The 99,987-nt window shown below is 66.0% G+C and carries 85 protein-coding genes, 2 tRNA genes and 1 pseudogene; 56 read left to right on the top strand and 32 right to left on the bottom strand.

Annotated features, from left to right (window positions below; translation table 11 throughout):
• Positions 1 to 503, bottom strand: a 503-nt coding sequence (locus ACTJKF_RS23260; RefSeq protein ID WP_440626493.1) for an MFS transporter, incomplete at its 3' end; no start/stop codon positions are given.
• Positions 504 to 1,040: 537 nt separating this feature from the next.
• Here ACTJKF_RS23260 and ACTJKF_RS23255 point away from each other — a divergent pair.
• Entirely contained in the window at positions 1,041 to 1,373 is a 333-nt protein-coding gene (locus ACTJKF_RS23255; protein WP_440626491.1) for a YnfA family protein, read from the top strand.
• Positions 1,374 to 1,410: 37 nt separating this feature from the next.
• On the opposite strand, the gene dnaQ is transcribed toward ACTJKF_RS23255, so the two are convergent.
• Genes dnaQ through ACTJKF_RS23240 form a run of 3 tightly spaced genes read right to left on the bottom strand, consistent with a single transcriptional unit; the run spans position 1,411 to position 3,436 of the window.
• The gene (dnaQ, locus tag ACTJKF_RS23250) at positions 1,411 to 2,145 is read right to left on the bottom strand and encodes a DNA polymerase III subunit epsilon (protein WP_440626489.1); all 735 of its coding nucleotides are present in this window, start codon (positions 2,143 to 2,145) and stop codon (positions 1,411 to 1,413) included.
• Positions 2,146 to 2,183: 38 nt separating this feature from the next.
• Positions 2,184 to 2,627: a ribonuclease HI gene (rnhA, locus tag ACTJKF_RS23245; RefSeq protein WP_175687904.1), complete on the bottom strand. Its 444-nt coding sequence runs from the start codon at positions 2,625 to 2,627 to the stop codon at positions 2,184 to 2,186.
• Positions 2,624 to 3,436 (bottom strand): class I SAM-dependent methyltransferase, encoded by an 813-nt coding sequence (locus ACTJKF_RS23240; protein WP_440626487.1) that lies wholly within the window; start codon positions 3,434 to 3,436, stop codon positions 2,624 to 2,626. The genes rnhA and ACTJKF_RS23240 overlap by 4 nt, the downstream gene beginning before the upstream one ends.
• An 18-nt stretch (positions 3,437 to 3,454) precedes the next feature.
• Here ACTJKF_RS23240 and gloB point away from each other — a divergent pair, with 18 nt between their 5' ends.
• The 8 genes from gloB to ACTJKF_RS23200 all read left to right on the top strand — a co-directional run bounded on the left by gloB (position 3,455) and on the right by ACTJKF_RS23200 (position 14,009).
• Complete coding sequence (gene gloB / locus ACTJKF_RS23235) at positions 3,455 to 4,261, top strand: hydroxyacylglutathione hydrolase (RefSeq protein ID WP_440626485.1); 807 nt, start codon at positions 3,455 to 3,457, stop codon at positions 4,259 to 4,261.
• 151 nt (positions 4,262 to 4,412) lie between these two features.
• Complete coding sequence (locus ACTJKF_RS23230) at positions 4,413 to 5,996, top strand: transglycosylase SLT domain-containing protein (protein WP_440626483.1); 1,584 nt, start codon at positions 4,413 to 4,415, stop codon at positions 5,994 to 5,996.
• A 160-nt stretch (positions 5,997 to 6,156) separates the two neighbouring features.
• Positions 6,157 to 7,389, top strand: coding sequence for an MFS transporter (locus tag ACTJKF_RS23225; protein ID WP_440626482.1), 1,233 nt, complete (start codon positions 6,157 to 6,159; stop codon positions 7,387 to 7,389).
• 370 nt (positions 7,390 to 7,759) lie between these two features.
• Positions 7,760 to 8,905 carry a glutamine-hydrolyzing carbamoyl-phosphate synthase small subunit gene (carA, locus tag ACTJKF_RS23220; protein WP_440626480.1) on the top strand — a complete coding sequence of 382 codons (1,146 nt, stop codon included), beginning with the start codon at positions 7,760 to 7,762 and terminating at the stop codon, positions 8,903 to 8,905.
• Between the two features lie 37 nt (positions 8,906 to 8,942).
• Positions 8,943 to 9,614, top strand: coding sequence for a leucine efflux protein LeuE (gene leuE, locus ACTJKF_RS23215; protein ID WP_440626479.1), 672 nt, complete (start codon positions 8,943 to 8,945; stop codon positions 9,612 to 9,614).
• A gap of 59 nt (positions 9,615 to 9,673) precedes the next feature.
• Positions 9,674 to 12,940 (top strand): carbamoyl-phosphate synthase large subunit, encoded by a 3,267-nt coding sequence (gene carB / locus ACTJKF_RS23210; protein ID WP_440626477.1) that lies wholly within the window; start codon positions 9,674 to 9,676, stop codon positions 12,938 to 12,940.
• 119 nt (positions 12,941 to 13,059) lie between these two features.
• Positions 13,060 to 13,536 carry a transcription elongation factor GreA gene (gene greA / locus ACTJKF_RS23205; RefSeq protein WP_152855218.1) on the top strand — a complete coding sequence of 159 codons (477 nt, stop codon included), beginning with the start codon at positions 13,060 to 13,062 and terminating at the stop codon, positions 13,534 to 13,536.
• 14 nt (positions 13,537 to 13,550) lie between these two features.
• The gene (locus tag ACTJKF_RS23200; protein WP_440626475.1) at positions 13,551 to 14,009 is read left to right on the top strand and encodes a DUF4149 domain-containing protein; all 459 of its coding nucleotides are present in this window, start codon (positions 13,551 to 13,553) and stop codon (positions 14,007 to 14,009) included.
• A gap of 76 nt (positions 14,010 to 14,085) precedes the next feature.
• On the opposite strand, the gene ACTJKF_RS23195 is transcribed toward ACTJKF_RS23200, so the two are convergent.
• Positions 14,086 to 14,613, bottom strand: coding sequence for a YhbY family RNA-binding protein (locus ACTJKF_RS23195; protein WP_440626473.1), 528 nt, complete (start codon positions 14,611 to 14,613; stop codon positions 14,086 to 14,088).
• Between the two features lie 194 nt (positions 14,614 to 14,807).
• Here ACTJKF_RS23195 and ACTJKF_RS23190 point away from each other — a divergent pair, with 194 nt between their 5' ends.
• From ACTJKF_RS23190 to phoR, 11 genes are all read left to right on the top strand, one after another.
• Positions 14,808 to 15,470, top strand: coding sequence for an RlmE family RNA methyltransferase (locus tag ACTJKF_RS23190; RefSeq protein WP_440626471.1), 663 nt, complete (start codon positions 14,808 to 14,810; stop codon positions 15,468 to 15,470).
• A gap of 166 nt (positions 15,471 to 15,636) precedes the next feature.
• Complete coding sequence (gene ftsH, locus ACTJKF_RS23185) at positions 15,637 to 17,532, top strand: ATP-dependent zinc metalloprotease FtsH (RefSeq protein ID WP_440626470.1); 1,896 nt, start codon at positions 15,637 to 15,639, stop codon at positions 17,530 to 17,532.
• A gap of 76 nt (positions 17,533 to 17,608) precedes the next feature.
• Positions 17,609 to 18,502, top strand: a complete 894-nt coding sequence (folP, locus tag ACTJKF_RS23180) for a dihydropteroate synthase (protein ID WP_440626468.1) — start codon at positions 17,609 to 17,611, stop codon at positions 18,500 to 18,502.
• A gap of 36 nt (positions 18,503 to 18,538) precedes the next feature.
• Positions 18,539 to 19,894 carry a phosphoglucosamine mutase gene (gene glmM / locus ACTJKF_RS23175; protein WP_440626467.1) on the top strand — a complete coding sequence of 452 codons (1,356 nt, stop codon included), beginning with the start codon at positions 18,539 to 18,541 and terminating at the stop codon, positions 19,892 to 19,894.
• Positions 19,895 to 20,347: 453 nt separating this feature from the next.
• Positions 20,348 to 21,382 (top strand): phosphate ABC transporter substrate-binding protein PstS, encoded by a 1,035-nt coding sequence (gene pstS / locus ACTJKF_RS23170; protein WP_440626466.1) that lies wholly within the window; start codon positions 20,348 to 20,350, stop codon positions 21,380 to 21,382.
• A 94-nt stretch (positions 21,383 to 21,476) separates the two neighbouring features.
• Positions 21,477 to 22,463: a phosphate ABC transporter permease PstC gene (gene pstC, locus ACTJKF_RS23165; protein WP_440626464.1), complete on the top strand. Its 987-nt coding sequence runs from the start codon at positions 21,477 to 21,479 to the stop codon at positions 22,461 to 22,463.
• Positions 22,460 to 23,353, top strand: coding sequence for a phosphate ABC transporter permease PstA (gene pstA / locus ACTJKF_RS23160; protein ID WP_440626462.1), 894 nt, complete (start codon positions 22,460 to 22,462; stop codon positions 23,351 to 23,353). Before pstC ends, pstA begins: the two co-directional genes overlap by 4 nt.
• Before the next feature lie 15 nt (positions 23,354 to 23,368).
• Positions 23,369 to 24,217: a phosphate ABC transporter ATP-binding protein PstB gene (gene pstB, locus ACTJKF_RS23155; RefSeq protein WP_440626460.1), complete on the top strand. Its 849-nt coding sequence runs from the start codon at positions 23,369 to 23,371 to the stop codon at positions 24,215 to 24,217.
• A gap of 18 nt (positions 24,218 to 24,235) precedes the next feature.
• Positions 24,236 to 24,940: a phosphate signaling complex protein PhoU gene (gene phoU / locus ACTJKF_RS23150; RefSeq protein WP_440626458.1), complete on the top strand. Its 705-nt coding sequence runs from the start codon at positions 24,236 to 24,238 to the stop codon at positions 24,938 to 24,940.
• 31 nt (positions 24,941 to 24,971) lie between these two features.
• The gene (gene phoB / locus ACTJKF_RS23145) at positions 24,972 to 25,673 is read left to right on the top strand and encodes a phosphate regulon transcriptional regulator PhoB (protein WP_440626456.1); all 702 of its coding nucleotides are present in this window, start codon (positions 24,972 to 24,974) and stop codon (positions 25,671 to 25,673) included.
• Positions 25,674 to 25,734: 61 nt separating this feature from the next.
• A complete protein-coding gene (gene phoR / locus ACTJKF_RS23140; RefSeq protein WP_440626454.1) occupies positions 25,735 to 27,054 on the top strand; it encodes a phosphate regulon sensor histidine kinase PhoR in 1,320 nt (439 codons plus the stop codon).
• 136 nt (positions 27,055 to 27,190) lie between these two features.
• Here phoR and ppk1 read toward each other — a convergent pair whose 3' ends face one another.
• The gene (ppk1, locus tag ACTJKF_RS23135; protein WP_440626452.1) at positions 27,191 to 29,254 is read right to left on the bottom strand and encodes a polyphosphate kinase 1; all 2,064 of its coding nucleotides are present in this window, start codon (positions 29,252 to 29,254) and stop codon (positions 27,191 to 27,193) included.
• A gap of 279 nt (positions 29,255 to 29,533) precedes the next feature.
• Between ppk1 and ppx the strand changes: the two genes are divergently transcribed.
• Entirely contained in the window at positions 29,534 to 31,048 is a 1,515-nt protein-coding gene (ppx, locus tag ACTJKF_RS23130; RefSeq protein WP_440626450.1) for an exopolyphosphatase, read from the top strand.
• A gap of 64 nt (positions 31,049 to 31,112) precedes the next feature.
• Here the strand turns inward: ppx and ACTJKF_RS23125 are convergent, their stop codons facing one another.
• On the bottom strand, positions 31,113 to 31,553 hold the full coding sequence (locus ACTJKF_RS23125; protein WP_440626448.1) for a hypothetical protein: 441 nt from the start codon (positions 31,551 to 31,553) through the stop codon (positions 31,113 to 31,115).
• Between the two features lie 156 nt (positions 31,554 to 31,709).
• A tRNA-Pro gene (locus ACTJKF_RS23120) sits at positions 31,710 to 31,786 on the bottom strand.
• A gap of 162 nt (positions 31,787 to 31,948) precedes the next feature.
• On the opposite strand from ACTJKF_RS23120, the gene sixA reads away from it, so the two are divergent.
• Positions 31,949 to 32,410: a phosphohistidine phosphatase SixA gene (gene sixA, locus ACTJKF_RS23115; protein WP_440626446.1), complete on the top strand. Its 462-nt coding sequence runs from the start codon at positions 31,949 to 31,951 to the stop codon at positions 32,408 to 32,410.
• A gap of 159 nt (positions 32,411 to 32,569) precedes the next feature.
• Positions 32,570 to 33,376, top strand: a complete 807-nt coding sequence (locus tag ACTJKF_RS23110) for a GNAT family N-acetyltransferase (RefSeq protein WP_440626445.1) — start codon at positions 32,570 to 32,572, stop codon at positions 33,374 to 33,376.
• Positions 33,377 to 33,586: 210 nt separating this feature from the next.
• Here the strand turns inward: ACTJKF_RS23110 and ACTJKF_RS23105 are convergent, their stop codons facing one another.
• Positions 33,587 to 33,757, bottom strand: a complete 171-nt coding sequence (locus ACTJKF_RS23105; RefSeq protein WP_440626443.1) for a hypothetical protein — start codon at positions 33,755 to 33,757, stop codon at positions 33,587 to 33,589.
• Between the two features lie 135 nt (positions 33,758 to 33,892).
• Here ACTJKF_RS23105 and ACTJKF_RS23100 point away from each other — a divergent pair, with 135 nt between their 5' ends.
• Complete coding sequence (locus ACTJKF_RS23100; RefSeq protein ID WP_440626442.1) at positions 33,893 to 34,084, top strand: hypothetical protein; 192 nt, start codon at positions 33,893 to 33,895, stop codon at positions 34,082 to 34,084.
• A gap of 32 nt (positions 34,085 to 34,116) precedes the next feature.
• Here the strand turns inward: ACTJKF_RS23100 and ACTJKF_RS23095 are convergent, their stop codons facing one another.
• The 5 genes from ACTJKF_RS23095 to ACTJKF_RS23075 all read right to left on the bottom strand — a co-directional run bounded on the left by ACTJKF_RS23095 (position 34,117) and on the right by ACTJKF_RS23075 (position 39,636).
• On the bottom strand, positions 34,117 to 35,487 hold the full coding sequence (locus ACTJKF_RS23095; protein ID WP_440626440.1) for an MATE family efflux transporter: 1,371 nt from the start codon (positions 35,485 to 35,487) through the stop codon (positions 34,117 to 34,119).
• A 10-nt stretch (positions 35,488 to 35,497) separates the two neighbouring features.
• The gene (locus ACTJKF_RS23090) at positions 35,498 to 35,824 is read right to left on the bottom strand and encodes a DUF2288 domain-containing protein (protein ID WP_440626438.1); all 327 of its coding nucleotides are present in this window, start codon (positions 35,822 to 35,824) and stop codon (positions 35,498 to 35,500) included.
• Between the two features lie 86 nt (positions 35,825 to 35,910).
• Positions 35,911 to 37,530 carry an acyl-CoA synthetase gene (locus tag ACTJKF_RS23085; protein ID WP_440626436.1) on the bottom strand — a complete coding sequence of 540 codons (1,620 nt, stop codon included), beginning with the start codon at positions 37,528 to 37,530 and terminating at the stop codon, positions 35,911 to 35,913.
• A gap of 368 nt (positions 37,531 to 37,898) precedes the next feature.
• Complete coding sequence (locus ACTJKF_RS23080) at positions 37,899 to 38,591, bottom strand: peptidoglycan DD-metalloendopeptidase family protein (protein WP_440626434.1); 693 nt, start codon at positions 38,589 to 38,591, stop codon at positions 37,899 to 37,901.
• Between the two features lie 133 nt (positions 38,592 to 38,724).
• On the bottom strand, positions 38,725 to 39,636 hold the full coding sequence (locus ACTJKF_RS23075) for an aldose epimerase family protein (RefSeq protein ID WP_440626433.1): 912 nt from the start codon (positions 39,634 to 39,636) through the stop codon (positions 38,725 to 38,727).
• 484 nt (positions 39,637 to 40,120) lie between these two features.
• Between ACTJKF_RS23075 and ACTJKF_RS23070 the strand changes: the two genes are divergently transcribed.
• The 3 genes from ACTJKF_RS23070 to ACTJKF_RS23060 all read left to right on the top strand — a co-directional run bounded on the left by ACTJKF_RS23070 (position 40,121) and on the right by ACTJKF_RS23060 (position 41,854).
• On the top strand, positions 40,121 to 40,951 hold the full coding sequence (locus ACTJKF_RS23070; RefSeq protein WP_440626431.1) for an undecaprenyl-diphosphate phosphatase: 831 nt from the start codon (positions 40,121 to 40,123) through the stop codon (positions 40,949 to 40,951).
• 183 nt (positions 40,952 to 41,134) lie between these two features.
• Positions 41,135 to 41,211 (top strand) — tRNA-Arg (locus ACTJKF_RS23065).
• 295 nt (positions 41,212 to 41,506) lie between these two features.
• A complete protein-coding gene (locus ACTJKF_RS23060) occupies positions 41,507 to 41,854 on the top strand; it encodes a hypothetical protein (protein ID WP_440626429.1) in 348 nt (115 codons plus the stop codon).
• Here the strand turns inward: ACTJKF_RS23060 and ACTJKF_RS23055 are convergent.
• From ACTJKF_RS23055 to ACTJKF_RS23035, 5 genes are all read right to left on the bottom strand, one after another.
• The gene (locus ACTJKF_RS23055) at positions 41,793 to 42,206 is read right to left on the bottom strand and encodes an NAD(P)-binding domain-containing protein (protein WP_440626427.1); all 414 of its coding nucleotides are present in this window, start codon (positions 42,204 to 42,206) and stop codon (positions 41,793 to 41,795) included. The genes ACTJKF_RS23060 and ACTJKF_RS23055 overlap by 62 nt on opposite strands.
• 41 nt (positions 42,207 to 42,247) lie before the next feature.
• Positions 42,248 to 43,054, bottom strand: coding sequence for an oxidoreductase (locus ACTJKF_RS23050; protein WP_440626425.1), 807 nt, complete (start codon positions 43,052 to 43,054; stop codon positions 42,248 to 42,250).
• A 39-nt stretch (positions 43,055 to 43,093) separates the two neighbouring features.
• Positions 43,094 to 46,231 carry an efflux RND transporter permease subunit gene (locus ACTJKF_RS23045; RefSeq protein ID WP_440626423.1) on the bottom strand — a complete coding sequence of 1,046 codons (3,138 nt, stop codon included), beginning with the start codon at positions 46,229 to 46,231 and terminating at the stop codon, positions 43,094 to 43,096.
• A complete protein-coding gene (locus ACTJKF_RS23040) occupies positions 46,228 to 47,346 on the bottom strand; it encodes an efflux RND transporter periplasmic adaptor subunit (protein WP_440626422.1) in 1,119 nt (372 codons plus the stop codon). Before ACTJKF_RS23040 ends, ACTJKF_RS23045 begins: the two co-directional genes overlap by 4 nt.
• Positions 47,347 to 47,428: 82 nt before the next feature.
• Positions 47,429 to 48,046 carry a TetR/AcrR family transcriptional regulator gene (locus ACTJKF_RS23035; protein ID WP_440626420.1) on the bottom strand — a complete coding sequence of 206 codons (618 nt, stop codon included), beginning with the start codon at positions 48,044 to 48,046 and terminating at the stop codon, positions 47,429 to 47,431.
• A 77-nt stretch (positions 48,047 to 48,123) separates the two neighbouring features.
• Here ACTJKF_RS23035 and ACTJKF_RS23030 point away from each other — a divergent pair, with 77 nt between their 5' ends.
• Positions 48,124 to 49,584 carry an efflux transporter outer membrane subunit gene (locus ACTJKF_RS23030; RefSeq protein ID WP_440626419.1) on the top strand — a complete coding sequence of 487 codons (1,461 nt, stop codon included), beginning with the start codon at positions 48,124 to 48,126 and terminating at the stop codon, positions 49,582 to 49,584.
• A 279-nt stretch (positions 49,585 to 49,863) separates the two neighbouring features.
• On the opposite strand, the gene ACTJKF_RS23025 is transcribed toward ACTJKF_RS23030, so the two are convergent.
• On the bottom strand, positions 49,864 to 50,265 hold the full coding sequence (locus tag ACTJKF_RS23025) for a hypothetical protein (protein WP_440626417.1): 402 nt from the start codon (positions 50,263 to 50,265) through the stop codon (positions 49,864 to 49,866).
• A gap of 126 nt (positions 50,266 to 50,391) precedes the next feature.
• Here ACTJKF_RS23025 and ACTJKF_RS23020 point away from each other — a divergent pair, with 126 nt between their 5' ends.
• The 10 genes from ACTJKF_RS23020 to ACTJKF_RS22975 all read left to right on the top strand — a co-directional run bounded on the left by ACTJKF_RS23020 (position 50,392) and on the right by ACTJKF_RS22975 (position 61,219).
• Positions 50,392 to 51,195, top strand: a complete 804-nt coding sequence (locus tag ACTJKF_RS23020) for a transporter substrate-binding domain-containing protein (RefSeq protein WP_440626415.1) — start codon at positions 50,392 to 50,394, stop codon at positions 51,193 to 51,195.
• A gap of 4 nt (positions 51,196 to 51,199) precedes the next feature.
• Entirely contained in the window at positions 51,200 to 51,934 is a 735-nt protein-coding gene (locus ACTJKF_RS23015; protein ID WP_440626414.1) for an ABC transporter permease, read from the top strand.
• Complete coding sequence (locus ACTJKF_RS23010) at positions 51,931 to 52,698, top strand: ABC transporter permease (protein ID WP_440626412.1); 768 nt, start codon at positions 51,931 to 51,933, stop codon at positions 52,696 to 52,698. The genes ACTJKF_RS23015 and ACTJKF_RS23010 overlap by 4 nt, the downstream gene beginning before the upstream one ends.
• 27 nt (positions 52,699 to 52,725) lie before the next feature.
• Complete coding sequence (locus tag ACTJKF_RS23005) at positions 52,726 to 54,108, top strand: NtaA/DmoA family FMN-dependent monooxygenase (RefSeq protein WP_440626410.1); 1,383 nt, start codon at positions 52,726 to 52,728, stop codon at positions 54,106 to 54,108.
• Between the two features lie 307 nt (positions 54,109 to 54,415).
• On the top strand, positions 54,416 to 55,342 hold the full coding sequence (locus ACTJKF_RS23000) for a TauD/TfdA dioxygenase family protein (RefSeq protein WP_440626409.1): 927 nt from the start codon (positions 54,416 to 54,418) through the stop codon (positions 55,340 to 55,342).
• A 44-nt stretch (positions 55,343 to 55,386) separates the two neighbouring features.
• Positions 55,387 to 56,442: an ABC transporter substrate-binding protein gene (locus tag ACTJKF_RS22995; RefSeq protein ID WP_440626407.1), complete on the top strand. Its 1,056-nt coding sequence runs from the start codon at positions 55,387 to 55,389 to the stop codon at positions 56,440 to 56,442.
• 67 nt (positions 56,443 to 56,509) lie between these two features.
• Positions 56,510 to 57,526, top strand: a complete 1,017-nt coding sequence (locus ACTJKF_RS22990; protein ID WP_440626405.1) for an ABC transporter ATP-binding protein — start codon at positions 56,510 to 56,512, stop codon at positions 57,524 to 57,526.
• Positions 57,523 to 58,410 carry an ABC transporter permease gene (locus ACTJKF_RS22985; protein ID WP_440626403.1) on the top strand — a complete coding sequence of 296 codons (888 nt, stop codon included), beginning with the start codon at positions 57,523 to 57,525 and terminating at the stop codon, positions 58,408 to 58,410. The genes ACTJKF_RS22990 and ACTJKF_RS22985 overlap by 4 nt, the downstream gene beginning before the upstream one ends.
• Before the next feature lie 113 nt (positions 58,411 to 58,523).
• Positions 58,524 to 59,891 carry an MmgE/PrpD family protein gene (locus tag ACTJKF_RS22980; protein ID WP_440626402.1) on the top strand — a complete coding sequence of 456 codons (1,368 nt, stop codon included), beginning with the start codon at positions 58,524 to 58,526 and terminating at the stop codon, positions 59,889 to 59,891.
• Positions 59,888 to 61,219 carry an LLM class flavin-dependent oxidoreductase gene (locus tag ACTJKF_RS22975; RefSeq protein ID WP_440626400.1) on the top strand — a complete coding sequence of 444 codons (1,332 nt, stop codon included), beginning with the start codon at positions 59,888 to 59,890 and terminating at the stop codon, positions 61,217 to 61,219. Before ACTJKF_RS22980 ends, ACTJKF_RS22975 begins: the two co-directional genes overlap by 4 nt.
• Position 61,220: 1 nt before the next feature.
• Here ACTJKF_RS22975 and ACTJKF_RS22970 read toward each other — a convergent pair whose 3' ends face one another.
• From ACTJKF_RS22970 to ACTJKF_RS22955, 4 genes are read right to left on the bottom strand one after another with little or no spacing between them, the layout of a single operon-like run.
• Positions 61,221 to 62,060: an amino acid ABC transporter ATP-binding protein gene (locus ACTJKF_RS22970; protein WP_440626398.1), complete on the bottom strand. Its 840-nt coding sequence runs from the start codon at positions 62,058 to 62,060 to the stop codon at positions 61,221 to 61,223.
• Positions 62,047 to 62,832, bottom strand: a complete 786-nt coding sequence (locus ACTJKF_RS22965; protein ID WP_440626396.1) for an amino acid ABC transporter permease — start codon at positions 62,830 to 62,832, stop codon at positions 62,047 to 62,049. Before ACTJKF_RS22965 ends, ACTJKF_RS22970 begins: the two co-directional genes overlap by 14 nt.
• On the bottom strand, positions 62,822 to 63,556 hold the full coding sequence (locus ACTJKF_RS22960) for an amino acid ABC transporter permease (RefSeq protein WP_440626394.1): 735 nt from the start codon (positions 63,554 to 63,556) through the stop codon (positions 62,822 to 62,824). The genes ACTJKF_RS22965 and ACTJKF_RS22960 overlap by 11 nt, the downstream gene beginning before the upstream one ends.
• Positions 63,553 to 64,395 (bottom strand): transporter substrate-binding domain-containing protein, encoded by an 843-nt coding sequence (locus tag ACTJKF_RS22955; protein ID WP_440626392.1) that lies wholly within the window; start codon positions 64,393 to 64,395, stop codon positions 63,553 to 63,555. The genes ACTJKF_RS22960 and ACTJKF_RS22955 overlap by 4 nt, the downstream gene beginning before the upstream one ends.
• Before the next feature lie 525 nt (positions 64,396 to 64,920).
• Between ACTJKF_RS22955 and ACTJKF_RS22950 the strand changes: the two genes are divergently transcribed.
• The 4 genes from ACTJKF_RS22950 (at position 64,921) to ACTJKF_RS22935 (ending at position 68,915) form a co-directional block, all read left to right on the top strand.
• Positions 64,921 to 65,076, top strand: a complete 156-nt coding sequence (locus ACTJKF_RS22950; protein WP_440626390.1) for a hypothetical protein — start codon at positions 64,921 to 64,923, stop codon at positions 65,074 to 65,076.
• Positions 65,077 to 65,188: 112 nt separating this feature from the next.
• Complete coding sequence (locus ACTJKF_RS22945) at positions 65,189 to 66,814, top strand: methyl-accepting chemotaxis protein (protein ID WP_440626388.1); 1,626 nt, start codon at positions 65,189 to 65,191, stop codon at positions 66,812 to 66,814.
• A gap of 607 nt (positions 66,815 to 67,421) precedes the next feature.
• A complete protein-coding gene (locus ACTJKF_RS22940) occupies positions 67,422 to 68,402 on the top strand; it encodes an NADPH:quinone oxidoreductase family protein (protein ID WP_440626387.1) in 981 nt (326 codons plus the stop codon).
• A gap of 75 nt (positions 68,403 to 68,477) precedes the next feature.
• A complete protein-coding gene (locus tag ACTJKF_RS22935) occupies positions 68,478 to 68,915 on the top strand; it encodes a nuclear transport factor 2 family protein (RefSeq protein ID WP_440626385.1) in 438 nt (145 codons plus the stop codon).
• 104 nt (positions 68,916 to 69,019) lie between these two features.
• Here ACTJKF_RS22935 and ACTJKF_RS22930 read toward each other — a convergent pair whose 3' ends face one another.
• The 3 genes from ACTJKF_RS22930 to ACTJKF_RS22920 all read right to left on the bottom strand — a co-directional run bounded on the left by ACTJKF_RS22930 (position 69,020) and on the right by ACTJKF_RS22920 (position 71,671).
• A complete protein-coding gene (locus tag ACTJKF_RS22930) occupies positions 69,020 to 69,220 on the bottom strand; it encodes a hypothetical protein (protein WP_440626383.1) in 201 nt (66 codons plus the stop codon).
• A gap of 354 nt (positions 69,221 to 69,574) precedes the next feature.
• On the bottom strand, positions 69,575 to 70,945 hold the full coding sequence (locus ACTJKF_RS22925; RefSeq protein ID WP_440626381.1) for an ATP-binding protein: 1,371 nt from the start codon (positions 70,943 to 70,945) through the stop codon (positions 69,575 to 69,577).
• Positions 70,946 to 71,671 carry a response regulator gene (locus ACTJKF_RS22920; RefSeq protein WP_440626379.1) on the bottom strand — a complete coding sequence of 242 codons (726 nt, stop codon included), beginning with the start codon at positions 71,669 to 71,671 and terminating at the stop codon, positions 70,946 to 70,948.
• Positions 71,672 to 71,918: 247 nt separating this feature from the next.
• Here ACTJKF_RS22920 and ACTJKF_RS22915 point away from each other — a divergent pair, with 247 nt between their 5' ends.
• On the top strand, positions 71,919 to 72,665 hold the full coding sequence (locus tag ACTJKF_RS22915; protein WP_440626377.1) for a MipA/OmpV family protein: 747 nt from the start codon (positions 71,919 to 71,921) through the stop codon (positions 72,663 to 72,665).
• Positions 72,666 to 72,795: 130 nt separating this feature from the next.
• Positions 72,796 to 73,131 (top strand): hypothetical protein, encoded by a 336-nt coding sequence (locus ACTJKF_RS22910; RefSeq protein WP_440626375.1) that lies wholly within the window; start codon positions 72,796 to 72,798, stop codon positions 73,129 to 73,131.
• 52 nt (positions 73,132 to 73,183) lie between these two features.
• Here ACTJKF_RS22910 and ACTJKF_RS22905 read toward each other — a convergent pair whose 3' ends face one another.
• The gene (locus tag ACTJKF_RS22905; RefSeq protein WP_440626373.1) at positions 73,184 to 74,446 is read right to left on the bottom strand and encodes a transglycosylase SLT domain-containing protein; all 1,263 of its coding nucleotides are present in this window, start codon (positions 74,444 to 74,446) and stop codon (positions 73,184 to 73,186) included.
• A 459-nt stretch (positions 74,447 to 74,905) separates the two neighbouring features.
• Entirely contained in the window at positions 74,906 to 76,066 is a 1,161-nt protein-coding gene (locus ACTJKF_RS22900) for a porin (RefSeq protein ID WP_440626371.1), read from the bottom strand.
• 480 nt (positions 76,067 to 76,546) lie between these two features.
• Here ACTJKF_RS22900 and ACTJKF_RS22895 point away from each other — a divergent pair, with 480 nt between their 5' ends.
• The 5 genes from ACTJKF_RS22895 (at position 76,547) to ACTJKF_RS22875 (ending at position 82,303) form a co-directional block, all read left to right on the top strand.
• Entirely contained in the window at positions 76,547 to 77,056 is a 510-nt protein-coding gene (locus ACTJKF_RS22895; RefSeq protein WP_440626370.1) for a sigma-70 family RNA polymerase sigma factor, read from the top strand.
• A 3-nt stretch (positions 77,057 to 77,059) separates the two neighbouring features.
• Positions 77,060 to 78,046, top strand: a complete 987-nt coding sequence (locus tag ACTJKF_RS22890; protein ID WP_440626368.1) for a FecR domain-containing protein — start codon at positions 77,060 to 77,062, stop codon at positions 78,044 to 78,046.
• Positions 78,047 to 78,100: 54 nt separating this feature from the next.
• Positions 78,101 to 80,722, top strand: a complete 2,622-nt coding sequence (locus ACTJKF_RS22885; RefSeq protein ID WP_440626366.1) for a TonB-dependent siderophore receptor — start codon at positions 78,101 to 78,103, stop codon at positions 80,720 to 80,722.
• A 91-nt stretch (positions 80,723 to 80,813) separates the two neighbouring features.
• Positions 80,814 to 81,593, top strand: a complete 780-nt coding sequence (locus ACTJKF_RS22880; RefSeq protein WP_440626364.1) for a hypothetical protein — start codon at positions 80,814 to 80,816, stop codon at positions 81,591 to 81,593.
• A 116-nt stretch (positions 81,594 to 81,709) separates the two neighbouring features.
• A complete protein-coding gene (locus ACTJKF_RS22875; RefSeq protein ID WP_440626362.1) occupies positions 81,710 to 82,303 on the top strand; it encodes a flavin reductase family protein in 594 nt (197 codons plus the stop codon).
• Positions 82,304 to 82,332: 29 nt separating this feature from the next.
• Here the strand turns inward: ACTJKF_RS22875 and ACTJKF_RS22870 are convergent, their stop codons facing one another.
• Positions 82,333 to 83,229 carry a LysR family transcriptional regulator gene (locus ACTJKF_RS22870; RefSeq protein ID WP_440626360.1) on the bottom strand — a complete coding sequence of 299 codons (897 nt, stop codon included), beginning with the start codon at positions 83,227 to 83,229 and terminating at the stop codon, positions 82,333 to 82,335.
• A 97-nt stretch (positions 83,230 to 83,326) separates the two neighbouring features.
• On the opposite strand from ACTJKF_RS22870, the gene ACTJKF_RS22865 reads away from it, so the two are divergent.
• From ACTJKF_RS22865 to ACTJKF_RS22855, 3 genes are read left to right on the top strand one after another with little or no spacing between them, the layout of a single operon-like run.
• Positions 83,327 to 84,625 (top strand): CitMHS family transporter, encoded by a 1,299-nt coding sequence (locus tag ACTJKF_RS22865; RefSeq protein ID WP_440626358.1) that lies wholly within the window; start codon positions 83,327 to 83,329, stop codon positions 84,623 to 84,625.
• Between the two features lie 36 nt (positions 84,626 to 84,661).
• Complete coding sequence (locus ACTJKF_RS22860; RefSeq protein WP_440626356.1) at positions 84,662 to 86,023, top strand: acyclic terpene utilization AtuA family protein; 1,362 nt, start codon at positions 84,662 to 84,664, stop codon at positions 86,021 to 86,023.
• Complete coding sequence (locus ACTJKF_RS22855; RefSeq protein ID WP_440626354.1) at positions 86,023 to 86,340, top strand: AtuA-related protein; 318 nt, start codon at positions 86,023 to 86,025, stop codon at positions 86,338 to 86,340. Before ACTJKF_RS22860 ends, ACTJKF_RS22855 begins: the two co-directional genes overlap by 1 nt.
• Before the next feature lie 117 nt (positions 86,341 to 86,457).
• Here ACTJKF_RS22855 and ACTJKF_RS22850 read toward each other — a convergent pair whose 3' ends face one another.
• Complete coding sequence (locus ACTJKF_RS22850) at positions 86,458 to 86,922, bottom strand: hypothetical protein (protein ID WP_440626352.1); 465 nt, start codon at positions 86,920 to 86,922, stop codon at positions 86,458 to 86,460.
• Positions 86,898 to 87,569, bottom strand: a complete 672-nt coding sequence (locus ACTJKF_RS22845; protein ID WP_440626350.1) for a DUF6402 family protein — start codon at positions 87,567 to 87,569, stop codon at positions 86,898 to 86,900. The genes ACTJKF_RS22850 and ACTJKF_RS22845 overlap by 25 nt, the downstream gene beginning before the upstream one ends.
• Before the next feature lie 277 nt (positions 87,570 to 87,846).
• Here ACTJKF_RS22845 and ACTJKF_RS22840 point away from each other — a divergent pair, with 277 nt between their 5' ends.
• The 4 genes and pseudogenes from ACTJKF_RS22840 to ACTJKF_RS22825 all read left to right on the top strand — a co-directional run bounded on the left by ACTJKF_RS22840 (position 87,847) and on the right by ACTJKF_RS22825 (position 99,983).
• The gene (locus ACTJKF_RS22840) at positions 87,847 to 98,115 is read left to right on the top strand and encodes a hemagglutinin repeat-containing protein (protein WP_440626348.1); all 10,269 of its coding nucleotides are present in this window, start codon (positions 87,847 to 87,849) and stop codon (positions 98,113 to 98,115) included.
• Entirely contained in the window at positions 98,115 to 98,435 is a 321-nt protein-coding gene (locus ACTJKF_RS22835) for a hypothetical protein (protein WP_440626346.1), read from the top strand. Before ACTJKF_RS22840 ends, ACTJKF_RS22835 begins: the two co-directional genes overlap by 1 nt.
• Positions 98,436 to 98,502: 67 nt before the next feature.
• A pseudogene (locus ACTJKF_RS22830) lies at positions 98,503 to 98,913 on the top strand (ShlB/FhaC/HecB family hemolysin secretion/activation protein); the annotation flags it as partial.
• A 50-nt stretch (positions 98,914 to 98,963) separates the two neighbouring features.
• The gene (locus tag ACTJKF_RS22825; RefSeq protein ID WP_440624553.1) at positions 98,964 to 99,983 is read left to right on the top strand and encodes an IS30 family transposase; all 1,020 of its coding nucleotides are present in this window, start codon (positions 98,964 to 98,966) and stop codon (positions 99,981 to 99,983) included.
• The last annotated feature ends 4 nt before the right edge of the window (positions 99,984 to 99,987 follow it).

The raw sequence follows: 99,987 nt of genomic DNA, 5'->3' as shown, positions 1-99,987 counted from the left end.
TCGGCGATGAAGGTGGCGGCGCCGCCGTATTCGCCGCCGGTCGAGAAGCCCTGCACGAGGCGGGCGACGAGCAGCAGCACGGGCGCCAGGATGCCGATCGACGCGTAGCTGGGGATCAGGCCGATCGCGAAGGTGCCGACGGCCATCATGATCATCGTGGCGGCGAGCACGCGCTGGCGGCCGATGCGGTCGCCGAGCGGGCCGAACACCATGCCGCCGAGCGGGCGCACGAGGAACGCGGCCGCGAACGTGCCGAAGGTCGCGAGCAGCTGCGCGGACGGGCTGCTGGACGGGAAGAACACCTTGCCGAGCGTGACGGCGATATAGCTGTAGACGCCGAAGTCGAACCATTCCATCGCATTGCCGATGGCCATCGCGCTGACGGCACGCTTGAGCAGGCCCTGGTCGACGACGGTAATGTCGTCCGCGGCAAGCGGGGCCTCGCCGGACGACGTGGAGGAAGAAGCAGCGGTCGGGCTGACGTGTGTTGCGGTCAAGGTCATGCACTCCTTTGACTGCGCCGGAACGGGCGGGCCGTCCGACACGGTTTGCCGGCGAGCGCGATGTCGCGTGCTGCGCGTCGGGGCAAGCCTTTAAGCGCTTACTGCACATGGGGCGGTAAGGAGCCAAGGGACTGCTTCGACGCGGGCCCGATGGGCCGTCGCGACGGTGCGCTCATGAAGAATGGGCCGCGTGATGCGAGCGGCAGATGCCGGTGCGGACGGGGTCCGACGTTCCGGCAAGCGCCCCGGAGAGGCAACGAAACGAGAAAAGCGGGCCTGTCGGGCGGGCTTTCCTGTGGATGCAATTTCGGCCGAAGCACCGGCCCGCAACACGCGGACGGACTTCTTTCGAAATCGAATAGACAGAGATTGAATGTTGAAACAGGCGACATGATAGCACGATGACAGACGATCGTGCAAATTGCCCGGAATCCCCCGTCTGGCGGCGGTTCCGGCGGGGCCGGCTCCGGTATGATCGGCGGCGCGCGGCGGGGTCGCGCCGCCTCCGCGCCGGGGGCCGAATCTGCGAGGAACCGGATGACCGAACTGATCAGGATTGCGGCGCTGTTTGCCGTCACCGCGCTGGCCGAAATCGTCGGCTGCTATCTGCCGTGGCTCGTGCTGAAGGGCGGGCGGCCCGCGTGGCTGCTGGTGCCGGCCGCGCTGTCGCTCGCGCTGTTCGCGTGGCTGCTGACGCTGCATCCGAGTGCGGCGGGGCGCACGTACGCCGCGTACGGCGGCGTGTATATTGCGGTCGCGCTGATCTGGCTGCGGGTGGTCGACGGCGTCGCGCTGACCCGCTGGGACGCGGCGGGCGCGGTGCTCGCGCTCGGCGGGATGGCCGTGATCGCGCTGCAGCCGCGCGCGTGAGCGCGGCTGCGGGCCCGGCTTGCGCCGCGATGCCGCGTCAGGCGGCTGCGGCGGTGTCCGCGCCGGCGGACGTGCGCCACACGCAGGAGCCCTTGACCGACTTGTCGAGCTCGTCGAGCTGGGTCTGGTGCGCGGCGAGTTCGTCGTCGCTTGCCGCGACGACCGGCAGGTCGAGCGTCGCGAGCGACACGCGCTGGCCGTTCGCCGCGCCGCCGTCGGCGCCGGCGTCGTCGAGCATGTCGATCACCAGGCTATCCTGGCCGCGCGTCATCGCGAGATAGACCTCGGCGAGCAGCTCCGAGTCGAGCAGTGCGCCGTGCAGCGTGCGGTGCGCGTTGCTGATGCCGAACCGGTCGCACAGCGCGTCGAGCGAATTGCGCTTGCCGGGGAACATCTGCTTGGCCTGCACGAGCGTGTCGATCACGCCGCCGCAATGCTCGATGAATGGCGGCAGGTCGAGCCGCGCGAATTCCGCGTCGAGGAACCCGAGGTCGAACGGCGCGTTGTGGATGATCAGCTCGGCGTCCTTCACGAAGTCGCGGATCTGGTCGGCGACTTCCGCGAACTTCGGCTTGTCGCTCAGGAACTCGGTCGTGAGGCCGTGCACCGCCAGTGCGCCCGGATCGCTGTCGCGCTCGGGGTTCACGTAGAGGTGCAGGTTGTTGCCGGTGAGCCGCCGGTTCAGCAGCTCGACGCAGCCGATTTCGATCAGGCGGTCGCCCGTGCGGGGATTCAGGCCGGTGGTTTCGGTATCGAGAATGATCTGGCGCATGTCGGATAAATCGGGAAAGACAGTGGGGCGGCCTGCGTTCAGGCCGCGAGCGATTCGACGCCGCGATTCGCGAGCGCGTCGGCGCGTTCGTTTTCGGGATGGCCGGCGTGACCCTTCACCCAGCGCCACTCGATTTCGTGCTGCGCGACGAGCGCATCGAGCCGCTTCCACAGGTCGGCGTTCTTCACCGGGGTTTTCGCCGCGGTGACCCAGCCTTTCTTCTTCCAGCCGTGGATCCACTCGCTGATGCCTTTCTGCACGTATTGCGAGTCGGTATGGACGATCACGCGGCACGGCCGCTTCAGCACCTCGAGCGCGGCGATCACGCCCATCAGCTCCATGCGGTTGTTGGTCGTGTTCGGCTCGCCGCCGAACAGCTCCTTTTCGCGGTCGCCGTAGCGCAGCAGTGCGCCCCAGCCGCCGGGGCCGGGATTGCCCTTGCAGGCGCCGTCGGTATAGATGTCGATGGTATCGGTGGTCATGAGTGTTCTTGATGGGTGGTCGGGGTGGCCGCGGGCGTCAGGCCCGGCGCGAGCACGGGCTTCTTCATCTTGATCTGGCCGACGAGGCGCATGCCGCGCACGCGCTTGACGGCCGTGACCATGTAGACGGCGCCGAAGATCGGCCACCAGCGGTCGCCGGCGGCTTCCATGAAGCCGTAGCGGGCAAGCCATTTGTCGGTGACGAGCGGCGGCCGGTAGCAGCCGAAGCGGCCGCGCTCGAGATCGAAGCCGAGCAGCTTGATCCAGTCCTTCAACCGGATGAACGCGATCTGGTCGCGCGCGGCCGGGACGAACGGACGGTTCGCCATGCGCCCGAACGATTGCCGCATTCCCCACAGGCTCAGCGAATTGAAGCCGGTGATCACGAGCTGGCCTTCCGGCATCAGCACGCGTTCGGCCTCGCGCAGCAGGCGGTGAGGGTCGGACGTGAATTCGAGCGTGTGCGGCATCACGATCAGGTCGACGCTCTGCGACTCGAACGGCAGGTCGAGCAGGTCGCACCAGGTCGTGCTGCGCTCGGCCGGCGCCGGTTCGGGCGCGTGCGCCGCGCGCGCCCACGGGTACTGATAGGGCGCACTCGCACCGCTCGCCGGATCGAGCACGAGGCCGCGATACGGCATGCGGTTCTCGCGCAGCGCATCGAGCTGCGGCAGGCCGAGCTGCAGCGCGTGAAACCCGAACACGTCGGACACGATCCGGTCGAGCTGCGCCTGCTCCCAGCCCAGCACGTAGCGGCCGGGCGGCGAGTCGGTCCAGGCGGGCCAGTCTATAATTTGTCGATCGGACATAACGATGATTGCGCGCCCATGAACGAGCTGGAATACGTGCCGGTACCGGCATTCGAAGACAACTACATCTGGCTCGTCTCGGACGGCCGCGATGCAATCGCCGTCGATCCGGGTGAAGCCGCGCCGGTACGCCGTGTTCTTGCCGAACGCGGTTGGCGGTTGACCGCTATTTTACTCACGCACCATCACGCCGACCACGTCGGCGGTGTTGCCGCGCTGCGCGATGGCCAACCGGACAATGTGCCGCTGACCGTTTACGGCCCGGCGGCCGAGGCGATCGGCGTGGTCACGCACCCGCTCGCGGGTGGCGACCGGCTGACGCTCGCCGCACCGGCGCTCGCGTTCGACGTGCTCGACGTGCCGGGTCATACGCGCGGTCACATCGCGTATTTTCAAGCGGCCGGGCAGGGCGCCGCCGCCCCGCACGTGTTCTGCGGCGACACGCTGTTCTCGTGCGGCTGCGGCCGCCTGTTCGAAGGCACGCCCGCGCAGATGCTTGAATCGCTCGACGCGCTCGCGGCGCTGCCCGGCGACACCCGCGTGCATTGCGCACACGAATACACGCTGTCGAACATCCGCTTCGCGCTCGCGTGCGAGCCGGACAATGCGGCGCTCGCCGCGTGGCGCGACGACGCACAGGCGCTGCGCGCGCGCGGCGTGCCGACGCTGCCCACGACGATCGCGCACGAGCGTGCCGTCAACCCGTTCATGCGGTCGGACAGCGCGGCTATCCATGCGACGCTCGAGGCCGAGTTGCACGAAACGGTGCCGGATCGTCTGGCGGCATTCACGCTGATGCGCGAGTGGAAGAACCGCTTCCGATGACGCATTCCGGAGGACTCCAAACCTCAGGTGGTGTCTGTAAAAATTGCTCCAAACGTAGGATTTCGCTGAGTTTTCGGTGTTTTTATTGACGTGAAGCACGCACTTCCGTAGTATCGCCAGCAATTTCCAGCCGTCGGAAGCCGAGATTTTCATGCGACTTATATTGAGTGCGATGGTGGTCCTGCTGCTCGCCGCTTGCGCGAGCCAGACACCTGTCGCCAACAACGCCGCCGATTCGCAGGCGACGTCCAACTACCTCCGTAAATCAGCCACCGCCAAAGAAACTGTCGACGTCGACAAGCAATCCGTCGGTGACCTGACCACTGCAGACGCCGATCTCTGGGGTCGCATCCGCCGCGGTTTCCAGATGCCCGACCTGCAGAGCGACCTCGTCGACATGCAGACGACCTGGTACACCCAGCGCCCCGAATACGTGCAGCGCATGACCGAGCGCTCGCAGAAGTACCTGTATCACATCGTCGAGGAACTCGAGGCGCGCCACATGCCGACCGAGCTCGCGCTGCTGCCGTTCATCGAATCCGCGTACAACCCGCAGGCACTGTCGGTCGCGAAGGCGGCCGGGATGTGGCAGTTCATGCCGGGCACGGGCCGCACGTACAACCTGAAGCGCAACATGTGGCAGGACGAGCGCCGCGACGTGCTTGCATCGACGAGCGCCGCGCTCGACTACCTGTCGCGCCTGCATGACATGTTCGGCGACTGGTATCTGGCGCTGGCCGCGTACAACTGGGGCGAGGGCAACGTGCAGCGCGCGATCGCGCGCAACCAGGCGGCCGGCCTGCCGACCGACTACCAGAGCCTGCGGATGCCGAACGAGACCCGCAACTACGTGCCGAAGCTGCAGGCGGTGAAGAACATCATCGCGAATCCGCAGCAGTTCGGCCTCACGCTGCCGGACATCCCGAACCACCCGTATTTCGTGACGGTCACGACGTCGCGCGACATCGACGTGGCGGTGGCCGCGAAGCTCGCGAACCTGTCGCTCGACGAGTTCCGTTCGTTGAACCCGTCGTTCTCGAAGCCGGTGATCCTCGGCGCGACCGAGCCGCAGATCCTGCTGCCGTTCGACAACGCGGCGGCGTTCGAGAAGAACCTGAAGGCGTATAGCGGCCAGCTGTCGTCGTGGACGACCTACACCGTCAGCGAGCGCGCGCGCCCGGCCGCGATCGCCGAGAAGATCGGCGTCGACGCCGATACGCTGATGTCGGTCAACAAGATTCCGGCGGGCATGCGCCTGAAGCCGGGTTCGACGATCGTCGTGCCGCGCGGCGATGACGACGACGAGGACATCAGCGCGGACGTCGCGGAAAACGGCGTGCTCGCGATGGAGCCGGACGTGCCCGACACGCGCAAGATGCTGATCCGCGTGCGCCGCAAGCAGTCGATGGCGGCACTCGCCGGTCGTTACGGCGTGTCGGTCGGCCAGTTGAAGGCATGGAACCGCACGCGCCGCGAGATGGTGATGCCGGGTCAGGCAATCGTGCTGCACGTGCCGGTCGGCCGCGCGGTGCCGGCCGAGCCGGGTCCGGAGCGGATCGCGACGTCGGTGGGCGGCGCGCACATCGAGCGCGCCAGCCTGTCGGTCGGCGGCAAGTCGCATGGGAAGCATGGCGCCGCGAAGCCGGCGGCCCGCGCGGCGAAGGCCGCGCCCGCGAAGGCGGCGCCGGCCAAGGCTGCACCGAAGGCCGCTGCCCACAAGGGCAAGAAGAAGTAACGCGATCGCGATCGCAGCGAGTCGGTCCGGCCGGGCCGCGCGATTGCGTCATCATCCGATGAAACGCGAAGCCACGCCGTCACCGAGGTGACGGCGTTTTTATTTGTGCGCGGCAGCGGGGCCGCTGCGTGGCGGAGCCCGGGATAACGAGGAGGCAGCGATGTCGGCGGTGCAGGTGAGGGTGCTCGCGCTGTTTGCGATCGGGTATTTCGTGTCGTATGTGTTCCGCGGCGTCAATCTCGGCTTCGCGCCGTTCGTCACGCACGAACTCGGGCTGTCGGCCGCCGATCTCGGCCTGCTTACCAGTCTCTACTTCCTCGGCTTCGCCGGCGCGCAGATTCCGGCCGGCGTGCTGCTCGACCATTTCGGCCCGCGCCGCGTGACGGCGGGGATGCTGCTGTTCGCGGCGGCCGGTGCCGCGGTATTCGGCGTCGCGCACGATCTCGGCACGATGATGGTCGGCCGGCTCCTGATCGGCGTCGGCGTGTCGGTATGCCTCGGCGCGGCGTTCAAGGCGCTCGCGCAGCATTTTCCGGTTGGCCGGCTGCCGCTCGTCAACGGCCTCGTGATGGCGGTCGGCGGCCTCGGCGGCGTCGCGGTCGGCTCGCCGCTGACCTGGCTGCTCGGCCTGACGAGCTGGCGCGTGATCTGCGGCGGCCTCGCGGTGCTGACGATCATCGTCGCGGCCGCGATCGGCTTCGGCGCGCCCGAGGCCGAACGGCCGCGCCACCAGGGCGGGCTCGTCAGCCAGTTCAAGGGCACGTGGCACATCCTGGGCAGCCGCGCGTTCTGGAAGGTCTCGTCGTTCTCGATCGTCACGCAGGGCGTGTTCTATGCGATGCAGTCGCTGTGGGTCGGGCCGTACTTGCGCGATGTCGCGGGGTTCGATGCGCAGCACGCGGCTCGGCTCGTGTCGGTGCTCGGCTTCGCGATGATGGCCGGCTGCGTCGGCTTCGGTGCGGCGGCGCGGGTGCTCGAGCGGTGCGGCGTGTCCGTCCAGGCGTTTTGCGGTGTCGGCATGGCGCTGTTCGTCGCCACGCAAGCCGCGATCGTCGCGCGCGTGCCGCTGCCGCCGGCCGTGCTGTGGGCGGCCTACGGGATGTTCGGCGGTGTCGGGATCCTCACCTATGCGGTGCTGGCCGGCCACTTTCCGGCGCATCTGATCGGCCGCGCGAACACGACGCTCACGCTCGTGATCTTCGTGCTGATCTTTGCGTTCCAGATCGGCATCGGCGCGGTGCTGTCGCACTGGCCGGCCGTCGATGGCCATTATCCGGCCGCCGCGCACGTGAGCGCGTGGAGCGTGCTGCTCGCGCTCCAGCTCGCGAGCGCGGTCTGGTACGTGTGGCCCGCGCGCGGCGCTGGCACGCATCCCGATCCGGCGGTACGCTGACAGTTGGGGCGGCCGCGGAAACGGGTCCGCAGCAGCGCATGCCGCGGGCGATTGCCGCGGCGTCGCGCGCGCCGCATGCGCGATCGAGCCGCCATATCGCCATATCGATTGAAGATAAGGGCATTTTCGAGCTATAATTTGAAAGTTTGTGCTGATCAACCTCGCACCCTAGCGCCTACCTCACTCATCCCGTTCATCCGCCGCACGCCGCCTGTCGGGCGATGCCGCGAAGCCTCGTGCGCCACGCGCCGGGTTCGCGCGCCGACAACGCAGGTCGCGTCCAGCTAGCGACTCCGCGCGCCTACGCAGCGCGGCGCTTGCGCGGCAGGGTAAACAGGTCGGCAGCAGGGTGTTCCCCAAGGAGCCTCCCGTGTTGCCGTCTTTTTCTCCCGCCTTGCTTGCACTCGCCGACGGCACGGTCTTTCGTGGTTATTCGATCGGGGCCGCAGGCCACACGATCGGTGAAGTCGTGTTCAACACCGCGATTACCGGCTATCAGGAAATCCTGACTGATCCGAGCTACGCGCGTCAGATCGTCACGCTCACCTACCCGCATATCGGCAACTACGGCGTCAACGCCGAAGACGTCGAAGCCACGAAAGTCCATGCCGCCGGCCTGATCATCCGTGATCTGCCGACGCTCGCATCGAATTTCCGCATGGACCGCACGCTCGGCGATTACCTGCGCGACGAAGGCGTCGTCGCGATCGCCGGCATCGACACCCGCAAGCTGACCCGCATCCTGCGCGACAAGGGTGCGCAGAGCGGCTGCATCCTGGCCGGCTCGGACGACGAGGCGAAGGCGATCGAGCTCGCGCGCTCGTTCGCGGGCCTCGCGGGCATGGATCTCGCGAAGGTCGTGTCGACCACGAAGCCGTTCGAGTGGAAGCAGACCGAATGGCGCCTCGAAGGCGGCTACGGGATGCAGGAAGCCCCGAAGTACCGCGTCGTCGCGTATGACTTCGGCGTCAAGTACAACATCCTGCGCATGCTCGCGGAGCGCGGCTGCCACGTGACGGTGCTGCCGGCCGAGGCGAGCGCGGCCGACGCGCTCGCGCTGAATCCGGACGGCATCTTCCTGTCGAACGGCCCTGGCGACCCGGAACCGTGCGACTACGCGATCGCGGCGACCAAGGAATTCATCGAGCGCGGCGTGCCGACCTTCGGCATCTGTCTCGGCCACCAGATCATGGGCCTCGCGGTCGGCGCGAAGACGCTGAAGATGAAGACGGGCCACCACGGCGCGAACCATCCGGTGAAGGATCTCGGCGACGGCCGCGTGGTGATCACGTCGCAGAACCACGGCTTCGCGGTCGACGCGGATTCGCTACCGGCCAACGCGCGCGTGACGCACGTGTCGCTGTTCGACGGCACGCTGCAGGGCTTCGAGCTGACCGACAAGCCGGCATTCTGCTTCCAGGGCCACCCGGAAGCGTCGCCCGGCCCGCACGACATCGGCTATCTGTTCGACCGTTTCACCGCACTGATGGACGCGGCGCAGCAGCGCAACGCCTGACGCAACCGACGTAACCGAAGAACGGGAGATTCGCATCATGTTCGGCCACGCACTCGGCATCACGGATATCTGGACCTACGTGTTCGGCGTGATCTTCATCATCCTGCTGCCGGGGCCGAACTCGATGTACGTGCTGTCGCTCGCGGCGCAGCGCGGCGTGAAGGCCGGCTATCGCGCGGCCTGCGGCGTGTTCGTCGGCGATACGGTGCTGATGGTGCTGTCCGCCGCGGGCGTCGCGTCGCTGCTGAAGGCGAATCCGCTGCTGTTCTCCGTCGTCAAGTACGGCGGTGCGGCGTACTTGCTGTACATCGGCACCGGGATGCTGCGCAGCGCGTGGCAAAAGCTGCGGGCGCGCGCCGATGCGCCGGTCGATGCACCGCAGGCGGTCGACGGCGAGCGGTCTTTCGAGCAGCCGTTCCGCAAGGCGCTCGTCGTGAGCCTCCTGAATCCGAAGGCGATCCTGTTCTTCATCTCGTTCTTCATCCAGTTCGTCGACCCGGCATTCCCGCATCCCGCGCTGTCGTTCGTCGTGCTCGGGGCGATCGCGCAATGCGCGAGCTTCCTGTACCTGAGCACGCTGATCTTCGCGGGTGCGCGGCTCGCCGAGCATTTCCGTCGCCGCCGCAAGCTCGCGGCGGGTGCGGCGAGCAGCGTGGGCGGCCTGTTCATCGGTTTCTCGGTGAAGCTGGCGCTCGCCACCATGAGCTGAGCGCAGCCGGCCGACCACGACCACGCCACGACAAAGATTACTTACTGAATTCACAAGCCATGCCAAAACGCACAGACATCAAAAGCATCCTCATCATCGGCGCCGGCCCGATCATCATCGGCCAGGCTTGCGAGTTCGACTATTCGGGCGCGCAGGCTTGCAAGGCGCTGCGTGAAGAGGGCTACAAGGTCGTCCTCGTGAACAGCAACCCGGCGACGATCATGACCGACCCGAACACGGCCGACGTCACGTATATCGAGCCGATCACGTGGGAAGTCGTCGCACGCATCATCGAGAAGGAGCGCCCGGACGCGATCCTGCCGACGATGGGCGGCCAGACCGCGCTGAACTGCGCGCTCGACCTGCACCACCACGGCGTGCTCGAGAAGTTCGGCGTCGAGCTGATCGGCGCGTCGCCGGAAGCGATCGACAAGGCGGAAGACCGCCAGAAGTTCAAGGACGCGATGACCAAGATCGGTCTCGGTTCCGCGAAGTCGGGCGTCGCGCACTCGATGGAAGAAGCGACCCAGGTGCACGCCGAGATCATGGCGCTCACCGGCGGCAGCGGCTACCCGGTCGTGATCCGTCCGTCGTTCACGCTCGGCGGCTCGGGCGGCGGCATCGCGTACAACCGCGAAGAGTTCGAAGAGATCTGCAAGCGCGGCCTGGATCTCTCGCCGACGCGCGAGCTGCTGATCGAAGAGTCGCTGCTCGGCTGGAAGGAATACGAGATGGAAGTCGTGCGCGACCGCGCCGACAACTGCATCATCGTGTGCTCGATCGAAAACCTCGACCCGATGGGCGTGCACACCGGCGACTCGATCACGGTCGCGCCGGCGCAGACGCTCACCGACAAGGAATACCAGATCCTGCGTAACGCATCGCTCGCGGTGCTGCGCGAGATCGGCGTCGACACGGGCGGCTCGAACGTGCAGTTCTCGATCAACCCGAAGGACGGCCGCATGGTCGTCATCGAAATGAACCCGCGCGTGTCGCGTTCGTCGGCGCTCGCGTCGAAGGCAACGGGTTTCCCGATCGCGAAGGTCGCCGCGAAGCTGGCGGTCGGCTACACGCTCGACGAGCTGAAGAACGAAATCACCGGCGGCCAGACGCCGGCCTCGTTCGAGCCGACGATCGACTACGTCGTCACGAAGATCCCGCGTTTCGCGTTCGAGAAGTTCCGCGAGGCCGATTCGCGCCTGACCACGCAGATGAAGTCGGTCGGTGAAGTGATGGCGATCGGCCGCACGTTCCAGGAATCGTTCCAGAAGGCGCTGCGCGGCCTCGAAGTCGGGGTCGACGGTCTCGACGAGAAGTCGACTGACCGCGACGAAATCGCGATCGAGATCCACGAGCCGGGTCCGGATCGCATCTGGTACGTCGGCGATGCGTTCCGTATCGGCATGACGGCCGAGGAGATCTTCGCGGAAACCGCAATCGACCCGTGGTTCCTCGCGCAGATCGAGCAGATCATCCTGAAGGAAAAGGCGCTGTCGGGCCGCACGCTCGCGTCGCTGACGTTCGACGAGTTGCGCTACCTGAAGCAGAGCGGCTTCTCCGACCGTCGCCTGGCAAAGCTGCTCGGCGCGACGCCGGAAGACGTCCGCAAGCGTCGCGTCGAGCTGAACGTGCGCCCGGTCTACAAGCGCGTCGACACCTGCGCGGCCGAGTTCGCGACCAAGACGGCCTACATGTACTCGACCTACGAGGAAGAGTGCGAGGCGCAGCCGACCACCAACAAGAAGATCATGGTGCTGGGCGGCGGCCCGAACCGGATCGGCCAGGGCATCGAGTTCGACTACTGCTGCGTGCACGCGGCCCTCGCGATGCGCGAGGACGGCTACGAAACGATCATGGTCAACTGCAACCCGGAAACGGTGTCGACCGACTATGACACGTCCGACCGCCTGTACTTCGAGCCGCTGACGCTGGAAGACGTCCTGGAGATCGTCGACAAGGAAAAGCCGGTCGGCGTGATCGTCCAGTACGGCGGCCAGACGCCGCTGAAGCTCGCGCTCGACCTCGAGGCGCACGGTGTGCCGATCGTCGGCACGTCGCCGGACATGATCGACGCGGCCGAAGACCGCGAACGCTTCCAGAAGCTGCTGCAGGACCTCGGCCTGCGCCAGCCGCCGAACCGCACCGCGCGCGCCGAAGAAGAAGCGCTCGCGCTGGCGGCCGAAATCGGCTACCCGCTCGTCGTGCGCCCGTCGTACGTGCTGGGTGGCCGCGCGATGGAAATCGTCCACGAGCCGCGCGACCTCGAGCGCTACATGCGCGAGGCCGTGAAGGTGTCGAACGATTCGCCGGTGCTGCTCGACCGCTTCCTGAACGACGCGATCGAATGCGACGTCGACTGCATCTGCGACGGCGAAGCGGTGTTCATCGGCGGCGTGATGGAGCACATCGAGCAGGCAGGCGTCCACTCGGGCGACTCGGCATGCTCGCTGCCGCCGTACTCGCTGTCGAAGGAAACCGTGGCCGAGCTGAAGCGCCAGACGGGCGCGATGGCGAAGGCGCTGAACGTGGTCGGCCTGATGAACGTGCAGTTCGCGATCCAGCAGGTGCCTGCCGACGCAAATTCGGCGGACGGGTCGAAGCAGGACATCATCTACGTGCTCGAAGTGAACCCGCGCGCATCGCGCACGGTGCCGTACGTGTCGAAGGCGACCAGCCTGCCGCTCGCGAAGATCGCGGCGCGCGCGATGGTCGGCCAGAAGCTCGCGCAGCAGGGCGTGACGAAGGAAGTCGAACCGCCGTACTTCAGCGTGAAGGAAGCGGTGTTCCCGTTCGTCAAGTTCCCGACCGTCGATCCGGTCCTCGGGCCTGAAATGCGTTCGACCGGCGAAGTGATGGGCGTCGGCCAGACGTTCGGCGAAGCGCTGTTCAAGTCGCAGCTCGCGGCCGGTTCGCGCCTGCCGGAGTCGGGCACGGTGCTGCTGACCGTGATGGACGCGGATAAACCGAAGGCCGTCGAAGTCGCGCGCATGCTGCACGACCTCGGCTATCCGATCGTCGCGACCAAGGGCACGGCTGCCGCGATCGAAGCGGCCGGCGTGCCGGTGAAGGTCGTCAACAAGGTGAAGGACGGCCGTCCGCACATCGTCGACATGATCAAGAACGGCGAGATCGCACTCGTGTTCACGACGGTCGACGAGACGCGCCAGGCGATCGCCGATTCGCGTTCGATCCGCATGAGCGCGCAGGCGCACAAGGTCACGTACTACACGACGATGTCGGGCGCGCGCGCGGCCGTCGAAGGCTTGCGCTACCTGAAGGATCTGGAAGTCTATGATTTACAAGGTCTTCACGCTCGCCTAAACTAAGCAGTCAGTTACCTGCTGAAGCAACACGTGCCGCGGTTAAGCGGTGTTTCCGGTTCGCCGGAAACGCGCTTAATCGCGGTGATTTTTTTTAAAGCCGTTTTTTTGCGATTGAGCCGTTTATGAGCACCATTCCGTTGACAAAGCGTGGCGCAGGGCAACTGCGCGATGAGTTGCAGCGCCTCAAGTCCGTCGAGCGGCCGGCCGTGATCAACGCGATCGCGGAGGCCCGCGCACAGGGCGATCTGTCCGAAAACGCCGAATACGATGCCGCGAAGGAAAAGCAGGGCTTCATCGAGGGTCGCATCGCGGAACTCGAATCGAAGCTGTCCGCCGCGCAAATCATCGACCCGACCGTGCTCGACGCCGATGGCCGCGTGGTGTTTGCCGCGACGGTCGAACTCGAGGATCTCGAGTCGGGCGACACCGTCAAGTACCAGATCGTCGGCGACGACGAAGCCGATATCGATCACGGCCTGATCTCGGTCAGCTCGCCGATCGCACGCGCGCTGATCGGCAAGTCCGAAGGCGACGTCGCGGCCGTGCAGGCACCGAGCGGCGTGCGCGAATACGAGATCATTTCGGTCAGCTACATCTGAAGCGGAGCGACGTGATGCCGCATCGCGTGTTCCGTCTGCTGTCGGCCGTGTGGGTCGGCAGCCTGCTGACGATCGGGTATGCGGTCGCGCCCGTGCTGTTCAAGACGCTGGAGCGGATGACGGCCGGTTCGGTCGCCGCCCAGCTGTTCCGCATCGAGGCGATCCTCGGTGTCGTCTGCGGCGTGCTGCTGCTTGCGCTGTCGAACCAGCAGGTGCGGCGCGGCAGCGGCGATTACCGGCGCGTGCGCTGGATCGTCGCGGCGATGATCGCCTGTGTGCTGGTCGGGTATTTTGCGCTGCAGCCGTTCATGAACGCGCTGCGGGTGGCCGCGATGGAGGCGGGCACCGATATCGCGAACTCGCCGTATGCGAGCCGCTTCGGGATGCTGCACGGTGTCTCGAGCCTGTTCTACCTCGTCGAGAGCGTGCTGGGGCTGATGCTGATCTGGCGTCTGCCGGCGCAAGACGCCTGAACGGCCAGAAACGCCTGCGCGGCCGGTGCGCCGCACGGGCGGGGCGGCACGGGATGCCCCGTGCCGCGCGGCAGGATTACTTGCCCTGGTGCGGCCGCTTCGTGCTGGCCTGACGCTTTTTCGCACGTTTCACGGTGCCGCCTGCCGTCACGCGCTCGTTGCCGCGCACGACGACCTTGGTCGGCTTCGGGCGGCGCACGGGGCTCGCGTTCGGCGACACCTTGATGACCTTGACGGTGCGCGGTGCACGGCCTTTCCTGTCGTCGGCGGCTTCGGCCGCGCTCGGCAACGCGCCGGCACGGCGGCCGCGGGCCGGGGCCGCAACGGCTGCCTCGGGCTTCCAGATCACCAGCAGCTTGCCGATGTGCTGGATCGGCGCCGCGCTCAGGCGGTCGCAGATCTCGTCGTAAATGGCGACGCGCTCGTCGCGTTCGTCGCCGAACACACGGATCTTGATCAGTTGGTGCGCGGCGAGGTGCACCTTGATTTCCTTGAGCACGGCGTCGGTGAGCCCTTCGGCGCCGATCAGCACGACGGGCTTGAGCGCATGGGCCTGGGAGCGCAGCGCGGAGCGCTCGGCGGGGGAAAGCGAAAGGGCGGGCATGGAAATGTCGAAATCTAAATAAGGGCGCGCTGCGTCAGAAGCGAATCGCGGGAAGTTACCGCGTCAGCCGCGCGCCGAAACCACGTAAAATCGCGGCTTGGGTCCCGAAAGGGGCCGCAGCCGCGCGAAGAAGACGCGTATTATCCGCCAAAAGCACGGCTTCACGAAGCAAATAGCAGCAATCTCTCTCTCGAATGGCAAAAAACCGCTTTAACCAGCACTGGCTGCACGACCACATCAACGACCCGTACGTCAAAATGGCGCAGCGGGAGGGCTATCGCGCGCGTGCCGCGTACAAGCTGAAGGAAATCGACGAGCAGGACAAGCTGATCCGTCCGGGTCAGGTGATCGTCGACCTCGGCGCGACGCCGGGCAGCTGGAGCCAGTATGCCCGCAACAAGCTCGCGCAAGGCAAGAAGCGCGACGCGGAGCGCGAAGGCGGCATCGACGGCACGATCGTTGCACTCGACATCCTGCCGATGGAGCCGATCGCCGACGTCCACTTCCTCCAGGGCGACTTCCGCGAGGACACCGTCCTTCACCAGCTCGAAGAAGTGCTCGAAGGGCGCTCGGTGGACCTTGTTATTTCCGACATGGCCCCCAACCTCTCCGGCGTGGCTTCGGCGGATGCGGCGCGCATCGAGCATCTGTGCGATCTGGCGCTCGAATTCGCCCAGAATCATCTGAGGCCCGAGGGTGCGCTGCTCGTGAAGTGTTTCCACGGCAGCGGGTACAGCCAGATCGTCGAAAAGTTCAAACAGCAGTTTAAGATCGTCGCGCCGCGCAAGCCGAAGGCGTCGCGCGACAAATCGTCCGAAACGTTCATTTTGGGTCGGCAGCTGAAGCATCCGCGGTAACGCGGAGCAGGATGCCGCAAACGGGCTCCGGCCCTTGCCAGGCAAGCGAATCGCTATCGCGGCGGTTGTCAATGCTTATGGCGAGGGTGGTCGGACTGGATTAGAATGACCGAGGAGCGCTGCAAGGAAAATGTAGGCGCTCGTCTACGAGTGAAGGAGTGGTGCTTTGAACAACAATATGTTTTCGAAGGCAGCAGTGTGGCTGGTGATCGCACTGGTGCTGTTTACGGTGTTCAAGCAGTTCGACAAGCCCCGCGTTCAGGAAGGTGTGTCCTATTCGCAGTTCATGGACGACGCCAAGAGCGGCAAGGTCAAGAACGTCATCGTTCAGGGGCGCAACCTCACCGTCACTCCGGCTGATGGCCAGAAATACCAGATCGTGTCGCCCGGCGACATCTGGATGGTCGGCGATCTGATGAAGTACGGCGTGCAGGTCAGCGGCAAGGCCGATGACGAGCCGAACGCGCTGATGTCCGCGCTGTACTACCTCGGGCCGACGATCCTGATCATCGTGTTCTGGTTCTACATGATGAGGCAGATGCAGGGGGGCGGCAAAGGCGGCGCATTCTCGTTCGGGAAATCGCGCGCGCGGCTGATCGACGAGAACAACAACGCGGTCAACTTCTCCGACGTCGCGGGCTGCGACGAAGCGAAGGAAGAAGTGTCCGAGCTCGTCGACTTCCTGCGTGATCCGCAGAAATTCCAGAAGCTGGGCGGCCGGATTCCGCGCGGCGTGCTGCTCGTCGGCCCTCCGGGTACCGGCAAGACGCTGCTCGCCCGCGCGATCGCCGGTGAAGCGAAGGTGCCGTTCTTCAGCATCTCGGGTTCGGACTTCGTCGAAATGTTCGTCGGCGTCGGCGCGGCCCGTGTGCGCGACATGTTCGAGCAGGCGAAGAAGCACGCGCCGTGCATCGTGTTCATCGACGAAATCGACGCGGTCGGTCGTCATCGCGGCGCCGGCATGGGCGGCGGCAACGACGAGCGCGAGCAGACGCTGAACCAGATGCTGGTCGAGATGGACGGCTTCGAGGCGAATTCGGGCGTGATCGTGATCGCTGCAACCAACCGTTCGGACGTGCTCGACAAGGCGCTGCTGCGTCCGGGCCGTTTCGACCGCCAGGTGTATGTCGGCCTGCCGGATATCCGCGGCCGCGAGCAGATCATGCGCGTGCACCTGCGCAAGGTGCCGATCGCGAACGACGTCGACGCAGCGGTCATCGCACGCGGCACGCCGGGCTTCTCGGGCGCCGATCTCGCGAACCTCGTGAACGAAGCGGCGCTGTTCGCCGCCCGCCGCGGCAAGCGTATCGTCGAGATGCAGGATTTCGAAGACGCGAAGGACAAGATCTTCATGGGTCCGGAGCGCAAGTCGGCCGTGATTCGCGAAGAGGCGAAGCGCGCGACGGCTTACCACGAGTCGGGCCACGCGGTGATCGCGAAGCTGTTGCCGAAGGCCGACCCGGTGCACAAGGTCACGATCATCCCGCGCGGTCGCGCGCTGGGTGTCACGTGGCAGCTGCCGGAGCATGACAACGAGACGTACTCGAAGGACTACCTGCTCGACCGCCTGGCGATCCTGTTCGGCGGCCGCGTGGCCGAGGAGCTGTTCCTGAACCTGATCAGCACCGGCGCGTCGGACGACTTCAACAAGGCGACGCAGACGGCGCGCGCGATGGTGGCCCGTTTCGGCATGACCGACGCACTCGGACCGATGGTCTACGTCGATGACGAGAGCGACAACGGCCCGTTCGGCCGCGGCTTCACGCGCACGATCTCGGAAGCGACGCAGCAGAAGGTCGACGGCGAAATCCGCCGCGTGCTCGACGAACAGTACGGCCTTGCGCGCCGCCTGCTCGAAGAGAACCGCGACAAGGTCGAGGCGATGACGGCCGCGCTGATGGAGTGGGAAACGATCGACGCCGATCAGATCAACGACATCATGGAAGGGCGCCCGCCGCGCTCGCCGAAGAGCTCGCCGGCTGTCGGCGGCGATTCGTCGGGTGGCGGCACGACCGCCGAAGTGAAACCCGGCAACGCGCCGGCGCCTGCTTCGCCGGTCTGAGCGCCGCTGTAGCACCGTTCACGGGCTGGTGTGGCTTCACACCGGCCCGTTTTGCATTCATCAACGCCTCCCGCCCGTGTCCGATTCCGCAGTTTCCGCTTACACTCCCGCGCCGCTCCAGTGCGGCCGTTTCTCGCTGACGTTCGAGCGCCCGCTCGTGATGGGTATCCTGAACGCCACGCCCGATTCGTTTTCCGATGGCGGCCGCTTTCTCGCGCGCGACGATGCGTTGCGCCAGGCCGAGCGGATGATCGCCGAAGGCGTCGACCTGATCGACATCGGCGGCGAATCGACGCGACCCGGCGCGCCGCCCGTACCGCTCGACGAAGAACTCGCGCGCGTGATTCCGCTCGTCGAAGCGCTGCGGCCGCTGAACGTGCCGCTGTCGATCGACACCTACAAGCCGGCCGTGATGCGCGCGGCGCTCGCTGCCGGCGCGGACCTGATCAACGACATCTGGGGGTTCCGCCAGCCGGGTGCGATCGACGCGGTGCGCGAGGGCAACAGCGGGCTGTGCGCGATGCACATGCTGGGCGAGCCGCAGACGATGCAGGTCGGCGAGCCGGACTACGGCGACGTCGTGACCGACGTGCGCGACTTTCTCGCCGGGCGCGCGCAAGCGCTGTGCGACGCGGGCGTCGCACCGGAACGGATCTGCGTCGATCCGGGTTTCGGGTTCGGCAAGGCGGTGATCGACGACAATTACGCGCTGCTGGCCGCGTTGCCGGACACGGCGCCGGCGCGGCCCGACGGGCGTGCGTATCCGATTCTCGCGGGCATGTCGCGCAAGTCGATGCTCGGCGCGGTGATCGGCGGCAAGCCGCCGATGGAACGCATCGCGGCGAGCGTGGCGGCCGCGTTGTGCGCGGTCGGGCGCGGCGCGGCGATCGTGCGCGTGCACGACGTCGCGGCGACGGTCGATGCGCTGAAGGTCTGGAACGCCGTGCGCGAAGCCGCGCGGCAACGATAAGTCAGAATTCGGAAAGACGAAGGAGGAAGGTTCGCCATGGGACGTCGATATTTCGGCACGGACGGCATTCGCGGCACGGTGGGCGACGCGCCCATCACGCCTGATTTCGTGTTGCGTCTCGGCTATGCGGCCGGCAAGGTACTGGCCGGTGCGGCCGATGGTGCGGCGGGTGCGCGTCCGACTGTGCTGATCGGCAAGGACACGCGTGTGTCGGGCTACATGCTCGAGGCCGCGCTCGAGGCCGGCTTCTCGGCGGCCGGTGTCGACGTGATGCTGGCCGGCCCGATGCCGACGCCCGGCGTCGCGTACCTGACGCGCGCGCTGCGCCTGTCGGCCGGCGTCGTGATCAGCGCATCGCACAACCCGTATCAGGACAACGGGATCAAGTTCTTCTCCGCGGACGGCAACAAGCTGCCCGACGAAACGGAAGCCGAGATCGAAGCCTGGCTGGACAAGCCGCTCGAATGCGCATCGTCCGACCGGCTCGGCAAGGCACGCCGCCTCGACGACGCGGCCGGCCGCTACATCGAGTTCTGCAAGAGCACGTTCCCGGCCGCCTACGACCTGCGCGGGCTGAAGCTCGTGATCGACTGCGCGCACGGCGCCGCGTACCAGGTCGCCCCGCACGTATTCCACGAGCTCGGCGCGGACGTGATCCCGATCGGCGTCGCGCCGAACGGCTTCAACATCAACGACGGTGTCGGCGCGACGGCGCCCGATGCGCTGGTGCGCGCGGTGCGGGCGAACCATGCGGATCTCGGCATCGCGCTCGACGGCGATGCGGACCGCCTGCAGGTCGTCGATTCGACGGGCCGGCTGTACAACGGCGACGAGCTGCTCTACGTGCTTGTGAAGGACCGGATCGCGACGGCCGGCAAGGTCGACGGCGCGGTCGGCACGCTGATGACGAACCTCGCGGTCGAGGTCGCGCTGCAGCGCGAAGGCGTGGAGTTCGTGCGCGCGGCGGTCGGTGACCGTTACGTGCTCGAACAGCTGCGCGAGCGCGGCTGGCAGCTCGGCGCGGAAGGGTCGGGCCACATCCTGTCGCTCGACCGCCATTCGACGGGCGACGGCATCGTGTCGGCGCTGCTCGTGCTGGCCGCACTCAAGCGCAGCGGCCGCACGCTCGCGCAGATGCTCGACGGCGTCACGCTGTTTCCGCAGAAGCTGATCAACGTGCGAATGAAGCCGGGCGCCGACTGGAAGGGCAACGCATCGATTCGTGCGGCGATCGACGCCGCTGAAGGCGCGCTGGCCGGCCACGGCCGCGTGCTGATCCGCGCATCGGGCACCGAGCCCGTGTTGCGCGTGATGGTCGAGGCGCGGCATGCGGCCGACGCGACGCGTCACGCCGAAGCGATCGCCGACGCGGTGCGCGTGGCGACGAGCTGAGTCGAATCGGTCACGGCGCACGACGGTCCGGTCGTGCGCGCGCCGAGTCAGCAGTAATACAAATCGCGGCGCCTTCGGGCGCCGCGATTCGTCAGACGCAAAGGTTTGCGCTATTAAATAGACGCAGTATTCGGCGTGGATTTCGTCTGATCAACTAAATCGGCCGACCCGGCGTCCCGGCAGCCTGCGGGGCAGCGCATGCCCGCCTGTTTTCGCTGCGACCCATCCGCCTGAACCCCCGTCACGGGGCGTCGGGGCGTCTCTTCCCGACCGGCAATTCTTGCCGTCCTCCCCGCCGCGCCACGTCCGCGCGGCCGCCCATACGGGGCCCGATACACCCTTTCAACCAGTCATGTTACTGTCACGCCAGTTTCATCGATTGTCACATTAACGTCATGAGGAGCCCCTAACCTTCGCGGTGCCGTAGTCATCCGCTCACACACTGGAGGTCTCATGAAATTGATGCAAACCGCGATTGCCGGCCTGGCTGGCGCGCTTTTCGCCGTCGCCGCTCACGCTGCCGACATCACGGGCGCAGGCAGCACGTTCGCTATGCCGATCTATACGAAATGGGCTGCCGACTACCAGCAGTCCGGCGGTGCGAAGGTGAACTATCAAGGTATCGGCTCGTCGGGCGGCCTGAAGCAGATCAACGCGAAGACGGTCGATTTTGCCGGTTCGGACGCTCCGCTGAAGGATGAAGAACTCGCGAAGGAAGGCCTGTTCCAGTTCCCGACGGTGGTCGGCGGCGTGGTGCCGGTCGTCAACGTGCCGGGCGTGAAGGCCGGTGAACTGACGCTGTCGGGCCCGGTGCTCGGCGACATCTACCTCGGCAAGATCAAGAAGTGGAACGACCCGGCGATCGCCGCGCTGAACCCGAAGGTCAAGCTGCCGGATACGGACATCGCGGTCGTTCGCCGCGCTGACGGCTCGGGCACGAGCTTCATCTGGACGAACTACCTGTCGAAGGTCAACGGCGAGTGGAAGTCGAAGATCGGCGAAGGCACGACGGTCAACTGGCCGACGGGCACGGGCGGCAAGGGCAACGACGGCGTCGCGGCCTTCGTGCAGCGCCTGCCGGGCGCGATCGGCTACGTCGAATGGGCGTACGCGAAGAAGAACAACATGACGTACACGGCGCTGAAGAACACGTCGGGTGCCGTCGTCGAGCCGAAGACGGAAACGTTCAAGGCAGCGGCCGCGGGCGCAAACTGGTCGAAGTCGTTCTACCAGATCCTGACGGACGAGCCGGGCAAGGAAGCATGGCCGGTCGTCGGCGCGACGTTCGTGCTGCTGCACGCGAAGCAGGAGAAGCCGGGCCAGGGCGCCGAAACGCTGAAGTTCTTCGACTGGGCGTTCAAGAACGGCGAGAAGGCAGCTGACAGCCTCGACTACATCTCGCTGCCGCCGGCCGTCACGGCGGAAATCCGCAAGCAGTGGAAGGTGAAGGTCACGGACGCATCGGGCAAGCCGGTCGCCGCAGAGTAAGTCATCCAGCGGTTCGCTGCCCGGCCGTGCCGGTCGGGCAGTGTGTGCGGTAAGGCCGGGCGTCATGGCGCCCGGCGATCCAGAGCAGGCACTCATGTCTGAAATTTCCTATACGTCCTCCCGGTCCGCCGACGCCGTGTCGCAACGCGCGCCGAGCCGTCTCGGCGACGTTATCTTCGGCGGCCTCGCACGGCTTGCCGCGATCGTGACCCTGCTGCTGCTGGGCGGGATCATCGTTTCCCTGATCATTGCGTCGATGCCGACCATCCAGAAGTTCGGCGTCGCGTTCCTGTGGCAATCCGAGTGGGATCCGAACTCGGATGTCTACGGCGCACTCGTGCCGATTTACGGCACGCTCGTGACGTCGCTGATTGCACTCGTCATCGCGGTGCCGGTCAGTTTCGGCATCGCGCTGTTCCTCACCGAGCTGTCGCCCGTGTGGCTGCGCCGCCCGCTCGGCATTGCGATCGAGCTGCTCGCCGCGATTCCGTCGATCGTGTACGGCATGTGGGGCCTGCTCGTGTTCGCGCCGATCTTCGCCGAGTACTTCCAGAAGCCGATCGGCCGCCTGTTCAAGGACGTGTGGGTGCTCGGTCCGCTGACGGCCGGCCCGCCGATCGGCATCGGCATCCTCGCGGCCGGCGTGATCCTCGCGATCATGATCATCCCGTACATCGCGTCCGTGATGCGCGACGTATTCGAAGTCACGCCCGTGCTGCTGAAGGAATCGGCATACGGGATCGGTTGCACGACGTGGGAAGTGATGTGGAAGGTCGTGCTGCCCTATACGAAGACCGGCGTGATCGGCGGCGTGATGCTCGGCCTCGGCCGCGCGCTCGGCGAAACGATGGCCGTGACCTTCGTGATCGGCAACACGAACCTGCTCGACAGCGTGTCGCTGTTCGCGCCGGGCAACAGCATCACGTCGGCGCTCGCGAACGAATTCGCGGAAGCGCAGCCGGGCCTGCATACGTCCGCGCTGATGGAACTGGGCCTGATCCTGTTCGTGATCACGTTCATCGTGCTGTCCATCTCCAAACTGCTGCTGCTTCGTCTCGAGAAGGGAGAGGGCAAGAAATGAGCGAGCCCATCATGAATTTCCCGGGGCCGGACGGCGCCGTCCTCGACGCGATGCGCAACCGCCTGCAGCGCCGGCGCAAGGTGACCAACGCGATCGCGCTCACCGCGTCGCTCGGCGCGATGGCGTTCGGCCTGCTGTGGCTCGTGTGGATTCTCTACACGACGGTGCACCTCGGCGTCGGCGGCCTGTCGCTGCAGCTGTTCACCGAATCGACGCCGGCGCCGAACACGGAAGGCGGCGGCCTCGCGAACGCGATCGTCGGCAGCCTGCTGCTGTGCGGTTTCGGCACGCTGGTCGGCACGCCGATCGGCATCCTCGCAGGCGTCTACCTCGCCGAATACGGCCAGAAGAACCTGCTGGCGAGCACGATCCGCTTCATCAACGACATCCTGCTGTCGGCGCCGTCGATCGTCATCGGCCTGTTCGTGTATGCGATCGTCGTCGCGAAGTCGGGGCGCTTCTCGGGCTGGGCCGGCGTGATCGCGCTTGCGCTGCTGCAGATTCCGATCGTGATCCGCACGACCGAGAACATGCTGAAGCTGGTGCCGAACGCGCTGCGCGAAGCGGCCGTCGCGCTCGGCACGCCGAAGTGGCGCATGGTGCTGAAGATCACGCTGCGCGCGTCGGTCGGCGGGATCGTGACGGGCGTGCTGCTCGCGGTCGCACGGATCGCCGGCGAAACCGCGCCGCTGCTGTTCACGGCCCTGTCGAACCAGTTCTTCTCGTGGGACATGAGCCAGCCGATGGCGAACCTGCCCGTCACGATCTACAAGTTCGCGATGAGCCCGTTCGCGGAATGGCAGTCGCTCGCGTGGGCGGGCGTGTTCCTGATTACGCTCGGGGTGCTCGGACTCAACGTCCTGGCGCGCTCGATCTTCTCGAAAAAGTAACGGCGGAGCAATCCGATGAATATGGCAGAAAGCCACCTCAATCCCGTCGAGCGCACCGCTGCGCCCGCCGGCACGCAAGACGCGGCACATGACCGTCCGCTCGCGCCGCTGAACGCGAAGATCGAGGTCAACAACCTCAACTTCTTCTACAACAAGTTCCACGCGCTGAAGAACATCAACCTGCGCATTCCCGAAGGGAAGGTGACGGCGTTCATCGGCCCGTCGGGCTGCGGCAAGTCGACGCTGCTGCGCACGTTCAACAAGATGTTCGCGCTCTATCCGGAGCAGCGCGCCGAAGGCGAAATCCTGATGGACGGCGAGAACCTGCTGACGACCAAGCGCGACATTTCGTTGCTGCGCGCGCGGATCGGCATGGTGTTCCAGAAGCCGACGCCGTTCCCGATGTCGATCTACGACAACATCGCGTTCGGCGTGAAGATGTTCGAGAAGCTCACGCGCTCGGAGATGGACGACCGCGTCGAGTGGGCGCTGACGAAGGCCGCGCTGTGGACCGAAGTGAAGGACAAGCTGAGCCAGAGCGGCTACGGGCTGTCCGGCGGCCAGCAGCAGCGGCTGTGCATCGCGCGCGGCATCGCGATTCGCCCGGAAGTGCTGCTGCTCGACGAGCCGTGCTCGGCGCTCGACCCGATCTCGACGGGCCGCATCGAAGAACTGATCGCGGAGCTGAAGAGCGACTACACGGTCGTGATCGTCACGCACAACATGCAGCAGGCCGCGCGCTGCTCGGACTACACGGCGTACATGTACCTGGGCGAGCTGATCGAATTCGGCGAAACCGAAAAAATCTTCATCAAGCCGGTGCGCAAGGAAACGGAAGACTACATCACCGGCCGTTTCGGCTGATGACGGAGAACTACAATCATGTCGGATAAACATCTGTCGAGCCAGTTCGACGCGGATCTCAATGCCGTGTCGTCGAAAGTGCTGGAAATGGGCGGACTCGTCGAGTCGCAGATCATCGGCGCGATGCACGCGCTGAACGAATTCGATCGCGACACGGCCGAGAAGGTGATCGCGGCCGAGGAAACCCTGAACGCGATGGAAGTCGACATCGACCAGGAGTGCGGCAACATCATCGCGCGGAGGCAGCCTGCCGCGCGCGACCTGCGCCTTCTGATGTCGATTTCGAAAACGATTACGAACCTCGAGCGCGCCGGCGACGAGGCCGAGAAGATCGCGAAGCGCGTGCGCCGCCTGGTGGACGAACCGGCCGCGCGTACGGTGAACATCGCCGAGATCAAGGTGTCGGGCGAGATGGCCGTGACGATCCTGCGCCGCGCGCTCGACGCGTTCGCGCGCCTCGATACGGTGGCCGCCGCGCAGATCGTCAAGGACGACAAGGAAATCGACCAGGAATTCCGCGCGTTCGTGCGCAAGCTCGTGTCGTACATGCAGGAAGATCCGCGCACGATCTCGGTCGGCCTCGAATATCTGTTCATCGCGAAGGCGATCGAACGGATCGGCGACCACGCGAAGAACATCGCCGAATTCATCATCTACATCGTGAAGGGCACGGACGTGCGGCACCAGCCGCGCGACACGCTCGATCGCGAAGCCAACAGTTAATCGACTCCGTACAGGAAGGACAGAGGTGCCGATGCCCAGCAACATTCTCGTCGTCGAAGATGAGCCCGCGATTTCCGAACTGATCTCGGTGAATCTCCAGCATGCCGGTCACTGCCCGATCCGCGCGTACAACGCGGAACAGGCGGCGAACCTGATCAGCGACGTGCTGCCCGATCTCGTGCTGCTCGACTGGATGCTGCCGGGCAAGTCCGGCATCGCGTTCGCGCGCGACCTGCGCAACAACGAACGGACCAAGCATATTCCGATCATCATGCTGACCGCGCGCGGCGACGAGCAGGACAAGGTGCTCGGCCTCGAGATCGGCGCGGACGACTACGTGACGAAGCCGTTCTCGCCGAAGGAACTGATGGCGCGCATCAAGGCCGTGCTGCGCCGCCGCGCGCCGCAGCTGACCGAGGATGTCGTGTCGATCAACGGGCTGCGCCTCGATCCGGCCACGCACCGGGTCGCCGCGCATGGCGACGGCAGCGAGATCAAGCTCGATCTCGGCCCGACCGAATTCCGCCTGCTGCATTTCTTCATGACGCACCCGGAGCGCGTGCACAGCCGCACGCAATTGCTCGATCAGGTGTGGGGCGATCATGTGTTCGTCGAGGAGCGCACCGTCGACGTGCACATCAAACGATTGCGCGCGGCCTTGAAACCGGCCGGCTGCGATGCGATGATCGAGACCGTGCGCGGCAGCGGCTATCGGCTCGCCAAGCACGCGTAACGTATCGTTCCGGGCATGCCGTGTGCCACGGCATGCCGTTCATTCTCTCGGGCGCTGAATCATGAACATCATCTGGGCGCGCTTTCTGGTGTCGCTCGTGCTGCTCGTGCTGATCAGCGTATTGGTCGGCGTGTTCGCCGGCCCGGCCTGGGCCCTCGGGTTCGCGGCTGCAATGCTGGTCGCGCAGGGCTTCTTCAGCACCTTCCATACGCAACGCCTGTGGCGGCTGCTCGATGCGCCCGTCTACGGCGAAGTGCCGAGCGCGCCGGGCATCTGGGGCGAAATCTACTACCGGCTGCACAAGCTCGCGAAGCAGTGGCATGCGCAGGTGCGGCAGGTCGAGCAGCAGCATTCGCGCTTCATCCAGGCGATCCAGGCGTCGCCGAACGGCGTCGCGATGCTTGACGACCACGACCAGATCGAGTGGTGCAACGCGATCGCCGAGGTGCACTTCGGCCTCGATGCGAAGCGCGACCTGCGCCAGCACATCACGAACCTGGTGCGTCACCCGGAGTTCGTCCGCTACCTGAACGCGCAGCATTACGACGAAACGCTCGTGATGCGCGGGATGGGCGACTCGCGGCAGAACGTGCTGGCCGTGCAGGTGTTTCCGTACGGCGAGAACCGCAAGCTGCTGCTCACGCAGGACATCACGGAGCTCGAGCGGACCGATGCGATGCGGCGCGACTTCGTCGCGAACGTGTCGCACGAGCTGAAGACGCCGCTCACCGTGCTGTCGGGCTTTCTCGAGACGATGCGCGAGCTGCCGCTGAACGAGGAAGATCGCGCGCGCTATCTCGAGATGATGGAGCAGCAGGCGTCGCGGATGCGGCATATCGTCACCGACCTGCTGGTGCTCGCGAAGCTCGAGGGCGAAAGCAAGCCGCCGACGGATCACGCGGTCGACATGCGTGCCGTGTTCGATCATCTGAAGGAAGACGCGCAGACGCTGTCGAACGGGCATCACGAGATCGCGTTCACGATCGACGAGACGCTCGGCGTCACGGGCGCGCAGACCGAAGTGTTCAGCGCGTTCGCGAATCTCGTCACCAACGCGATCCGCTATACGCCGGACGGCGGCAAGATCGTCGTGTCGTGGCGGCGCGAGGGCGCGCAGGGCGTGTTTTCCGTTACCGACAGCGGCTTCGGCATTCCGGCCGCCGATCTGCCGCGGCTGACCGAGCGCTTCTACCGCGTCGATCGCAGCCGTTCGCGCGATACGGGCGGCACGGGGCTCGGCCTCGCGATCGTCAAGCACGTGCTGCAGCGGCACGATTCGCACCTGTACGTGCAGAGCGAGGAAGGACGCGGCAGCACGTTCACTGCACGGTTCCCGGCATCGCGGATCATCGCGATCCGGCCGGCCGCGTTCGAAGCGTGAGCGGTTAATGCGGCGCGTGCGCAGCGCTTGCGCGTGCGGCCTGGAATAAAAAAGCACAGCCCGCGTGAGTGAGCTGTGCTTTTTTGTTTGCTGCGTGTCACACGCCACCGCGCACGCCACCGTGCGCGCCGCCTGCCTACGAACAGAACTTCGCCATCAACCCAAGCTGCGCGTTGCGGATCGTCTTGCCCGCGCGGCGCCGGCGGTAGTGGCCGTCGCTGTGCATCAGCCAGGCCGATTGATTGTCGCCGAGGCAGGCCGACAGCCCTTCGGCGATCACGCGCCGCTTCAGCTTGCGCTCGCGGATCGGGAACGCGACTTCGACGCGGCGGAACAGGTTGCGGTCCATCCAGTCGGCGCTCGACAGATAGACGTCCTCGGCGCCGTCCGCATGGAAATAGTAGATGCGGTGGTGTTCGAGGAAGCGGCCGACGATCGAGCGTACCGTGATGTTCTCCGACAGCCCTGGCACGCCCGGCTTCAGCGCACATACGCCGCGCACGATCAGGTCGACCTTGACGCCGGCCTGCGATGCTTCGTACAGCGCGGCGATCACCGACGGCTCCAGCAGCGCGTTCATCTTCGCGACCACGCGCGCGCGCTTGCCGGCGCGCGCATTGTCGATCTCGGCGCGGATCGATTCGATGATGCGCGGATGCAGCGTGAACGGCGACTGCCACAGCTCGTGCAGCGTGAGCTCGCCGCCGATCCCGGTCAGTTGCTGGAACACGTGGTGGACGTCCTCGCAGATCTTCTGGTCGGCCGTCATCAGCCCGAAGTCGGTGTAGAGGCGGGCGGTGCGCGGGTGATAGTTGCCGGTGCCGAGGTGCACGTAGCGGCGCAGCGACGCCTTGCCGTTCTGCACGACGCGCCGCACGATCAGCATCATCTTCGCGTGGCACTTGTGGCCGACCACGCCGTACACGACATGCGCGCCGACCGCTTCGAGCTGCGACGCCCAGTTGATGTTGGTTTCCTCGTCGAAGCGCGCGAGCAGTTCGACGACGACCGTCACTTCCTTGCCGTTGCGCGCGGCTTCCATCAGCGCATCCATCAGCGGCGAATCGGTGCCGGTGCGGTAGATGGTTTGCTTGATCGCGACGACGCTCGGGTCCTTCGCGGCCTGTTGCAGCAGTTCGAGCACCGGCTGGAAGCTTTCGTACGGGTGGTGCAGCAGGACGTCGCCGTTGTCGATCGCGTCGAACATCGTCGGCGCGTTGACGATCGCGGGCGGGATCGAGGCGACGAACGGCGCGAACTTCAGGTCCGGGCGATCGACGAGATCGGGAATCTGCATCAGGCGCACGAGGTTCACGGAACCGGCCACGCGATAGCAGTCCTTCTCGCTGAGCAGGCTTTCCTCGAGCAGGCGCCGCAGGATGTGCTGCGGCGTGTCGGCCGACACCTCGAGCCGCACCGCGTTGCCGAGGTGACGCGCGGGCAGTTCGCCCTGCAGCGCGACGCGCAGGTTCGTGATTTCGTCTTCATCGACGAACAACTCGCTGTTGCGCGTGATGCGGAACTGGTTGCAGCTCTTCACGACGAGTTGCGGGAACAGTTCGCCGACGAAGCGCTGCATGAACGAGCTCAGCAGCACGAAGCCGTACTCGAAGCCCGACAGCGACTGCGGCATGCGCACGACGCGCGGCAGCGCACGCGGCGCCTGCACGATGCCCATCACCGCCTGGCGGCCGAATGCGTCGCGGCCTTCGAGCTCGACGACGAAGTTCAGGCTCTTGTTCAGCACGCGCGGGAACGGGTGCGCGGGGTCGAGCCCGATCGGCGTCAGCACCGGCAGCAGTTCGTCGAGGAAGTAGCGGCGCGCCCATTCGAGCTGCTCGTCGTTCCACGTGTCGCTCGCATGGAAGTAGATGCCTTCCTGTTCGAGCGCCGGCAGCACGGTTTCGTGCAGCATCGTGTACTGGCGATGCACGAGCCGCTGCGCGCGCTCGACGACGAGGTCGTAAGCGTGCTGCAGCGACATGCCGTCGGGCGTCAGTGCGCCGGGGTTGTCGCGGATCTGTTCCTGAAGGCCGGCCATCCGGACTTCGAAGAATTCGTCGAGGTTGCTGCTGGTGATGCAGATGAAGCGCAATCGCTCGAGCAACGGGATGTGCGGGTCGGCTGCCTGGGCCAGCACGCGTTCGTTGAAACCGAGGATGCCGAGCTCACGATTGAGAAGCGGGTAACGGACGGACATCGGCAGAATAGGCGGTGATTCGGGCGATGATTCGAAGGGACGCTCGGAAACTCTCACGGTACGATGACGTGCTGATGACGATGGTTTAGTTATATCGGGAAATTCTACGCCGGAACCGTTTCGTCTCATAAATGTTTCGTCTATATACAATCTACCGGTGCACATGTCCGTGGAGCGTGGCAACGGCGAGCGTTCCACGCTTAAAATGTCGCCTTTGATTGATCGCCCAGCGCGGCCGGACCGGCTGCCGCGGGCGAACGCGCACGGAGCCCCCTTCTGATGGTTACATCTCCCCACTTGCTGGCTGCCGTCGACCTCGGCTCGAACAGCTTCCGGCTGATCGTCGGGCGCGTCGAGGAAACGCCGGCGGGCAGTCAGATCTATCCCGTCGATGCGCTGCGCGAGCCCGTTCGACTGGCCGCGGGCCTGTCGAGCGACAAGATGCTCGATCGCGCGTCGCAGGAGCGGGGCTGGGACGCGCTCAAGCGGTTCGGCGAGCGCCTGCGCGATTTCCATCCCGATCATGTGCGGGCGGTGGCGACCAACACGCTGCGCGTCGCGAAGAACGCCGGCGAATTTCTCGGCGAGGCCGAAGCTGCGCTCGGTTTTCCGATCGAAGTGATTGCCGGCCGCGAGGAGGCGCGCCTGATCTATGCGGGGGCCGCGCATTCGGTGCCGGCCAGCGCCGGCAAGCGGCTCGTCGTCGACATCGGCGGCGGCTCGACCGAGTTCATCATCGGTTCGCACTACACGCCGATCGTGATGGAGAGTCTCTATATCGGCTGCGTGAGCCATAGCCGCACGTTTTTCCCGGCCGGCAACGTCGACGAATACACGATGCGGCAGGCCGAACTCGCGGCCAAGCGCGAGATCCAGATCATTTCCAGCGAGTACAAGAAGGCCGGGTGGGACCAGGCGATCGGTTCGTCCGGTACCGCGCGCGCGCTCGCGGAGCTCGTCGAGGCGAACGGCTTCAACGACGCGGGCATCACGCACGGCATCTCGCGCGGCGGGCTCGAACGGCTGAAGCGCGCGCTGATCAAGTCGGAGAACGTGAACCGGCTGAAGCTGGTCGCGCTCAAGCCCGATCGCGTGCCGGTGCTCGCCGGCGGCCTTGCGATCATGCTCGCGGTGTTCGAGGAACTGGGCGTCGACTATGTCGACACCACCGACGGCGCGCTGCGCCTCGGCGTGCTGTACGACCTGCTTGGCCGGACCCAGCACGAGGACATGCGCGCGGTGACTGTCGAGGGGTTCACGCGCCGCTACGGCGTCGATCGCGCGCAGGCCGAGCGGATCGCCGCACTGGCCGTGCGGTTCTACGACGAGCTCGAGGAATCCGACGACGAAGCACGCGAGGAAGGCCGGATGTTCCTGGGCTGGGCCGCCGCGTTGCACGAGATCGGGTTGTCGATCTCGCACAGCGCGTATCACAAGCATTCCGCGTATATCGCGAGCAATGCCGACATGCCGGGTTTCTCGCGCACCGACCAGGCGCGCCTTGCCGCGCTCGTGCTCGGCCATGCGGGCAAGCTCGGCAAGCTGTCGCAGGCGCGCGAGGTCGAATGGCCGCTGCTGTTCTGCCTGCGGCTCGCGGCACTGCTGTGCCGGCGCCGGACCGACGCCGGGCTGCCGGACATTTCCGTGTCGCAGATGAAGAAGGGCGGGTATGAAGTGCGCTTGCCGGGCACATGGGTCGAGCAGAACCCGCTGACCGACTACAGCCTCAGCCAGGAAGCGGCCGAGTGGGAGAAGGTCGGTATCCCGTATCGCGTGGTTTATACGGGCGCGTAACGGCCCTGCCGGCCCGGTGCCGTCGCGGCGCGCTGGCGCCGCGCGGCCTGCGTTGCGCGGGTGCTCAGTCCGAGCACACGATCGCGGTCAGGAACGGGAACGCCTGCTTGACGGTGGCGTCGCTGCCGGCCTTGCGCACGGCCTGCTCGACCGCGTTCTTCGTGCCGCGCACGACCACGCCGTACGCCCAGCGGCCGATCGGCGTGCCGTCGCCCGGCTGGAAGATCGGATCGTTCGCCTGGTAGCCGAGCACGACATAGACGCCGAAACCATAGGCGGTCAGCGGATGATTCGTGCGGAACGCGTTCACCGAATTCGCTTCGACGTGCATCGGCTCCGACTGGATGTCGCCGGCCGCGAGCAGCGGCGCAACGAATTTGTGCCCGTTCGAATGGCAGTCGAGCGCGTCGTCCAGTGACTTGGCCGATGCGGCGCCGGATGCGCCGAAGGTGCCGAATGCGAGCAGCGTGCCGAGCAGGGCGATCTTGAAAACGTGGTTTTTCATGCGCGGTTGCGGGTTGGTCACGGACATTATCGCGTGGATCCGCAAGTTTCGTGCGCGGGTTGGGGCCGGCGCGGCGGCCGGTGGTGCCAGCATGCGGCGGGCAAGACGAAAAAGGGTTGCAAGCGCGATGGCTTGCAACCCTTGTCGTATATCTCGTGGTCGGAGCGATAGGATTCGAACCTACGACCCTCTGATCCCAAATCAGATGCGCTACCAGGCTGCGCTACGCTCCGACGAGCCGAAGATTGTATCGCCTAATGGGGGCTCGGGTCAATCACGTTATTCATACGGCACACGTCATCACGAATCCCTCACGATTGGCGACAATTCGGATAATGATCGTCCGGCACGCAGGGTGCGCGACCGGGGCGTTCGCCGATGCATGGAGAGACATCATGATGAACCTGATCCTGTGGCGCCACGCCGAAGCCGAAGACTATGCGGCAAACGATCTCGCACGCCAACTGACGGCCCGCGGTCGCAAGGAAGCGCAGGCGATGGCCAAATGGCTGCGCAGCCGGCTCGAATCGAGCAGCGTGATCCTCGCGAGCCCGGCGGCGCGCACCGTGCAGACCGTCGAGGCGCTGACCGACCAGTACCGGACCGTCGACGCGCTTGCGCCCGGCGGCGGTGTCGACGACGTGCTGGCGGCCGCCGGCTGGCCCGACGGCATCGCGCCGACGGTCGTGATCGTCGGACACCAGCCGACGCTCGGCAGCGTCGCCGCGCAACTGATCGCCGGCAACGACGACAGCTGGAGCGTCAAGAAAGGCGGCATCGTGTGGCTCGCGAGCCGCACACGCGACGGCAGCCGTCAGGCCGTGCTGCGCGCGCTATTGACGCCGGACCTTGTGTGAAGGGGGTTGAAGGTATTGTTCATACGGTTTCGCAAGCTTTCTGCTAAAGTCAATTCGGCGACACGTCATTGAAAGGACACGGTCGTGCCACAGAACGGTAACGGCCGGTTACTACATTGGCTGGCATGTCGTCCTATTCCTTACGATCAGGAAAGCCTAATGCGAGAACTGCCGACGCCTACGCTCCCTTTTGCCTCGCTTCCCCTCGACACGTCGCGGCGCCACCTGCCGCGCGCTGCTGAAACCGTCACATCCGAGTACCGTCTGCGTGCCGCATGGGCGCGCACGGAAGACGAACTGCGCGAGGCCCAGCGCCTGCGTTACACCGTATTCGCCGAAGAGATGGGCGCGCAGGTCAGCGGCCCGTCCGGTCTCGACGTCGATCCGTTCGATGCGTATTGCGACCACCTGCTGGTGCGCGATCTCGATACGCTGAAGGTGGTCGGCACGTACCGCGTGCTGCCGCCGCACCAGGCCGCGCGTGTCGGCCGTCTGTACGCGGAAGGCGAATTCGACCTGTCGCGCCTCACGCACCTGCGCGGCAAGATGGTCGAGGTCGGCCGCTCGTGCGTGCACAGCGACTACCGCAGCGGCGCCGTGATCATGGCGCTGTGGGGTGGTCTCGGTGCGTACATGATGCAGAACGGCTATGAAACGATGCTCGGCTGCGCGAGCGTGTCGATGGCCGACGGCGGCCACTACGCGGCGAACCTGTACCAGTCGCTGCCGGCCAATTCGCTGACGGCGCCGGAATATCGCGCGTTTCCGCATACGGCCCTGCCGGTCGAGGAACTGCAGACGGGCACCGTCGTCGCGCCGCCGCCGCTGATCAAGGGCTATCTGCGCCTCGGCGCGAAGATTTGCGGCGCGCCGGCCTGGGATCCCGACTTCAACTGCGCGGATTTCCTGACCTTGTTCCGGCTGTCGGATATCAACGCCCGCTACGCCCGCCACTTCCTGGGCTGAGCGATCCCGACCGCAGCGTGCTGCTCACGCGGCGCGCGCAAACGAACGCCGTCGCGCGGCAGACTGCCACGCGACGGCGTTCGGCCATCGGGAAGACGCCAATCTATCCGGCCCTGTTAATTTGAGCCGCACACGACGACCGCCGTGCGCGCGGGCGCACGTTCGGGGCGGGCGCCGCACGGGGCGGCCCGGACGACGGGGCGGGCTGGCCTAGTGCTTGCGCCGCCAGTCGAGCAGGTGGTGCTCCGCCATCCAGTGATGGATCATCCCTTCGCCGCTGTGGCTGCGCTTGTATTCGCGCGACTCGAAATAGGACAGGGCGACGAGCACCATCAGACCGATGAACAGGCCGATCAGGCCAGCGATTTCTTCAGACGACATGGCAGCCTCCTTTCAACGGCACAGCGCCATGCGTACATAGTAGAACATGCACGGTACGACCTCTAAACCGGAATTCCGCTAGACTCGGCGCGGTTCCGGCACGCGATGGGCGTGCCGTTTTCCGGAGCTTTCCCGATGACCCGTTTCATGCTGGCCGTGCTGGCCGCGTCCATTCTTGCCGGCTGTTCCAGCGATCCCCGTCAGGCCCGTCGCGGTCACCCGCCGCAAGACCCGGCCGATTACCACGGCGTGCCGACCGACATGACGCCGCCGTCGATGCTGGGCGGGCCGGCGCCGTCCGCGCCCGCGGCTGCTCCCGCGCAGTAACCGCTAACGATGATGGCCGGCCCGCGCGGCGTTCACGCGCCGGCTGCGGGCGCGTTGGCGCCGATGCGCCGCATCAGCGCGGGCAGGTAGCGCGCGAGCGTCACGCCGCGCGCGACCATGAACAGCAGCAGCGCGAACCACAGCCCGTGATTGCCGAACGGGCCGACTGCGGCGAGCGTTGCCGCAATGAAGATCGCGAACGATGCGACCATCGCGCGCATCAGCGATTGCGTCTGCGTCGCGCCGATGAACACGCCGTCGAGCAGGAACCCCCACACGGACACGATGGGCGAGATCGCCGCCCACGGCAGGTAGCGCAGCGCGACCGCGCGGATCTCGGCCTGATCGGTCAGCCGCGCGACGATCCAGCCGCCGGCCGCCCAATAGACGATGGCGAAGAGCAGCGCACCGAGCGCGGACCACAGCAGCGTGACGCGCACGGCCTGCCGGAATGCGCCGCGATCGCGTGCGCCGGCCGCGGCGCCGACGAGCGCCTCGGCCGCATGCGCGAAGCCGTCGAGCCCGTACGCCATGAAGGTCTGGAAATTCAGCAGCAACGCATTGGCCGCGAGCGTCGCGTCGCCCTGTTTCGCGCCGAGGTGCGCGAACCAGCCGAACGCGCCGAGCAGGCACAGCGTGCGCAGGAAGATGTCGCGATTGAGCACGATCAGCCGCCTGAGCGCCGCGCGATCGGCCAGCGCACGCGCGGCGAGCGGCGCGAGGCCGCGCGGCCGCAGCCGCCACAGCATCCATGCGCCGAGCGCGAAGCCGCACGTGTCCGCGGTGGCCGTTGCCGCACCGATTCCGGCAATCCCCCAGCCGAAGCCGTAGACGAACAGCAGCACCGCGCCGATGTTCACCGCATTGATGAAGACCTGCGCGACGAGCGCGAGTCGCACGCGCTGCACGCCGAGCAGGTAGCCGAGCACGACGTAGTTCGCGAGCGCGAACGGGGCACTCCAGATCCGCGCATGACCGTAGGCCAGTGCCGTCGTGCGAACGGCCTCGCTGCCGCCCAGTGCGGTCAGCGCGAACGACAGCAGCGGCACCTGCAGCGCGAGCACGGCGGCGCCGAGCGCGAACGCGACGATCAGCGCGCGCAGCACGTTCAGGCGGATGCCGGCAGCGTCGCCGGCGCCGTGCGCCTGCGCGACGAGGCCGGTCGTGCCCATGCGCAGGAAGCCGAAGCCCCAGAACACGAAGTTGAAGAACAGCCCGCCGAGCGCGACGCCGCCGAGATACTGCGCGCCGTCGAGGTGGCCGGCGACGGCCGTGTCGACCGCGCCGAGGATCGGCTGGGTCAGGTTCGCAAGGACGATCGGGAAGGCCAGCGCGAGGACGCGCCGGTGCGAGACGGTGGCCGACCCGGTGCCGGCTCCGTGCGCTAAGGCGGATTCGGACATGACGGACGCGTCAGGCGCGTTCCTGCACGCAGACCCACGGCGACACGACGACCGCCCACAGCTCCGGATTGCGCGCCGCGAAATCGGCGGCCGTTTCCGCCGTCATGCGCGCGACGAGGCCGGACGACAGCCAGCGTGTGACCTGTTCCGCGTCGTCGCCGGCAATCGCTTCCGCGACGCTGACGAGATCGAGATCGCGCGCGACCGACAGCAGCTTGCCCTGCGCGAAGAAGCGTTCGAGATCGCACCAGTCGATCTTGGCGGTTTCGCCGAGAAGTTTGGCGTAGAGCGGGCTGTGCGACGCGCCCGTGGCGGATTCGTGTTGGTCGGAGGACATCGGTCGTGTGCTGAAAAGACTGCGTGGGCGCCACTATAAACCATCCGCGCGCGCGGGCCGCCTTGGCGCGGCGGCCCGCGCCCGGTTCACGCGTCGCGCAGCGCGCGGCGCACGATCTTGCCGGTCGCGGTCATCGGCAGGCCGTCGACGAACGCGATCGCGCGCGGGTATTCGTGCGCGGCCAGGCGCGTGCGCACGTGCGCCTGCAGCGCCAGGACGAGCGCGTCGTCGCCGACGTGGCCGGGGTTCAGCACGACGAACGCCTTGACGATCTCGGTGCGCGTCGGGTCGGGCACGCCGACCACGGCCGCCATCCGCACCGCGGGATGCGTGAGCAGGCAATCCTCGATCGGCCCCGGACCGATCCGGTAGCCGGCGCTCGTGATCACGTCGTCGTCGCGGCCGACGAAGCGCACGAAGCCGTCGGCGTCGATCGTGCCGGTGTCGCCCGTGAGCAGGTAGTCGCCCGCGAACTTGTCGCGCGTCGCTTCGGGATTGCGCCAGTATTCGATGAACATCACCGGGTCGGGGCGGCGCACCGCGATGTGCCCCTCGACGCCGGGCGGCAGCGGCGTGCCGTGCGCGTCGACGATCGCGACCGTGTGGCCGGGCACGGTCTTGCCGATCGCGCCGGGCCGCGCATCGAACAGCGCCGCGCACGACGACAGCACCATGTTGCATTCGGTCTGCCCGTAGAACTCGTTGATCGTCACGCCGAGCGCGTCGCGGCCCCAGGCCGTCAGTTCGGTGCCGAGCGATTCCCCGCCGCTCGCGACCGATTTGAGCGCGAGCGTGTGGCGCTCGCGCGGCGCCGGCACCGCGCGCATCAGCTTCAGCGCGGTGGGCGGCAGGAACGCGTGGGTCACGCCGTGCCGCGCCATCAGCGCGAACGCGGCCTCGCCGTCGAACTTCTCGAAGCGGCGCGCGAGCACGGGCACGCCGTGGTGCCACGACGGCAACAGCACATCGAGCAGCCCGCCGATCCACGCCCAATCCGCTGGTGTCCAGAACAGGCGCGCGGCGCGCGGAAAGCACTGCTGCGACATTTCGACGCCCGGCAGGTGGCCGAGCAGCACGCGATGCGCATGCAGCGCGCCTTTCGGCTTGCCGGTCGTCCCGGACGTATAGATGATCACCGCTGGATCGTCGGCGGCGGTGTCGGCCGGGGCGAACGCCGGCGATTCGGCGGCGAGTGCGGCGTCGTAGCGCAGCACGCCCGGTGCATCGGGCACATCGTCGCCGATGCAGTAGCACGTATGCAGCGCCGGCAGCCGCGCACGCAGCGGCGCGATCTTCGCGTAGCCGGTCGCGTCGGTGACGAGCGCGGCGGCCTCGCTGTTCGCGAGGCGGTATTCGAGCGCGTCGGCGCCGAACAGCGTGAAGAGCGGCACCGCGATCGCGCCGAGTTTGTAGGCGGCGAGATGGGCGATCGCCGTTTCGGGGCCCTGCGCGAGGAAGATCGCGATCCGGTCGCCGCGTTGCAGGCCCGCACGCGCGAAGCTGTTCGCGAGCCGGTTAGAAGCATTCCTCAGGTCGTCGAACGTGATGCGCGACACGTCGCCTTGCGCGGTTTCGTGGATCAGCGCGAGCCGTCCGCTGCCGTCGGCCCACTTGTCGCATACGTCCACGCCGATGTTGTAGCGGGCCGGAACCTCCCACGCGAAGCGGGAGAGCAGGTCGTCGTAGCAGTTGGCGGCGGGCAGCATGCAGGTCTCCTGGATATCGATCGTCGCTCAGGTCGATGGATTACATCGGCATTTCACGCGATCGAAACCACAATGGCGTCTGATGGATAAGGGAATGCTCGGGCTCGTGCAACGGGTGCGGCTCGGTGCACGATTCGGCAATGACGCATAAGATCACGACAAAACAGTGATGTGACCATGGATTTGCTTTTGATAGCTGCGGGGTTCAGCCTGTTCGGAATCGGCGCGCTGGTGGTGTTTGCCAGCCGCGTCGATCCGTTGTCCGGCCGTTTCACCGGCCGTCTGCGCAAGCGCTGACACAACCTACCGATCTTCCTCGCGACGACACGCGGTGCTTGCCGGCAACGCGTGTCGATTGTCGTGCGTGTTCAGCGCGCCGGCAGGTAGCGGGCAGGATCGATCGAACGACCGCCGTAGCGCAGCTCGAAGTGCAGCGCGACGCGATCGCTGTCGCTGTTGCCCATTTCCGCGATCGTCTGCCCCTGTGTGACCGACTGGCCTTCCTTCACGAGCAGCGCACGGTTGTGCGCGTAAGCCGTCAGGTAATCCGCGTTGTGCTTGAGGATGATCAGGTTGCCGTAGCCGCGCAACCCGTTGCCCGCATAGACGACGGTACCGGGCGCGGCGGCCATCACCGGCGTGCCTGTCGAGTTTGCGATATCGATGCCCTTGGATTTCGAGCCGTCGAAGGTGCGCACGACGTTGCCGGCCGCCGGCCAGATCAGCGCGATGCTCGTGGCCGGCTTGACGGCCGATTCGACTGGCGCGGAAGGCGCGGGGCGGCTGCGCCCCGCACTGCCGGTACCGGTGGTCGACGCCGTCGTCGTGCCGGCTGGCGGCGCGACGCGCAGCACCTGGTCGACTTCGATCGCGTCCGGGTTCGAGATCTGGTTCCAGCGCACGATGTTCGCCATCGACGTGCGGTTCGCGCGCGCGATCTTGTACAGCGTGTCGCCGCGCTCGACGCGGTAGAACCCGGGGCCGACGGGAGCGGAGCCGCACGCGGCCAGCAGCGTGGCGCAGGCGGCCGCGAAGAGCCGCTTCGTTGTTGTTCCGAACATTGAACCTCGCAAAACCCTGCCGCGCGCGACGCAGCAGGCGATACAAAACGTCAGATTTTAACGGGTTCGACCCGCGCACCGCAGTTTCGGGCCGCGGGCGGGGTCGGCGCGCACCGGTTCGGTGCGGCCCGGATCAGTCGGCGAGCGGGAGCACGCGAATCCGCAGCGTGGCTGTTTCGGTCGCGCCCGGTGCGAGCTTGCGCAGCCCGCGACCGTTGTGGATCGCGTCCGGCAGGCCGAGCCACGGCTCGACGCAGTAGAAGTCGGAGTCCGGTTTTTCGGTCCAGGTCGTGACCGCGTACCACGGGATCGAACCCGGCACGTCGAGCGCGATCTCGATCGTGCGGCGGCGGCCCGGCATCACGATACGCACGGGCGTGGACGGTGCGCCGTCGAGGCAGTGGAAGCGGTCGAGGATGTCAGGATCGCCGACGCTGTACGACGCTTCGCCGGGTTCGAGCGGGCTGATCGAGCCGTCCGCGAGCTGCATGCACCGATGCGTGGGCGGCAGCTCGAGCGTGGTTTGCGCGCGTTCGCCGTGCGGCAGCGCGAAATAGAAATGGTGGCCCGCGTAGTACGGCAGCGGCGTGTCGCCGCGGTTGGTCGTGGTGAGCGCGACGTCGAGCGTGTGCGCGTCGGCGAGCCGGTAGGTCGTTTCGAACCGGAAATCGAACGGGTAGCTGTCGCGCAGCGCGTCGTTCGCGTCGAGCGTCATCGACAGCGCGGTGCCGTCGGCCGACGGGTGTGCCGCGAACGGCAGGTCGCGCGCGAAGCCGTGCATCGGCAGGTCGCGGACCACGCCGGCGGCATCGCGCCAGCGGCCCAGCTCGCCGTCGACGCGGTGGCGGCCGAGGAACGGGAACAGCAGCGGATTGCCGCCGCGCACGCGCGCGAGGTTGCTCCAGTCGGCCGTGTCCGGCCAGAAGATGACCGGTTCGCCGTCGACGTGCCATGACAGCAGTCGGCCGCCGAATTGCGGGGCGACCCGAACGAGCGACGGGCCGGCGTGAAGTTCATGAATGTCGTGCTGCTGGAAGGTCGGCATGGCGAATCGGTATGAACGGGTGGGTGGAGTGCGCGATGGCGCGCTCCATTATCGGGCCGCGAGTCGGTCGGGGAAAACCCTTCTCGGGAAATTGCGAGTTTTTCAGATTGCCGACGGTCCGGATAATGGCGCTAAACCGGTGATGTTGCCGGCTCATGACACTTTGTGGAGAGGCCATGGATCTGGCAATGGCAATGGGAATCGCACTGTTCGGCATGTTCACCGGCAGCACGGTACTATTTTTCTACCAGCTCGGCCGCTGACTGCAATTTGTGCCGGATTCGAAAGGCCCGCCATGCAAATGGCGGGCCTTTTGCTTTCCGTTCGCTTACATATTGCAAGCATTTGTGTGCATCGCCGCAATAACCGGCCAAATGCCTTGGCGCGGTAATCCTGGCTCGGCATAATCGGGGCGCGTTTTTTCGGACGCGCGATGCGTCGTCCGCTTTTCTACCCGATGGATCATCACTAAAAGGACCGACGCGTGAGTCTCTGGTTTCTGGTATTCCTGAGCGTCCTGCAGGGCGTCACCGAACTCTTCCCCGTCAGCAGCCTTGGTCACACGCTGCTCGTGCCCGCGCTGTTCGGCATGCACATCGACAAGCATGCACCGCAATTGCTGCCGTTCCTCGTTGCGCTGCACCTCGGTACCGCGCTCGCGCTGCTGTGGTACTTCCGTGCACGCTGGATCGCGCTGATCGGCGGTTTCTTCGCGCAGCTCGGCGGTCGCAAGAACGACGACGGGCACCTGATGTGGGCGCTGATCATCGGCACGATCCCGACCGGGATCGTCGGGCTGTTGCTCGAGAAGCGCATCGAGCGGGTGTTTCACGACCTGCGGATCGTCGCGATCGCGCTGATCATCAACGGCGTGCTGCTGTGGGTCGGCGATCGCATCCAGCGTAGTCGTGCGCACCAGCCGCCGGAGAAGATGACGTTCAAGCAGGCATTCTTCGTCGGTCTCGCGCAGATCGGCGCGCTGATTCCGGGTTTCTCGCGCAGCGGGCTGACGATGATCGCCGGCAATGCGGCCGGGCTGACGGCGGAGAAGGCCGCGGAGTTCTCGTTCCTGCTCGGTACGCCGATCATTTTTGCTGCGGGCGTGCTCGAGTTGCCGAAGCTGTTCCATGCGCGGGATCAACTCGCGGACGCGCTGCTCGGTGGTGTGCTGACGGCGATTGCCGCTTATCTCAGCGTCAGGTTCCTGATGCGCTATTTCGAAGGGCGCGGGCGGCTGGCTTCGTTCGGCGTGTACTGCGTGATCGCCGGGGTGTTCTGTCTCGGCTGGTTCATGCTGCATGCGCAGCCGGTTTGATGGCGGTGGCGCCGGTCGTGCGTCGCGCGTGATATGACGCGATGATCGGGTATAATTTCGGGCTCGGCTTCATGCCGGGCCCGTTTCGTTTCGGGGCTTTGAATTGCGCGATCGGTTCGCGTTGCTCGAAGCCTCACGCGTCAAATGCGGTCCGGGTCGTGTGGCCGTGTCTTTGCTCCTCGACCGCCCTTAGCTCAGTTGGATAGAGCAACGGCCTTCTAAGCCGTAGGTCACACGTTCGAATCGTGTAGGGCGGGCCAGTGAAATCAATGGGTTACGTGTTTCTTCGTATGTCTTCCGCTCCCTTCTGTCCCGTTAGGTCTGCACTAGGTCTACACAGTTCATAACCCGGTCTGGGGCGGGCAGTTGCCTCCATAGATGCGTGTGGCTATGGCATGCGAGCCGCGCCACGATAAGCCGGGTGTATGCACAATCAACTTCACGCGAGTTACGGTAGGTGCAAAGCTGAAATAACGATCAGTTTGCAAAGGGATTCGTGATCTCACCTGTCGGTGCAGCCGACTCCACACGGACGTATTCCGGCTACATAGAAGCATGCGGAAGCACGTCCTCGACGCTGGCGGCCTCCGCAATGCCGCACAAACGATTGAAGCGCGGGCCGATACGCTGGATACGGCTGGCTGGAAGTGCCTGGGGCGGTACTTCGAGACCCAGTTGACCCTGCTCACAAAGGCGCGCGCGGCGATTTCCGCGCGTAGCCAGTCATCCTGGGCGCCGCACCTGAGCCAAACGATGGACGCACTCCAGAAAGCAACGCATGAAGTCCTGCAGACGGGCAACGACGGAAAGCCGCAGGATCTCGTTGCAAGGCTCGAGTCGTTCAAGCCCGCGCTTGCGCGGTATGAGGACGTGCTGTGGAAGGCGGGTGCCAGACGCAAGTGAACCCCCGATTCCCGTTGAACAAAATCGGCCGTACATGTTTGCCGTTGCGGTCCCACGGCGCTTGTATCGGGGACGGACGAAGCGCGACGATGACGGGCACATGTGCGGGAACCGAGTCGAACAGACGCGGCGGCAGCTTCGCCATCGCCGGCAGAGCAATCGCGAGCATGATCGCGTCGACACCGCGAATGGCGCCTTCCACGTCGACGGCGCGCGCACCGATTTCATTCGCGAAGGGCTGCACGCCCTCCGGACCCTTCGAATTCGCGACCCGCACGGCGTGCCCCGCCGCCTTCAACCGGCGCGCAAGCGTCCCGCCGATATTGCCGGTTCCGACGATGCCGATTTCCATGGTGGATACCTCGTTCAAGCATGTTTCGTCGGCCCGCCGTGTCACGCGAGATGGAATTTTTTCCGGAGGCTCGCATCGACCGGGCCGGCCGGCATGAAGCGCCGCAACTTGCGCAGCAGCGACGCCTCGCCGTTAGGTGTGTGCCGCATCCGCCATGCGCCGAGCGCCGCGTCGACGACGGTGGCGGCCACGCCCTCGGGGTGCGGCGCGGTTTTCACGCTGTGGACGACGGCACGCGACGCAAGCGTGCGCTCGCGGTCGTAATCGGCAATCGGCGCGCTTGCCTGCGGCGCATTGACGTCCAGGTTGGTCCGCGTAAACGACGGTTCGACCAGCGTCGCGCGAATGCCGAACTGGCGCAGTTCGTGATCGAGCGTTTCGGTCAAACCCTCCACCGCATGTTTGGATGCCGAATAGAGTCCCATATAGGGCGCGGGCAGGAAGCCGAGCACCGAACTGACATTGACGATCCGGCCGCGCCGTTGTGCCCGCATGTGCGGAAGCACGGCTTGCACCATGCGCAGGATGCTCAATACGTTGGTATCGAATAACGCCGCTGCCTCGTCCACCGAGGTTTCCTCCACCGCGCCGATCAGGCTCGTGCCCGCATTATTGACGAGCACGTCGATATGCGCGGCGCGCTCGACGATCTCACGGATTCCTGATCGAATGGACGCGTCGTCACGAACGTCCATTTCGATCAGCTCGACGCCGGCGACGGGCGCCGTTCCTGCGATACTGCGCACGGTTCCGAATACGCGGCACCCGCGCCGGGAAAACTTCTCTGCGGCGGCGCGCCCGATGCCCGACGACACGCCGGTCACGACGACAACGGTGGAGTTCGACATGGCTGTTTCCTTCGATACTGGGAATGGAGGGGGAGCAATTCAATCGCGCGCGTCGAGCGCGGGCACCGGTGCGGACGCGCCGAGCGACGCTTCATGTCCGCCATGGCGAGAGCCGGCGGTATGGCCAGGCCGGATTCGGTACCAGATCGCATACATCGCCGGCAGGAACACCAGCGTGAGGATCGTGCCGGCGAACGTGCCGCCGATCAGCGTGTACGCGAGCGTTCCCCAGAACACCGAATGGGTGAGCGGAATGAACGCGAGCACGGCCGCCATGGCGGTCAGGATGACCGGGCGCGCGCGCTGCACGGTCGCTTCGACGACCGCATGGAAAGGATCCAGCCCCGCCTGTTCGTTCTGATGGATCTGTCCGATCAGGATCAGCGTGTTGCGCATCAGGATCCCCGACAGGGCAATGAGCCCGACCAGCGCGTTGATGCCGAACGGCTGCCGGAACAGGATCAGTGTCGGCACCACGCCAATCAGCCCGAGCGGGCTCGTCATGAACACCATCACCATCGCGGAGATCGAGCGCACCTGGAAGATGATGATGACGAGCGTGACCGCGAGCATGATTGGGAAGAGCGGCAGCATCGCCTTCGTGGCCTTGCCCGATTCCTCGATGGAACCGGCTTCCTCGATTCGATAGCCGCTCGGCAGCGCGGCGATGATCGGCTGAAGCTGCTTCGTGATCGCAGTCGACACGTCCGGCGGCTGCAAGCCGTCGGCGATGTCGCCGCGCACCGTGAGCGTCGGCACGCGATCGCGCCAGCGCATGATCGGCTCCTCCATCCGCACGTCGACCTTGCCGACCTGCGACAGCGGGATGCGCTGCCCGTTCGCGCCGGCGAGCGTGAAGTCGTCGAGCCGCGCCGGGTCGAGCCGTGCATCGCCGCCCGAGCGCGCGATGACCTGCACGGTCCGGATATCCTCGCGCACCGCGGTGACGGGCACCCCGGTCAGCAGGAACTGCAACTGCTGCGCGACCGCGCTGGACGTCAACCCGACTGCCTGCAGGCGATCCTGCTGCAACGTGAAATGCAGCGTCGGCGCGCGCGTGCCCCAGTCCGCATTGACCGTGCGCATCATCGGGCTGCCGGTCATCACGCGCTCGACGTCGGCCGCGATGCCGCGCAGCGTGTCCGGATCGGGGCCCGTGATCCGGTAGGCCACCGGGAACGGCGAATACGGGCCGAACACGAGCTGCGTCACGCGCACGCGCGCGTCAGGCGCGAGGCCGTTGGCGATGGCCTGCCGCAGCCGCGCCTTCAACGCGTCGCGCTCGTCCTGGCTGTCGGTGCGCACGACGATCTTCGCGAACGACGGATCGGGCAGCTCCGGCCCCATCGCCAGATAAAAGCGCGGCGCGCCCTGGCCAACGTACGCGGTGACGATCTTCGCTTCCTTCTGCTTCGCGAGCCATGCTTCGACCTTCGACGTCGCGGCGCTCGTTTGCGAAATCGACGTGCCGTACGGCATCTGCACCTCGATCAGCACCTCGGGGCGATCGGAGATCGGGAAAAACTGCTTCTTGACGATCGCCATGCCGAGAATCGCGAGCGCGAACAGCGCGACGACGGAACCGGCGACGAGCCATTTGCGGGCGATCACGCGCGTCAGCCATTGCCGGAAGCGGTTGTAGCGGGGCGTGTCGTAGATCGCATCGTGACCGCCTTCGAACTTCCTGAGGTTCGGCAGCATCTTCACGCCGAGGTACGGCGTGAACGCGACGGCGACGACCCACGATGCGATCAGCGCGATCCCGACGATCCAGAACATGTTGCTCGTGTATTCGCCCGCGGTGGAGCGCGCGAAGCCGTTCGGCATGAAGCCGACCGCAGTGACCAGCGTGCCGGCGAGCATCGGCGCGGCCGTATGGCTCCACGCATACGCCGACGCGGCCACGCGGTCGTAGCCTTCCTCCATCTTCACGACCATCATCTCGATCGCGATGATGGCATCGTCGACCAGCAGCCCGAGCGCGAGGATCAGCGAGCCGAGCGTGATGCGGTCGAAGTTCTTGCCGGTGGCGGCCATCACGACGAACACCACGGCCAGCGTCAGCGGCACGGCCGCGGCGACCACGAGCCCCACGCGCCAGCCCATGCTGACGAAGCTCACCAGCATCACGACGAGCAGCGCGGCGAAGAACTTGATCATGAATTCGTCGACGGCCGAGCTGATGTTCACGGACTGGTCGGTGACCTTGGTCAGGCTCATGCCGAGCGGCAGTTCCGCGTTGATCGCGCCGACTTCGCGGTCCAGCGCGCGGCCGAGCGTGAGCCCGTTCCAGCCGTCGCGCATCACGACGCCGAGCAGCAGCGCGGGTTCGCCGTTGTTGCGGATCATGAACGTCGCCGGATCTTCGTAGCCGCGCTCGACGGTCGCGATGTCGGACAGTTTCAGCGTGCGGCCCTGCGCGACGATCGGCGTGTCGCGAATCTTCTGCAGCTTGTCGAACGCGCCGTCCACGCGAATGAAGATCTCCGGCCCGCGCGTCTCGACGGAGCCGGCCGGCGTCAGCGCGTTCTGGCCGTTCAGTGCGGCGAATACGTCCTGCGGGCTCACGCCGAGCGTCGCGAGCCGGTCGTGCGACAGCTGCACGTAGATGCGCTCCGCCTGTTCGCCGATGATGTCGACCTTCTTCACGCCCGGCACATGCAGCAGCCGCTGGCGCTGCACCTCGGCATCGCGCACCAGCAGGCGCTGCGGTTCGCCCTTGGCCTTCAGCGCGAACAGCGCGAACGTGACGTCCGCGTATTCGTCGTTGACCATCGGGCCGATCACGCCGGCCGGCAGATCGTTCGCGACGTCGCCGATCTTCTTGCGCGCCTGATAGAACTGCTCCTGCACCTCGGACGGCGGCGTGCTGTCGAGCAGCGTCAGCGTCGTGAACGCGAGGCCGGGGCGCGTGTAGGTTTCGGTGCGGTCGTACCAGCGCAGCTCCTGCAGGCGCTTCTCGATCTTTTCGGCGACCTGGTCGTGCATGTCCTGCGCGGTCGCGCCCGGCCACGCGGTGACGATGGTCATCACCTTGACCGTGAAGGCCGGGTCTTCCGCGCGGCCCAGCTTGAAGAACGACACGAGCCCCGCGAGCGAAATCAGGCAGATCAGGAACAGCGTAATCGCGCGCTCGCGCACGGCGAGTGCCGAAAGGTTGAAACGGCGTTCGCTCACGGCCGTGCTCCTTCGCTCGCGACCGTGGTGGCCGACGCGGACACACGAACCGCTTCGCCGTCACGTAGCAGATGGGCACCGAGCGCGACGACCCGGTCGCCTTGCTTGAGTTTGCCGGACACGCGTGCGCTGTCGTCGTCCAGATGTTCGACCGTGACCGGCCGCCATTCCACCTTGGCCGGGCTGCCTGCGACCACCCACACGCCGGGCCCTTTGCCTGTGTCCAGCAGCGCGCCGATCGGCACCTGCAGGCCGGCTTGCGGCGTCGCGCGCGTGTCGTCCGGCATGCGGATCGTGACGGTCGCGCCCAGCGGTGCGGCGGCGAGCGCGCCTTGCAGCACGTAGCGCGCTTCGAACGTGCGCGTTCGCGCATCCGCGGTGTCGGAGAGCTGGCGCAGCGTCGCGGGGACGCTCGCGCCCGGCTTGCCGAACAGCTCGGCCTGCGCGACCGAGCCGACCGCGGGACGCAGCGTTTCCGGCAACTGGATCACGGCTTCCCGGCTGCCGGCGTGCGCGAGCCGCACGACCGGCTGGCCGGCGCTGACGACCTGGCCGGGCTCCGCGAGCGTGTCCATCACGACGCCGTCACCGTCCGCGACGAGTTCCGCATAGCCGGTCGCATTGCGCGCGACGTCGGCATCGGCCTCGGCCGCGCTCAGCTGGGCTTTCGCGGCATCGGCCGCTGCCTTGACCTGGTCGTAGGCCGATGCCGATATCGCGCCGGTGCCGCGCAGGTCGCGGTAGCGCGCTTCGTCCTCGGCGGTCTGCCGCGCGCGTGCCCGTGCCGCGGCCACGGCTTCGTCGCGTGCGCGCGCCGCGAGCTTCAGGTCGACGGGATCGATCCGCATCAGCGGCTGGCCGCGCCGGACGGTTTGCCCGGTATCGATGAGCCGCTCCAGCACCTTGCCGGACACCCGGAACCCGAGGTCGCTCTGCACGCGGGCGGCGACGGTGCCGGTAAATGACCGCGACGCGGGCGCGGCGGCCTGCACGATGGCGGTACGCACGAGCGGCGCTTCCGTGCGCGGATCGGAAGGCGCTTTTCCGCTGCAGGCGGCTAGCGCGAGGGGCAGTACGGAAGCGACTGCGAGGAGAGCGAGGCGACGCCGGACCATGAAAGACCCACTGACGAAGTGATCGGGGCTTTCATTGTGTATCTAGTGACTAAAATAGTCAATGGTCACAACGAGTGCCGGATCATGGGGCGAGGCTGCGGAGCACCAGGCTCGACAACTGCGCGGGCGCGGCGTCGGTCGTGTCGAGGTTGTACTGCAGCAGCAACGGATTCAGGTACGGCCGCATCACGAGGTAGATCGCCGTCGCGGTCTCGTCCAGCGGCGTCTTGCGCTCGAACTCGCCGCTTTGGCGGCCCGCCTGCAGCACCTCCTGCAGCAGCTTCTGCACGCGTGCCTCATACGCCTGCACCGATTGCCAATTGCCGGTGGCGGCCGACGCCGCGATGTCGTACAGCTTGCGGTCGCGGAAGAACAGCCGCAGGCTCGCTTCGGTAGAGACCTTGAACATGCGCCGCAGCTTTTCGGTGGGCAGTTCTGCTTCGGCGACGGCGGCGCGCACGTCGGTTTCGATTTCGTGCAGGCAGTTCGCGCAGATCATCTCGCCGATCGCCTGTTTCGATTCGAAGAACTTGTAGATATACGCCTTCGAGAAGCCGATGGCCTTCGCAAGATCGGACACGGTCGTCTTCTCGTAGCCGTACCGGCTGAAGTGCTCGGTGGCGGCGGCCACGATCTGGTCGCGCACGTCGTGATCGGCCGGGCCGCGCGCGGGCGCCGGGGATGCGGTGTTTTCTTTCATGGGTTGCGGCTGGCAGGGATGGACAACGAGTGACTATTTGGTATTATAGTCACTACCTGATCTTTGCTGAAACCGTCATGCTACCGAAACCCATCGTTGCCGCGGTGCTGGCCGCGCTCCTGTCGACGGGATGTGCCGTCGGTCCCGACTACGTGCGGCCGGACATCGCCATGCCGCAGCGCTTCGAGGGCCAGCGCGCCGTGGAGCAACGGCGCGCGGCGGCCGACGCCGAGCTCGCGACGTGGTGGACGGGTTTCGGCGATCCGCAGTTGACCCGGTTCGTCACGCTCGCGCTTGCGCAGAACCTCGATCTGGCGCAGGCCGCGGCCCGCGTCACGCAAGCGCGTGCCGGGCTCGGGGCGGCCAATGCGGCGCTGTTGCCGTCGGGCAACGTGACCGGTCAGGCCGCGCGCGTCTACCAGTCGGTCGAAACGCCGTTGGGGCGGGTGCTGAATTCGACGCCCGGCTTCGACCGTCACGGCAGTGACTACGAGGCCGATTTCAACGCGAGCTGGGAACTGGACGTGTTCGGCGGGTTGCGCCGCGGGCGGGAAGCCGCGCTCGCCGACTATCAGGCATCCGAAGCGGCGGCGGTCGCCACGCGCCTGGCAGTCGCCGCGCAGACGGCGGACATCTACATCACGATTCGCGGGTTGCAGGGCCGGCTGAAGGTCGCGCGACATCAGGTGCAGACCGAACAGGATCTGTTGTCGACCATCAACCTGCTGTATGGAAAGGGGCTCGCGGCGGAGCTTCAGGTCAGGCAGGCCGAAGGCGCGCTCGCTCAGGTTCGCGCAACGGTGCCGGTTCTCGAAGCGGCGCTGGACACGGCGATGAACGCGCTCGACGTGATGCTCGGCGCGCAGCCCGGCATGCATCGCGCGGAATTGCTCGACGGCGGCGACGTGCCGGTGGCGCCGCGGATCGCGGCGACGGGCACGCCGGGCGAACTGCTCAGGCGGCGGCCCGACCTGATCGTCGCCGAGCGGCGCCTCGCGGCGTCGAACGCGCGCATCGGCGTGGCGATTGCCGAGTATTACCCGAAGTTCTCGCTGAGCGGATTGATCGGCAGCGCGACGACGATGGGCGCGGGCAACCTGTTTGCCGGCGGCGCGAACCAGGCGGCCGGCGTGCTCGGCTTGCGCTGGCGCCTGTTCGACTTCGGGCGGATCAATGCGCAGATCGCCGACGCCAAAGGGAAGGATGCCGAAATGCTGGCCGCGTATCGGCTCGCGGCGCTGCATGCCACCGAGGATGTCGAAAACGCGTTCTCCGCACTCGTCAAGCGCGACGAACAGGCGGCCGTGCTCGCCAGCGGCGTGGATTCGCTCGGCCGTGCGTGGGCCGCGTCGTTTGCGGCGTACCAGAAAGGGGTCGTCAGCCTGATCGAGGTGTTGCAGGCAGACGAAAGCCTGCTGCGCGCATCGGACGAACGCGTGCAGGCGAAAACCGAAGCGGCTCGGGCGTCGGTGGCTGCGTTCAAGGCGCTCGGCGGAGGATGGCAAGGGGCGGCGTCCGAAGCCGTCGCCGGTCGATAACGATTGTACGTACCGACGCGTTGGCGGGGAGTGGCGTCGTCCTCCCCGTTCTTTGCGCGATGCGTGCTCTGGACCATGCGACCCGAGCGGATGACACGTGCGGAAAGCCGCGAACACACCCGTCGGGACCTGCTCGACGCCGCCGCGCTGTGCATAGCGGAAAAGGGACGGGCGGCACCGGAGCAGCGGCCTCGTCCGCCGATCGTGCGCTTGTCGTGATCGCGATCATGGATGGCCTGCGGTACCTGGGGAGATCGTGATTTCCGTGCATGTTTTCGGTCAGAGCGATCTAACGGGAGGACTGGCGAGGCCAAAGGAGGGCGTTTCAGACGGTTGTGGATCACACACGATCGATGCGACGTAGACCGGATCGATCGGCGACGTGACGCCCCATGCGCGCGTGCGCTTGCCGCGGTCGATCGATTGCACGATGCCGGCCGTGTCGAGTCCTTCCAGCCGTGCGCGGCGCACCTTCACGTTTTGCGTGGGGCCGTAGCCGGCGTTCAGGAACAGCGAGCAGGGTGTGCCGGTGTCGAGCGCGCGCCGGCAGGTGAAATCGGCGTTCTTGCATTGCCGGCATTGGGGCGCGAGACCACGGCGGCGTGAACGGCGAGGGGGCCGCGCGATGCGTTTCTCGTGCGGCGGCGAGCTTCGCGATCGCAGTCCGCTGGCTCGTCGCATATCGCCGGATCAGATATTCATCGAAAAAATAACCATTTGGTCCACGCGTCGGCACGCACTAAAGTCTCGCATCCTGCTGCCGGTTGCGACACCGGCGATCTCGACACTATTTCAGAAGCCTGCCCAATGAATCGATCGATGTCCTCCCAGGTCCGCCGCGCTGCGGCCGCGTTGTTCATGCTTGGCGTGGCGTCCGCCGCCCACGCGGCCCAACCGACGCTGCGCGTCGGCATCGACGCCGAGTCGTACCCGCCGTTCTTCTCGAAGGATTCGACCGGCAAGTGGAAAGGGTGGGAAATCGATGTGCTCGATGCCGCATGCGGCAAGCTGAACGTGCGTTGCGAACTCACCGACATCGCGTGGGACGGGCTGATCCCGGCGCTGCAGAACCGCAAGATCGACGTGATCTGGTCGTCGATGACGATCACCGGCGAACGGCAGAAGGCGATCGACTTCAGTCGCGCCTATTATGAATCGCCGACGGTATTCGTCGGCGCGAAAAGCGATCGGCGCCGCGTCGATTGCGCGGTGCCTGCAACCTTCAAGGACCGCGTGATCGGCGTCGAGGCCGGCACGAACTTCTCGGCATTCCTCGATGCACGCTTCAAGCGCGACGCGCAAATCAAGGCGTTCGACAAATTCGACAACGCGCTGGCGGACCTGGTTTCCGGTCGGGTCGACTACGTGCAGGAAGCGAAGGGCCTGTTCACGGCCTTCCTGTCGTCGCGCGACGGGAAGGATTTCGAGGTCAAGGCCACCTGCGCGGACAACCCGGTGCTGGGTCTTGGCATCGGCGCGGGCGTGCGGCAAGGCGATGCACTGCGCGGCCGGTTGTCGGCTGTGATCGCACAACTGCAGCAGGACGGCACCTGGGATGCGATCACCGCGCGCTATCCGAACCTGAAGGGCACGATCGAAAAGGGCCGTTGAACCGATGGTCGCGGACGACTCGCTGCTGGCATTGCTCGCGTTCGGCGACGGCGGTTACGGCCGCATCTTCGCGAGCGCGTTCGCGCTGACGCTTGGCGTCGCGGTGGCGTCGTTCTGCGCCGGGACGCTGCTCGGCATCGCCGGCGCGCTCGGCAAGCTGTCGCGGCACGCGCCGCTCGCGTGGCTGGTGCGGCTCTACACGACACTCGTGCGCGCGCTGCCGGAACTGTTGTGCCTGCTGCTTGCGTTCTATGCGGTCGCACCCGCGGTCGAGGCCGTCCTGCGTCGCGGCGGCCTCGTCTCCGACGCGTTCGCGTTCGATCCGTTCGTGGTGGCCACGTTATCGCTCGGCTTCATCCAGGGCGCCTATCTGACCGACATCTTCCGCGCGGCGCTCGTCAACGTACCGGTTGGGCAGATCGAGGCCGCGCACGCGTACGGGATGGGCCGGTGGCAAACATTGATGCGCATCCGGCTCCCGGTCGCGGCGCGGCTCGCGCTACCCGGCGTCGGCAACGTGTGGCTGAACGCAACCAAGGATGCGTCGTTCATCAGCGTGCTCGGCTCGTTCACGGATCTGCTGAAGGCGAGCCAGCTCGCCGCCGGCGCGACGCGGCACCCGGTTTTCTTCTATCTGGTCACGGCAGCGCTGTTCCTGTTGTTGAGCATCACGTCGACGGGCCTCTTCGCCGCGCTCGAGCGGCATGCGAGCCGCGGCACGAGGCGCGCGACCGCATGAGCTTCTCACTGCCGTTCCTGCTCGACACGGTGATGCCGAAGTTGCTCGCCGCAGTGCCGACGACCCTGGCGCTGATGCTGCTGTCCGGCATCGCCAGCGTGCTGATCGGCATTCCGCTTGCGCTCGCGGCAAGTTCGCGTCATGCGTCGAGCCGCTGGCCGGCACGCAGCTGGATCATGTTGATTCGCGGCACGCCGCTGCTGGTGCAGCTTTATCTGCTGTATTACGGCTTCGGGCAGATCGTCCCGCGCGAATGGATGCGCGACAGCTGGGCGTCGCCGCTGCTGCGGGATGCGTTCTGGTACGCCGTCGTCGCGTTGAGCGTGAACGAGGGCGCGTATGTCGCGACGATCCTGCGCGGTGCGATCGCCGGCGTGCCGGCCGGCGAGATCGAGGCCGGCTATGCGTACGGGATGACGCGGGCCGGTGTGCTGCGTCGGATCGTCGGTCCGAGGGCGTGGCGGCTCGCGCTGCCCGCGCTCACCGGCGAAGCGATCCTGCTGCTGAAATCGACCGTCCTCGCGTCGACCGTCACGGTGTTCGACGTGATGGGAACGGCCAACGCGATGCGCTTCGAAACGTTGCGCGTATACGAACCGCTGGCCGGCGCGGCGATCGTCTATGTCGTGCTGGTCGCGATTCTGACGATTCCCGCGGCCCGCCTCGAACGGCGCCTCAATCGCTACCTGACGCGCGAGCCGGACGACCGTGCGCCCGTGCGGGCACGTCGCGCGTCATCGGGCGTGTGGGCCGCCCCCCATTGATATTCCCGTTTCTCATCGAGCATGACGATGTCCGATCCTCGCCCCCTGTTGTTTTCCCTGTATGAACAAGCCAGCGTCGGCTGCGGCGGCGCGCCGAGTCTCTGGACCCATCCCGCGGACGAACGGCTGCGCGCGAATACGCTCGCGTACTGGTCGGACCTCGCGCGCAAGGCCGAGCAGGCCGATCTCGACATGCTGTTCTTCGCGGACGTGCTCGGCCTGTACGACGTATACGGCGGGTCCGCCGATGCGGCACTGCAATGGGCGGTGGAGTCGCCCGCGAACGATCCGATGATGCTGATCCCGGCGCTCGTCGCGCAGACCGAGCGGCTCGCGTTCGGGGTGACCGCGAGCACGACGTACGAACATCCGTTCGCGCTCGCGCGGCGCTTCAGCACGCTCGATCACCTGAGCAACGGCCGGATCGGCTGGAACATCGTGACGTCCTACCTGGCGAGTGCAGCGCGCAATTTCGGGCTCGACCGGATGATCGGCCATGACGAGCGCTACGCACGCGCGGAGGAGTTCCTCGACGTCGTGTACAAGTTGTGGGAAGGGAGCTGGGCGGACGATGCGGTTGTCGCCGACAAGCGCGCGCCGCGCTATGCGCGCGGCGATCGGGTGCGGCCGATCGCGCACGAGGGCACGCATTATCGCGTGCACGGCCCGCACGTCTGTGCGCCGTCGCCGCAGCGCTCGCCGGTGCTGATCCAGGCTGGCTGGTCCGGGCGCGGGCGTGAATTCGCGGCGAAGCACGCCGAAGTGGTGTTCGTCGCGAAGTCGAACCCGCACGAGATCCGCGCCGGCCTCGACGAAATTCGACGGCTGGCGGTCGAAAATGGCCGGGCGGCGGACGATGTGAGGGCGCTCACGGTGCTGCGCATCGTGACGGCGCGCTCGTCGGGCGATGCGAAGGAGAAATGCCACGCGCTGCAACAGCACTATCACCTGCACGCGCAACTCGTCAGCTACGCGGGCGATACCGGCATCGACATCGATCGCTATGCAGACGACGAGCCGCTGACGACACAAACCGAAGGGCTCACGTCCTACGTGGTACGGCCGGACGGCAGCGGCACGCCGCTCACCGCCGGCGACGTGCGGCGCAAGTTCGCGAGCGTTACGCGCGGCACCGACCTGATCCTCGTCGGCTCGCCGGACGAAGTCGCGGATCAGCTCGCCGAGCATGCGCGGCAATCGACGACGAGCGGCTACATGCTCAATCCGCTGATCAGCCCCGGTACGCTCGACGATTTCGCCGAACTGATCGTGCCGGAACTGAAAAAGCGCGGCTTGTACCGGACGACGTCGCCTGCCGGCACCTTCCGTTCGCGGCTGAGCGGACGCGATCGCCTTCCGGACAGCGCGCATGGAGCGTCTTTCAGGCAATCCGGATCTGACGGACGCTGACGAGCGGGTCGATACGGCGCGGTCGTTCCGCGCGCCGTCGGCAGCACCACGCGTGTCGACGCGACAGTCGCGCGGTCAGTGTTGTCGCAGTGGTTCGAAGCGCTCGAGGTCATCGTGACGATGGGCGCGAACGGTGCGCACACGTGCACGTTCGCAAATTGCTCCGCTCGAGTTCGCGCCAGATCAGGTCGAGCGCCCGAGCAGCGGTCTTTACCACTGCCGCAGATAAACGTATCCGAATCGCTTCGTTGACGCGGTCCGGCACGCGCTCGTAGATTCGCATTTTGACCGAATCAAGGGCTGTATCGTGACGACTCCCGCCATCCGCACCGCATCGACGTCCGCCGGCCATCGGCCTGCCTTGCCGCGGGAGGCCGTCGCGCAGCGATTCGACATCGTTCCGTTCAATGCGCCGCTCGGCGCCGAAGTGGTCGGCATCGACCTGTCGCAACCGCTCGGCGCCGCCGATTTCGCACGGATCCATCGCGCGCATCTCGACCATCACGTGCTGGTATTTCGCGATCAGCGCATCACGCCGGACGAACACATCGCGTTCAGCCGCCGCTTCGGCCCGCTGCAGATCCACGTGCTGCACCAGTTCGCGCTGGCCGCGCATCCGGAAGTGCTGATCGTGTCGAACATCGTCGAGAACGGCAAGCCGATCGGGCTCGGCGACGCGGGCCATTTCTGGCACTCCGATCTGTCGTACAAGGAAAAGCCGAGCCTCGGCTCGCTGCTGCATGCGCAGGAACTGCCGGCGGAGGGCGGCGACACGCTGTTCGCGAACATGCATCTCGCATGGGACACGCTGCCCGCGCACCTGCGCCGCGCGGTCGAGGGGCGGCGTGCCGAGCATACGTATCTCGCCCGTTATGCGGAGCTGCAGGCGCGCAGCCCGTGGCGGCCGAACCTGTCGGCCGAGCAGATCGCGCAGGTCGAGGCGGTGGTGCATCCGGTCGTGCGCACGCATCCGGAAACGGGCCGCAAGGCGTTGTTCGTCAGCGAGCATTTCACGACGCGCATCGTCGATCTGCCCGACGACGAAAGCCGCGCGCTGCTCGCCGAACTGTTCGCGCACAGCGTGCGTGCCGGGCATCTGTATCGGCACCACTGGCGCGAACACGACCTCGTGTTCTGGGACAACCGTTCGCTGATGCATCTCGCGGCCGGCACGCCCGACCATCTGCGCCGCAAGCTGTATCGCACGACGATCGAGGGCGATGCGCCGTTCTGAGCGTCCCGTCCTTGTTCCGCCGCCTCATTCTCACTGGAGTTTCGATGTCGTTTCCGCTTTCGCCGGCCCTGCGCCGCACGACCCTGGCCGCGCGCCGCGCGCTGGCCGCCATGCTCGCCGCCACGCTCGCATGTGCCGCCGCCGGCGCCCCGCAAGCCGCGCACGCGGAAGGCCGCATCCGCATCGCCGAGCAGTTCGGCGTCGTCTACCTGATGCTGAACGTCGCGCGCGACCAGCAACTGATCGAGAAGGAAGGGCGCAAGGCCGGCCTCGACATCAGGGTCGACTGGGTGCGGCTGTCGGGCGGCGCGGCCGTGAACGACGCGCTGCTGTCGGGCGCGATCGACATGGCCGGCGCGGGCGTCGGGCCGCTTCTGACCGTGTGGGATCGCACGCGCGGCCGGCAGAACGTGAAGGGCGTCGCGTCGCTCGGCAATTTTCCGTACTACCTCGTCAGCAGCAACCCGAACGTGAAGACGATCGCCGACCTGGGCACGAAGGACCGCATCGCGGTGCCGGCCGTCGGCGTGTCGGTGCAGTCGCGCGTGCTGCAGTACGCGGCCGCGAAGCAGTGGGGCGACAAGCAGTTCGACAAGCTCGATCCGCTGACGCAGGCGATTCCGCATCCCGACGCGACGGCGGCGATCCTCGCGAACAGCAGCGTGATTACCGGCCACTTCGGCAATCCGCCGTTCCAGGAGCAGGAGCTCGCGGGCAATCCGAAAGCGCACATCGTGCTGAATTCCTACGACGTGCTCGGCGGCCCGAGCTCCGCGACGGTGCTGTACGCGACCGGGAAATTCCGCGACGACAACCCGAAGACGTACCGCGCGTTCGTCGCCGCGCTCGCGGACGCCGCGCGCCAGATCGCGGCCGATCCCGAGCGCGCGGCCGATACCTATATCCGCGTGAACGGGTCGAAGATCGATCGCGCGTTGCTGCTGAAGATCCTGCGCAATCCGCAGGTGCAGTTCAAGACGGCCCCGGAGAACACCCTGAAGCTCGCGCAGTTCATGTATCGCACCGGCGCGATCCGCAACGAGCCGACGTCGTGGCGCGACTACTTCTTCGACGATACGGCGACGGCCGGCGGTAGTTGAGCGGCGGTGGCGCCGCGGCATCGCGATCGACGCTTATGCGTCGACGCGGTTTCGATATGCGCAATCGTTGGTTGGGTCGCGCGCCGCGCCGCCGTATGTTGATGCTTTACCCGCAAGAGTTTCGATCGTGAACGCCACTTACGCCACTTCTCCCCGAATCGGGCTGCCGCCGTATGCGGCGCGCGGTGCCGCCGCGCCGGCCGCCCAACCCGGCACCGACGCACGCGCCGAGAGCGGGCCCGCGCCCGTACCGCAGCTTGCATCGGCCGGTGCGCGGAGCGAGCGCCTGCTGGCGATCGATCGCGTGAGCCTCGAATACCGGAGCGGCGCGCGGATCGTCCGCGCGACCCATCAGGTCAGCTTCGACGTGTACGGCAGCGACCGCTTCGTGCTGCTCGGCCCGTCGGGGTGCGGCAAGTCCACGTTGCTGAAGGCGATCGCCGGCTTCATCGAGCCGGTGTCGGGTTCGATCGCGCTCGACGGCCGGCCCGTGCAGGGGCCGGGCCCGGACCGCATCGTCGTGTTCCAGGAATTCGACCAGTTGCCGCCGTGGAAGACGGTCGTCGAGAACGTCGCGTTTCCGTTGCGGGCGGCCGCGAAGCTGTCGCGCACCGAAGCACGCGAGCGCGCGCTGCATTATCTCGACAAGGTCGGCCTCGGCGCGTTCGCCGATGCGTATCCGCATACGCTGTCCGGCGGCATGAAGCAGCGCGTCGCGATCGCGCGTGCGCTGGCGATGCAGCCGCGCGTGCTGCTGATGGACGAACCGTTCGCCGCGCTCGACGCGCTCACGCGCCGCAAGATGCAGGAAGAACTGCTGCGCCTGTGGGACGAGTTCCGCTTCACGTTGCTATTCGTCACGCATTCGATCGAGGAGGCGCTCGTCGTCGGCAACCGGATCCTGCTGCTGTCGCCGCATCCGGGCCGCGTGCGCGCGGAGCTCAACAGCCACGACTATTCGCTCGACAACGTCGGCAGCGGCGACTTTCGCGACCAGGCGGCGCGCATTCATCATCTGCTGTTCGATACCGACGAAGCGAACGTCACCCGCGCAGCACCGGCCACGGAGGCAATCGCATCATGAGCACGATCGATCCGGCTCTGCCGCCGCTGCCGCCCGTTCGCGCGGAATACGTCCATGCGCTCGACACGCCGCCCGACGCCGAACGCGCCGCGCCCGTGCCGCTGCTGCGCCGCATCGCCGGTGCGAGCGGGTTTCGCCGCGCCGTCATCGCGCTCGTGCTGATCGCCGCATGGGAAATCGTCGCGCGCATCGTCGCGAACGACCTGCTGGTGCCGACCTTCGGCGCGACGCTGGCCGCGTTCGTGCAGGGCATCGCATCGGGCGAACTGCTGGTGAAGACGGGCATCTCGATGTCGGTGCTGCTGCGCGGCTATGCGCTCGGCGTGCTGTTCGCGTTCGTGCTGACGTCGCTCGCGGTGTCGACGCGCATCGGCCGCGACGTGCTCGCGATGCTCACGTCGATGTTCAACCCGCTGCCGTCGATCGCGTTGCTGCCGATCGCGCTGCTGTGGTTCGGGCTCGGCACCGGCAGCCTGCTGTTCGTGCTCGTGCACGCGGTGCTGTGGCCGCTCGCGCTCAGCATGTATACGGGTTTCGCCGGCGTGCCGGCCACGCTGAAGATGGCCGGGCGCAACTACGGCCTCACCGGCCTGCGCCAGATCGCGCTGATCCTCGTGCCGGCCGCGCTGCCGTCGATCCTGTCGGGGCTGCGCGTCGGCTGGGCCTTCGCGTGGCGCACGCTGATCGCGGCGGAACTCGTGTTCGGCGCGAGCGCGGGGCAGGGCGGGCTCGGCTGGTACATCTTCCAGAACCGCAACGAGCTGTATACCGACCGCGTGTTCGCGGGCCTCGCGGCCGTCATCGTGATCGGCCTGCTGGTCGAGCACCTCGTGTTCGATACGCTCGAACGCGTGACGGTGCGCCGCTGGGGCATCCCGCACTGACACGCGCCGATCCGGGCGAGCATGCGGGCGCCAACGCTCGCATCGGAGCAGGAACCGGAAGGTTCCCGGCCGCGCCGCCCGTTGTGGCATTTCGCGACTTTCCAACTGCCGACATGTCTTCCCACTCGATTCCCGACGGCGCGGCCGACCGCATCACGCGCCGGCTGGCCGCCGCGATTGCGTGTGCCGAGCCCGCGCGTGATCCGTCCGCCATCGCTGCCGCGCGGCGTGGCCTGCTCGACTTCCTTGCCGCCGCGTTCGCCGGCGCGCGCGACAACGGTTACCGCAAGCTGCTGGCGGTGTGCGGTCGCGATTCGGCCGGCGCGGCAGCGGTGATCGGCAGTGCGGCACCGGCGTCGCCGCAATATGCCGCGCTGCTCAACGGCTATGCAGGCCACGCGCTCGACTACGACGACGTGCACAGTAGCGTGCGCGGCCACCCCGGCACCGTGCTGCTGCCGGCGTTGCTCGCGCTCGCGCAGGTGCGCGCACGCAGCGCGCTCGAACTGCTCGACGCCTACGTCGTCGGCGTCGAGACGATGGCGCGGGTCGGTCTCGCGCTCGGCAGCCGCCACTATGAACTCGGCTTCCACAACACCGCGACGCTCGGCACGCTCGGCGCGGCCGCCGCCGCGGCGCGTCTGCTCGGGCTCGATGCGGCAGCGACCGAAAACGCGCTCGGCGTCGCCGCGACGCAATCGGCCGGGCTGCGGCTGCAGTTCGGCAGCGAGGTCAAGCCGTTGCATGCGGGCCTTGCGGCGCGCGCGGGGCTGTTCTCCGTGGAACTCGCCGAGGCCGGACTGGCCGGCGCGCCGGGCGCACTCGACGGCCCGGAAGGATTCTTCGCCGTGTTCGGCGGCGGCGCGGCGCAGCCGGCGCGCGTGCTGGCCGACTGGGGCGCGCCGTGGCAGATCGTGTCGCCCGGCCTGTACTTCAAGCCGTGGCCGTGCTGCACGGCAACCCATTACGCGGTGCAGGCCGCGCTCGATCTGCGCGCTCGCCACCGTATCGCGCCGGCCGACATCGACGGCATCGTGGTCACCTTCCCGCCGGGCGGCGACACGCCGCTGTCGAACCGGCTGCCGGCAACCGGCCTCGAAGCGCGCTTCAGCGTGGAATACGCGGTGGCCGCCGCACTGACGGACGGCCCGCCGGGCGTCGCGACGTTCGCCGACGTGCCCGTGCGCGATGACCTGATCGCACTTGCCGCACGCGTGACACGGCGCCACGATGCCGCCGCGCCGCGCGCGTCGACCGATCCCGCGACGCGCTTCTCGGTCGTCGAACTCGTGCTGCGCGGCGGCGACACGCTGCGGCAGCGCACCGAACGCCTCGTCGGCGCCGACGATCTCGCCGCGAAGTTCGCGGATGCGACCGCCCACGATCCCGCGCTCGCGTTCGTGCCGGAACTGATCGACACGATGCGCGGCACGGCCGATCTCGCACGCCTTTTCCACACCTTTACGTCGCTTCAATCATGAGCACCGATCGCAGCACATCCTCCCGTCGCCGGATGCGCCTCGGGCTGTTCCTCCAGGGCGCCGGACACCACGTTGCCGGCTGGCGTCACCCCGACGCCGAATCCGGCAGCGAGAACTTCGACCTGCTGCGTCGCGTCGTACAGACTGCCGAGCGCGCGAAGTTCGACATGGTCTTCCTCGCCGACGGCCTGACGAGCGGCCCCGACGCGCACCCGTCGATGGCGATGCGCTTCGAGCCGCTGAGCCTGCTGTCGGCGCTCGCGATGCACACGCGGCACATCGGCCTCGCGGCGACCGCGTCGACGACGTACAGCGAGCCTTACCACATCGCGCGCGTGTTCGCGTCGCTCGACCACCTGAGCGGCGGACGCGCCGCATGGAACGTCGTGACGACCTCGTACGACCGCACTGCCGCGAACTTCACGCGCGGCAACCATCCCGATCACGCGCAGCGCTACGAGATGGCCGGCGAATTCGTCGATGTCGTGAAGGGGCTGTGGGACAGCTGGGACGACGACGCGATCGTCAGGGACAAGGCGCGCGGCATCTATTTCGATCCGGCGAAAGTGCATGCGCTCGATCACGCCGGGCGCTTCTTCAACGTGAAGGGGCCGCTCAACGCGTCGCGCCCGCCGCAGGGCCACCCGGTCGTGATTCAGGCCGGCTCGTCGGGCCCCGGCCAGGATCTCGCCGCGCGCACCGCGGAAGTCGTGTTCACCGCGCAGCAGACGCTCGACGAGGCGCAAGCCTTCTATCGCGACCTGAAGGGGCGGCTCGCGGCGTACGGCCGCGCCGAGGACGCTCTTGCCGTGATGCCTGGCGTATTTCCGGTGATCGGCCGTACCGAGCAGGAGGCCAAGGACAAATATGCGCAGCTCCAGCAATGGACCGATACGTCGGGCGCGCTGACGCTGCTGTCCGACCGTCTCGGCCATGACGTGTCGAAGTATCCGCTCGACGGCCCGCTGCCCGACCTGCCCGAATCCGATCAGTTGAAGAGCCGTGCGAGGCTGCTGACCGATCTCGCACGCCGCGAGAACCTCACGCTGCGCGAACTCTACTATCTCGTTGCCGGCGCGCGCGGGCACCGGATCGTGTGGGGCACGCCGACGCAGGTCGCGGACGCGCTGGAGGAATGGTTCGACGGTGGCGCCGCGGACGGCTTCAACATCATGCCGCCATATTTCCCCGGCGCTCTCGACGATTTCGTCGAGCATGTCGTGCCGGAACTGCAACGGCGTGGCCTGTTCCGCACCGAATACGAGGGCACGACGCTGCGCGACCATCTCGGGCTCGCGCGCCCGCCGAGCCGCTACGCGGCGCGTTGACTCAGACTGCGAAGCGCGTCAGGTCGAGTGCGATCGGCGCGCTGTCGCGGCTGGCGTGCGGGCTGCTGGCCGGGCCGAGTGCATGCGCGAGGAAAGCCCGCGTGCGCGGGCTCTGCGGCGCGCGGAACAGCTGCGTGGCCGGCCCGTGCTCGACGATCACACCTGCCTCGGTGAAGTAGACGACGTCGCTGATTTCCTCGGCGAACCGCATTTCGTGCGTGACCAGCACGCAGGTCATGCCGTCGCGCACGAGATCGCGAATCACCGACAGTACGTCGCCGACGGTTTCCGGATCGAGTGCGGACGTCACCTCGTCGAACAGGATCAGGTCGGGCTGCATCGCGAGCGCGCGCGCGATCGCGACGCGCTGCTGCTGGCCGCCCGACAGTTCGCCGGGGTACGCGTGCGCCTTGTCGGCGAGGCGCACGCGTTCGAGCAGCATGTGCGCGGTGCGCACCGCTTCGGCGCGGTCGCGGCCGAGAATCCTGACCGGTGCGACGACGAGATTGTCGAGCACGCTCAGGTGCGGAAACAGGTTGTATTGCTGGAACACGAAGCCGACGCGCTTGCGCAGCGCGATTTCGTCGCGCTCCGATGCGAGCCGGTCGACGCGCGTGCCGTCGACGTCGATCAGGCCGCACTGCGGCCGCAACAGCCCCGTGATGCAACGCAGGATCGTCGATTTGCCGGAGCCGGACGGACCGATGATGGACACGGCCTGGCCACGGTGCACGTCGAGATCGATGCCGCGCAGCACGGGCGTCGTGCCGTAGGACAGATGCACGTCGCGCAGGCGGACGAGCGGCGCGTTAGCGCCGCGCGGAGTTTCAGTGGAATGCATGACGTCGTTCGAGAAGGCGGGTGAAACGGGCGATCGGGTAGCAGTACGCGAAAAACAGGCCGAGGACGGTGAAATAGACGACGACGGTGAAGTCGGCGCGCGCGACGGTGTTGCTCGCGACCTGCGCGGTGTCGAGCAGGTCGTGCACGCCGACCAGCGACGCGAGCGCGGTGGCCATCGTGATGCTCGCGTACAGGTTCATCCACGGCGGCAGCATGCGGCGCACGCATTGCGGCAGGATGATCCAGCGGAACACCTGCACGCGGCTGAACGCGAGCGAGCGTGCGGCGTCCCACTGCGCATGCGGAATCGACTGGATCGCGCCGCGGAAGATTTCCGCGAAGTTCGCGCTTGCCGGCAGCGCGAGGCCGAGCGTCACCTTGAACCAGTCCGGAAACGGCAGCGACGCGTGGCCGAGCCTGATTTCGAACGGGAACACGTAGGTCGAGAAATAGATCAGCACGAGCAGCGGCGCGTTGCGGAACACCTGCACGTACGCGCGCGCCGCGACTCGTGCGATGCCGAGCCGCGACAGCGTCAGCGGGCCGAGCACGAGGCCGGCGAGCGTGCCGAGCGCGATCGCCAGCGCGCTGATGCCCATGTTGACGAGCATCGCCTTGCCGAGCGCGGGCAGCCACGTGGCGAGCGCGACGAGCGTGGGATGGCGGCGACCCGCAACGGCCAGCGCGACGACGGCCAGCACGGCGAGCAGTGCCGCGACCGCGCGCCAGCGCACCGGGCGCGCGGGCGGCGCGAGCGAGTCAATGGCCATAGCCAGGTATCCTCAGACGGTGTTCGAGCCAGCGCCCCGCGAGGTTGACCGAGAACGTGAGCGCGCCGAAGAAGAGCAGGATCAGGATCATCAACTCGAGCACGTTGTCGCGCTGCGTCCAGATCATGATCGACGCATAGGTGACGTCGCCGACGGCGATCGCCGAGGCGACCGTCGTCATCTTCACGAGGTCGACCAGGTTGTTGACGAGCGCGGGCAGCGCGAAGCGCACCGCGAGCGGCAGCTGCACGTGCCAGAGCCGCTGGCGCCGGCTGTAGCCGAGCGACTGCGCGGCTTCGAGCGTTGCGCGTGGCACCGCTTCGAGGCCGGCGCGCAGCGCTTCCGCGTGGAACGCGCCCTTGTGCAGCGAGATCACGATGACGCTCCAGATGAACGGCGTGAGCGGATTGCCGCCCAGATCGCGCAGTGCGGCGCTGATCAGCATGTTGACGACGAGGAATGCACAGAACAACTGCACGAGCGTCGGTGTGTTGCGGGTGAGCTCGACGAACGCGCGTGCAGGGCGCGCGAGCGCCGCGCTCGGCGACACCAGCAACGCGGCGAGCACGACGCCGCAGGCGAGGCTGCCGAGCGCGGTCGCGACCGACAATTCGAGCGTCACGCCCATCCCGTGCACGAACGACGCGCGCTCGTCCGCGGCCAGCACGAAGCCGTAGTCGAGGCCGAGCTTGCGGAGCGCATCGACGGCGTCGGCCGCCGTCATGTGCGCTGCGCCTTGAGCTTCGCGTGCAGGTCGAGCACGGCTTGCGACGGCGTCATGCCGTTCCTGCGCTCGACGTCGAGCAGCCAGCCGCTGCGATGCCAGTCCTGGACGATCCGGTCGAGCGCGGCCTGCGTGTCGGTCGCGCCCTTGCGGACCCAAATGACCGACGGCGACGGAATCAGGTCGGCGGGCAGCGGCGTCGCATAGTCCTTCCAGTCCGGATTGCGCGCGACGAGCATGCGCAACGTCGGCGCGACGTGCACGGCGGCCACGCAGTTGTTGCCGCGCAGCGCGAGCAGCGATTCGGGCTGGCCGCGGAACGCCTTCACCTGCGCGCCGTATTCCGTCGCGAGCGGTTTCGTATAGTTGCTGCCTTGCGACACGCAAACGGGCTTGCCGCGCAGGTCGGCCCAGGACTTGATGCCGCTGTCCTTGCGCGTGATCAGCGCACCGCCGATGAACTCGAACGGCGTCGGCGCATACGACAGTATCTCCGCGCGCTCCGTCGTCAGCTCCATGTTGGCGATCAGCGCGTCGACCTTGCCCTGCTGCAGGAATTGCACGCGGTTCGACGGCTGCACGGGCGTCAGCTCGGCGTCGACACCGAGCCGTTTCGCGACGTCGTTCGCCAGATCGACGTTGAAGCCGACCGGCTTTTGCGTCGCGGGATCGAGCGAGCCGAACGGCGGGCCCGACAGGATCACGCCGATCGTGATCTTGTGACGTTGATGGATGCGATCGAGCGTGCCGTCAGCGCGAGCGACACCGGACAAGGCCGAAAGGAGGGCGGCGAGGAACAGCGCGTGGCCCGATGTAGTGCGAAGCGATCTGCTGAGCATGAGAAAGAGGGACGTTGTTTGAGCGAAGCGGGGCGGCGCATCGCGCGCCCGGTTGTCGGGAGCGTGTATTTTCGGGATGTGGAACGCATCCAGGAACCAAGAAATTCTCATACCGTTATCTGGTCCTCGGATTTACGCAGAGGAACACGACGCTCGCGCGGCCGGAATGGCGATGTGGCGGAGGAATCTGCCGTCGCGATGCACGGGAACGGGTGGCGCGGATGCGGTCGACGTCTCTATTCACCGCTTACGCCGGCGCCTCGCCCTGTCGAGCGCACAGATCATGACATTGCGTGGGCTGGGCGACATCTTGCGCAGCAAGAGCGCGGCATGGGGGTGCCAAATCAGCGGCGCGTATCAGTGAAGTTACTTGCTCATGCAAAGGGTACGGGAAAGCTGGATGAAGGATTGAGTTCACTAGGATGGCGCTCATCGGCTGAACGGGGAGCGTCGTCCGGATGTTCAGGCCGGCGTTGCAGTGCAACTAGAACAAAAATTTCAACGCAGTAATCAGAGGAGACGACCTTGAAGCAAAAGCATCCAACCCTGGCCGCCGCAGCCGCCGCTTTGACGGCGAGCGGCGCGCATGCCCAGTCGAGCGTGCAGCGCTATACGGTGCCGGCAACACATGGTCACAACAACCCGCTCGAAATGGCTACAGGTATCCGCACCCGCTTCTGACCCGGCATCAATGTCTCGCCGTAGTTTCTTTTGATCGATTTCCTCCTATTTGCGGCGGCGGATTGATCCGTCTGCCGTTTTTTCTGTTCAGCGGGGCGGGAAGAGGGCAGCCATGTTTAGAGATACCACTATCCGAACAGCTTTGACGATCACCATCTGCGGCTATACGGCGGCGCTGATGATCGTGATTGCAACATCGATTTCAGGTCTGAATGCGGCCAACACGGCGCTCGACAAGATGTACCGCGAGGAAACCGCGTCGTTGCGGCACCTGAGCGCCAGCAGCGACGCGCTTCTGCAGGTGCGGGTCGATCTCGGTGCGTACGAAACGCTCGTCGCGCAGGGTAAATCGACCGACGCAGTGCTCGCCCGGGTGCATGCCGAGCAGACCAGCAGCGATCGTGAATTGGCCGCCTATGCGGCACGGCCGCCGTCGAATGAGGGCGAGAGGAAGCTGGCCAACGCACTGCGTGCGAAGCGCGAGCAATTGATGAAGCAGGCACTTTCACCTGAAATCGCGGCGCTCGACCAGAACGATTTCATGTCGTTTCGCACGACGCAGCGGCAGGCGCCAGACACGCTTTTCAGTGATTACCGGAGCGCCGAGCTCGCGCTGGTGGACTTTCAGGCGGAGCAGCAAAAGGCGCGTTTCGTGTCGGCGCAACAGCATTTCCACCTGCTGCTTTGGCTCTTCGGCGCGATCGGAACCGCTGCGGTCGTACTGGGCGTGTTCGCGCGTTTCGCGTTGACGGCATCGATCGTGCGACCCATTGATCAGGCGATTCATCATTTTGAGCGCATTGCGGCAGGAGATCTGACCAGCACGATCGATACGCTGCGCGCCAACGAGATGGGCCGGTTGATGGCCGCGCTGGCGCGCATGCAGGCGGGGCTTGCCGCCGCCGTGGGGCAGGTGCGGCGCGGGACGGCGGCGATCACCCTCGGTGTTCGCGAAATCGCGAGCGGCAACGGCGATCTGTCCACACGTACCGAGCAACAGGCGGCGAATCTGGAGGAGACCGCATCGAGCATGGAAGAACTGATTGCGACCGTCCGGCAAAACGCCGACAACGCGCGGGAGGCGAGCGCGCTCGCCGAAAGCGCGTCGGACATCGCGGCACGCGGGGGCGACGTCGTCGGTCAGGTTGTCGATGTGATCGCGGACATGTCGTCGAGTTCGAACCGGATCGTCGACATCATTGGCGCGATCGAGGGCATTGCGTTCCAAACCAACATCCTCGCGCTGAATGCGGCCGTCGAAGCCGCGCGTGCCGGCGAGGAAGGGCGCGGGTTCGCGGTGGTCGCGGGCGAAGTCCGCGCGCTCGCGCAACGTTCGGCAGCAGCGGCGAAGGAAATCAGGGAGCTGATCGGCGATTCGGTCGCGAAGGTGAAGAACGGGGCCGACCTGGCGGCTCGCGCTGGCGACACAATGACCGAGATCGTCGCAGCAGCCCGCAACGTGACCGGCATCGTCAGTGAAATCAGCATGGCCTCGGAAGAACAGTCGCGCGGCATCGATCAGATCAATCGCGCTGTGACACAGATGGATAAAGCGACCCAGCAGAACGCCGCACTCGTCGAGCAGGCCGCCGCGGCTGCGGCGTCGCTTGAAGAACAGGCGCGGGTGCTCGACCATGCGGTGGCCGTGTTCCGGCTGGCTGAAACAGACAAGCCGTCCGCCGCGGAACCCGGCAGGCAGAACTGGATGGCGTCCCGGCTATCGACCGCAGGCGCATGATGGCAGCCGACCTGCTACAGGACACCCGAGCGAACTTCATCCGATTGCCGCCAACGATCCGGGATTGACTGTTCGAAATCGAGCGGTCCGCTCGCCGAACGACGATCCCCGGCGCTCGAGCATTGTTGTTCGCGAACGACCGTGCTAAATTCCCGCCAGCACTTGCATTCACCGACCCAGTCATCCGGTTCCGGCAGCCGGCGCCAACGGGCGCGCCAGCGCGCGCTGCCCAACCGCGAAGCATGGGACCAGATGCGAAGCATGGGGCCGGAGTAAGTGCTGAAGCACTAACACCGGCCGACATAAGCGCTGAAGCGCTAACTCTGGTCGACAGGAGACAGACATGATGGAGCACGCATCGATCGAGCACCCGCGGATCGAACGGCCGACGCGTGAGCGGCCGCCGGCGACACGAGCCATGCCGGCCACCCGGAGGGTGCCACGATGAGCCTGCTGATGTCGCGACGCGTGGTTCTGAGCGCCGCGCGGCACGGATGACGGAGGATGTCGCGGGGCAGGCCGATGTGCCTGCGCCGCGCGCCGATCGCGCGGGCAGGTCCCGCTGCCGTATCGATGCGCGGGTTCGCCGCGCAAGGAGAAAGGAGACATGAAAGCCCTGTTGTGTACCGCATTCGGCCCGATCGACCGCTTGCACATCGAGGACGTCGCGATCCCCGAGCCGGCCGCGGGCCAGGTGCGGATTCGCGTGAAGGCGGCGTCGCTCAACTTCCCCGATGCGTTGATCGTCCAGGGGCTGTATCAGGTGAAGCCGGCGCTGCCGTTCTCGCCCGGCGCGGAATTCGCCGGCGTGATCGACGCGGTCGGCGACGGCGTGAGCGCCTGGCGGCCGGGCGACGCGGTGGTCGCGTTCACCGGCCACGGCGGCTTCGCCGAGCACTGCGTGGCCGATGCGCATCAGGTCGCGGCGCTGCCGCCGGAGATGACGTTCGAGCAGGGTGCCGCGCTGGTGCTGGCCTACGGCACGTCGCTGCATGCATTGCAGCAGCGCGCGCGCCTGCAGCAGGGCGAGACGCTGCTGGTGCTGGGCGCGGCCGGCGGCGTCGGGCTGGCCGCGATCGAGATCGCGAAGGCGCTGGGCGCGCGCGTGATCGCGGCCGCGTCGAGCGCGGACAAGCTCGCGCTGTGCCGCGAAGCCGGCGCGGACGACACGATCGACTATGCGACCGAAGACCTGCGGCGCCGCGTCGACGAACTGACCGGCGGACGCGGCGCGGACGTCGTCTACGACCCGGTCGGCGGCGCGTACAGCGAGGCCGCGTTGCGCGCGACCGCGTGGCGCGGCCGGTTCCTCGTGGTCGGCTTTGCCGCCGGCGAGATTCCGAAGGTTGCGCTGAACCTTGCGCTGCTCAAGGAGCGCGATATTCTCGGCGTGTTCTGGGGCGACGCGATGCGGCGCGATCCGGCGCAGCATGCGGCGAACCTGCGCCTGCTCGCGCAATGGTTCGCGACCGGCAAGGTGCGGCCCGCGATCACCGAGCGCGTGCCGCTGTCGGGTGCGGCCGACGCGATCGCGCGGATGGCGAACCGCCAGGTCAAGGGCAAGGTCGTGATCCTGCCGGACGCGTGACCGCCCGGCGGCTGTCCGATCGGATCTCGCCGTCGATCGGAATTCCTGGGTATGACGTTACCGGAGCCGTTGATCATGCAACCCCTGTCTAACCTGCAACCTGCCGTCGCGACATCGCTCGATGCGTGGCACGCGATGCTCGCGCGCAAGGATTTCAGCGCACTCGACACGATCGTCCATCCTGACGCCGTGTTTCGCTCGCCGATGGCGTTCAAGCCGTACGGGCCGGCGCCCGCGCTGTTGCTCGCGCTGCGCACGGTGCTCACGATCCTCGAGAACTTCGAGTATCACCGCCGGTTCGCCGATGACGACGGCACGAGCGTCGTGCTGGAATTCAGCGCGACGCTCGGCGACAAGCGGCTGAAGGGGATCGACATGATCCGCTTCGACGTCGACGGGCGGATCGTCGAATTCGAGGTGATGATCCGTCCGTTCAATGCGCTGCAGGCGCTCGGCGTGGAAATGGGCGCGCGGCTCGGGCAGCAGTTGCCGGCGTTCAAGATCGGCGGGTGACGGGCAGTTGCCGGCCGCTGGCCGTGCTGCCGGCCCATGCGGACGATGCCGCGCTCGCCAGGTGAATGCCGCACTCGCGTGCGTCGCCCGCGGGGCGGCGCGCGTCAGTGATTCTTGATCCGGACGCTATAGCCGGCGTCCTCGAACGCGACGACAAATTCCTCGGGGAACAGCCACGATTCGACCTTCACGTGCGACGTCGCGCGGTCGATCTCGACTTTCGCGTCGGGATCGACGCGCCAGATTTCATGTTCGACGGCGCGGGAGGTGTCGTCGTCGAGCGAATGGTCCAGTACGAATTCCATGATCAGTTTCCTTTGTTTTTCGACGGCCGTCCTCGCACGCGCGTGAACGGCCGGTTGGCGAACGATACCGATGACGTCGCCGGGATCAGACACGCATGTGTCGACGATACGCGCGATTGCGTCGGATGATAAGCGGGTCCGGATGTGACGCACTGTCACCCGGCGCTCAACGAATCCGGTGCGATGCGTGCGAATGCGCGTCCGGCGTTGGCAAGACGCGTCGCATCTGTCGTCGCTTTCGGTTCCGGTCATGCGCGGCTCGCGCAAACGCATGCCCGTTGAAGCAAACACCGCTCCGCGCGACCGATGCCGCATCACGCATCGAGCGACGCGACCGGCCGGGCGATCCCGCGCTTATCGGCGCGGTGAAGCCGCGTGCGGGTGGTCGGTGCGGCCGCGTGCCGCACGCGCCGGCGCGTCGTCCAGGAACGCCGGCAATGCGCGCGCCGGCAGCGTAATCACGAAGCGTGCGCCGCCGAGCGGCGAATCCTCGAGCCGTACGTCGCCGCCATGCACGAGCGCGACGCGCCGCACGATCGCAAGCCCGAGACCGAACCCGCCGGTCTGCCGGTCGCGGCTCGAGTCGAGCCGCTGGAACGGTTCGAACACGCGCGCGCGTTCGGCGACCGGAATCCCGGGACCGTCGTCGTCGACGCTCAGCACCAGCGCACCGGACGCGTCACTCGTCGCTGACAGCAAGACCGTGCGCGACGCATAGCGCGCGCCGTTGCGGATCAGGTTCAGCAACGCCCGCGCGACGAGTTTCGGGTCGCACACGTGGGTGGCGGGCGCGCCGGTCGTCGATACGTCGAGCGTGAGGCCGCGATCGGCGACGTCGTTCGCGACGTTGCCGGCGACGCTGTCGATCAACGCATCGACGACCACGTCCATCGGCGCGAGCTCGCTTGCGCCTTGTTCGAGCCGCCCGATCGTCAGCAGCTCGGTGACCAGTTCGTCGAGTTCGCGCACGTCGCGCCGCAGTTCGTCGCGGCGTTCGCGCATCCGGCCGCTCTCGTCGGATTCGGCGAGCAGCGCGAGGCCGAATTCGAGGCGCGCGAGCGGCGTCTTCAGCTCGTGCGAGATGCCGTGCATCATTTCGCGCTGCTGCTTGATCGACGCCTCGATCCGCTGGGCCATGTCGTTGAACTGCTGCGACAGATCGTAGATGTTCGAACGCCCGGAGAGCTTCACGCGCGTCGACAGGTTGCCTGCGCCGAACGCGTGCGCGGCGGCCTGCAACCGGCGCAGGTCGCGCCAGTGATACGAGATCCACAGCACGACCGCCAGCAGCGCGGCGAGCGCGAGCAGCAGGTACGCATAGATCTTGATGTCGAGATCGAACGGCTGGACCGGGCGCGCGTGCAGCACGGAACCGTCCGCGAGCGGCATGTAGTAATCCTTGCCGTCGTAGCTGATCGCGATCCTGCCGCCGTCCAGGTCGCGCAGCGGCGCGCCGCTCAACTGGGCGCGGGCGTTCGCCATCGTCATGAAGTCGAATCCCTCATTGCCGTGCCGCGCGAGTTCGCGCAGCGCGAGCGTGCGCTGCGCGCCGGGATGGCGTTCGAGATAATCGTTCAGCACGAATGCATAGGTCGTAAGCGAGTCGCGCTGCGCCTGTGCCGCGCGTTCGTAGAAGATCCGGTCGAACGAGATCTGAATGAAGGCGATCGATGCGGCGACGCACACGATCACGATGAGGTACAGCCGGATCAACGGGCGCAGCATTTATTCGTCCCACGCGGAAGGGCTGAACAGGTAGCCGCGGCCCCAGATCGTCTTGATCTTGTGCGGCTCCGACGACGCATCCTCGAAGCGGCGGCGCAGCTTCGAGATGCCGGAGTCGACCGAGCGGTCGAGCCCGTCGAACTCGATGCCGCGCAACTGCTTCAGGATGTCGTCGCGGCTCAGCACGGTGCCGGCCGCGCGCGCGAGGATCAGCAGCAGGTTGAATTCGGCCGTCTTCAGATCGACCGGCTCGCTGCGCCACGTGACCGTGCGGTTCGGCGGCGAGATCGTCAGTTCGCCGAAGATCAGCGCCTCGGGCGCGGCGGCGGCCGTTTCCGGCGCGACCGGCTGCGCGCGGCGCAGCAGCGCGCGGGCGCGCGCCACCAGCACGCGCGGCTCGATCGGCTTCGTCACGTAGTCGTCGGCACCGGTCTCGAGGCCGACAACCTGGTCGTAGACATCCGCACGCGCGGTGAGAATCAGCACCGGGACGTTGGTGAACGCGCGAATGCGCCGGCACACTTCCATCCCGTCGAGATTCGGCAGCATCAGATCGAGTATCACGAGCGCGGGCGAGTGTTCGCGCACGGCCGCGACGGCCAGGTCGCCGCGCCGCACGACCGTCACCGCGAATTCATAGCTGTCGAGATATTCGCGCACGAGCTGGGCGAGACGGTCGTCGTCCTCGATCAGCAGCACGCGGTATTTGAGCGGATTGTCGTTCATGGTCTCTTCGAAACGCGCGCGTCGTCCCACGCCCGGACAGGCGGGTGCGCGGCGCGGCACGCGAATTTTATCCGGCGTTCCGGCGGCCCGGGCCGCCGCGCGACAATCGCGAACAATCGAACACAATTGCGCACAGATTCCCCGCAGATTCGGGACAGTCCCCGCGCACGGCCGCACCTAGACTTCGGGCTTCCGTCACTCTTGTCCCGATATTGTGCGCACACTCCTTCGCCGTTCCCGCTATTGCATGCCGCTCGCCGGCCTGACCCTGGCCGCTGCCGCCCATGCGGAGAACCAGTATTCGATTTCGCTCGGCGGCGGGGTCGCGCCGCGCTATCCCGGCAGCAACCAGTATCGTGGCGTCGTCGCGCCGGGGCTGGCCGCGAAGTTCGGCAACGGCTTCTTCATCGACAGCACCCAGGGCGCCGGCTACCGGCTGGACCTGCCGCACGGCGTGTTCGTGTCGGCGGCGGTGAACTACGATCCGGGCCGCGCGGACGAAAACCGTTTCGACCTGCCGGGTTCGGACTACCTGAAGGGGATGGGCCGGATTCCGGGCTCGGTGCTCGTCGGCGTGCGGGCAGGGGTCACGCTGTTGAATGCGGCGGAACTGAGCGTCACGGTCGATACGCCGGTCACGCATACGTCGCGCGGCGTAGCGGGTCATGTCGATCTCGCGGTGCCGGTGCTCAAGACCGCGCAGCACGAGATCGTCGTGACGGGCAGCGTGCATGCCGGCACCGGGCGCTACACGCAGACGTTCTACGGCGTGACCGATGCGCAGTCGCTGACGAGCCGCTTCCGGCCGTATTCGACGCGCGGCGGGATCGATAGCGCGACGATGTCGGTCGCGTGGAACTGGACCGTGTCGCGACACTGGTCGGTGCTTGCCACCGGCGGCGTGACGCGGCTGCTCGGGCGCTACGGCGACAGTCCGATCGTCCAGTCGCGCAGCAACTACTACGGGATGGCCGGCGCGACGTACAGGTTCTGAACGGATGGCCGGCGCGCGCATGCCGTACGCGATGGACGCGACGCGCCGGCGGCGCGCCGGCGCAGCGAACGGCGTGCGCTAACATGCAGGCGGGTTCGGCGGCACGCCGGGCCGCGACCGGGAGAATTCAATGGAGCACACGATCGCGCTGCTCGCAGTACTCGTTGCGAGCGCAACCTTTGCGGGATGTACGGACATGAACCCGAAGCACCCGAACGCCACCGCCGGCGGCGCGGCACCGATCGCCGTCCCGCCGGGCGCCGCGAACGCGTGCAAGGCGGATGCCGCGCCGGACGACGCACTGATCGGCAAGACCGAGGCCGATGCGGTCGCGCTGCTCGACGGTTGCCTGTGGCGCGTGCTGGAGCGTGACGGCAAGTCGCTGCCGGGCACGATGGATTATCGCGAGGAGCGCCGCGACCTCGGCATTCGCGACGGCAAGGTGACCTGGGTGCGGCGCGGGTGACGGATCCGGCTGCCGGGGAGGCGGCGGATTCGCGTGCGCCCGTGCATGCGCGTTACTTCGAGATGTACCAGAGCGCGTCGGTGCTGACGCGTGCGGCCGGCTTCGTCGCGGCTGGCGCCTGAGGCGTCTGAGGCGTCGCAGCGGGTGTCGGCGGGTTCGACGTCACGGCGGTGGGCCACGTTGCCGGCGTATTCGACGTGGTCGATGCCGTCGCGGTGTTTGCCGTGCTGGCGGTCGCTGCCGAGCCGGACGTCGACGCCGTATCGATATACCAGAGCGCATCCGACGATGCGGTGCGCCTGGCCGACGCATTCGCCGCGGGTTGTTTCGCTGCCGGTGCGGTGGCGGCGGTTGTCGCTGCGGTTGCCGCCGTCGCGCCTGAGCGCGGCGTCCCCGCTGTCGTTCCGATGGCGGCCTGCGCCGTCGTCCCGGCACCGCCGCGCTGCGCGCGCGCCTCGAACGGCCCGAGCTGGAAGATCAACGTTTGCGCGGGCCGCGTCAGGACGGCATACGGAAACTGCAGCTCCCACGACATCAGCACACGGCCCGACGACGTTTCGGTGAAGATCGCCGGCACGTGCTTCATGTCGCTGAACTGCACGTAGATCCGCGCGCCGTCGTCGAACACCTGGGTCGGCTTGGCCTGGTCGGCGCCGGTGACGGTCCAGCCGAAGTTGTACGTGCCGGCCGGGCCGGCGGGCCCGCCTTGCGGTTGCGGCGGCGGGGCGGCCGGCGCGAGCGTGCGCGCCCGCGCGACCGGCGGCGCCGACACGCTCAGGCTTGCGAACGGGTTGTACGCCTGCACCTGTTGCGGCGGCGTAAAGGAGGGCGGAAGGATGGGCATGGGAGTATCCGGCGAATCCGGCATGGTCCGGATTGCATCATAGACCTTGCGGGCATACGCGAGGCGCTTGTCGGGCGATGCGGCGTTGTACGCGCCGATCGCGGTCCAGTTGGCGCCGAGCTGGCGGATGTTCTGCGACAGGATCCACGCGCCGACATACGCGTTGGTACACGCATCGAACAGGCTTTCCCGCGTGATGCCTTCGCGCGCGAGCGTCGGCAGCCAGGTGCTGTTGATCTGCATCAGGCCGATGTCGACGGTGCCGTTCGTGTTGGTGTTGAGGGCGTTCGGATTCATGCCCGATTCGACCTGCGCGATGCCGCGCAGCAGGCTCACGCTCACCTTCTGGAAGGTGGCCGCGTCGTCCAGGCAGTCGGCCCGGGCGAGCCCGGGCAGCGCGCACGACAGCGCGAGCGGTGCGGCGAGCTTCAGCACGGCATGGCTGAGCGAACGGGTAGTCTGACGCGGCATGGCAGGATGGGGCGGGATCCGGGCGCCCGGTGCAAGGAAATTACGCAGACGCGAAGTGTGCCATAGCGTGCGGTCAAATGGCTGGCGTCAAACTTTCCTTTGCATTTGCCGGCGGGTTTTTCGGGGATTTTCCTTGACGCCGGTATCGCCGTGCGACGCAATGGAATCGGTAAAAAAGCCGCGATCTCGCGCATGCCGGCGGACAGCGGCCATCGCAATACTGACGCCGTGCGTCAGTTATGCCGCGAATCGGGATTGAATGGCGCGGCGATTCGGGCGGAAAACGGCGAGGACGCGTGGGAGGGCCGACTGGAATCGGACACGGCGGCCGTAGCCGCCGTGTCGGTGCAATCGCAACGTGCAACGCACGATCCGCGATCCGCGATCCGCGATCCGATTCCGTCGACCGGCCGGCCGTGCGATACCGCACGATATCGCACGCAACCGGCCGACCGTCGATCAGAAGCGGTGACGCAGGCCGAGGTTGACCATCGTCTGCGAGCTCGTGCCCGCATAGCCGTACGACCCGATCGACGCCTGCGCGGCCATCGATCCGCCGGTGCCGTCGCCGGTCTGCCCGCTCGCGTGCTGGTAGGCCGCGGTCAGGTACACGTCGGTGCGCTTCGACAGGTTGTAGTCCGCGCCGGCCGACACCTGGTGATAGGTCGCCGACGTATCGCCGCCCGAGCGCGTGTAGCTGTAGCCGACGCCGACGAGCAGCGCGTTGGTCGCCTGGTAGTTCACGAAGCCCTGCCCGGTGTTGCAGTGCTCGTTCGAGTTGAACACGGAGCTCGCGTCGCGGCGGTACTGCGCGTTGCTGTAGCCGACGCCGAACGTGAACGGGCCGGCGACGTACTGGCCCGCGATGCGCGCGATGCCGATCGAGTGCGCGCTCGCATAGCCGGTGTTGATCGGGCCGTCGAAGGTGCCGTCCGACGAGCTGGTCCAGCCGTTGCGCAGCCCGTTCGACGCGGGGCTGTTGGTCGCGTGGAAGTAACCGCCGGCGACGCTGAACGGCCCGTTGTTGTACGACACGGCGGCCGAATACGACTGCGCGGCGCCGGTGCTGCCGGCGATCCCGCCGAACGAATACATCGCCGAGAACTGCAGGCCCGCATACACGGCCGACGTGTACTTCACCGCGTTGTCGACGCGGAAGCTGTTGTCGTAGTTGTCGACGTCGCCCGGCGTCGCGAACGCGCTGCCGAGGGTGTTGTCGGCGGTGATGCCCTGCACGAGGTCGACGAGCGGATCGTACTGGCGGCCGAACGTGAGCGTGCCGTAGCGGTCGCTTGTCAACCCGACGAATGCCTGCCGGCCGAACAGGCGGTTGCCCTGGCCCAGCCGGCCGTTGCTCGGGTCGAAGCCGTTCTCGAGCTGGAACAGCGCCTTCAGCCCGCCGCCGAGATCCTCGGTGCCTTTCACGCCCCAGCGGCTGCCTGCGAGGTTGCCCGCGCTGCTGTTGCCGAGCATCCACGCGTTGTCCTTGCCCTGCGCGTGATTCACGTAGGTGATCGACGTGTCGATCACGCCGTACAGCGTAACGCTCGATTGCGCGTGCGCGGCGGGTATGGCCGCGAACGACGCGAGCGAAATCAGCGAGAGGGTCGTGCGTTTCAATCTAATCTCCTTGCGTATTGGCTTGCTTCTTTGAACCGGAATGGCAGGAGACTACCGAGCCGCCGTCGATCGGCAAAAATGAAATTCCCTGGTGCGACCTAAAGCAGACAGCCGCATGCTGCGGAAAGGTCTATTGAGAGATTCGTATTATTGAACGTTGTGTATCAATCGATTTGCATTTCGATGCGAACCGCTGGTGCATTGCCGGATTCGTGATAATTCCGCGCGAATTTCGGCGGAATTTCGCTGACGAGGCGTTCGTCGTCGATTCGTCAATGGACTATTTAATGAATCGAATGGCGCGATGCGGGCGGGATATGGTATTTCGCGCGCATTGCGTGCGTCGCGCGGGCCATCTGATCAGCGGGCGCCGCCGTGCCGACGTCGCCGCGCACCGATACCGCAAGGTGCGTATCCGGTTTTGTATATAATAATCATTCTCATTTACACAACTGCACGCTGCGCTCCCGGAACCCGGCCATGTCCGCTGACAAGCTGTCCCTCCATCGAGAAATCGACGCCCTCTATGCCGGCCATCATGCGTGGCTGCGCGGCTGGCTGAGCCGGAAGCTCGGTTGCGCGCATCGCGCGGCCGATCTCGCACACGACACCTTCATGCGGCTGCTCGCGCGCGACGAGCCGATCGGCGCCGACGAGCCGCGCGCATTCCTGACGACGGTCGCGCAGCGGGTGCTGTCCAATCACTGGCGTCGCGAGCAGATCGAGCGCGCGTATCTCGACGTGCTGGCGCGGCGTCCCGAAGCGTACGTGCCATCGCTGGAAGCGCGCGCCATCGTGTGCGAGACGCTGCTCGAGATCGACCGGCTGCTCGACGGGTTGCCGCTCGCCGCGAAGCGCGCATTCCTGCTCGCGCAGCTCGACGGGCTGACGCAGGCCGAGATCGCGCGCGAACTCGACGTGTCGCTCGCGACGGTGAAACGCTATCTCGTGAAGGCCGGCACGCAGTGCTTCTTCGCGATGGCGGCCTGACCGATGGCCGCCCCGGGAACGCCGACGGTGCCGCCGCAGGTTGCGCGTCGCGCGGTCGAATGGTGGGTCGACCGGCAGGCCGGCCGCGGCGACGACGCGTTCGCGGCCGCGCTCGCGCGCTGGCGTGCCGAGGATCCGGCGCACGACGCGGCGTGGCGTCATATCGAAACGATGGAAGGGCGCATCGGCCGGCTCGCGGCCGGGCTCGACCCGCAGGCCGCGCACGCGGCGCTGTTGCCGCCGCGTGCGGGCCGCCGACGCGCGGCCGCGAAGGCGCTGGCCGTGCTGCTGTTCGCGGGGGGCGCCGCCTGGATGGCGGATCCCGCGCGGCGCGCGGCAATCGGGCCTGCGGATCTCCGGACGGCGGTCGGCGAGCGGCGCACGGTGACGCTCGCGGATCGCACGGTCGTCGTGCTCGATACCGATACCGCGCTCGACGTGCGCTTCGACGCGGCCGCACGCCGCCTGTCCCTGCTGCGCGGCACGATCATGGTGACGAGCGGCCACGACGATCGCACGCCCGCGCGGCCGCTGGTGGTCGCGACCGCGCAAGGCGAGCTGCGCCCGCTCGGCACGCGCTTCGCGGTGCGCCAGCGCGGCGGCGCGACGCGCATCGAGGTGTTCGCGGGCGCGGTGCGGGTGCAGCCGGCCGACGCGGCGGCCGGCGCGCGCGTGATCGCGGCGGGCGAGGGCGCGGCGTTCACGCGCGATGCGATCGGCGCGATGGCACCGCTCGATGCGGATGCGTCGGCATGGACGAGCGGCATGCTGGTCGCATCGCGGATGCGGCTGGCCGACCTGGTTGCCGAGCTCGACCGCCATCGCCGCGGCAGCCTGCGTTGCGATGCGGCCGTCGCCGGCCTGCGCGTGTCCGGCACCTATCCGCTCGACGATCCCGCGCGCGTGCTCGATACATTGAAGGCGACGCTGCCGATCGACGTCGAGTACGTGACGCGCTACTGGGCGACCGTCGTGCCGGCCGGTTCGTGAGCACTGCAAGAAATTTTTTCGTGTTCCTGAGCTGTTTCTCGATGCTCGCGTGACATGAGTCGTGAAAGCAGCACTGGCCCATCGTCCACCGACATCTCGATCATGGTTTCCATCCGTCTTACGCAGCGGCGCCGTCCGGCGCCCGCCCGTCCACTGCCGCGCGTGTCGCGCCTGGCCGCGTTCGCCACACCCGCGGCACCTGCCGCATCAGCCGCATCAGCCGGGCCGGGCCGCATGGCCTGCCGGCTGGCCGGCGCCGTCCTGCTGTCGGCGCTGCTACCGCTGCCCGCGCTGGCCGACACCGGCGCCGGCGCCGATGCGGCGACCGGCACGCAGCGCGCATCGCGCCGCGCATTCGACATTCCGGCCGGCCCGCTCGAAGCGGCGCTGAACCGCTTCGGCCGCGACGCCGGGATCCTGCTCGCATTCCCCGCCGAACTGACCGCCGGCCGCACGAGCGGCGGCGTGCATGGCCGCTTCGACGTCGACGGCGCGCTCGACCGGCTGCTCGCGGGCACCGGGCTCGTCGGGCTGCGCCAGCCGGGCGGCGGCTATACGCTGATGCGCGCGAGCGGTTCGGGCACGCCGGCCGCGCCGGCCGGCACCGATGCGGCCGCCGAATTGCCGGCCATCACCGTGCGCGGCAGCGCGCTGCGCGCACACAGCTACCGGCCGACGAAGGAAGCGGGCGTGCTGCGCACGGACATCCCGCTGCTCGAGACCGCGCAGGCCGTCAACGTCGTGCCCGCGCAGGTGCTGCGCGACCAGCGTCCGCGCAATCTCGACGACGCGCTCGGCAACGTGAGCGGCATCACGCAGGGCAACACGCTCGCGGGCACGCAGGACACGATCATGAAGCGCGGCTTCGGCGACAACCGCGACGGCTCGGTCATGCACAACGGGATGCCGATCGTGCAGGGGCGTTCGTTCAACGCGGCGGTCGATACCGTCGAGGTGCTGAAGGGGCCGACGTCGCTGCTATACGGGCTGATGGATCCGGGCGGCGTGGTGAACGTCGTCAGCAAGCAGCCGCAGATGACGCGCTACAACGCGATCTCGCTCGGTGCGTCGACGTTCGGGCACGGCAGGAACGGCGGCAGCGCGACCTTCGACTCGACCGGCCCGGTCGGCGATTCGCGGCTCGCGTACCGGCTGATCGTCGACCAGTCGAACGAGCTGTACTGGCGCAACTTCGGCGAATACCGGCAGACCTTCGTCGCGCCGTCGCTCGCGTGGTACGGCCGCGATACGCAGGTCGTCGTGTCCTACGAATACCGCACGTTCCATTCGCCGTTCGATCGCGGCACCGCGCTCGACCCGCGCACCAACGCGCCGCTCGACATTCCGGCGCGGCGGCGCATCGACGAGCCGTTCAACAACATGGACGGCGAATCGCATCTCGCGCAGCTGAGCGTCGATCACCAGTTCAACGCGGACTGGAGCGCGCATGTCGGCTACAGCTACAACCGCGAGACCTACGACGCGAACCAGCTGCGCACGACCGGCGTCGATCCGGTGACGGGCACGCTGTCGCGCAGCAACGACGCGACGCACGGCTCGCTCAGCACCGACAGCTACGGCATCGGCTACGTGAACGGCAAGCTGACGCTCGGCGGGATGCGTCACGACGTGCAACTGGGCGTCGACACCGAGTATCGCCGCATCTATCGCAAGGATCTGCTGCGCCAGGCAGTGAAGACGCCGTTCAGCTACGTCGCTCCGGTCTACGGGCTGCTGCCGCCGTCGAGTACGGTGTCCGCGAGCGACAGCGACCAGACCGACACGCTGCACGACACGTCGGTGTTCTTCCAGGACAGCATTCACCTGACCGACAAGTGGATCGTGTCGGGCGGGCTGCGCTACATCACGTACAACCAGGTCGCGGGGCGTGGCCGGCCGTTCAAGGCGAACACCGATCTCAGCGGATCGAAGTGGCTGCCGCGCGCGGGCGTCGTCTACAAGTGGACCGACGCGTTCTCGCTGTACGGCAGCTATTCGCAGTCGTTGAAGCCGTCATCGTCGATCGCGCCGATGACGTCGGGCTACGTGATCGACGCCGCGACGCCGCCGGAGCAAGCGACCGCATGGGAAGTCGGCGGCAAGCTCGACCTGCCGGGCGGGATGACCGGCACGCTCGCGCTGTTCGACATCGACAAGAAGAACGTGCTCGTGTCGCAGTTCAACGACACGACCAAGCTGACCGACTGGCGCACGTCGGGCAGGGCGCGTTCGCGCGGCGTCGAGCTGGACCTGTCGGGCCGGATCGGCGAGCGCGTGAACGTGATCGCGAGCTATGCGTACCTCGACGCGAAGACCACCGAGGATCCGCTCTACACGGGCAACCGGCTGTGGAACGTCGCGCGTCACACGGCGTCGCTCGCGGCCGTGTACGACGTCGGCACGCTGGCGGGCGGCGACGACCTGCGCATCGGCGCGGCCGCGCGCTACGTCGGCGCGCGGCCCGGCGATTCGGCGAACAGTTTCACGCTGCCGTCGTACGTGCTCGCGGATGCGTTCGCGACCTACGACACACGGCTCGGCAAGCAGAAGCTGTCGTTCCAGCTGAACGTGAAGAACCTGTTCAACCGCACGTACTACCCGTCGAGCGCGAACCGCTATTTCGTCGCGGTGGGTGATGCGAGGCAGGTGTCGTTGCTGACCACGCTGCAGTTTTGACCGCGCCATTTGCGCAATCGACGCCATTCGCCCGATTCATGCAATCGCCGCGCGGCGTGCATGACGGCGCACGATTTTGGAGAAAACCCCGATGAACGGAAGCATGAAGACCGGCGCCGTGCGCGCCCTGGGCGCCGGCACGCGGCGTCGCGTGTTGCGCTCGCTCGCCGGCGCGGTGCTCGCCGGATGCGCGGGCCTGTCGGCCAGCGCCCCTGCCGTTGCCGCCGATCCCGCCGCCGTTGCCGCACCGGCGGTCACGCGCATTGCGATGCTCGTGCAGTTGCGCGGCCCGAACCTGAAGATCGACGAGCGGATCGGCCAGCACCTCGGCGAGCGCGGCTATGCAGTCCGCCTGATCGACGAGCGCGCGACGCCCGACGCGGCGCGCGATGCCGACCTCGTCGTGATCTCGTCGACGGTGTCGTCGAAGCATGTGCGGCCCGGCTGGCGCACGCTCGACAAGCCGCTCGTCACGTGGGAGAACGACCTGCTCGACGATCTGGCGATGACCGGCAAGCGTCATGACGTCGACTTTGGCGAGACGGGCAAGGAACGTTATCTGTGGCTCGTCAACGCGCCGCATCCGGTCTCGGCCGGATTGCCGGCCGGCGTGGCCGACGTGTACGGCAAGCAGGCGCCGATGAGCTGGGGCAAGCCGGGGCTCGGCGCGATCACGATCGCGACCGTGTACGGACAGCCGGACAAGGCCGCGATCTTCGCGTACGAGAAGGGCGCGACGATGGACTACGAAACGCTCGCGCCGGCGCGGCGCGTGATGTTCTTCCTCGACAACGACACGTTCGCGAACCTGTCGCCGGCCGGGCTCGCGCTGTTCGACGCGGCGGTGGACTGGGCGGCGGGGCGGCGCTGATGCGACGCGGCGCGGCCGCGCGTGCCGGGCGGCGCACGCGCCGCATCGGCGGCGAGCGGCATTGAGTGCGAGAATGCGGCCTTCGGCCGGCGCGCGCCGCTCACCAGGGAACCCGCATGGACAGTCACATCGCTCCGGTGGAGCTGAAGAAAGCCTACCGTCTCCTCAACCACGGCCCGACCGTGCTCGTGTCGGCCCGTCACGACGGCGTCGACAACGTGATGGCAGCCGCATGGGCGTGCGCGCTCGATTTCCTGCCGCCGAAGCTGACCGTCGTGCTGGACAAGTCCGCGAAGACGCGCGAGCTCGTCGAGCGCAGCGGCACGTTCGTGATCCAGGTGCCGACGGCCGCGCAGCTGCAGCTCACGCATGCGGTCGGTAGTCACAGCCTTGCCGAGCGGCCCGACAAGCTGCGCGAGGCGGGCGTCACGCTGTTCGACGTCGAGGGCCACGACCTGCCGCTCGTCGCCGGCTGCTCGGGCTGGCTTGCATGCAAGCTGATTCCGGAGCCGCACAACCAGCAGACCTACGACCTGTTCATCGGCGAGGTGGTCGGCGCATGGTCGGACACGCGCGTGTTCCGCGACGGTCACTGGTATTTCGAATCGGCCGATCCGGCGCTGCGCAGCCTGCACTACATCGCGGGCGGCAACTTCTATGCGATCGGCGAATCGCTGCAGGTCGGTCCGGATCAGTCGAACTCGCAGTAAGCAACCGGCCGGTGTTCCAGGCGCGCGGTTTACGCGCGCGTTTTCAATGCCGCCAGCATGACCTCGGCGAACGCCTGCGTGACGCGCGGCAACGTGCGTCCGCGCTTCGCGACGAGAGCGATCGGCCGCACGAACGCGGGGTCGTCGATCGGCTTCGCGACGAGGTCGGGCTCGGCGCGCACTTCGCGCGCGGTCGCCGGCAGGATCGTCACGCCGAGGCCGCCGCGCACCATCGCGACGGCCGTCATCATGTAGGTCGGTTCGCACGCGATGTCGGGCGTGCAGCCGGCCGCGTCCAGCGCGGCATCGACGACGCTGCGCACGCTCGTGCCCTGCGCGGTCAGCACGAGCGGCACGGCGGCGACGTCGGCGGTGCGCACGCGCCGCTTGCGCGCGAGCGGATGATCCTTCGGGCATACGGCGACGAGCCGGTCGGCGCCGATGTACAGCACGTCGAGCGACGCATCGAACGCATCGCCGCCCGTCAAGCCGAGATCGGCCTCCTCGTTGCGCACCAGCGTGGTGACGAGGCTCGCGACGCCGTCGCGAATCTCGAATCCCGCGCGCGGCACGTCGCGCCGGAACGACTGGATCAGCTCGGGCAGCAGGCTCGACGCGAACGTCGGCAGGCACGCGAACCGCACCGTGCCGCTCGCGCCTTCGCCGAGCGCCCGCGCATCGCGCAGCATGCGCTCCATGTCGTCGAGCGAGCGCTGCAGTAGCGGCAGCAGTTCGCGCCCGGTCTGCGTCAGCGCAACGCTGCGGCTGTTGCGGTCGAACAGCCGCGCGCCGACGATGTCCTCGAGCCGCCGGATCTGCACGGTCAGCGCCGGCTGCGACAGGTGCAGCCGCGCGGCCGCGCGCGTGAAGTTGCCGGCCTGCGCGACGGTGACGAACGCGCGAATGTCGCGAAGGTTCAGATCCATAACGATTCGTGATTGCTGCGATCAAATCATTTCAATTGTGCTATTGCTGCGCCGACCTTACGCTCGTCTCCAACAAAAGACAAGGTAGGAGACACGGATGCTGCCGTTACTCGGGCTTGGCACGATCGTCGTGCTGCTGGCCGCCATTCTGTCGAAGCGCATGTCGCCGCTCGTCGCGCTGATCATCGTGCCGATCGCGGCGTCGCTGATCGGCGGCTTCGGGCTGCAGACGAGCAAATTCGTGATCGACGGGCTGAAGGGCCTCGCGCCCGTGGTCGGGATGTTCGTGTTCGCGATCCTCTATTTCGGGACGATCACCGACGCCGGCACGCTCGATCCGATTATCGATCGCATCCTGCGCGCCGTTGGCACGCGGCCCACGCGGATCGTGATGGGTACGACGCTGCTCGCGCTGCTGATCCACCTCGACGGCTCGGGCGCCGTGTGCTTTCTCGTGACGGTTCCCGCGGTGCTGCCGCTGTACGACCGGCTGAAGATGGACCGGCGCGTGCTGGCCGCCGCGGTGTCGATGGCGGCGGGGATCAACTTCCTGCCGTGGACGGGGCCGATGATCCGCGCGTCGGCGTCGCTGCACCTGCCGGTGTCGGCGCTGTTCAATCCGCTGATTCCGGTGCAGGCGATCGGGCTCGCGTTCGTGTTTGGTGTCGCGTACTGGCTCGGGCGGCGCGAGGAGAAGCGGCTCGGCCTGTCGCGCGACGATGCGTCGATTCCGCTGCCGAAACGCGAGCTGACGCCCGACGAGCAGGCGCTGCGCCGGCCGCACCTGTTCTGGTTCAACCTGGTGCTGACGCTCGTCGTGCTCGGAACGATGGTCGTGATGGGCGAGAAGATTCCGCCCGCGATCATGTTCATGGTTGGGCTGTGCGTCGCGCTGATGGTGAACTACCCGGACGTCGACATGCAGAGGAAGCGCATCGACGCGCATGCGCGCGCGGCGTTGATGATGGCCGGCATCCTGTTGGCAGCCGGCGTGTTCACCGGGGTCATGCAGGGCAGCGGAATGCTGAAGGCGATGGCGCAGGCGGCGGTCGGCTTCGTGCCGCCGTCGATGGCCGGTCACATTCCGGTCGCGCTCGGCCTCGCGTCGATGCCTCTCAGCATGCTGTTCGATCCCGATTCGTTCTACTTCGGCGTGCTGCCGGTGATCGCGGAGGTGGCCGGCCAGCTCGGCGTGCCGGCCGTGCATGTCGGGCAGGCGGCATTGCTCGGCCAGATGACGACCGGGTTTCCGGTCAGCCCGCTCACGCCCGCGACGTTCCTCGTCGTCGGCCTGTGCGGGATCGAGCTGGCCGAGCATCAGAAGTTCACGTTCCCGCTGCTGTTCGGCGCCTCGATCGTGATGACGATCGCGTGCGTCGTGCTGGGCGTATTTTGATTTTTCCCGGCGCGCGCGCCGGATGACGGTATCGACATGACAGCAAAGCCATCCTACGAACGGCGCGTGCGCATCGGCGCGGGCGCCGGCTACTCGGGCGACCGGATCGAGCCGGCCGTCGAACTGGCCGAACACGGGCAGCTCGACTATCTCGTCTTCGAATGCCTGGCCGAGCGCACGATCGCGATCGCGCAGCAGGCGCGGCGCAAGGATCCGTCACTCGGCTACGATCCGCTGCTCGACGCGCGCATGCACGCCGTGCTGCCGGTGGCGGCCGGCAAGCGCGTGCGGATCGTGTCGAACATGGGCGCCGCCAACCCGCGCTCGGCCGCGCGGCGCACCGCGCAGATCGCGCGGTCGCTCGGCCTCGCGGGGCTGAGGGTCGCGGCGGTGGAGGGCGACGACGTGCTCGATGTCGTGCTGCGCGGCGCCTTCCGCTTCGAGGAGTCGGGCGACGAAGTCGCCGCGTATCGCGACCGCATCGTGTCCGCGAATGCGTACCTCGGCGCCGCGCCGATCGTCGATGCCCTCGCGGCCGGCGCGGACGTCGTGCTGACCGGGCGCGTCGCCGATCCATCGCTGTTCGCCGCGCCGCTGATCCACGCGTTCGGCTGGCGGATGGACGACTGGGACACGCTCGGCGCCGCGACGGTCGTCGGCCATCTGCTCGAATGCGCGGGGCAGGTGACGGGCGGCTATTTCGCCGACCCCGGCTACAAGGACGTGCCGGATCTCGCGCGGCTCGGATTCCCGATCGGCGAGGTCGCGGGCGACGGCTCGGTCGTGATCACCAAGGTGCCGCATGCGGGCGGTCGCGTCAGCGAGGCGACCTGCAAGGAACAGTTGCTGTACGAGATTCACGATCCGGCGCGCTACCTGCAGCCGGACGTCGTCGCAAATTTCACGGGCGTGACCGTCACGGAGGAAGCGCCGGACCGCGTGCGCGTGACGGGTGGGCGCGGCGCCGCGCGCACCGATACGCTGAAGGTGTCGGTCGCGTATGTCGACGGCCATGTCGGCGAAGGGCAGATTTCGTATGGCGGGCCGGGGGCGCTGGCGCGTGCGCGGCTCGCGCTCGACATCGTCCGCGAGCGGCTCGCGCTGACCGGCGTGGCCGCGACCGAGTTGCGCTTCGATCTGATCGGCGTGGATGCGCTGTACGGCGACGCGACGCCCGCCGTGCGCGGCGAGCCAGCCGAAGTGCGCGTGCGCGTGACCGGCCGTGCGGCGAGCGCGGCCGAGGCCGCGCGGATCGGCAACGAAGTCGAGACGCTTTATACGAACGGGCCGGCTGGCGGCGGCGGTGCGTTCAAGTCGACGCGCGAGGTGATCGCGGTGCAGTCGGTGCTGCTGCCGCGCGCGGCCGTGACGCCGTCGTTTTCATTCGTGGAGGCCTGATGCAACTGCGTGAACTGGCGCATGCGCGCACCGGCGACAAGGGCAATACGCTGAACGTGTCGATCATCTGCCGAGATCCGCGTCACTACGAACACCTGCGCGCGCATCTCGATGCGCCGGCGGTGAAGGCTTGGCTCGCGGGTATCGTGCGCGGCGACGTCGTGCGCTACGAGCTGCCGGCACTTGCCGCGTTCAACTTCGTGCTGCGCAATGCGCTTGGCGGCGGCGTCACGCGTTCGCTCGCGCTTGACGCGCACGGCAAGTCGGTCAGCTCCGCGCTGCTGGCGATCGACGTGCCGGAGCCCACTGACGGATGATGTTGCCGCTCGGGGCAGCTGGAACAATAATTTCGGTGGTGCGATCCAAAACCCGCGGCACGCTCCTTTCAATCCGGCAGGGCGTGGATTGTCGAGTATCGGAAAAATCGCATCCGCTTAGTTGAAAAATGGAAGTCGCGCTCTTGCCCGGTCGATCATGGTCGGTGGCATGGTGATTGTATAGTCGGCTTGCTTCTCGTCATCTTGATAAGTAATGCTATCGGGCCCTATTCTGAGCGGCTCGTGGCCCGGTTGCCCATCCCAAAATACTTTGTAGTATCTCTTGGCCAAAATATCACCATGAGTATCGGTGACGGTCAATTGCACCGAGTCCATGCCATCGCCAAGGAAGCGGCTATTGTTGATGCCGCTTCCACAGATATTGATCATGTATTTCCTGTCGTTGAATTCCTTGATTCCGCCGTTTAGCTTGCCGTTATAGTTTCGGTGTAAGCAGTCGGTGTAATCATGGTTGCCCTGTAAAAAAAGGATGCTGCTTGCGACGAGCAATAAAAATATCAATGTGCCGACAATGAAGGGGGCTCGGCGGATTATTTTTACATGGGTTCTAACGGGCGGCATATTGTTTCCAGTTTGATTTTAATCGGCTTTTTGAGTTTTAGAAGCTGTGGCTTGCTGTAGATCATGAAGTCACTGCCCCTGTTGTGCAGTTCTCGCCACTCGTTGTAATTTTTATTATACACGGGGTAGTAGACGTTTTTGATGAGGAGTTTTCTGATCCCGGGGCGCTTGTCAACGGGCTTGTCGAGCGGATCTCCCGAGAAATAGTGCCTGTTGGTGGTTGTTTCCGTAATCGGCGCGTTGCCCATCCGGGTGTGAAGCTTCTTCCCGTCGATTATATCGCTGACGGCTGCGCGATACGAAAGGATCATGTCATTTTTATTCCAATGCCCGAGATATTGACTGTTTCCGTCGCCTTTGTCGTTGAAGGAGTAATTGTCCTTCACGTAGACGTGGATGTGAGTGATTGTGGCGATGGCGTCAATGCAATATGCTTTCGTTCTTGCTGTTGTGTCATACTGAAAGTATTTTCCGGTGGAAATATTTACTCGTCCGACGGCGGCATACAGGTTGAAATTTCCCAGTGCTGCGGAGTGCGCCGATGCGGAAATGCATCGACGGAGCAGCCGTAGCTGGCCGGGCTCAGGAAGGTGATATGTGGTTGAAAGAAAGTTGATTATCGGTTGTGCGCCAATTCGCCCTCGCAATTCTGTCAGGGATTTTTGAGGTGATGGGTGAGGTAATATTCGCGCGGATTGCCATTACAATGGTGCCTATAGTTGCGGACGACGCAATATGTAACTTGCCACGGTCGGGATAGCGGGGGCGAGCGCCCGTGTTGGAGCTTCGGCGCGAACGAGCTGTGTCACCCGGGCAACGATTGACGTTCTTTGACGCTGACTTTCTACGTTTCAGTTAGATTCCAGCGATGTTCGATGCCGTGAGAGCGGATCGAAACAAAAAAATCGCGAGTAGACCAACATCATGAACAAGAACCAATATCGGCTGGTGTACAGCCGCGTGCGCGGTATGCTGGTTGCAGTCGAAGAGACGGCCGGCAGGACGGGGAAAACAAGTACGGGCGAGACTCGCCGTGCCGCCAAGTGCGGCGGCGGGTATCCGGCAGCGAAGTTCGCGTTGCGCGTCGCCGCATTCGGCGCGTTGGTCGCAGCCGGCGCGAATCCGATATGGGCGACTGCGCAGATCGTCGGCGCGGGGCCGCACGCACCCACAGTGGTGCAGACACCCAACGGCCTGCCGCAAGTCAACATCAACAAGCCAAGCGCCGCCGGCGTATCGCTGAACACCTACAACCAGTTCGACGTTCAGAAGAACGGCGCGATCCTGAACAACGCCTCGGCGATCGTCAACACGCAGCAGGCCGGCTATATCAACGGCAATCCGAACCTGAGCGCGGGGCAGGCGGCGCGCATCATCGTCAACCAGGTCAACAGCACGGCGGCCAGCCAGATCAAAGGGTATGTCGAGATCGCAGGGAGCCGCGCGGAGATCGTTCTCGCCAATCCTGCAGGGATCGTCGTGGATGGCGGCGGGTTCATCAATACGTCGCGTGCTGTTCTAACGACCGGTGTGCCGCAGTTCGGCGCGGACGGTTCGCTGACGGGCTTCAACGTGAGTCGCGGCCTGGTGACCGTGCAAGGCGCGGGGCTGGATGCGTCCACGGTGGATCAGACCGACATCATTGCGCGTGCTGTTCAGGCTAACGCCGCGATCTACGCGAAGAATCTGAATGTGATCGCCGGCTCGAACCAAGTCAATCACGACACGCTTTCCGCGACGCCGATTCAGGGCGATGGCGCGGCACCGGCCGTCGCGATCGACGTCGCCCAATTGGGCGGCATGTACGCGAATCGGGTGTTTCTGGTCGGCAATTCGGCCGGTGTCGGCGTGGCGAACGCCGGCACGATCGCGGCACAGGCGGGTGATCTGACATTGCAGTCGGATGGTCGCCTGGTGCTGACCGGCAAGACGACGGCGAGCGGCAACGTCGCGATGTCGGCTGCAGGCGGGATCCAGAATAGCGGCACGACGTACGCGCAGCAGTCGCTGTCGGCAAGCACGGGCGCCGATGTTACGAACAGCGGGACGCTGGCTGCGCAGCAGAATACGACGGTCAATGCGGGCAGCGTCGATTCGACGGGTACGCTGGGCGCGGGCGTGAACAACGACGGTTCCGTCGCGCACGCCGGCGATCTGAGCGTGACGACGTCGGGTCGGTTGAGGGCGACCGGCGAGAACGTAGCCGGCGGTACCGCTTCGCTGACCGGTGCCGCGGTGAATCTCGCCGGCAGTCAGACGGCGGCGAACGGCAATCTGTCGCTGAACGCAGTGGCGGGCGACGTGAATCTCGCGAACGCGACGACGAGCGCTCAAGGAGTCGTGTCGGCCAACGCTTCAGGCACGGTGGTGAATGATCTCGGCATCCTGTCGAGCGGCGGCGGCGTGACGCTGACCGGCGGCAACCTGTCGAACCAGGGCGGCAAGGTTTCGTCGCAAGGCCCATTGGCGGTTAATGTCGGCGGACAGATCGCGAACCAGTCCGGCGAACTGGTATCCGAAAGCACGGCGGACGTGCGTGGCGGCGCCATCGCGAACAACCAGGGCACCGTTCAAAGCGCGGCTAGCATGACAGTGGCCGGCGCGTCGCTGGACAACACGGCGGGTCGGATCACGTCGCTCAACAGCGATGGCCTGACAGTGACGACGGGCGGTGAGTTGACCAATGCGGCAGGTAGGACCGCGAACGGCGCACAGGGCGGCATCATAGGCGGCAATGGCCACGTCACCGTGCGAGGCGGCAAGGTCGCGAACCACGGCAGGATCACATCCAATGCAAACCTGCATGTGTCCGGGCAATCGGTCGACAATGCCAATGGAGTTTTGCAGGCCGCACAGAAGGTGGCGGTCGATGCGGGCGCGCGCCTGACCAACAACGGCGGTTCGATTGCCGGCCAGAGCGCCACACTGACTGGCACGACCCTCGACAATAGTGCGGGTGCCGTGCAGGCCGCCCAGGTCTCGTTGAATGCGACCGACCTTGTGAACCACGGCGGCACGATTACGCAGACCGGCACAGGCGCGATGAGCGCGAACGTGTCGGGCACGCTGGACAATTCGAACGGCGGTACGCTGCAAACCAACAGTACCGACCTCACGCTCGGGGCGGCGGCCATCGTCAACGATGGCGGCACGATCACGCATGCCGGCAATGGTACGTTGACGATCGATAACGGTACGGGCCGAGTGTCGAATGTCGGCGGCACTATTACCGGCAACGGGCGTGTCGCAGCTCGAACGGGGACGCTGAACAACACGGCCGGGGTAATCAGCAGCCAAACCGGATTGACGGCAACCGTCGCCAGCGCGCTCGACAATACCGGAGGCAAGCTGCTGTCGAACGCCGACCTCGGCATCGCAGGCGGCACGCTGAAAAACGATAACGGGAGGATCAGCGCGAATACGAACGCGTCGGTCCAGAGTGGAACCATGTCGAACAGCGGCGGGTCGATCGCTGCGTCGACGCTGAGCGTGACCGCGAGCGAATTGCTCGACAACAGTCAAGGCACGCTGGAGGCGAATCAGCTCGCATTGACCGCGCCGAACTTGACGAACCATAACGGGACGATCACCCAGTATGGCTCGTCGGCGATGAAAGTCGACGTCAGCAACACGATCGACAATTCGGCTGGCGGCGTGATCCAGACCCGCAGTACCGACCTTACACTGTCTCCTGCGACGCTGATCAACGATCACGGCACGATTACGCATGTCGGGACGGGCACGCTTACGCTCGGCAATGGGGCGAATGCGATCAGCAATGCGGGCGGGAAGATCGTCGGCAATGGCCGGGTCGACGCCCGGTCCGCAACGCTCGACAACACGGCGGGTTCGATCACTGCGCAGGCCGGGCTGGCGGCCGAGGTCAGCGGAACGCTTAACAACGCGAACGGCAAATTGCTGTCGAGTACGGACCTGGGCGTGACCGCCGGTATGCTGGTCAACGACGGCGGACAAATCGGCGCGAGTGCGAATGCGACGATCCAGACCGGCTCGATGACGAACAAGCAAGGGTCGATCGTTGCACCGAATCTCATTGTGAAGGCCAGCAATCTGCTCGATAACAACCAAGGCAGACTCGAGGCAAACCAGCTCGCGTTGACGGCGGCGAACCTGACAAACCGTGGTGGCACGATCACTCAATACGGAACGTCGGCGATGGCCGTCGACGTCACCGGCACACTCGACAACTCGTCGGCCGGCGTGATCCAGACCAACAGTACGGACCTCACGCTCAGGCCGGCCGAGCTGAACAATGCGGGCGGAACGATCACGCATGCCGGTACGGGTACGCTGACGATCGCGCCGGGCAATGGAGCCGGCTCGCTGAACAATGCTTCGGGCACCATCGTGACCAAGGGGCAGGCCGTCGTCAGCGCGGGCAACTGGAACAACGCGAACGGGATTCTCGCCGCGCAACGCGGTGTGAACGCGGCGATTGGCGGCGATGTGAACAACACGCAGGGCCTGCTGCGCTCGAATGCTTCACTATCGCTCTCGGCCGGCGGCGCGGTATCCAACCGCGGCGGTCACGTCCAGGCGGGCCAGTCGACAGCCGGTGACGCGAGTACGCTCGATCTTCGAGCAGCGTCGCTCGACAATACGGACGGTGCCGTCGTCGATCTCGGCACGGGCCAGATGAACGTCCAGGGTGGGGCCTGGATCGCGAATAGCCATGCCGGCAACGTGTCAGGCATGGGCGCGATCACCGGCAACGGCGATGTCACCATCGGCGCGGCATCGATCAGTAACACCCAAGGCGGGCAGCTCAGCGGCGGCTCCCTGCACGTGAACGCGAATACCGTCGACAACAGCGGCGGCGCGATCGGTAACGTCGCGAATACGAACGGCGACGTGAACGTGGCGGCAGGCGGCGCGATCACGAACACGAATGGCCGAGTCAGTTCTACGCGCAATCTGACGATGTCGGTTGCCACGTTGCTGGGCGGCGGGGCGTACAGCGCGGCGCGCGACGTGAACGTGAATCTGCAGGGCGACTACGTGTCGACCTTCGACACGCAGTTCAACGTCGGTCACGATCTCACGTTCACGCTGCCAGGCACCTTCACGAACAATGCGAACCTGCAGTCGGTGAACAACCTGAGCGTCAATGCAGGCAACATCGTGAACGTGGGCGCGATGACGGCAGGCGGGCTGCTGCGGACGCAATCGGCCAATTTGTTCAACACGGGCGCGCTCGTCGGCGCGAGTGCGTCGCTCAATGCGACCGGTACGATTTCGAACGTTGGGCCGACTGCACTGATCGGCGGATCGGATGCCAACGGCACGCTCGAGATATTCGCGCGTGACATCGAGAACCGGGACGATACATTGTCCGCCGACACGATGGCGACGACGGCCATCTTCGGCATGGGTAAGGTCGTATTGGCGGGCAGCAAGGACGCGAGCGGCAATTACACGAATGCGGCGCTGGTCAACAATGCGTCGGCGCTGATCCAGTCCGGTGGCGACATGGAACTGCATGCGGACCGCGTCACGAACACGCGTCGTCAGATGCAGACATCGGGCGGGACCACGAGCGTCGACCCCGCGGTGCTGGAGCAACTGGGCATCAGCATGTCGGGCTGCATTGCGTACTACATGGCCGCTTGTAGTGGTCAGGATGTTCATTGGATCAACCTCTCGCGCGATCCCAACTATCCGGATTACGATCCGGCGCCCATCATCGCGAAGCTGCAGACCCAGCCGGGCGGTGTGTTTACCGTTCCGCCGAACGGCGGGCAATGGAACAGCGGCTATCAATACACGACTTATACCGGCACGGCAGTCGCGAACACGGTTACGGCGTTGAGTGCTGCCGGCCAGATCGTGTCGGGCGGCAAGATCGACGCGACGACGGTCGGGAACCTCCAGAACTACTGGAGCCACATCACGGCCGTGGGCAACGTCGACATGCCGCAGCATTACGACGGCGACGGTTGGGCGGCTTCCGGCCAGCAGGCACCGGCCGTGACCGTCACGTATTCGGGCTATTACCACTACAACAACTACGACAATAGCGAGCACAACTGGACATTGCCGTTCGGTAACATGCCGTTCGTCGGCGGCCCGGGCGGCTACACCCAGGCGGCGCCGGCCGATGTCAAGAAGTATGCGATTGCCGGTTACGACTCGACGTTGGGGTCGAACGGCACGATCACGGGCACGGGCGTCAGCATCAACAACACGGCGGGCAATGCCTTGATTCCGTCGCTCGGGCTGCTTCCCGGCCAGGAAGTACCGGGTCTGACGTTTGGAAGCCTGAACGGTAATGCCGCGGTGTCGAAAACGTCGGGCGGTATGGTAACGGGGCAGGTTTCCAGCACCGGCGCGAAAGGCGGGACCGTGACGAGCAAGCCCGTTCAGCCCGTCAGCCCGATCATTGCCGGCGCGACGGCGCAAAGGGTGTTGGACAATCTCTCGATTCCGCAGGGCGGGTTGTACAGGCCGAGCCAGTCGCCGAACGCGAACTACGTGATCGAGACGAACCCTGCGTTCACGAATCAGAAGACCTTCCTGTCGAGCGACTATTTTTTCAATCAGATCGGCGTAGATCTGACGCACGTTCCCAAGCGCCTCGGCGACGGGTTCTACGAACAGCAGCTTGTCAGAAACGAGGTGACGGCGCTCACGGGCAAGGCCGTGCTCGGCCCGTACACCGATTTGCAGGCGATGTATCAGTCGTTGATGGGGGCTGGCGCGGATCTGGCGAGATCGCTCGATTTGCCGGTGGGCGCGAGCCTGTCCGCCGATCAGGTATCGAAGCTGACCGGCAACGTGATCATGATGGAAACGCGCGTGGTCGACGGCCAGTCGGTGCTCGTGCCCGTCGTGTATCTGGCGCAGGCGAACCAGCAGAACGTCAATGGTCCGCTGATCACCGCCACCGACATCGATCTGAAGGACGCGCAGAACTTCACGAATAGCGGCACGGTGAAGGCCGACAACACGCTGTCGATCCAAGGCAAGCAGATCGACAACGCGTTCGGCGCGCTGCAAAGCGGCGGGCTGATGTCGCTGACGACGGACGGTCAGGTCGATTTGACCTCGGCCAAGGTGAAGGCCGGCAGCCTGAATCTGAATGCCGGTGGCGATCTGATTCTGAACACCGCGACGAACACCAGCACCCAGGTAAGTCGTGACGGTGCGACGAGCGTCAAGGCGACGCTCGGGCCGACCGCGCAACTCGATGTGCTTGGCGATGCGTCGATCAAGACCGGCGGAAACTTCCAGCAGAATGCAGGCAGCCTGACGGTCGGCGGCAATTTCGGCGCGAACGTTGGTGGCGACTGGACGCTCGGCACGCAGCAGGTTGGCGAGCACAAGATCGTCCAGCGGGCGAATGGCGTGTCGAACACCGATCTCAATAGCGTTGTCGGGAGTTCGGTGAAGGTGGGTGGGCAGTCCGAAATCGCCGTCAGAGGCGATCTGACGGCGAAGGGCGCGCAGATCGACCTTGGTCAAGGCGGGACGATTGCCGCCAACGGCAATGTGATGCTAGGAACGGCGAGTTCTACATCGACGGTGAATGCGAACAGTTCGGGTGACGACGGCAGCCGAAGCTATGCGGAAACGCTGCATTCATCGAGCCAGACGCTGGCAGGCACGACGCTGACCGCTGGCAACACGATCAATATCGTGTCGGGCAAGGACATTACGCTAAGCGGCAGTGCGATCAGCCTGGAAAAGGGCAATGCGAATCTGCTGGCGGTGGGCGACGTGAATGTGGGCGCGGCGACCGAGGCACGCGAATATAACTCGCACGAAACGCACAGCCACAGCAACGTCGTCAGCGGTTCGACGGTCGCGAGCGGGATCGATCAGACCGCGACCTATAGCGTAGGCAGCACGATTTCCGCGGATGGCGTCACGGTCAAGAGCGGGCGGGACATTAACGTGACGGGAAGCAATATCGTCGGCACGAACGATGTGGTGCTGTCGGCCGCGCGCGACGTCAACATCAAGACCTCGCGGGACACGGTTCAATCGTCGACCTACTACGAGAAAAAGGAATCCGGCTTGCTGTCGAACGGTGGCATGTCGGTGACAGTTGGCTCGCGGTCCATGACGGATCGTCAACAGTCCGCAACCGTGACGAACAATGCAAGCTCAATCGGTTCGCTCGACGGGAACCTGTCGATAGCAGCCGGTAACAACGTGAACGGTACAGCGGCGATTTTGCACGCCGGTAACGACGTCGATATTACGGGCAAAGGTGTCAGGCTAGATTCGGCGTATGACACGATGAGCCAGGCCGAGCAACAGCAATACCGCCAAGCTGGTGTGACGGTGGGCTTGTCGAGTCCGGTAATCGCGCTGGCGCAAACTGGCAAACAGATGATTGAAGCGGCCGGCAAGACCAAAGGCGATGCGCGCCTGACGGCACTGGCTGTAGTGACAACCGGTCTTGCCGCGAAAAACACTTACGATGCAACGGGTGGAGGCGATCCGGCGACGACCGCGAAGTCTGTCGGCATCAATATTTCCCTCGGCGCGAGCAAGAGCGATAACCAATCGCAGGCGCAGGCAAGCACGGCGGTTGGCAGTACGGTATCGGCAGGCCGGAATGTATCGATCACGGCGACGGGTGCAGGTGCGAACAGCGACATCGATGTGATCGGCAGCACGATTTCGGCGGGCAATGACACGAAGCTGAAGGCGGACGGCAAGGTGAACCTGCAAGCTGCCGAGAGTACGAGCAGTATGCATTCAACCAACAGTGGCGGCAGTTTTGGCGTCGGTGTATCGATTGGTTTCGGCCAGCAGAATGGTATTGCGTTCACAGCCGGCGTGGCAGGCAATCGGGGTAACGCCAACGGCGATTCGGCCACATGGTCGAATACGCACGTGACGGCCGGCAATACGCTGACGATCGAATCGGGCGGCGATACGAATCTCAAGGGCGCCGTTGCGTCCGGTAGGCAAGTCATCGCCGATGTGGGCGGCAATCTGAATATCGAGAGCCTGCAGAATACTGACCACTACGACTCCAAGCAGCAAAGTGCTGGCGTGTCGGTCAGCGTATGCGTGCCACCGATTTGCGCTGGGTCGTCCAGCGTCTCCGGCAACATTAGTCAGCAGAAGATGCATAGTGACTACGCGGCGGTTGCTGAGCAGTCAGGCATCAAGGCGGGCGATGCCGGCTATCAGGTCGATGTAAAGGGCAATACCGACCTCAAGGGCGGAGTGATCGCGAGTAGCGACAAGTCTGTTCAGGACGGCGTGAACAGTTTGACGACTGCGACGCTCACGTATAGCGATATTCAGAATCACGCATCGTACGATGCATCGTCGGTCGGGATTTCGGGGGGCTACGGCGGCACGATCGGGAAGAATCAGAAAGGCACGGCGGACAACGTGAATCCCGTCGCTGGCACGGACCTTCCGAATCGTGGTGGATTCTCGGCCACACCTCCAATTGCGTTGAGCGCTTCGGATGATGCGAGTTCGACCACGCGTAGCGGGATCAGTGGTGGCTCGATCAAGATTACCGACAACGCCAAGCAACAACAGCTCACCGGGAAGACCTCCGATGAGACGGTTGCTAGCGTCAATCGTGATACGTCCAACACAGGCGGCGCTCTTGCGCCGATCTTCGACAAGGACAAGATTCAGGCCGGCTTCGACATCACGAGCCAGTTCATCAATCAGGTTGGTACGTTTGTAGACAACCGAATGAAGGAAGCGGATGCCGCGCGAAAGGCGTCGAAGAATCTTGATTTGACGCCCGAACAACGTGCCGCTGCGGAACAGAAAGCGGACCAGCTAATGGCGGATTGGGGGCCGGGAGGAAGCTATCGACAGGTGTTGTCTGCCTTGACGGCTGCTGCGGGCGGTAACGTCACAGGCAGCACTGGGCAATTTGTTCAGGCAGGGATTGTGAATTACCTGCAGCAGCAGGGCGCGGCCTATATCGGTGACCTTGTCAAGGAGGGAGCGGTAACGGAAGGGAGTCCGCTACATGCGGCAATGCATGCGATCGTTGCATGTGCGGGAGCGGCAGCGAGCAGCCAGAGCTGCGGTGCTGGCGCAATGGGCGCAGCCTCGGCCAGCCTGTTGAGCAATTTGTTCGCCGACAGTCCGAACGAAACTGCAACTGAGAAACAGGCCAAGGGTAACCTTATTTCAAGCATCGTCGCAGGTGTTGCCGCCGTCGGCGGTGTAAGCGCGACGACTGCGACCACGGCTGCCCAAACGGAAGTCGAAAACAACTTCCTCACTCAACCACAGCAGACGGCACGTGCGTTGGCGAAGGTCAGCTGTTCGACGGCTGCGGACCCGAGCGCATGCCGTCAGAAGGTGCAACAGCAGTACGCCAAGCTTTGGGAAGATAACGAAGCAAAAGCGAAGAGCTGCGCAAGCGCGGACGCTTGCAAGGCTGCATTGACTGATCTTCGACAGCAACAAGTCGAATACTCGGCTCGAGAAAATCAACTGCAACAAAAGCTTCGGGATACCGGCGGCTTGTCGGCCGCAGAGACGGACGAGCTGCTCAATCTCAAGGCAGCCGACACGAACCTGATTTCCCTGCGTACCTCGGCACTTCAGAGCTACACTCGCTATGCCGGCATGGACGCGCTCAAGTCGTTGCAGGGATCGCAACTGATCGCTGAGCTAGGCATCGGCGCTGCGCCGGGCATCGGCGCGGGAGCCGCAGGGTCACTGACCTCAGTGGGCGCCGGCGCTCTTCGTACGATCAAAGTCGTTTCTGGTGGGAAATCCAACTGGAATGCTGAACTGAATAATCCGAAGCCCAATACGGTCTATAACGTTGACGATTCGAAGGTATATCAAACTGATTCCCTAGCACGGGTAACTCGAGTCGATGGTGACCTGTCCTTGTTGACAAAGGATAGAAATGGTTACCAACAGGTCAAGGCGGGGCGCGAAGGAGGTAGTGGAGATGACGGCGGTCATTTGATCGCGTCCATATTGAACGGGCCTGGAGAGAAGCTAAACATAGTTCCAATGGATTCAAACTTGAATCGCGGAGCATGGAAGCAATTGGAGAATAGTTGGGCCGACGCGCTGAGTGCGGGAAAGCAAGTGAAGGTTTCGATCGAACCGCAATACCAAGGTGATAGTCGAAGACCTGAAGGGTTTAACATCACGTACGTAGTAGGCAATGGTCGACCGGCGCAGCAGTATTTTAGGAATTCGCCTGGAGGAAGGTAATGGACAGCCGAGATGTTGATATATGTAAGGAGATTGGCCAGCTGCTTTATGACGCCGCTCCGGCGGGATCGCATTCGATCGTTATGCGAGCGCAACTCGCGGATGACGACGATCAGGCGCAATTTGAGTTTGATGCCATCGCGGAAAATGGAGATTCTTCATGGTTTTTGGGTAGCGCTAGTCTTAACAGTAGACTATTGGAATTGTTGGTTGAGCATCGTCGATTTTTTGTCTCACAAAATCAACCAAAATGGAAATTGTTCATCCTTGTTGTTGATGTGAATAAAGGAAAATTTTCATTGGAATTGAAATACGACTAAAAACAGAAGGCCCGTATAGGTTGTATGGAGATTAGGCAGAATCAGGGATAGATAGAAAATGAAGATAATGAAGGGGCTGCCGGCGCTGTCGATCACAGCGTTGATGTCGGTTGCTGTGTCGGCTCAGCAGGCCCCGATGCCTGCTGATCAGGCCGCTGCCGCGCGGGCGAACGCGGCGCAGGACCGGCAGGCACAGCAGCAACGCGACGCGCAGCAACGCGACGCGGCGGTGCGCGCGCCTTCAATTCGTTCTGAATTGCCGCGCATTGAAGCATATCCAGCACTTCCCACCGAAACGCCATGTTTTCCTATCGACCGCTTCACGCTCGACGTTCCGGCCTCGTTGCCCGACCCAGCGAAGGCCGAAGGCACATCCGCCTTGCCGATGGATCGCTTTGCGTTCGCCCGGGAATGGTTGAATCACTACGCTGGCCAATGCGTCGGCAAGCAAGGCATCGACGTACTGATCAAGGGACTGCTTAATCTCTAGTTCCAAGTGCAACACCTTGAATCAAGTAAGGTGTTGTGATGAAGAAGTACCAGCATCTGAGCGCGGAGGACCGCGCGGCAATCATGATCGAACGTCAGCGGGGAACCAGCATGCGAGAGATCGCACGGCGATTGGGGCGCAGCGCTTCGACGGTTTCTCGCGAACTGGCTCGTAATCGGAATGCGGCAACGCCGCGCTACGAAGCAACCCAGGCGGCCTCGTCCTATCGGCTTCGCCGTCGGCGCTGCGTACGGCGTCGTAAGTTGAGCGAAGGCAGTACGCTGTACTGGCATGTGCATCATCAACTGGTCTATCGACGCTGGTCGCCGCAGCAAATTGCTGCCAGACTCCGCGACATGCATCCAGACAATCCTGACCAGCGCGTCAGCCACGAAACGATTTACGCCGCGATCTATACCCATCCCCGAGGTGGACTCAAGCAGGCGATGATCGAGGCGCTTCGCCAAGAGAAGCCTGCGCGCGGCACCACCCGTCGAACCCTTGCGCGCAAGAGCTTCGTGCCGGATGAATTGCGCATCATTCATCGGCCTGAGCAGATTGAAACGCGGCAATGGCCGGGACATTGGGAGGGCGACCTCGTCAAAGGCGCGTTCAATCGATCCTGCGTTGGAACGCTGGTCGAGCGTAAAACACGGTTCGTCGTGCTGTGCCGCATGGACGGCTGTACCGCCCAAGACGCACTCGAGGGCTTCACGCGCCAGATGAAGAAGGTGCCGGCCTTCCTGCGTGAGAGCCTGACGTACGACCGTGGATCGGAGATGACCTGTCATGTCGAGCTTGCCGAGCGACTGAACCTCGATATCTGGTTCGCGGATCCATACGCTCCGTGGCAGCGCGGCAGCAACGAGAACACAAACGGCCTGCTACGCCAGTTCTTGCCAAAGGGCATGGACCTCTCGGGCGTCACGCAGACGCAATTGAACGATATCGCCAAGCTGCTCAATGGACGTCCTCGCCAGACGCTCGGTTGGAAAACGCCCGAGGAAGCCATGGCCATGGAACTGGCAGCCGAGGGGTTAGCAAAACGTTGCACTTGACTCT

Origin of the sequence: Burkholderia sp. 22313 (assembly GCF_052045245.1) — a bacterium.
Lineage (GTDB): Bacteria > Pseudomonadota > Gammaproteobacteria > Burkholderiales > Burkholderiaceae > Burkholderia.
The sequence above is the reverse complement of the archived record's forward strand: the minus strand, read 5'-3'. Positions and strand labels throughout refer to the sequence as shown.

Bases quoted from the DNA above. Each gene is read 5' to 3' on its own strand.
- ACTJKF_RS22865 (WP_440626358.1), top strand. From the start codon at position 83,327: ATGCTGCCGTTACTCGGGCTTGGCACGATCGTCGTGCTGCTGGCCGCC.
- ACTJKF_RS23255 (WP_440626491.1), top strand. From the start codon at position 1,041: ATGACCGAACTGATCAGGATTGCGGCGCTGTTTGCCGTCACCGCGCTG.
- pstB (WP_440626460.1), top strand. From the start codon at position 23,369: ATGAATATGGCAGAAAGCCACCTCAATCCCGTCGAGCGCACCGCTGCG.
- greA (WP_152855218.1), top strand. From the start codon at position 13,060: ATGAGCACCATTCCGTTGACAAAGCGTGGCGCAGGGCAACTGCGCGAT.
- ACTJKF_RS22905 (WP_440626373.1), bottom strand. From the start codon at position 74,446: ATGCCGCGTCAGACTACCCGTTCGCTCAGCCATGCCGTGCTGAAGCTC.
- ACTJKF_RS23050 (WP_440626425.1), bottom strand. From the start codon at position 43,054: ATGTCGAACTCCACCGTTGTCGTCGTGACCGGCGTGTCGTCGGGCATC.
- ACTJKF_RS22930 (WP_440626383.1), bottom strand. From the start codon at position 69,220: ATGGAATTCGTACTGGACCATTCGCTCGACGACGACACCTCCCGCGCC.
- ACTJKF_RS22850 (WP_440626352.1), bottom strand. From the start codon at position 86,922: ATGCCGCCCGTTAGAACCCATGTAAAAATAATCCGCCGAGCCCCCTTC.
- ACTJKF_RS22940 (WP_440626387.1), top strand. From the start codon at position 67,422: ATGAAAGCCCTGTTGTGTACCGCATTCGGCCCGATCGACCGCTTGCAC.
- ACTJKF_RS23095 (WP_440626440.1), bottom strand. From the start codon at position 35,487: ATGTCCGAATCCGCCTTAGCGCACGGAGCCGGCACCGGGTCGGCCACC.
- ACTJKF_RS23010 (WP_440626412.1), top strand. From the start codon at position 51,931: ATGAGCTTCTCACTGCCGTTCCTGCTCGACACGGTGATGCCGAAGTTG.
- ACTJKF_RS23035 (WP_440626420.1), bottom strand. From the start codon at position 48,046: ATGAAAGAAAACACCGCATCCCCGGCGCCCGCGCGCGGCCCGGCCGAT.
- gloB (WP_440626485.1), top strand. From the start codon at position 3,455: ATGAACGAGCTGGAATACGTGCCGGTACCGGCATTCGAAGACAACTAC.
- ACTJKF_RS23195 (WP_440626473.1), bottom strand. From the start codon at position 14,613: ATGCCCGCCCTTTCGCTTTCCCCCGCCGAGCGCTCCGCGCTGCGCTCC.
- ACTJKF_RS23075 (WP_440626433.1), bottom strand. From the start codon at position 39,636: ATGCCGACCTTCCAGCAGCACGACATTCATGAACTTCACGCCGGCCCG.
- ppk1 (WP_440626452.1), bottom strand. From the start codon at position 29,254: ATGTCCGTCCGTTACCCGCTTCTCAATCGTGAGCTCGGCATCCTCGGT.
- ACTJKF_RS22880 (WP_440626364.1), top strand. From the start codon at position 80,814: ATGAACGGAAGCATGAAGACCGGCGCCGTGCGCGCCCTGGGCGCCGGC.
- ACTJKF_RS22955 (WP_440626392.1), bottom strand. From the start codon at position 64,395: ATGCTCAGCAGATCGCTTCGCACTACATCGGGCCACGCGCTGTTCCTC.
- ACTJKF_RS22925 (WP_440626381.1), bottom strand. From the start codon at position 70,945: ATGCTGCGCCCGTTGATCCGGCTGTACCTCATCGTGATCGTGTGCGTC.
- ACTJKF_RS23005 (WP_440626410.1), top strand. From the start codon at position 52,726: ATGTCCGATCCTCGCCCCCTGTTGTTTTCCCTGTATGAACAAGCCAGC.
- ACTJKF_RS22915 (WP_440626377.1), top strand. From the start codon at position 71,919: ATGCCGCTCGCCGGCCTGACCCTGGCCGCTGCCGCCCATGCGGAGAAC.
- glmM (WP_440626467.1), top strand. From the start codon at position 18,539: ATGGGACGTCGATATTTCGGCACGGACGGCATTCGCGGCACGGTGGGC.
- ACTJKF_RS23110 (WP_440626445.1), top strand. From the start codon at position 32,570: ATGCGAGAACTGCCGACGCCTACGCTCCCTTTTGCCTCGCTTCCCCTC.
- ACTJKF_RS23020 (WP_440626415.1), top strand. From the start codon at position 50,392: ATGAATCGATCGATGTCCTCCCAGGTCCGCCGCGCTGCGGCCGCGTTG.
- ACTJKF_RS22890 (WP_440626368.1), top strand. From the start codon at position 77,060: ATGGCCGCCCCGGGAACGCCGACGGTGCCGCCGCAGGTTGCGCGTCGC.
- ACTJKF_RS23230 (WP_440626483.1), top strand. From the start codon at position 4,413: ATGCGACTTATATTGAGTGCGATGGTGGTCCTGCTGCTCGCCGCTTGC.
- ACTJKF_RS23015 (WP_440626414.1), top strand. From the start codon at position 51,200: ATGGTCGCGGACGACTCGCTGCTGGCATTGCTCGCGTTCGGCGACGGC.
- phoR (WP_440626454.1), top strand. From the start codon at position 25,735: ATGAACATCATCTGGGCGCGCTTTCTGGTGTCGCTCGTGCTGCTCGTG.
- ACTJKF_RS23080 (WP_440626434.1), bottom strand. From the start codon at position 38,591: ATGTTCGGAACAACAACGAAGCGGCTCTTCGCGGCCGCCTGCGCCACG.
- ACTJKF_RS23190 (WP_440626471.1), top strand. From the start codon at position 14,808: ATGGCAAAAAACCGCTTTAACCAGCACTGGCTGCACGACCACATCAAC.
- ACTJKF_RS22945 (WP_440626388.1), top strand. From the start codon at position 65,189: ATGTTTAGAGATACCACTATCCGAACAGCTTTGACGATCACCATCTGC.
- ACTJKF_RS22975 (WP_440626400.1), top strand. From the start codon at position 59,888: ATGAGCACCGATCGCAGCACATCCTCCCGTCGCCGGATGCGCCTCGGG.
- ACTJKF_RS23060 (WP_440626429.1), top strand. From the start codon at position 41,507: ATGCGGAAGCACGTCCTCGACGCTGGCGGCCTCCGCAATGCCGCACAA.
- ACTJKF_RS23125 (WP_440626448.1), bottom strand. From the start codon at position 31,553: ATGAAAAACCACGTTTTCAAGATCGCCCTGCTCGGCACGCTGCTCGCA.
- pstC (WP_440626464.1), top strand. From the start codon at position 21,477: ATGTCTGAAATTTCCTATACGTCCTCCCGGTCCGCCGACGCCGTGTCG.
- ACTJKF_RS22840 (WP_440626348.1), top strand. From the start codon at position 87,847: ATGAACAAGAACCAATATCGGCTGGTGTACAGCCGCGTGCGCGGTATG.
- ACTJKF_RS23240 (WP_440626487.1), bottom strand. From the start codon at position 3,436: ATGTCCGATCGACAAATTATAGACTGGCCCGCCTGGACCGACTCGCCG.
- ACTJKF_RS22920 (WP_440626379.1), bottom strand. From the start codon at position 71,671: ATGAACGACAATCCGCTCAAATACCGCGTGCTGCTGATCGAGGACGAC.
- ACTJKF_RS23200 (WP_440626475.1), top strand. From the start codon at position 13,551: ATGCCGCATCGCGTGTTCCGTCTGCTGTCGGCCGTGTGGGTCGGCAGC.
- sixA (WP_440626446.1), top strand. From the start codon at position 31,949: ATGATGAACCTGATCCTGTGGCGCCACGCCGAAGCCGAAGACTATGCG.
- pstS (WP_440626466.1), top strand. From the start codon at position 20,348: ATGAAATTGATGCAAACCGCGATTGCCGGCCTGGCTGGCGCGCTTTTC.
- ACTJKF_RS23055 (WP_440626427.1), bottom strand. From the start codon at position 42,206: ATGGAAATCGGCATCGTCGGAACCGGCAATATCGGCGGGACGCTTGCG.
- ACTJKF_RS22860 (WP_440626356.1), top strand. From the start codon at position 84,662: ATGACAGCAAAGCCATCCTACGAACGGCGCGTGCGCATCGGCGCGGGC.
- dnaQ (WP_440626489.1), bottom strand. From the start codon at position 2,145: ATGCGCCAGATCATTCTCGATACCGAAACCACCGGCCTGAATCCCCGC.
- ppx (WP_440626450.1), top strand. From the start codon at position 29,534: ATGGTTACATCTCCCCACTTGCTGGCTGCCGTCGACCTCGGCTCGAAC.
- ACTJKF_RS22985 (WP_440626403.1), top strand. From the start codon at position 57,523: ATGAGCACGATCGATCCGGCTCTGCCGCCGCTGCCGCCCGTTCGCGCG.
- ACTJKF_RS22995 (WP_440626407.1), top strand. From the start codon at position 55,387: ATGTCGTTTCCGCTTTCGCCGGCCCTGCGCCGCACGACCCTGGCCGCG.
- ACTJKF_RS22960 (WP_440626394.1), bottom strand. From the start codon at position 63,556: ATGACGGCGGCCGACGCCGTCGATGCGCTCCGCAAGCTCGGCCTCGAC.
- ACTJKF_RS23040 (WP_440626422.1), bottom strand. From the start codon at position 47,346: ATGGTCCGGCGTCGCCTCGCTCTCCTCGCAGTCGCTTCCGTACTGCCC.
- ACTJKF_RS23085 (WP_440626436.1), bottom strand. From the start codon at position 37,530: ATGCTGCCCGCCGCCAACTGCTACGACGACCTGCTCTCCCGCTTCGCG.
- ACTJKF_RS23105 (WP_440626443.1), bottom strand. From the start codon at position 33,757: ATGTCGTCTGAAGAAATCGCTGGCCTGATCGGCCTGTTCATCGGTCTG.
- ACTJKF_RS23025 (WP_440626417.1), bottom strand. From the start codon at position 50,265: ATGCGACGAGCCAGCGGACTGCGATCGCGAAGCTCGCCGCCGCACGAG.
- ACTJKF_RS23100 (WP_440626442.1), top strand. From the start codon at position 33,893: ATGACCCGTTTCATGCTGGCCGTGCTGGCCGCGTCCATTCTTGCCGGC.
- phoU (WP_440626458.1), top strand. From the start codon at position 24,236: ATGTCGGATAAACATCTGTCGAGCCAGTTCGACGCGGATCTCAATGCC.
- ACTJKF_RS22895 (WP_440626370.1), top strand. From the start codon at position 76,547: ATGTCCGCTGACAAGCTGTCCCTCCATCGAGAAATCGACGCCCTCTAT.
- leuE (WP_440626479.1), top strand. From the start codon at position 8,943: ATGTTCGGCCACGCACTCGGCATCACGGATATCTGGACCTACGTGTTC.
- carB (WP_440626477.1), top strand. From the start codon at position 9,674: ATGCCAAAACGCACAGACATCAAAAGCATCCTCATCATCGGCGCCGGC.
- ACTJKF_RS22875 (WP_440626362.1), top strand. From the start codon at position 81,710: ATGGACAGTCACATCGCTCCGGTGGAGCTGAAGAAAGCCTACCGTCTC.
- phoB (WP_440626456.1), top strand. From the start codon at position 24,972: ATGCCCAGCAACATTCTCGTCGTCGAAGATGAGCCCGCGATTTCCGAA.
- ACTJKF_RS22970 (WP_440626398.1), bottom strand. From the start codon at position 62,060: ATGCATTCCACTGAAACTCCGCGCGGCGCTAACGCGCCGCTCGTCCGC.
- ACTJKF_RS22870 (WP_440626360.1), bottom strand. From the start codon at position 83,229: ATGGATCTGAACCTTCGCGACATTCGCGCGTTCGTCACCGTCGCGCAG.
- ACTJKF_RS22825 (WP_440624553.1), top strand. From the start codon at position 98,964: ATGAAGAAGTACCAGCATCTGAGCGCGGAGGACCGCGCGGCAATCATG.
- ACTJKF_RS22935 (WP_440626385.1), top strand. From the start codon at position 68,478: ATGCAACCCCTGTCTAACCTGCAACCTGCCGTCGCGACATCGCTCGAT.
- ACTJKF_RS23030 (WP_440626419.1), top strand. From the start codon at position 48,124: ATGCTACCGAAACCCATCGTTGCCGCGGTGCTGGCCGCGCTCCTGTCG.
- ACTJKF_RS22885 (WP_440626366.1), top strand. From the start codon at position 78,101: ATGAGTCGTGAAAGCAGCACTGGCCCATCGTCCACCGACATCTCGATC.
- ACTJKF_RS22855 (WP_440626354.1), top strand. From the start codon at position 86,023: ATGCAACTGCGTGAACTGGCGCATGCGCGCACCGGCGACAAGGGCAAT.
- rnhA (WP_175687904.1), bottom strand. From the start codon at position 2,627: ATGACCACCGATACCATCGACATCTATACCGACGGCGCCTGCAAGGGC.
- ACTJKF_RS22835 (WP_440626346.1), top strand. From the start codon at position 98,115: ATGGACAGCCGAGATGTTGATATATGTAAGGAGATTGGCCAGCTGCTT.
- ACTJKF_RS22980 (WP_440626402.1), top strand. From the start codon at position 58,524: ATGTCTTCCCACTCGATTCCCGACGGCGCGGCCGACCGCATCACGCGC.
- ACTJKF_RS22965 (WP_440626396.1), bottom strand. From the start codon at position 62,832: ATGGCCATTGACTCGCTCGCGCCGCCCGCGCGCCCGGTGCGCTGGCGC.
- ACTJKF_RS23225 (WP_440626482.1), top strand. From the start codon at position 6,157: ATGTCGGCGGTGCAGGTGAGGGTGCTCGCGCTGTTTGCGATCGGGTAT.
- ACTJKF_RS22910 (WP_440626375.1), top strand. From the start codon at position 72,796: ATGGAGCACACGATCGCGCTGCTCGCAGTACTCGTTGCGAGCGCAACC.
- ACTJKF_RS23090 (WP_440626438.1), bottom strand. From the start codon at position 35,824: ATGTCCTCCGACCAACACGAATCCGCCACGGGCGCGTCGCACAGCCCG.
- pstA (WP_440626462.1), top strand. From the start codon at position 22,460: ATGAGCGAGCCCATCATGAATTTCCCGGGGCCGGACGGCGCCGTCCTC.